General features: G+C 73.5%; 97 protein-coding genes, 4 tRNA genes and 2 pseudogenes (2 of these 103 running past the window's edge). 37 read left to right on the plus strand and 66 right to left on the minus strand.

Annotated elements, in window-relative coordinates:
* Positions 1-909, minus strand: partial view of a tRNA dihydrouridine synthase DusB gene (gene dusB, locus CCO02nite_RS06905; RefSeq protein ID WP_146842405.1) — the 5' portion only. Its footprint begins 276 nt before the window's first position; only the first 909 of its 1,185 coding nucleotides appear in the window; it begins with the start codon at positions 907-909; its stop codon lies off the left edge, out of view.
* 51 nt (positions 910-960) lie between these two features.
* Positions 961-2,346, minus strand: coding sequence for a glycine--tRNA ligase (locus CCO02nite_RS06910; protein WP_146842406.1), 1,386 nt, complete (start codon positions 2,344-2,346; stop codon positions 961-963).
* A gap of 132 nt (positions 2,347-2,478) precedes the next feature.
* Between CCO02nite_RS06910 and CCO02nite_RS06915 the strand changes: the two genes are divergently transcribed.
* From CCO02nite_RS06915 to CCO02nite_RS06935, 5 genes are read left to right on the plus strand one after another with little or no spacing between them, the layout of a single operon-like run.
* Complete coding sequence (locus CCO02nite_RS06915) at positions 2,479-3,438, plus strand: metal ABC transporter substrate-binding protein (protein WP_146842407.1); 960 nt, start codon at positions 2,479-2,481, stop codon at positions 3,436-3,438.
* The gene (locus CCO02nite_RS06920) at positions 3,435-4,259 is read left to right on the plus strand and encodes a metal ABC transporter ATP-binding protein (RefSeq protein ID WP_146842408.1); all 825 of its coding nucleotides are present in this window, start codon (positions 3,435-3,437) and stop codon (positions 4,257-4,259) included. The genes CCO02nite_RS06915 and CCO02nite_RS06920 overlap by 4 nt, the downstream gene beginning before the upstream one ends.
* A gap of 20 nt (positions 4,260-4,279) precedes the next feature.
* Complete coding sequence (locus tag CCO02nite_RS06925; protein ID WP_146842540.1) at positions 4,280-5,176, plus strand: metal ABC transporter permease; 897 nt, start codon at positions 4,280-4,282, stop codon at positions 5,174-5,176.
* A 30-nt stretch (positions 5,177-5,206) separates the two neighbouring features.
* Positions 5,207-5,842: a DedA family protein gene (locus tag CCO02nite_RS06930; protein WP_146842409.1), complete on the plus strand. Its 636-nt coding sequence runs from the start codon at positions 5,207-5,209 to the stop codon at positions 5,840-5,842.
* A 36-nt stretch (positions 5,843-5,878) separates the two neighbouring features.
* Positions 5,879-6,883 carry a metal ABC transporter substrate-binding protein gene (locus CCO02nite_RS06935; RefSeq protein ID WP_146842410.1) on the plus strand — a complete coding sequence of 335 codons (1,005 nt, stop codon included), beginning with the start codon at positions 5,879-5,881 and terminating at the stop codon, positions 6,881-6,883.
* A gap of 15 nt (positions 6,884-6,898) precedes the next feature.
* Here CCO02nite_RS06935 and CCO02nite_RS06940 read toward each other — a convergent pair whose 3' ends face one another.
* From CCO02nite_RS06940 to CCO02nite_RS07025, 18 genes are all read right to left on the minus strand, one after another.
* Positions 6,899-7,243 carry a VOC family protein gene (locus tag CCO02nite_RS06940; RefSeq protein WP_146842411.1) on the minus strand — a complete coding sequence of 115 codons (345 nt, stop codon included), beginning with the start codon at positions 7,241-7,243 and terminating at the stop codon, positions 6,899-6,901.
* 40 nt (positions 7,244-7,283) lie between these two features.
* On the minus strand, positions 7,284-8,087 hold the full coding sequence (locus CCO02nite_RS06945; RefSeq protein ID WP_146842412.1) for an isoprenyl transferase: 804 nt from the start codon (positions 8,085-8,087) through the stop codon (positions 7,284-7,286).
* A 7-nt stretch (positions 8,088-8,094) separates the two neighbouring features.
* The gene (locus tag CCO02nite_RS06950) at positions 8,095-8,523 is read right to left on the minus strand and encodes an NUDIX hydrolase (protein WP_146842413.1); all 429 of its coding nucleotides are present in this window, start codon (positions 8,521-8,523) and stop codon (positions 8,095-8,097) included.
* 13 nt (positions 8,524-8,536) lie between these two features.
* The gene (recO, locus tag CCO02nite_RS06955) at positions 8,537-9,268 is read right to left on the minus strand and encodes a DNA repair protein RecO (protein WP_146842414.1); all 732 of its coding nucleotides are present in this window, start codon (positions 9,266-9,268) and stop codon (positions 8,537-8,539) included.
* Positions 9,269-9,532: 264 nt separating this feature from the next.
* Positions 9,533-11,305: a 2-isopropylmalate synthase gene (leuA, locus tag CCO02nite_RS06960; RefSeq protein WP_146842415.1), complete on the minus strand. Its 1,773-nt coding sequence runs from the start codon at positions 11,303-11,305 to the stop codon at positions 9,533-9,535.
* A 175-nt stretch (positions 11,306-11,480) separates the two neighbouring features.
* A complete protein-coding gene (locus CCO02nite_RS06965; protein ID WP_146842416.1) occupies positions 11,481-12,665 on the minus strand; it encodes an RDD family protein in 1,185 nt (394 codons plus the stop codon).
* Positions 12,666-12,888: 223 nt separating this feature from the next.
* Complete coding sequence (locus CCO02nite_RS06970; RefSeq protein ID WP_146842417.1) at positions 12,889-15,183, minus strand: transglutaminase TgpA family protein; 2,295 nt, start codon at positions 15,181-15,183, stop codon at positions 12,889-12,891.
* A complete protein-coding gene (locus CCO02nite_RS06975) occupies positions 15,180-16,322 on the minus strand; it encodes a DUF58 domain-containing protein (RefSeq protein ID WP_146842418.1) in 1,143 nt (380 codons plus the stop codon). The genes CCO02nite_RS06970 and CCO02nite_RS06975 overlap by 4 nt, the downstream gene beginning before the upstream one ends.
* 1 nt (position 16,323) lies before the next feature.
* Entirely contained in the window at positions 16,324-17,280 is a 957-nt protein-coding gene (locus CCO02nite_RS06980; protein ID WP_146842419.1) for an AAA family ATPase, read from the minus strand.
* Between the two features lie 77 nt (positions 17,281-17,357).
* Complete coding sequence (locus tag CCO02nite_RS06985; RefSeq protein ID WP_186812605.1) at positions 17,358-23,528, minus strand: Ig-like domain-containing protein; 6,171 nt, start codon at positions 23,526-23,528, stop codon at positions 17,358-17,360.
* A complete protein-coding gene (locus tag CCO02nite_RS06990; RefSeq protein ID WP_146842420.1) occupies positions 23,525-25,069 on the minus strand; it encodes a serine/threonine-protein kinase in 1,545 nt (514 codons plus the stop codon). The genes CCO02nite_RS06985 and CCO02nite_RS06990 overlap by 4 nt, the downstream gene beginning before the upstream one ends.
* Positions 25,070-25,073: 4 nt before the next feature.
* On the minus strand, positions 25,074-26,387 hold the full coding sequence (locus CCO02nite_RS06995) for an FHA domain-containing protein (RefSeq protein WP_146842421.1): 1,314 nt from the start codon (positions 26,385-26,387) through the stop codon (positions 25,074-25,076).
* Positions 26,384-27,268, minus strand: a complete 885-nt coding sequence (locus tag CCO02nite_RS07000; protein WP_146842422.1) for a PP2C family protein-serine/threonine phosphatase — start codon at positions 27,266-27,268, stop codon at positions 26,384-26,386. Before CCO02nite_RS07000 ends, CCO02nite_RS06995 begins: the two co-directional genes overlap by 4 nt.
* Before the next feature lie 152 nt (positions 27,269-27,420).
* On the minus strand, positions 27,421-27,927 hold the full coding sequence (locus CCO02nite_RS07005; RefSeq protein ID WP_146842423.1) for an acyl-CoA thioesterase: 507 nt from the start codon (positions 27,925-27,927) through the stop codon (positions 27,421-27,423).
* Positions 27,928-27,929: 2 nt separating this feature from the next.
* Entirely contained in the window at positions 27,930-29,612 is a 1,683-nt protein-coding gene (gene ettA / locus CCO02nite_RS07010) for an energy-dependent translational throttle protein EttA (RefSeq protein WP_146842424.1), read from the minus strand.
* 108 nt (positions 29,613-29,720) lie between these two features.
* Entirely contained in the window at positions 29,721-30,233 is a 513-nt protein-coding gene (locus CCO02nite_RS07015; protein WP_146842425.1) for a single-stranded DNA-binding protein, read from the minus strand.
* Between the two features lie 142 nt (positions 30,234-30,375).
* Positions 30,376-31,845, minus strand: a complete 1,470-nt coding sequence (locus tag CCO02nite_RS07020; RefSeq protein ID WP_246117404.1) for a GTPase — start codon at positions 31,843-31,845, stop codon at positions 30,376-30,378.
* Positions 31,842-33,560, minus strand: coding sequence for a GTPase (locus tag CCO02nite_RS07025; protein ID WP_186812606.1), 1,719 nt, complete (start codon positions 33,558-33,560; stop codon positions 31,842-31,844). The genes CCO02nite_RS07020 and CCO02nite_RS07025 overlap by 4 nt, the downstream gene beginning before the upstream one ends.
* 158 nt (positions 33,561-33,718) lie before the next feature.
* Between CCO02nite_RS07025 and CCO02nite_RS07030 the strand changes: the two genes are divergently transcribed.
* The 5 genes from CCO02nite_RS07030 (at position 33,719) to CCO02nite_RS07050 (ending at position 35,967) form a co-directional block, all read left to right on the plus strand.
* Positions 33,719-33,791, plus strand: a tRNA-Arg gene (locus CCO02nite_RS07030).
* 96 nt (positions 33,792-33,887) lie between these two features.
* Positions 33,888-34,073: a hypothetical protein gene (locus tag CCO02nite_RS07035; protein ID WP_146842427.1), complete on the plus strand. Its 186-nt coding sequence runs from the start codon at positions 33,888-33,890 to the stop codon at positions 34,071-34,073.
* A gap of 250 nt (positions 34,074-34,323) precedes the next feature.
* Positions 34,324-34,545 (plus strand): hypothetical protein, encoded by a 222-nt coding sequence (locus CCO02nite_RS07040; RefSeq protein ID WP_146842428.1) that lies wholly within the window; start codon positions 34,324-34,326, stop codon positions 34,543-34,545.
* Positions 34,546-34,639: 94 nt separating this feature from the next.
* Positions 34,640-35,224: an oligoribonuclease gene (orn, locus tag CCO02nite_RS07045; RefSeq protein WP_246117416.1), complete on the plus strand. Its 585-nt coding sequence runs from the start codon at positions 34,640-34,642 to the stop codon at positions 35,222-35,224.
* An 11-nt stretch (positions 35,225-35,235) separates the two neighbouring features.
* The gene (locus CCO02nite_RS07050; protein ID WP_146842430.1) at positions 35,236-35,967 is read left to right on the plus strand and encodes a nucleoside/nucleotide kinase family protein; all 732 of its coding nucleotides are present in this window, start codon (positions 35,236-35,238) and stop codon (positions 35,965-35,967) included.
* Here the strand turns inward: CCO02nite_RS07050 and CCO02nite_RS07055 are convergent.
* From CCO02nite_RS07055 to CCO02nite_RS07080, 6 genes and pseudogenes are all read right to left on the minus strand, one after another.
* Positions 35,956-36,031: transfer RNA gene (locus CCO02nite_RS07055), tRNA-His, on the minus strand. The genes CCO02nite_RS07050 and CCO02nite_RS07055 overlap by 12 nt on opposite strands.
* A gap of 930 nt (positions 36,032-36,961) precedes the next feature.
* Positions 36,962-38,059, minus strand: a pseudogene (locus tag CCO02nite_RS16335) (DUF222 domain-containing protein); the annotation flags it as partial.
* A 485-nt stretch (positions 38,060-38,544) separates the two neighbouring features.
* The gene (locus CCO02nite_RS07065; RefSeq protein WP_146842431.1) at positions 38,545-39,477 is read right to left on the minus strand and encodes an ATP-grasp domain-containing protein; all 933 of its coding nucleotides are present in this window, start codon (positions 39,475-39,477) and stop codon (positions 38,545-38,547) included.
* 93 nt (positions 39,478-39,570) lie between these two features.
* Positions 39,571-39,646 (minus strand) — tRNA-Lys (locus tag CCO02nite_RS07070).
* 77 nt (positions 39,647-39,723) lie between these two features.
* The gene (locus tag CCO02nite_RS07075) at positions 39,724-39,957 is read right to left on the minus strand and encodes a hypothetical protein (protein WP_146842432.1); all 234 of its coding nucleotides are present in this window, start codon (positions 39,955-39,957) and stop codon (positions 39,724-39,726) included.
* A gap of 149 nt (positions 39,958-40,106) precedes the next feature.
* Entirely contained in the window at positions 40,107-40,403 is a 297-nt protein-coding gene (locus tag CCO02nite_RS07080; RefSeq protein ID WP_146842543.1) for a GroES family chaperonin, read from the minus strand.
* 104 nt (positions 40,404-40,507) lie between these two features.
* Here CCO02nite_RS07080 and bcp point away from each other — a divergent pair, with 104 nt between their 5' ends.
* The gene (gene bcp / locus CCO02nite_RS07085; protein ID WP_146842433.1) at positions 40,508-40,975 is read left to right on the plus strand and encodes a thioredoxin-dependent thiol peroxidase; all 468 of its coding nucleotides are present in this window, start codon (positions 40,508-40,510) and stop codon (positions 40,973-40,975) included.
* 34 nt (positions 40,976-41,009) lie between these two features.
* Positions 41,010-41,092 (plus strand) — tRNA-Leu (locus CCO02nite_RS07090).
* Between the two features lie 83 nt (positions 41,093-41,175).
* Here CCO02nite_RS07090 and CCO02nite_RS07095 read toward each other — a convergent pair.
* Positions 41,176-41,949: a YwiC-like family protein gene (locus CCO02nite_RS07095; protein ID WP_146842434.1), complete on the minus strand. Its 774-nt coding sequence runs from the start codon at positions 41,947-41,949 to the stop codon at positions 41,176-41,178.
* A 62-nt stretch (positions 41,950-42,011) separates the two neighbouring features.
* Positions 42,012-42,383: a thioredoxin gene (gene trxA / locus CCO02nite_RS07100; protein WP_146842435.1), complete on the minus strand. Its 372-nt coding sequence runs from the start codon at positions 42,381-42,383 to the stop codon at positions 42,012-42,014.
* 85 nt (positions 42,384-42,468) lie between these two features.
* On the opposite strand from trxA, the gene CCO02nite_RS07105 reads away from it, so the two are divergent.
* The gene (locus tag CCO02nite_RS07105) at positions 42,469-43,023 is read left to right on the plus strand and encodes an NUDIX hydrolase family protein (RefSeq protein WP_146842544.1); all 555 of its coding nucleotides are present in this window, start codon (positions 42,469-42,471) and stop codon (positions 43,021-43,023) included.
* A gap of 1 nt (position 43,024) precedes the next feature.
* On the opposite strand, the gene CCO02nite_RS07110 is transcribed toward CCO02nite_RS07105, so the two are convergent.
* From CCO02nite_RS07110 to clpS, 7 genes are all read right to left on the minus strand, one after another.
* On the minus strand, positions 43,025-44,761 hold the full coding sequence (locus CCO02nite_RS07110) for an ABC-F family ATP-binding cassette domain-containing protein (RefSeq protein WP_146842436.1): 1,737 nt from the start codon (positions 44,759-44,761) through the stop codon (positions 43,025-43,027).
* Positions 44,754-45,395 carry an RdgB/HAM1 family non-canonical purine NTP pyrophosphatase gene (gene rdgB, locus CCO02nite_RS07115; RefSeq protein WP_246117405.1) on the minus strand — a complete coding sequence of 214 codons (642 nt, stop codon included), beginning with the start codon at positions 45,393-45,395 and terminating at the stop codon, positions 44,754-44,756. Before rdgB ends, CCO02nite_RS07110 begins: the two co-directional genes overlap by 8 nt.
* The gene (rph, locus tag CCO02nite_RS07120) at positions 45,392-46,243 is read right to left on the minus strand and encodes a ribonuclease PH (RefSeq protein ID WP_146842437.1); all 852 of its coding nucleotides are present in this window, start codon (positions 46,241-46,243) and stop codon (positions 45,392-45,394) included. The genes rdgB and rph overlap by 4 nt, the downstream gene beginning before the upstream one ends.
* 72 nt (positions 46,244-46,315) lie before the next feature.
* Positions 46,316-47,101 (minus strand): MBL fold metallo-hydrolase, encoded by a 786-nt coding sequence (locus CCO02nite_RS07125; protein ID WP_146842438.1) that lies wholly within the window; start codon positions 47,099-47,101, stop codon positions 46,316-46,318.
* Positions 47,098-47,913 carry a glutamate racemase gene (gene murI, locus CCO02nite_RS07130; RefSeq protein ID WP_146842439.1) on the minus strand — a complete coding sequence of 272 codons (816 nt, stop codon included), beginning with the start codon at positions 47,911-47,913 and terminating at the stop codon, positions 47,098-47,100. The genes CCO02nite_RS07125 and murI overlap by 4 nt, the downstream gene beginning before the upstream one ends.
* 10 nt (positions 47,914-47,923) lie before the next feature.
* Positions 47,924-48,592: a DUF2017 family protein gene (locus tag CCO02nite_RS07135; protein WP_146842440.1), complete on the minus strand. Its 669-nt coding sequence runs from the start codon at positions 48,590-48,592 to the stop codon at positions 47,924-47,926.
* 1 nt (position 48,593) lies between these two features.
* Positions 48,594-48,890, minus strand: coding sequence for an ATP-dependent Clp protease adapter ClpS (gene clpS / locus CCO02nite_RS07140; protein WP_146842441.1), 297 nt, complete (start codon positions 48,888-48,890; stop codon positions 48,594-48,596).
* Between the two features lie 59 nt (positions 48,891-48,949).
* Here clpS and CCO02nite_RS07145 point away from each other — a divergent pair, with 59 nt between their 5' ends.
* Positions 48,950-50,305 (plus strand): nicotinate phosphoribosyltransferase, encoded by a 1,356-nt coding sequence (locus CCO02nite_RS07145; protein ID WP_146842442.1) that lies wholly within the window; start codon positions 48,950-48,952, stop codon positions 50,303-50,305.
* Positions 50,306-50,339: 34 nt separating this feature from the next.
* Here the strand turns inward: CCO02nite_RS07145 and CCO02nite_RS15645 are convergent, their stop codons facing one another.
* From CCO02nite_RS15645 to CCO02nite_RS07185, 9 genes are all read right to left on the minus strand, one after another.
* The gene (locus CCO02nite_RS15645; protein ID WP_186812607.1) at positions 50,340-50,492 is read right to left on the minus strand and encodes a hypothetical protein; all 153 of its coding nucleotides are present in this window, start codon (positions 50,490-50,492) and stop codon (positions 50,340-50,342) included.
* Between the two features lie 239 nt (positions 50,493-50,731).
* Positions 50,732-52,546: a DEAD/DEAH box helicase gene (locus tag CCO02nite_RS07150; RefSeq protein WP_146842443.1), complete on the minus strand. Its 1,815-nt coding sequence runs from the start codon at positions 52,544-52,546 to the stop codon at positions 50,732-50,734.
* The gene (locus CCO02nite_RS07155; RefSeq protein WP_146842444.1) at positions 52,543-52,929 is read right to left on the minus strand and encodes a DUF3039 domain-containing protein; all 387 of its coding nucleotides are present in this window, start codon (positions 52,927-52,929) and stop codon (positions 52,543-52,545) included. The genes CCO02nite_RS07150 and CCO02nite_RS07155 overlap by 4 nt, the downstream gene beginning before the upstream one ends.
* Before the next feature lie 46 nt (positions 52,930-52,975).
* A complete protein-coding gene (nagB, locus tag CCO02nite_RS07160; protein WP_146842445.1) occupies positions 52,976-53,758 on the minus strand; it encodes a glucosamine-6-phosphate deaminase in 783 nt (260 codons plus the stop codon).
* Positions 53,758-54,699 carry an ROK family protein gene (locus tag CCO02nite_RS07165; protein ID WP_246117406.1) on the minus strand — a complete coding sequence of 314 codons (942 nt, stop codon included), beginning with the start codon at positions 54,697-54,699 and terminating at the stop codon, positions 53,758-53,760. The genes nagB and CCO02nite_RS07165 overlap by 1 nt, the downstream gene beginning before the upstream one ends.
* A 52-nt stretch (positions 54,700-54,751) precedes the next feature.
* Positions 54,752-55,663 carry a carbohydrate ABC transporter permease gene (locus tag CCO02nite_RS07170; protein ID WP_371862492.1) on the minus strand — a complete coding sequence of 304 codons (912 nt, stop codon included), beginning with the start codon at positions 55,661-55,663 and terminating at the stop codon, positions 54,752-54,754.
* The gene (locus CCO02nite_RS07175; RefSeq protein ID WP_146842446.1) at positions 55,660-56,637 is read right to left on the minus strand and encodes a carbohydrate ABC transporter permease; all 978 of its coding nucleotides are present in this window, start codon (positions 56,635-56,637) and stop codon (positions 55,660-55,662) included. The genes CCO02nite_RS07170 and CCO02nite_RS07175 overlap by 4 nt, the downstream gene beginning before the upstream one ends.
* A gap of 172 nt (positions 56,638-56,809) precedes the next feature.
* Positions 56,810-58,141 (minus strand): extracellular solute-binding protein, encoded by a 1,332-nt coding sequence (locus tag CCO02nite_RS07180; RefSeq protein ID WP_146842447.1) that lies wholly within the window; start codon positions 58,139-58,141, stop codon positions 56,810-56,812.
* Between the two features lie 86 nt (positions 58,142-58,227).
* Positions 58,228-59,406, minus strand: coding sequence for an ROK family transcriptional regulator (locus tag CCO02nite_RS07185; RefSeq protein WP_371862493.1), 1,179 nt, complete (start codon positions 59,404-59,406; stop codon positions 58,228-58,230).
* Between the two features lie 168 nt (positions 59,407-59,574).
* Here CCO02nite_RS07185 and CCO02nite_RS07190 point away from each other — a divergent pair, with 168 nt between their 5' ends.
* Both CCO02nite_RS07190 and pgi read left to right on the plus strand, forming a co-directional pair.
* Entirely contained in the window at positions 59,575-60,804 is a 1,230-nt protein-coding gene (locus CCO02nite_RS07190; protein ID WP_146842448.1) for a GNAT family N-acetyltransferase, read from the plus strand.
* A gap of 110 nt (positions 60,805-60,914) precedes the next feature.
* Positions 60,915-62,597 (plus strand): glucose-6-phosphate isomerase, encoded by a 1,683-nt coding sequence (gene pgi, locus CCO02nite_RS07195; protein WP_146842449.1) that lies wholly within the window; start codon positions 60,915-60,917, stop codon positions 62,595-62,597.
* 63 nt (positions 62,598-62,660) lie between these two features.
* Here the strand turns inward: pgi and CCO02nite_RS07200 are convergent, their stop codons facing one another.
* Together CCO02nite_RS07200 and CCO02nite_RS07205 are read right to left on the minus strand one after the other, a co-directional pair.
* Positions 62,661-65,366 (minus strand): multicopper oxidase domain-containing protein, encoded by a 2,706-nt coding sequence (locus CCO02nite_RS07200; RefSeq protein ID WP_146842450.1) that lies wholly within the window; start codon positions 65,364-65,366, stop codon positions 62,661-62,663.
* A complete protein-coding gene (locus tag CCO02nite_RS07205; RefSeq protein WP_246117407.1) occupies positions 65,363-66,574 on the minus strand; it encodes a DUF8744 domain-containing protein in 1,212 nt (403 codons plus the stop codon). Before CCO02nite_RS07205 ends, CCO02nite_RS07200 begins: the two co-directional genes overlap by 4 nt.
* A gap of 208 nt (positions 66,575-66,782) precedes the next feature.
* Here CCO02nite_RS07205 and CCO02nite_RS07210 point away from each other — a divergent pair, with 208 nt between their 5' ends.
* The 6 genes from CCO02nite_RS07210 to CCO02nite_RS07235 all read left to right on the plus strand — a co-directional run bounded on the left by CCO02nite_RS07210 (position 66,783) and on the right by CCO02nite_RS07235 (position 72,432).
* On the plus strand, positions 66,783-67,517 hold the full coding sequence (locus CCO02nite_RS07210) for a helix-turn-helix transcriptional regulator (protein WP_146842451.1): 735 nt from the start codon (positions 66,783-66,785) through the stop codon (positions 67,515-67,517).
* A gap of 93 nt (positions 67,518-67,610) precedes the next feature.
* Positions 67,611-67,913 (plus strand): DUF2249 domain-containing protein, encoded by a 303-nt coding sequence (locus CCO02nite_RS07215; protein ID WP_146842452.1) that lies wholly within the window; start codon positions 67,611-67,613, stop codon positions 67,911-67,913.
* A 36-nt stretch (positions 67,914-67,949) separates the two neighbouring features.
* On the plus strand, positions 67,950-68,318 hold the full coding sequence (locus tag CCO02nite_RS07220; protein ID WP_146842453.1) for an RNA-binding S4 domain-containing protein: 369 nt from the start codon (positions 67,950-67,952) through the stop codon (positions 68,316-68,318).
* Positions 68,319-68,423: 105 nt separating this feature from the next.
* Positions 68,424-68,651, plus strand: coding sequence for a hypothetical protein (locus CCO02nite_RS07225; protein ID WP_146842454.1), 228 nt, complete (start codon positions 68,424-68,426; stop codon positions 68,649-68,651).
* 140 nt (positions 68,652-68,791) lie between these two features.
* Positions 68,792-71,383, plus strand: a complete 2,592-nt coding sequence (locus CCO02nite_RS07230) for a sodium-translocating pyrophosphatase (RefSeq protein ID WP_146842455.1) — start codon at positions 68,792-68,794, stop codon at positions 71,381-71,383.
* 2 nt (positions 71,384-71,385) lie between these two features.
* Positions 71,386-72,432: a glycosyltransferase family 1 protein gene (locus CCO02nite_RS07235; protein WP_146842456.1), complete on the plus strand. Its 1,047-nt coding sequence runs from the start codon at positions 71,386-71,388 to the stop codon at positions 72,430-72,432.
* A gap of 19 nt (positions 72,433-72,451) precedes the next feature.
* Here CCO02nite_RS07235 and CCO02nite_RS07240 read toward each other — a convergent pair whose 3' ends face one another.
* Both CCO02nite_RS07240 and CCO02nite_RS07245 read right to left on the minus strand, forming a co-directional pair.
* Positions 72,452-72,865, minus strand: a complete 414-nt coding sequence (locus CCO02nite_RS07240) for a type II toxin-antitoxin system VapC family toxin (protein ID WP_246117408.1) — start codon at positions 72,863-72,865, stop codon at positions 72,452-72,454.
* Between the two features lie 16 nt (positions 72,866-72,881).
* Complete coding sequence (locus tag CCO02nite_RS07245; protein WP_146842458.1) at positions 72,882-73,139, minus strand: type II toxin-antitoxin system Phd/YefM family antitoxin; 258 nt, start codon at positions 73,137-73,139, stop codon at positions 72,882-72,884.
* A gap of 112 nt (positions 73,140-73,251) precedes the next feature.
* Between CCO02nite_RS07245 and CCO02nite_RS07250 the strand changes: the two genes are divergently transcribed.
* The 5 genes from CCO02nite_RS07250 (at position 73,252) to CCO02nite_RS07270 (ending at position 76,889) form a co-directional block, all read left to right on the plus strand.
* Positions 73,252-73,731: an S-ribosylhomocysteine lyase gene (locus tag CCO02nite_RS07250; protein ID WP_146842550.1), complete on the plus strand. Its 480-nt coding sequence runs from the start codon at positions 73,252-73,254 to the stop codon at positions 73,729-73,731.
* Positions 73,728-74,483: a 5'-methylthioadenosine/S-adenosylhomocysteine nucleosidase gene (gene mtnN, locus CCO02nite_RS07255; protein WP_146842459.1), complete on the plus strand. Its 756-nt coding sequence runs from the start codon at positions 73,728-73,730 to the stop codon at positions 74,481-74,483. Before CCO02nite_RS07250 ends, mtnN begins: the two co-directional genes overlap by 4 nt.
* Positions 74,484-74,579: 96 nt before the next feature.
* A complete protein-coding gene (locus tag CCO02nite_RS07260; protein WP_146842460.1) occupies positions 74,580-75,056 on the plus strand; it encodes a type VI secretion system tube protein Hcp in 477 nt (158 codons plus the stop codon).
* Positions 75,057-75,158: 102 nt separating this feature from the next.
* Positions 75,159-75,911: a DUF6345 domain-containing protein gene (locus tag CCO02nite_RS07265; protein WP_146842461.1), complete on the plus strand. Its 753-nt coding sequence runs from the start codon at positions 75,159-75,161 to the stop codon at positions 75,909-75,911.
* 54 nt (positions 75,912-75,965) lie between these two features.
* On the plus strand, positions 75,966-76,889 hold the full coding sequence (locus tag CCO02nite_RS07270; RefSeq protein WP_146842462.1) for a hypothetical protein: 924 nt from the start codon (positions 75,966-75,968) through the stop codon (positions 76,887-76,889).
* Between the two features lie 111 nt (positions 76,890-77,000).
* Here the strand turns inward: CCO02nite_RS07270 and CCO02nite_RS07275 are convergent, their stop codons facing one another.
* The 3 genes from CCO02nite_RS07275 to rlmC all read right to left on the minus strand — a co-directional run bounded on the left by CCO02nite_RS07275 (position 77,001) and on the right by rlmC (position 81,228).
* Positions 77,001-79,055, minus strand: coding sequence for a DUF7937 domain-containing protein (locus tag CCO02nite_RS07275; RefSeq protein WP_146842463.1), 2,055 nt, complete (start codon positions 79,053-79,055; stop codon positions 77,001-77,003).
* Positions 79,056-79,188: 133 nt separating this feature from the next.
* Positions 79,189-80,043 (minus strand): LLM class F420-dependent oxidoreductase, encoded by an 855-nt coding sequence (locus tag CCO02nite_RS07280; RefSeq protein WP_307724039.1) that lies wholly within the window; start codon positions 80,041-80,043, stop codon positions 79,189-79,191.
* Positions 80,044-80,106: 63 nt separating this feature from the next.
* Complete coding sequence (gene rlmC, locus CCO02nite_RS07285; protein WP_146842465.1) at positions 80,107-81,228, minus strand: 23S rRNA (uracil(747)-C(5))-methyltransferase RlmC; 1,122 nt, start codon at positions 81,226-81,228, stop codon at positions 80,107-80,109.
* A gap of 61 nt (positions 81,229-81,289) precedes the next feature.
* Here rlmC and recC point away from each other — a divergent pair, with 61 nt between their 5' ends.
* Genes recC through recD form a run of 3 tightly spaced genes read left to right on the plus strand, consistent with a single transcriptional unit; the run spans position 81,290 to position 89,927 of the window.
* Positions 81,290-84,715, plus strand: a complete 3,426-nt coding sequence (recC, locus tag CCO02nite_RS07290) for an exodeoxyribonuclease V subunit gamma (protein WP_246117409.1) — start codon at positions 81,290-81,292, stop codon at positions 84,713-84,715.
* Entirely contained in the window at positions 84,712-88,113 is a 3,402-nt protein-coding gene (locus tag CCO02nite_RS07295; RefSeq protein ID WP_146842466.1) for a UvrD-helicase domain-containing protein, read from the plus strand. The genes recC and CCO02nite_RS07295 overlap by 4 nt, the downstream gene beginning before the upstream one ends.
* Positions 88,110-89,927, plus strand: coding sequence for an exodeoxyribonuclease V subunit alpha (gene recD, locus CCO02nite_RS07300; RefSeq protein ID WP_146842467.1), 1,818 nt, complete (start codon positions 88,110-88,112; stop codon positions 89,925-89,927). The genes CCO02nite_RS07295 and recD overlap by 4 nt, the downstream gene beginning before the upstream one ends.
* Here the strand turns inward: recD and CCO02nite_RS07305 are convergent.
* From CCO02nite_RS07305 to CCO02nite_RS07320, 4 genes are all read right to left on the minus strand, one after another.
* Positions 89,917-90,678, minus strand: coding sequence for an alpha/beta hydrolase (locus CCO02nite_RS07305; protein ID WP_146842468.1), 762 nt, complete (start codon positions 90,676-90,678; stop codon positions 89,917-89,919). The genes recD and CCO02nite_RS07305 overlap by 11 nt on opposite strands.
* A gap of 99 nt (positions 90,679-90,777) precedes the next feature.
* Positions 90,778-92,061, minus strand: coding sequence for a S1C family serine protease (locus CCO02nite_RS07310; protein ID WP_146842469.1), 1,284 nt, complete (start codon positions 92,059-92,061; stop codon positions 90,778-90,780).
* Between the two features lie 134 nt (positions 92,062-92,195).
* Positions 92,196-93,239, minus strand: a complete 1,044-nt coding sequence (locus tag CCO02nite_RS07315) for a glycoside hydrolase family 6 protein (protein WP_186812608.1) — start codon at positions 93,237-93,239, stop codon at positions 92,196-92,198.
* A 56-nt stretch (positions 93,240-93,295) separates the two neighbouring features.
* Complete coding sequence (locus CCO02nite_RS07320) at positions 93,296-93,595, minus strand: DUF1905 domain-containing protein (protein WP_146842471.1); 300 nt, start codon at positions 93,593-93,595, stop codon at positions 93,296-93,298.
* A 115-nt stretch (positions 93,596-93,710) separates the two neighbouring features.
* Here CCO02nite_RS07320 and CCO02nite_RS15860 point away from each other — a divergent pair, with 115 nt between their 5' ends.
* Positions 93,711-94,352, plus strand: a complete 642-nt coding sequence (locus tag CCO02nite_RS15860) for a PASTA domain-containing protein (RefSeq protein ID WP_222593162.1) — start codon at positions 93,711-93,713, stop codon at positions 94,350-94,352.
* A 39-nt stretch (positions 94,353-94,391) separates the two neighbouring features.
* Here CCO02nite_RS15860 and CCO02nite_RS07330 read toward each other — a convergent pair whose 3' ends face one another.
* From CCO02nite_RS07330 to CCO02nite_RS07350, 5 genes are all read right to left on the minus strand, one after another.
* Entirely contained in the window at positions 94,392-95,849 is a 1,458-nt protein-coding gene (locus CCO02nite_RS07330; RefSeq protein ID WP_146842472.1) for a glutamate synthase subunit beta, read from the minus strand.
* A gap of 78 nt (positions 95,850-95,927) precedes the next feature.
* A complete protein-coding gene (locus tag CCO02nite_RS07335; protein WP_146842473.1) occupies positions 95,928-97,880 on the minus strand; it encodes an alpha-amylase family protein in 1,953 nt (650 codons plus the stop codon).
* Positions 97,881-97,914: 34 nt separating this feature from the next.
* Positions 97,915-98,991 carry a bifunctional glycosyltransferase family 2/GtrA family protein gene (locus CCO02nite_RS07340; protein WP_146842474.1) on the minus strand — a complete coding sequence of 359 codons (1,077 nt, stop codon included), beginning with the start codon at positions 98,989-98,991 and terminating at the stop codon, positions 97,915-97,917.
* The gene (locus CCO02nite_RS07345; RefSeq protein WP_146842475.1) at positions 98,988-100,025 is read right to left on the minus strand and encodes a phosphodiester glycosidase family protein; all 1,038 of its coding nucleotides are present in this window, start codon (positions 100,023-100,025) and stop codon (positions 98,988-98,990) included. The genes CCO02nite_RS07340 and CCO02nite_RS07345 overlap by 4 nt, the downstream gene beginning before the upstream one ends.
* Before the next feature lie 96 nt (positions 100,026-100,121).
* Positions 100,122-102,017 carry a DUF4914 family protein gene (locus tag CCO02nite_RS07350; protein ID WP_146842476.1) on the minus strand — a complete coding sequence of 632 codons (1,896 nt, stop codon included), beginning with the start codon at positions 102,015-102,017 and terminating at the stop codon, positions 100,122-100,124.
* 195 nt (positions 102,018-102,212) lie between these two features.
* Between CCO02nite_RS07350 and dinB the strand changes: the two genes are divergently transcribed.
* The 3 genes from dinB (at position 102,213) to CCO02nite_RS07365 (ending at position 104,340) form a co-directional block, all read left to right on the plus strand.
* The gene (gene dinB / locus CCO02nite_RS07355; protein WP_371862495.1) at positions 102,213-103,478 is read left to right on the plus strand and encodes a DNA polymerase IV; all 1,266 of its coding nucleotides are present in this window, start codon (positions 102,213-102,215) and stop codon (positions 103,476-103,478) included.
* 77 nt (positions 103,479-103,555) lie between these two features.
* Positions 103,556-104,113 (plus strand): MarR family winged helix-turn-helix transcriptional regulator, encoded by a 558-nt coding sequence (locus CCO02nite_RS07360; protein ID WP_146842478.1) that lies wholly within the window; start codon positions 103,556-103,558, stop codon positions 104,111-104,113.
* Complete coding sequence (locus CCO02nite_RS07365; RefSeq protein ID WP_146842479.1) at positions 104,113-104,340, plus strand: zinc ribbon domain-containing protein; 228 nt, start codon at positions 104,113-104,115, stop codon at positions 104,338-104,340. The genes CCO02nite_RS07360 and CCO02nite_RS07365 overlap by 1 nt, the downstream gene beginning before the upstream one ends.
* 8 nt (positions 104,341-104,348) lie before the next feature.
* On the opposite strand, the gene CCO02nite_RS07370 is transcribed toward CCO02nite_RS07365, so the two are convergent.
* The 3 genes and pseudogenes from CCO02nite_RS07370 to CCO02nite_RS07380 all read right to left on the minus strand — a co-directional run bounded on the left by CCO02nite_RS07370 (position 104,349) and on the right by CCO02nite_RS07380 (position 107,998).
* Entirely contained in the window at positions 104,349-105,875 is a 1,527-nt protein-coding gene (locus tag CCO02nite_RS07370; RefSeq protein WP_146842480.1) for an MATE family efflux transporter, read from the minus strand.
* A 225-nt stretch (positions 105,876-106,100) separates the two neighbouring features.
* Positions 106,101-106,436, minus strand: coding sequence for an STAS domain-containing protein (locus tag CCO02nite_RS07375; protein WP_246117410.1), 336 nt, complete (start codon positions 106,434-106,436; stop codon positions 106,101-106,103).
* A 69-nt stretch (positions 106,437-106,505) separates the two neighbouring features.
* Positions 106,506-107,998, minus strand: a pseudogene (locus CCO02nite_RS07380) (amino acid permease).
* 112 nt (positions 107,999-108,110) lie between these two features.
* Here CCO02nite_RS07380 and CCO02nite_RS07385 point away from each other — a divergent pair.
* The gene (locus CCO02nite_RS07385) at positions 108,111-111,200 is read left to right on the plus strand and encodes a hypothetical protein (protein ID WP_246117411.1); all 3,090 of its coding nucleotides are present in this window, start codon (positions 108,111-108,113) and stop codon (positions 111,198-111,200) included.
* A gap of 7 nt (positions 111,201-111,207) precedes the next feature.
* On the opposite strand, the gene CCO02nite_RS07390 is transcribed toward CCO02nite_RS07385, so the two are convergent.
* Positions 111,208-111,645: a VOC family protein gene (locus tag CCO02nite_RS07390; RefSeq protein ID WP_146842482.1), complete on the minus strand. Its 438-nt coding sequence runs from the start codon at positions 111,643-111,645 to the stop codon at positions 111,208-111,210.
* A 107-nt stretch (positions 111,646-111,752) separates the two neighbouring features.
* On the opposite strand from CCO02nite_RS07390, the gene CCO02nite_RS07395 reads away from it, so the two are divergent.
* The gene (locus CCO02nite_RS07395) at positions 111,753-112,337 is read left to right on the plus strand and encodes a helix-turn-helix domain-containing protein (protein WP_186812609.1); all 585 of its coding nucleotides are present in this window, start codon (positions 111,753-111,755) and stop codon (positions 112,335-112,337) included.
* 59 nt (positions 112,338-112,396) lie between these two features.
* Positions 112,397-112,924 (plus strand): DUF6036 family nucleotidyltransferase, encoded by a 528-nt coding sequence (locus tag CCO02nite_RS07400; protein ID WP_307724040.1) that lies wholly within the window; start codon positions 112,397-112,399, stop codon positions 112,922-112,924.
* Positions 112,925-112,972: 48 nt separating this feature from the next.
* On the opposite strand, the gene CCO02nite_RS07405 is transcribed toward CCO02nite_RS07400, so the two are convergent.
* Both CCO02nite_RS07405 and CCO02nite_RS07410 read right to left on the minus strand, forming a co-directional pair.
* Positions 112,973-114,388 carry a basic amino acid/polyamine antiporter gene (locus CCO02nite_RS07405; protein WP_246117412.1) on the minus strand — a complete coding sequence of 472 codons (1,416 nt, stop codon included), beginning with the start codon at positions 114,386-114,388 and terminating at the stop codon, positions 112,973-112,975.
* Positions 114,385-115,343: the 3' portion of an alpha/beta hydrolase gene (locus CCO02nite_RS07410; protein WP_146842484.1), read on the minus strand. Its footprint extends 190 nt past the window's final position; 959 of the gene's 1,149 nt are visible here — the last part of the coding sequence; its start codon lies beyond the right edge, outside the window — the gene reads right to left on this strand; the stop codon is at positions 114,385-114,387. The genes CCO02nite_RS07405 and CCO02nite_RS07410 overlap by 4 nt, the downstream gene beginning before the upstream one ends.

Here is a 115,343-nt window from a genome sequence, read left to right on the forward strand (position 1 = left end):
CATCTCGCGCAGCGCCTTGCCCTCGCCCTCGTCGGCCCAGTCGCCGAAGTGCTCGACCATCAGCTCGGCGTGTCGGCGCACGACGTGCGCGACGTGACCGAGACCGGGTCGGATCCGCTCGTCGGAACCCGCGAACGCGGCTGCCAGGTCCGCGAACAGCCAGGGCCGACCCTGGCACCCGCGCCCGACGACGACGCCGTCGCAGCCCGTGTGCGCGACCATCGCGAGCGCGTCCTCGGCGGACCAGATGTCGCCGTTGCCGAGCACCGGGATGTCGGTGACCGCCTGCTTGAGCGTGGCGATCGCGTCCCAGTCGGCCGTGCCCGAGTAGTAGTCCGCCGCGGTGCGCCCGTGCAACGAGACCGCCGCGACGCCCGCGTCCTGGGCGGTCAGGCCCGCCTCGACGTAGGTGAGGTGCTCGTCGTCGATGCCCTTGCGCATCTTGACCGTCACCGGGACGCCGTGCGGGGCCGCCGCCGCCACCGCCGCAGTGACGATCGCGCGGAACAGGTCCCGCTTCCAGGGCAGGACCGCTCCCCCGCCGCGGCGCGTGACCTTGGGCACCGGGCAGCCGAAGTTCAGGTCGACATGGTCGGCGCGGTCCTCCTCGACGAGCAGCCGCACCGCGGCGCCGACGGTCGCGGGGTCCACGCCGTACACCTGGACCGAGCGGGGCACCTCGTCGGGCTCGAACGCGATGATGCGGAACGACTCGGGCGAGCGCTCGACGAGTGCGCGGCTGGTGAGCATCTCCGCGACGTACAGGCCTGCACCGGACTCACGGCAGAGCCGTCGGAACGCCGCGTTGGTCACGCCTGCCATGGGCGCGAGCACGACGGGGGTCTCGACGGTGATCGGTCCGATCTGCAGCGGCGGCAGCACCGGGGTCCGCTCGACGGTGGCAGTCACGCGCTCCAGTCTCCCATCGACCGCTCCTCGGCGCGGCGCCGGCTGACGCCGTCAGGCGCCCAGGAGACGAGGTGCCAGGTAGGACGTGACCTGGTCCAGCGCGACGCGCTCCTGGCTCATGTCGTCGCGGTGGCGGATCGTCACGGCCTGGTCGTCGAGCGTGTCGAAGTCGACGGTGATGCAGAACGGCGTGCCGATCTCGTCCTGACGGCGGTAGCGGCGGCCGATCGCGCCGGCGTCGTCGAAGTCGACGTTCCAGTGCTTGCGCAGCTCGACGGCCAGGTCGCGGGCCTTCGGGCTGAGCTGCTCGTTGCGGCTCAGCGGCAGGACGGCGGCCTTGACCGGGGCCAGGCGCGGGTCGAGCTTGAGCACGACCCGCGTGTCGACGCCGCCCTTGGTGTTGGGCGCCTCGTCCTCGGCGTAGGACTCGACCAGGAACGCCATGAGGCTTCGTGTAAGGCCCGCGGCGGGCTCGATGACGTACGGCACGTACCGCTCGTTCTTGGCCTGGTCGAAGAACGAGAGGTCCTGACCCGAGTGCTCGGTGTGCGTCGAGAGGTCGAAGTCGGTGCGGTTGGCGATGCCCTCGAGCTCGCCCCACTCGCTGCCCTGGAAGCCGAAGCGGTACTCGATGTCGACGGTGCGCTTCGAGTAGTGCGAGAGCTTCTCAGCGGGGTGCTCGTAGTGCCGCAGGTTGTCGCGGCTCAGGCCCAGGTCGACGTACCAGTCGGTGCGGAAGTCGATCCAGTACTGGTGCCACGTCTCGTCGGAGCCGGGCTCGACGAAGAACTCCATCTCCATCTGCTCGAACTCGCGGGTCCGGAAGATGAAGTTGCCCGGCGTGATCTCGTTGCGGAACGACTTGCCGATCTGACCGATGCCGAACGGGGGCTTCATGCGCGCCGCGGTGTAGACGTTCTTGAAGTTGACGAAGATGCCCTGCGCGGTCTCGGGCCGCAGGTAGTGCAGGCCGGACTCGTCCTCGACCGGACCGAGGTACGTCTTGAGCATCATGTTGAAGTCGCGCGGCTCGGTCCACTGGCCCTTGGTGCCGCAGTTCGGGCACGGGACGCCGGCCAGGCCGCCGTCGGGTGCGTGACCCTTGCGCTCCTCGAACTCCTCGAGCATCTGGTCCTCGCGGAAGCGCTTGTGGCAGGACAGGCACTCGGTCAGCGGGTCGGTGAACACGCCGACGTGGCCCGAGGCGACCCAGACCTGCCGGGGCAGGATGACCGACGAGTCCAGGCCGACGATGTCGTCGCGGCTCGTCACCATCGCGCGCCACCACTGGCGCTTGATGTTCTCCTTGAGCTCGACACCCAACGGCCCGTAGTCCCACGCGGACCGCGTACCTCCGTAGATCTCACCGCTCGGGAAGACGAAACCGCGCCGCTTGGCGAGGGAGACGACGGAATCCAGGCGCGAGGGTGCTGCCACGGTGCGATCACTCCAGAGGTGGGGACCCGCGGCTGGGTGCTGCGGGATCGGCCCGCCCAGGCTACCGGCTTGCCGGGTCTCTCCCGGCACCCCTTTTTGACAACGGTTCTCACATTAATGAGAATGATCGTCATGAGCCCCCGTCGGACCGCCGCGGTCGTCGCACTCGTCCTGCCCGCGGCACTCGGCCTCGGCGCATGCTCGTCGGACCCGTCCGACGGCCGCCTGCAGGTGCTCGCCTCGTTCTACCCGCTGCAGCTCGTCGCGCAGGAGGTCGGCGGCGACGTCGTCGACGTCAGCTCGCTGACGCCGCCCGGCGCCGAACCGCACGACATCGAGCTGTCCCCCGCGCAGGTCTCGCGCGTGTCGACCTCCGACCTCGTCGTGTACCTGTCGGGCTTCCAGGCCGCGGTCGACGACGCCGTCGCGCAGACCGATCCCGAGCACGTCGTCGACGCGGCCGACCACGTCGACCTCCTCACGCTCGCGCAGGAGCACGCGCACGACGAGCACGCCGACGAGGACCTCGGCGGCGACGACGCCCACGACGAGCACGACCACGGCGACCTCGACCCGCACTTCTGGCTCGACCCGAGCCGGATGCCGGCGGTGACCGGGGCCGTCGCCGACGCGCTGACGGCGGTCTCGCCCGAGCACGGCGACGAGTTCCGGGCGCGCGCGGACGCGCTCTCGGCGCGCTTCACGGAGCTCGATGCGCGGTACGAGTCGGGGCTGGCGGTGTGCGAGCGCGACGTGATCGTCACCGCGCACGCCGCCTTCGGCTACCTCGCGGACCGGTACGGGCTCGAGCAGGTCGGCATCTCGGGGCTCGACCCCGAGGCCGAGCCGTCCCCGGCCCGGCTCACCGCGGTCGCGAAGGTCGTGCGCGACGAGCAGGTCACGACGATCTTCTTCGAGTCGCTCGTCTCCCCCAAGGTCGCGCAGACCCTGGCCGACGACCTCGGGATCGACGCAGCGGTGCTCGACCCCATCGAGAGCATCAGCGAGAGCGCGCTGGCCGCCGGTGAGGACTACTTCACCGTGGCCGACGCGAACCTCGACGCCCTGCGCGTGGCATTGTCCTGCTCGTGAGCGCTGACCGGACGGACGCGACGGGTCCGACGAACGCCGTGGAGGCGCACGGCGTCGAGGTGACGCTCGGGGGGTCGCGGATCCTGCTCGGCGTCGACGTGGTCGTGCCCGCGGGCGAGGTCGTCGCGCTGCTCGGCACCAACGGTTCCGGCAAGTCGACGCTCGTGCGCGCGCTGCTCGGCGCGGTCCCGCTCAGCGCCGGAACGGTCCACCTGCTCGGCGAGCCGCTCGGGCCCCGCGCTCCGTGGTCACGCATCGGCTACGTGCCGCAGCGGATGCCCGCGTCCTCGGGCGTGTCCGCCACCGCAGTGGAGGTCGTCGCCTCCGGGCTGCTGCACGGGCGCGCGCTGCGCCCGCCGCGGGGTTGGCGGACCCGGGTCCGTGCGGCGCTCGACGCCGTCGGGATGGCCGGGCACGAGCGGCGGCCCGTCCAGGAGATGTCGGGCGGTCAGCAGCAGCGGGTCCTCATCGCGCGCGCACTCGTGCGCGAACCCGAGCTGCTCGTCCTCGACGAACCGACCTCCGGCATCGACGTGCCGACGCAGGCGACCTTCGTCGACACCGTCGCCCGGCTGCACGGCCAGGGCGCGACGGTCGTCGTGATCCTGCACGAGCTCGGTCCGTTCGAGCCGCTCATCCAGCGCGCCGTCGTGCTGCGGCACGGTCGGGTCGTGCACGACGGCCTGCCACCGCGACCGCGGCTCGACCACGCCGGTGCCACGCACCACCACGAGCACGCGCACCACGACCCGGACCCGCCGCCCACCGGACCGGCGCTCGGTCCCACGCTGGGCCCGACGCTCGGGATGGAGGCGCCGTGAGCTGGGATGCGGTCGTCGAGATGCTGTCCTCGCCGCTCATGCAGCGCGCACTGCTCGCCGCGATCCTCGTCGGCGCCACCGCGCCGATCGTCGGGACGTTCCTGGTGCAGCGCCGGATGGCGCTCATGGGCGACGGGATCGGTCACGTGGCCCTGACGGGTGTCGCGCTCGGCTGGCTGATCGGCACGTGGGCCGACCTCGTCCCGCAGGACACGCTCGCGATCCCCGGTGCGGTGGTCGCGGCCGTCGTCGGGTCGATCGTCATCGAGCTGGTCCGTGAGCGTGGCCGCACGAGCGGCGACCTCGCGCTGGCGCTGATGTTCTACGGCGGCATCGCCGGTGGTGTGCTCCTGATCAAGGTTGCCGGCGGGACCAACGCGAGCCTCGTCTCCTACCTGTTCGGCTCGATCTCGACCGTCTCGACCACCGACCTGTGGTGGATGGTCGCGCTCGCCGCGCTCGTGCTCGTCGTCGGCATCGGCCTGCGCGTCGCGCTGTTCACCGTCAGCCACGACGAGGAGTTCGCGCGGGCCAGCGGCCTGCCGACCCGCTGGTTGGCGATCACGCTCGCCACCCTTGCCGCGCTGACCGTGACCGTCGCGATGCGCGTCGTCGGGCTCCTGCTCGTCAGCGCGATCATGATCGTGCCCGTCGCGATCGCCCAGCTCTACGCGCGCTCGTTCGGCCGCACGATGGTGGCCGCGAGCGTGACCGGCGTGAGCGTGAGCGTCGTCGGGCTCGTCCTGACGTACTGGAACGACATCCCGCCCGGCGCGACGATCGTGGTGCTCGCGATCGCCGTCTACGCCGTCGCCGCGGGCCTGCGCCCCGCGCTGCGGCGCCCCGTGCCGGCGCACGACCCCCACCCCGACCTGCCGGACGACGTCGTGCTCGCCCGTGAGGACACGCGCGACTGACATCGCGGATCGCTCGTCTACGATCACGGCGTGGACGACGACCCCATCGGCTTTCTCGGGCTGAGCACGCTGTCGGCCGGTATTGCCGTGGGCGTCCTGTTCGTGATCGGCATGGCGCGGTCCCACGCGACGTACTGGGCCGGCCGGGGCGTGGTCCGTGGCGCCAAGACCGTGCACGAGAGCGACTGGGGCTTCACCTGGTGGCGCGCGATGATCACGCGCCTGGAGGCATGGACGAACACGCACGCCGCCCAGCGCGGACTCGACTGGGTCCGCCGCTGGGGCGCCCTCGCCGTTATGTTCGCGTTCCTCACGATCGGGCTGCAGACCGCCGTCTTCGCCTCCGCGGGCCTCATCAAGATGCGCTACCTGCGGTTCACGCTCGCCACGATCCCCGGCGCGATCGTCTGGTCGGTGGTGTGGGCGACCGTCGGGCTCGGCGCCGTCTGGGGTGCGATCGCGCTGTTCGCCACCTCTCCGTGGGCGCTGCTCGGCGCCGTCGTCGTGCTCGTGGTGCTCGGTGTGTGGATCGCCCGCCGCCGGCTCGAACGCGCGGCGCACCGGCACCTCGAGTCCACCCACCTGCACGAGCACACCGAGCACGGGCGTCATGCCGCCGTGTCCGACGAGCCCGCGACTCCGACGCCGTCACCCACCGACTGCTGATCCGGCCCCTGCCTGCCTGACCCGTGCCATGGTGCGATGGAGCGCTCTACGGCCACAATGGCCGACGTGCGCACACTTCTCGCCGGCATCGTCGCCGCGCTCCTCCCGCTCACGCTCGCCGCGTGCACGTCGTCGCAGGATGCCGCGGACGACGGCCCGCTCGAGGTGGTCGCTGCGATCTACCCCCTGCAGTACGTCGCCGAGCAGGTCGGGGGCGACCGCGTCCACGTCGTCGGGCTCGTCGCTCCCGGGACCCAGCCGCACGACGCGCCGCTGGACGCCGAGCTGACCGCGAAGCTCGACGACGCCGACGTCGTGCTGTTCCTCTCCGGGTTCCAGCCCGCGGTCGACACCGCGGTCACCAGCTCTGACACCAGCTCTGACACCGGCGCTGACGGGCCGGTGCTGGTCGACGCCGCGAGCCACACCGGCGACGTCGCGATCGCCCACGACCACCACGCGATGCTCCCCCCAGCGCCCCCGTCCGCCGAACCGTCCGCCGACCCGTCCCCCAGCCCGAGCACGCCCGGACCGCCCGCCGACCCGCACTTCTGGCTGGACCTGAGTCGCATGCCGTCGTTCGCGCAACACGTCGCCGAGCAGTTCACCGAGCTCGATCCGAGCGGATCGCTCACGTACGAACGCAACGCCCAGAACCTGACGGCGCAGCTCGCCGACCTCGACGTCCGGTACGCGTCGGGGCTGCTGTCCTGCGAGCGACGCGAGGTCGTCTCGTCGCACGACGCGTTCGGCTACCTGGCGACCCGCTACAACCTGCACACCGCCGGCATCCTCGGCACCGACCCGACGACCCCGCCTTCGACGCCGGACGCCGCAGCCGCCCGCGAGCTCGCCGCGGGCGCCACGACCGTCTTCACCGAACCGCTCGTCGACCCCCGCGGCGCGGACGAGCTCGCCGCGGAGGTGGGCGCCACGACAGCCGTGCTCGACCCGATCGAGAACGTGTCCGGCGACGACGACTTCGTCTCCGTCGCCGAGCGCAACCTCACGACCCTGCGCACCGCGCTCGGCTGCTCCTGACCGCGACGCCGCGGCTCACCCGTGGGCGACGCAGAAGTGGTTCCCGTCCGGGTCCGCGAGCACCACCCACACGAAGTCGCCCTCGTCGTGACGCGCCACGAGCATCGCCCCGTCGGCGAGCAGCCGCTCGACCTCCGCGTCCCGGTCGGCCGCGGACAGGTCGAGATGCACGCGGTTCTTGCCGGGGGTCGGGTCGGGGACCTGCTGGAACGCGAGCAGCGGGCCCGCGGGCGGCCGCACGATGACGTACTCGCCGCCGCCCTCGCCCTCCACCGCACCGCCGGTCTGCCGCGCCCACCACTGCGCGAGCGCGGGTGCGTCGAGTGTGTCGAACGTGATCATTCCCACCGAGATCGTCATGCCGGCACGCTACCGACGCCCACCCACACGGCGCCCGGGATCAGCCCGCCGGCCGGTCCACCGCACCCCCGTAACGCCGGTCGCGGCGCGCGTACTCCTCGACCGCGCGCCACAGGTGCCGGCGGTCGACGTCGGGCCAGGGCTCGTCGAGGAACACCAGCTCGGCGTACGCGGCCTGCCAGATCATGAAGTTCGACGTCCGTTGCTCACCCGACGACCGCAGGAACAGGTCGACGTCCGGGAGATCCGGCTCGTCGAGATAGCGCGCGAAGACCTTCTCGGAGATCCGGTCCGGGTTCACGCGGCCGGCCTGCACGTCGCGCGCGAGCGCGGCGGCGGCATCGGCGATCTCGGCCCGCCCGCCGTAGTTCACGCACATCGTGAGCGTGCAGACGGTGTTGTCCTTCGTGAGGCGCTCGGCCTCCTCCAGCTCGGTGATCACCGAACGCCACAGCCGCGGCCGGCGGCCCGCCCAGCGCACCCGCACGCCCCACGAGTCCATCTCGTCGCGACGGCGGCGCAGCACGTCCTTGTTGAAGCCCATGAGGAAGCGCACCTCGTCGGGCGACCGGTTCCAGTTCTCGGTCGAGAACGCGTACGCCGAGACGTACTCGACGCCGACCTCGATCGCACCGGCCACGACGTCGAGCAGCGAGGCCTCGCCCGCCTTGTGCCCCTCGACGCGGCTCAGCCCTCGGGCATTGGCCCACCGGCCGTTGCCGTCCATGACCACGGCGACGTGGCGGGGCACGAACTGCCGCGGGATCGCCGGTGGGCGCTCCCCGGACGGGTGCGGGTAGGGAGGCACGACGATCTTCGGCGCGGTCTTCGGCACGCGGCCCATTGTGCCGTCAGTCGACGAGCAGACCGGCGAACCGTCGCGCCACGTCGACGGCCGGGACGCGGTCGAGCGCGTCGACCTCGTGCGGCGCGAACCAGCCGACGTCGTCCGTCGTGCCGTCGGCCTCGACCGTCAGGCTCCCCGCGACGACGTGCGCACGGTAGATGACCCGCAGCGCCTGCAGGTCCGGCTGGGTCGGGTCGACGCGCACCGCGCTCGGCACGACGATCGAGTCGATGCCCAGCAGGCCGTCGAGCTCGACGTGGTAGCCCGTCTCCTCGAACACCTCGCGCACCACCGCCTGATCGGGGTGCTCGCCCGGTTCGAGCCCGCCGCCGGGCAACGTCCACCCGTGCAGCTCGCCCTCGCCCCAGTGCGGCAGCAGCATGCGCCCCTCGTCGTCCGTGATCACCGCGTACGCGGCCACCCGCAGGTCCATTCGCTCCCCTCGGTCAGACGCGTTCGACGTGCGGCAAGGAGCGCAGGTGGCGCTCCAGGTGGAACTGGCTGAACGCGGCGACGAGCCCGGCGCCCTCCCCGCGATGGCGTTCGGCGCTCGCGTCGGCGACCGCCCAGTCACCCGCGAGCAGCGCCGCGAGCAGTGCGAACGTCTCGGGTGCCGGCGAGGCCGAACCCGGCGGACGGCAGCGTGTGCAGACCGCACCGCCCGACGCGACGCTGAACGCGTGGTGCGGCCCGGGCTCGCCGCAGCGTGCGCAGTCGGCGAAGCTCGGCGCCCAGCCCGCCACCGCGAGCGCGCGCAGCAGGTAGGAGTCGAGCACCAGCCCGGGCGCGTGCTCGCGCGTCGCGAGCGCCCGCACCGCCCCGACGAGCAGCCAGTACTGCTGCAGCGCGGGCTCGTGCTCCGCCTCGACGAGGCGGTCGGCCGTCTCGAGCATCACGGTGCCGACGGTGTAGAGCGAGTAGTCCGCCGCCAACGGCCGGCCGTACGGCCCGAGCGTCTCGGCCTGCGTGACGATGTCGAGGTTGCGGCCCGTCGAGAGCTGCAGGTCGACATGCATGAACGGCTCGAGCCGCGAGCCGAACCGCGACGTGGTCCGCCGCACGCCCTTGCCGACCGCGCGCACCTTGCCGTGCTGGCGGGTCAGGAGCGTGACGATCCGGTCCGCCTCCCCCAGCTTGTGGGTGCGCAGCACGATCGCCTCGTCGCGGTAGAGGCTCACCGGCCCATCCTCCCCCGCGCCACCGACACTCACGTCACCGACACGGACACGGACACCACCGACGCACGAGCTCGCGCCGCCGCCGCGGATCGACAGCCCACCCAGGGGTGTGGTGGACGGCGGAGTGCGGCGGCGGCGCGGGCCGGCACGCGGGCTTCGTCGGGGTCGCCGACGGCAGCCCGCGCACGGGGACCGGGCGCGGTGGTGGGGCGCCCGGCCCCGAGATCGGGGCGCAGGGGATCCGGTCGGGTCAGGTCGGGCGCGTCAGCGCTCGTACCGGTTGACCGCGGAGGTGATCGCCTTGAGCGAGGCCGTCGTGATCGACGGGTCGATGCCGACCCCCCACAGGATCTGGTCACCGATCGCGCACTCGACGTAGGCGGCCGCGGTCGCGTCGCCACCGGCGGACAGGGCGTGCTCCGCGTAGTCGAGCACCGCGACGTGCACGCCGACCTGGTCGAGTGCGGCCACGAACGCCGCGACCGGCCCGTTGCCGGCGCCGTCGAGCGTGCGCACCTCGCCCCGGTCGACCAGGTCGACAGAGAGCGAGTCGGGTCCGTCCTGCGCGCTCGTCGTGCGCGTGCCGCGCAGCGAGAACCGGCCCCACGGGACGAGGTCGCCGAACTCCTGCGCGGGCGTCGCGACCTTGGCCGCCTCGACCGGCAGGTACTCGTCGACGAAGATCCGCCACAGGTCGTCGGCCGTGACCTCGGTGCCGTGCTGATCCGTGTGCTGCTGCACCACCTGCGAGAACTCGATCTGCAGCCGGCGCGGCAGGTCGAGGTCCTTCTCGGACTTCATCAGGTAGCTGATGCCGCCCTTCCCGGACTGCGAGTTCACGCGGATGATCGCCTCGTACGAGCGACCCACGTCCTTGGGGTCGATCGGCAGGTACGGCACGGCCCAGACGATGTCGTCGACGGTCTTGCCGACGCGCTGCGCCGACGCGTCCATCGCGTCCAGACCCTTCTTGATCGCGTCCTGGTGCGAGCCCGAGAAGGCCGTGAAGACGAGGTCCCCGCCGTACGGGTGCCGCTCGCCCACGGGAAGCTGGTTGCACCGCTCGACGGTGCGGCGGATGCGGTCCATGTCGGAGAAGTCGAGCTGCGGGTCGATGCCCTGGCTGAACAGGTTCATGCCCAGGGTCACCAGGCACACGTTGCCGGTGCGCTCGCCGTTGCCGAACAGGCAGCCCTCGATGCGGTCGGCACCCGCCATGTACCCGAGCTCGGCGGCGGCGACCGCCGTGCCCCGGTCGTTGTGCGGGTGCAGCGACAGCACGACCGACTCGCGGTAGCGCAGGTTGCGGCTCATCCACTCGATCGAGTCGGCGTACACGTTCGGCGTCGCCATCTCGACCGTCGCGGGCAGGTTGACGATGACCTTGCGGTCCGGCGTCGGCTGCCACTCCTCGAGCACCGCGTTGCAGATCCGCAGCGCGAACTCCAGCTCCGTGCCTGTGTACGACTCGGGCGAGTACTCGTAGAGGACCTCGGTGTCCGGGATCAGCTCCTCGTACTTCTTGCAGAACCGCGCGCCGGAGACGGCGATGTCGACGATGCCGTCCTCGTCGGACCGGAACACGACCTCGCGCTGCAGCGTGGAGGTCGAGTTGTACAGGTGCACGATCGCCTGCCGGGCACCGGCGATCGCCTCGTACGTCCGCTCGATCAGGTGCTCACGCGCCTGCGTGAGCACCTGGATCACGACGTCGTCGGGGATCCGGTTCTCCTCGATGAGCTTGCGGACGAAGTCGAAGTCCGTCTGGGACGCGGCCGGGAAGCCGACCTCGATCTCCTTGAACCCCATGTCGACCAGCAGCTCGAACATCTCGAGCTTGCGGGCGGGGTTCATGGGCTCGATCAGGGCCTGGTTCCCGTCGCGCAGGTCGACCGCGCACCAGCGCGGGGCCTGCGTGACACGGGCGTCGGGCCAGCGGCGGTCGGGCAGGTCGACGCGGATCTGCTCGTGGAACGGGCGGTACTTGTGGATCGGCATGCCCGACGGCTGCTGCGGGCTCGTGTCCAGGTAGCTCATGGGGGTGGGGTCCTTCGCTGCGGTTCGACTCGGCGAGTGGTCAGCCGGCACACGGCGACACCGCGGCGAGGATCCGGCCTAGAAGGCCTCGCCGCGGCACAGAAGAAGGAGGGTGTTCCTGAGCACGCTCGCACCCTACCCCCAAGGCGGCGCCCGTCCGCAACCCGGTCCGCCGTCAGGCCTGCGTCCCGACCAGCCGCAGCACGCAGTCCCCGAACATCACGACCGAGCCGACCCGCAGCCGCACCGGGTGGTCGACCGGGCAGATGACCTGCGCGCCCCCGGGCAGCGTGACGACGGTCCCGTTGGTCGAGCCGCGGTCGGCCACCCACACACCCGAGGGTTCGACCGCGATCTGCAGGTGCGTCTTGGAGACCGACCGCGTCGGGTCGACGACGCGCACGAGCTGCACACCGGGTGCGGCCGCGGCGGGGTTGCGCCCGACGAGCGCCGTCCGGGTCACGACGATCCGCTGGCCGTCGCTGATCTCCAGGTAGGCGGCCGTCACCGGAGCGCGCGGCGGGGGCGGCGGCACGGGTCCGGGCGGTGCCGCGTGCAGCCCCCGACGGGTCGTCTCGACGTCCTCGGCCTCGTCGGCGGGGTCGTCCGCCGGTTCCGGCGCGGGCGCAGGCGGAGCCGACGAGGGCACGGGCGGAGTCGACGGCAGCGGCGGAGCCGACGAGGGTGCGGGCGGCACGAGCGGGATCGAGCGCGTGTCGAGGTCGGGGCCGGCACGGTGCTGCGCGAGCGGCGCGAGCACGAGAGAGGCGGTCGTCGGCGGCGGCTCGGCGGGCGTCGCGCGGGCGCTGGCCGCCGCCCACACCGGCACGGCGCCGGTCGCGGGTCCGCCGACGGCACCGGGCTCGGCCGGCGCAGCGGCCGGCGCGGGAAGGTCCGACGACACGGGCGGGGCCGGTGCGGCCGGCGCACCGGGCAGGCCGGCGCGAACGTCGAGCACCTCGTCGCGCGCTGCCTTGTCGTGCCAGCCGCGGTTGCGCCCGGCGCCGTCGAACAGCGACGAGAGGAGCACCACGTACTGCCCGACGAAGAAGAAGACGACACCCGCCGCGACGACGAGGCCGCGCAGCAGCACGCGGCCCAGACCGATCGGCCGGCGCGTCTGCACGTCGAGCGTGCGGATGCCGACGAGTCGGCGCCCGACGGTCCAGCCGAGCCGCCCGTGCAGCACCCACTGCACGACCACCACGACGACCGTGAGCAGCGTGCCGGCCGCGAGCAGCGCGGTCGGCACGGATGCCGCATCGCGGTCGGCGCCGACGGGCATGAACGGCAGCACCCACGCCGAGGTGAGCATGACCAGCAACCCGTCGAGGACGCCGCCGAAGAACCGGCGCCACATCGACGCGGGCCGCGTCCCGGCACGCGAGCCCCGCCCTGCCGTGGACGGCGCCGTCGCAAGCGGAGCCGCCGCGACCGGAACCGGTGCGAACGGGGCCGGTGGGAACGGGGGCGGCGACGGCGGGGGAGGCGGTGGCTGGGCGGTCACGAGGACTCCTCGACAGTGCAGGGCAACGGGACGGTGGGCGAGCTGGCGGCGTGCCGTCTCCCGGGTCTGGGTCTGGTCACGGGCGGCGCCCCGCACCCCGACGCGTCCGCCGCAGCGACGCGGTGGACAGCCGGCTCCGGGCGCGCCGGCGCCAGCCGGCGGACCGGCGCATCGCGCTGACCGTCGACTCGACACGCGACCAGTAGGCGTCGACCTGGCCCGGCTCGGGGGCGCCCGGCGCGAACACGGCCCGGTCCGCCTCGCGCGCCAGCACGCCGACCTGCGTGGACACTTCGGCGGAGCGTCTGCCGACCGGTCGGCCTGCCGGGGGCGCGAAGCTGTCGGCCAGGGCACGTGCGGCCTCGGACCGGGTCGCGCGGGGTGGGACCGGACGCCGCAGGTCGTGCGCGACGTCGACGACCTCGGCCCAGCCACCGGCCACCCGCGTCACCGTGTCGCCGCGCCGACGGCGCCGTCGGCGGCGGCGCGCCTTGATCGCCGCGATCACGACGAACGGCAGCGCGAGCAGCAGCAACGGCACGCCGACCAGCAGCGCGACCCATGCGACGCCGGCCCAGTCGATTCCGTCGTCCTGCGCGTCGGGAGCCTGATCCGGCGCGGGCTGCTCGGTGTCGTCGTCGGGCGGCGTCACGGCGCCGGGCGGGGGCGGGGGCGGCTGCACGACCTGCGGCTCGGGCTCGCGCGGCTGCTCCTCCTCGCTCTGGTCGGGGGTCTGCTCGCGCGGCGGCGTCGCGTCGAACGGCACCCAGCCGTAGCCCGTGAAGCCGACCTCGACCCACGCCTCGACATCATCGCCGGTGACGGCCAGCACGCCGTCGGAGTCCGGTTCGCCCTGCGGCACGAAGCCGAGCACCACGCGCGCGGGCCACCCCATCTCGCGCACCATGAGCGCCATCGCGGACGCGTACTGCTCGCCGTTGCCCACCATCACCGAGTCGCCGAGCAGCGAGGCCATCCGGTCGGCGCCGTGACCCGAGAGCGCGTCGCTGTCCTCGCCGCCGTCGGAGTAGAAGCCGTTCTCGGTGAGCCACTGCGAGATCGAGCGGGCGACCTCGACCGGCTGCCCTGCGTTGCGGGCCACGTCGGCGGCGGTCGTCGCGACCACGTCCGGCACGCCGACGGTGGGCGGCAGGGTGACGTCGGACCGGTCGGCCGTGCCGATCTCCTCGTCGGACGGAACCGGGGGGACGACCGCGTCGATGGCGTAGGTGAGTCCGGGGTGCACGCCACCCGTGACGACGGCGGCACCGGTCGCGTCGTTGAGGCGCAGGTCGTCGGCCGTGTCGGTGTCGGTGTCGAAGGCGGTCGCCTGGCCCACGGTCGGCAGCCACACACCCGTCAGCCCGTCGATCGTCACCTGGACGTGGGCAACCTCGCCCTGCTCGTCGGTCGGGATCTGTCCACCGACCCGGCGGAACTCACCCGAAGCCTCGGCCGAGCCGTCGCCCGCCACGTTCCACACGACACCGTCGTAGCGGTCGAGCGTGGCGAGCCGCACGCGCGCGCCGGCGGGCAGGCCGGTCACCGTGAACAGCGTCGTCTCGTCGAGCTCCTTGAGGTAGCTGCGGTACGCGGACAGCGGGCTCGCGTAGTCCCGCGGGTCGAACGGCGGCGTGATCTCGTCGCGCACGACGTAGCGGACCTGGTCCCCCACGACGAGCGGCGCGCCGAAGACCCCACCGGCGAGCGCGGCCGCGACCAGCGTCGCGGACGCGACGACGCGCCGCGCCCGTAGCGTCCCCGTGCGCCACGCCGCCCAGGGCAGCAGCACCACGGCGAGCGCGGTCCCGGTCGCGACCGGCGGGATGCTCGGGTAGCGCTCGCCCAGCAGCACGACCGCGACGAGCACGCCGACCGGCACGAGTGCACCCGTCGCCGCGGCGACGCCACGCAGCCGACCCGAGGCCGACACCGCGGCCACCGACCCGACGAGCGCGAGCAGGTACACCGCGACGAGCGCCTCGCCCGCCTCCCCGACGGGTGGCTGCAGCGTCACGACCTGCGACCACGACGAGATCGCGCCGCGCGCCAGCGCGACGACCGTGCTCCCCGTGGGCACCACCCCGGCGATCGCCGTCGACGGCACCGCGAGCGCACCGCCCGCGAGCACGAAGGCGACGACTGTCCCGGCGACGACCGTGAGCGCCGACCACCCGCGCCAGGCGCCGGCCAGCGCGATGCCCGCCCCGATCAGGAGCCCGCCGACGATCGCCGGTACGGCCGTGCTCCCGCCGTAGACGTCGAGCAGCGGGTACAGCACGAGCGCGAGCGCGGCGACGAGCACGAGTGCGTCGATGCCCAGCCGTGCCCCGTCGCGAGCTCCCGCACCGGCCGCCGTGCGCGCGCTCATGAGACCGCCCGGCGCAGCAGGCGCGGCAGGTCCTCGAGCGTGCCGAGGGTCGCCAGGCTCACGCGGCCTTGCGTGCGCACCGCGACGGGCGCGCCGCTCTCGCACGCCACCACCAGGGTCCGCGTGCCGGCGGGCAGGTGCCGCGTGCCCAGCCGCAGGTCCGCGTCGGACGGCACGCTGCCCGTCACGAGGATCGCGACCGAGCACTGCGGCGCCTCACGCACGACCCGACGGCCGAGCAGCGTGACGCCCGCACCGGACGACGACGTGCTCAGGCCCGAGCAGTCGTCGAGCAGCAGCGCGGGGGTCCGCACGCGCAGCGCGCCGGGACCGGCGAGCACCTCGAGGTCACGCTCGTCGCGCAACGTCTGCACCGCGATCGACGCGAGCGTCGAGACCGCGAGCTCGAACTCGTCGTCACCCGCGTAGTCGCGCGGGTCGGTCGCGAGCGCGAGCACGGTGTGCGTGCGCCGCGTGTCCTCGAACTGCTTGACCATGAGCCGGTCGCGGCGGGCGGACGTGCGCCAGTGGATGTAGCGCCGGTCGTCGCCGGCGACGTAGTCGCGCAACGCGTGGAAGGACATGTCCGAGTCGGACAGGTCGCGCGTGGACTGGCCCTCCAGGTCGCGCAGCAGTCCGGCGCTCGCACCGCCCAGCGCGACGAGGTCCGGGTGGACGTACAGGTCGACGGGTCGGGTCCACAGCACGCTGCGTCGCGCGAGGCCGAGCGGGTCACCCCGCACGGAGCGCACCGGCCCGACGACGACGACCGCGCGCCGCGCCGTCGGGATCGCGAACAGGTCGTCGTGCGAGGCGCCCGGCGCGAGGGCGGGGACCGCGAGCTCGGCGACCGAAGCGCCGACGGGCAGCTCGAGACGCGACGGCAGCGCGCGCCGCCGCGCGGCGTTGGTGATCTCGAGGCGCCCGACCGCGCGCTCGCCGATCCGGACCCGGTTGTCCGCCATGTCGAGCCGGACGCCGTACCGCGCCCGCCCGGCCGTCATGAGCATGCTCACGACGAGCACCGCGAGCAGGCCGGTGCCGAGCGCGGCGAGCTCCGCCCACCCGAGCACCCGGCCCAGCACGAGGCCGAGGAGCGCGGCGAGCGCACTCCCCCACCCCAGCGGCGAGATCCGCACGTCAGGCCGTCCGCAGCACCGGGGGTGCGACCTGGTCCAGCAGCCGAGCCAGCACCTCGCCCGCGGTCACGCCCGCGAACTCGGCCTCGGCGTCGAGCACGAACCGGTGCGCGAGCACCGGCTGAGCGAGCTGCTTGATGTCGTCGGGGAGCACGAACTCGCGTCCCTGCGACGCCGCCCAGACCTTCGCGCAGCGCACGAGGGCCAACCCGCCACGCACGCTCGCCCCGAGCGCCGTCTGCGCGTCGTCCCGCGTGGCCTCGGTGATCCGCGCGACGTAGTCGAGCACGACGGGGTCGATGTGCACGGTCTGGGCGAGGTCGGCCATGGTGCCGACGGCCTCGGTGGTGATCCGGGCCGTGAGCCCGATGGTGCGGTCCTTGGCGCCCGCGAGGATCTCGATCGCCGACGCGCGGTCCGGGTAGCCGAGGCTGGTCTTGATGAGGAACCGGTCGAGCTGCGCCTCCGGGAGCCGGTAGGTGCCGGCCTGCTCGATCGGGTTCTGCGTCGCGATCACCATGAACGGGCGGCCCACGGGGTGCGTGACGCCGTCGACCGTGATGTTGCCCTCCTCCATGACCTCGAGCAGTGCCGCCTGCGTCTTGGGCGACGCGCGGTTGATCTCGTCCGCGAGCACGACCGACGCGAAGACGGGGCCGGGGTGGAACTCGAACCGGCGCGTGCCCTGGTCGTAGATCGTCACGCCGGTGACGTCGCTCGGCAGCAGGTCGGGCGTGAACTGGATGCGGTGGTGCGTGCCCTGCACCGTCGCGGCCAGCGCCTTGGCCAGCGACGTCTTGCCCGTGCCGGGCGCGTCCTCCAGCAGCAGGTGGCCCTCGGCGACCATCGCGGTCAGGGCCAGGCGCACGGTGTGCTCCTTGCCCAGCAGCGCGAGGCCGACGTTGTCCACCAGCGTCGAGAACGTCTCGGCGAACCAGGTGGTCTGCTCGGGGGTCATGTGCTCTCCATGCTCGTGCCGTGTCCGGCAGGTCGGGGTGAGGTGCCGCTCGCGCGGCCGGTCGTCCGGCTGGGCCGTCAGCCGCCCTCGGGTGGCTCCGGCTCGGTCTTCGGGATCGGCAGCTCTGCGGAGACGGGATCGGAGTCTGCGCTGTTGTTGGTCGCCCAGACGGTGATCTTCACGGTGTGGTCGGTGTCCCGGGAGATCCCGAGGTCGGCGAGCGAGCGCGTCACCGTCAGGTCGCTCGTGTTCTGGCACCGCACCTCGGCGCCGTCGACGTACCAGCAGTACCGGTACCGCACCGACGAACCGCCGTCGCTCGCGGGGGCGGACCACGCCGCCGTCAGCGTCGTCGGCGCCGCCAGGTCGTCAGGGGTGAGCGTCAGCGACTGCACGGGCGACGGCGCGGCACCCCACGTGACCCGGGCGCGACCGGAGCCGTCGGCACCCGCGCGCGACGACGCGCCGAGGGTCGCGATCGCGTGCACGGTCACGGTTACGACCGTGCCGTCCCGGCCCGGCGAGATGTCGGTCGGCGAGAGGTCGATGACCGCCGAGGTCGCACGGACGTCGGTCGCACTCACGGTGCGCGAACGTCCCTCGAACGTCACCACGTACTCGTAGCGCAGGTCCGTGCCCCCACCCGAGGCGACCGGGTCCCAGGCGATGGCGAGCTTCGTCGGGCGATCGAAGTCCGTGGGCTCGATCCCCTCGACCCGCGTGACGGTCGGCGTTCCGGGCGGCGTGGTCGCGACGACCGACCGGGGCGCGCTCCAGCCACCGTTGCCGGCGGCGTTGCGCGCGATGACGCGGAAGGTGTGCTGCGAGCCGCCGGCCAGGTCCGCGAAGGAGGCGTTCGTCGCGGACAGGCCGGTGCGGGCGACCACGCCGTCCATCTCGATGTCGTACGTGACCGCGGCGCCGTTGTCGTCCACCGCGCGCCACGTCAGCGCGACGGTGCCGGTCCAGGCCGGCGCGACCGGGTCGTCGAGCACCGGCGTGCCCGGCAGCCCGTACGTCAGCGCCGTCGCGGTCGTCGCGGTCGACTCGCCTGCGTCCGACGAGGCGCGCACCGAGAACGTGTACTCCACGCCGTTGCGCGCACCCTCGAAGGACCACGTGCGCTCGCTCGGGCCGAAGCTCCTCTCGACCTCGTGCCCGTCGCCGCCGTGCGCCACGACACGGTAGCCGCGCACCTCGTGGCCGCCGTCGAATGCCGGAGCGGTCCAGTCCACCGTGATCCGTCCGCCGATCGGGGTCTCCTCGCGCCGCGCGGACACCGACGCGGGCGCGTCGGGTTCGCGCGCCGGGACGGCGTCGCCCGACGAGGTCGACGGCGAGCCGCCCTCGGCGCGGTTGTGTGCGACCACGGTGATCCGGTAGCGGTTCCCGTTCACGAGGTTGGCGAACTGGACGTTCGGCACGGACCTCGTCACGGTCTGCTCGCCGCGCTCGGGCCGGGGGGTGATCGTCACGGTGTACGAGTCGACCGGCGTGCCGCTCGACGTCGCCTCGGGCCACGACCACCGCAGCGTGCCGTCACCGAAGCTGGCGAGGGTGATCGACGCGACGGCGTCGGGTACGGCGTCGGGTGTCGCCTTGCGGGAGGCGGGCGATGCCGGCGACCACCCGACGGCGTTGTGCGCCTCGACGGTGAACTGGTACGCGGTCCCGTTCGTGAGCCCGTCGATCGTGCAGACCGTCGACGCGCACTCCTTCGTCGCGCCGCCTGGCTGCGCCGTGACGCGGTACCGGTCGATCTGGGCGCCCCGGTTGTCCGGCGCGTCCCACTCGAGCTGGACGGCCTTGTCGGTCTCGTCGACGACGCGCGGCACGCCCGGTGCCGCCGGGACGCCGCGCACCGTGAGCCGGATGCGACCCTCGGTCTCGCGTGCCGGGTCGTCGGTGACGTCCCGCACGCGGAAGCGGACCACCATCGAGCCGATGAAGTCGTCGGCCGGACGCACCATGACCTGCGAGGACGTGAACCGCGTCGTGCCCGCGCCGGGCGTCTCGACGGTCGCGCCGACCACGCGCAGCGGCGAGTCCGGGAAGGGGTTGAACGCGTCGTCGAGCACGTCGACGGTGCGTTCGGTGCCCTCCTGCGCATCGTCGATCTGCCGGTCGAGGACGCGAGCGGTCTGGCGGGTGCTCGCGGTCACGTGCAGCTGCACGGTCGCGTCCAGGCTGCCTGCACGGCCGTAACCGATGCGCACCCCGAGCGTCCCGTCGGTGCCCTTCGCCGTGGTCGCGTCGGCCGAGACGTCGAGCACGCCGTCGTCGATCGTCACGGTGAACCCGTCGGGCACGGCCGACGAGATCTGGTAGTCGTAACGGTCGTCGGTCGGCGTCGTGCCCTCCGGCCCGGTGGTGAACACGCGCAGGTCGACGTGCACCGGGTCCTCCCCCGGCGCGACGTCGATCCTCGAGGGTGCGAACGTCGGCGGGTGGTCCTCGACCGCGAAGACCTCGATCGGGAACGTGATGTACGACGTGCGGGCCGTCGTGTCGCTCGCGTCGCGTGCGTCCGTCACCGGCACCGTCACGGACGCCGGCCCCGCGTAGCCCTCGGCGGGCTGGAACACGATCGTCGACGCGTCACCGTTCTTGACCTTCGCGGACCCCTTCGTCGCGCTCACCGCGAGCGGGTCGGCGACGCTCGGCGAGCGCCCCTGCGCGACCTTCACCTGCTCCGAGAGCGAGATCTCGAGCTTCTCGTCGGAGCCGACCCGCAGCGCGGGCGCTCCCGGTCGCCGCGTCGGCGGGAACGCGTCGCGGGCGGGCACCGTGATGAACGCGTAGGAGAACGCGTGCTCGGGGTCGCGCACGTTGCGCAGCAGGTACGGCAGCGTCTGGGTCTGGTCGGCGAGCGTCACGACGACCCGACCCTGCTCGTCGACGCGCGCGACCGTGGCCGGCACGGACGCGGGCAGCTCGACCTGCAGGTCACTCGCCGGGCCGCTCGGGTTCTGCGCGACGTCGAGCACCTTCACGACGACCTCGGTCAGCCCGAACGTCTCCGTCGCGGGCACGACGACGTCCCGCGCGAGCGGGGGCAGCACGGGAGCCTGCTGCGTGACGTGCACGGTCAGCACCGCGGTGTCCCGCCCGCCGCGCGCGTTCGTCGCCGTGTAGACGATCTGCAGCGTCGTCTCCTCGTCGGGTGCGGTCACCTCGATCCGACGGTCCTTCGCCTGCGCCTGCGTGCCGGCGGGCATCTCGAGGGTCGGGTCGAGCGACAGCTCGTCGCCGCTCGAGTCGGTGTCGTTCGCGAGCACGCGGACCTCGATGCGCTCGCCGGGCCGGATCGTCACCTCGTCGTCGCGTGCGACGACCGACGCGACCCCCTGGGGCCGCGGGCTGATGCCGACGCGCACGGTCGCGACGGCGCGCTGACCCACCCAGTCCTCGACCGCGTACGTGAACTCGTCGGTGCCGGTCTCGCCCGGCAGCGCGACGTACTCGATCCAGTCGGGGCCGATCTCGGCGACGTAGCCCTTCGACGGCGCGGAGGCGACGCCCAGCAGCGTGACGCCGTCGCCGTCGTCGTCGATCCCGACGAGCGGCACGGTGATGCGCACCTGCTCGCCCGCGAACACGCGCCCCACGAGGTCCTGCGGGCGCGGCGGCGACTTCGTCTCCGGGTCCGAGTCGTGCACGCGGACCGTCACGGTCGCGGCGGTCTGGTTCCCGGTCGCGTCCTGCACGACGAACGTCGCGCGCACCGTCATCGGCGTCGCGGGCGCCTGGTAGCGCAGCACGTCACCCGAGACGAACATCAGTCCTTCGCCGGGGCCGGGGGACTCCGCGAGCTCGCGCACCAGGCTCAGCGCGTCGCCGTCCGGGTCGTACGCGTGGTCGAGCACCGGGACCGTCACGACACCGCCCGTGCGCACGGTCGCCTCGACGTTCTCGACGATCGGCGGCTGGGTCGAGGTCGCCGGTGGCACCGGCTGCACGACGATCTGCCCGACGGCGGAGCGCGCGCCGTTCGAGACCGTGTAGGACAGCGCCACCGCGCGCTCGAGCGTCTGGTCGCTCGTGATCTGCACGAGGTGGTGGTCGAGCACGGCGACGCTGAGCCCCGGTGCGTCCGAGGAGTCGACGGACTGCAGCACGAGCACGGCGCCTGCCGGGTCGGAATCGTTCGCGAGCGGGTCGATCGTGACCTCGCCGCCGGCCGGCAGGAACGCACGGTCGCGCACCGCGACGGGCGGCTGGACCTCGTCGGGCCACGGCTGCACGTCGATGCGTGCCAGGCCGGTCGCCTGCTGCGCGCCCGCGACCACGAGGAAGGGCACGTAGTACGGACCGGCCCGTGGCGTCGAGAACGTGAACGTCCCCGCCTGCAGGTCGGCGTCGACGGTCGCTCCTGCGACGTCGTCGACCGACACGAGCCGCGCGGGCTGGTCCCCCGTCGTGCGGACCGCCGCGAGCACGTCGAGCGTCACCGCCTGGTCGACGTAGGTCACGGCGTGCACGGGGTCGATCCGCGGCGGCACCGATCCCGACGGGCGCACGTCGACCCACAGCGTGCCCTCGGTCGGTTCGGCGTCCGAACCGTCGCTGACCTGCAACGTCACCGCGGTACGGCCGAGCCGGCCGCCGTCCGCCCGGAACGTCACCGTGCCGTCCTGCCGGAACCGCACCGAACCCGCGGCGGGGTCCGCGATCGCGCCCACGAGCAGCATGTCGTCCCCGTCGGGGTCCTCGAAGTCTGCGAGCGCCTGGTAGGTCGAGCTGCCGCCCAGCTCGACGTCCATCGAGCCGTCGTGCAGGCTGCGCGGGGGTGAGTTCGCGTCGACGTCCCGTGCGACGAGCGTCACCGTGGCGGTCGACGGCGGGTTCACGCCCCGGCCGTCGTCGATCGTGTACGAGAAGTGCGCGGTCCCGCGCGCCCCGGCCGCGACGTCGACCTGCAGCGCGCGCCCGCCCGCGACGGCCTCGACCCGGCCGAAGCTCTCGTCGAGCTGCTCGAACTCCCGCACGACGAGGATGCCGCAGTCCGACGACGAGTCGTTGCCCATCACCGGCAGGATCGTGGTGCGGCCGGGGCGCACGCCGAACTCGTCGTCGGCGGCCACCGGAGGCGACGACTGCGACGAGCACTCGGTGACGAGCTCCTGCGTCGTGTCCGGGCTGTCGGACTCCTCCTCGGACTCCTGCGGTTCCTCCTGCCTGCTGATGTCCTCCCAGTTGGGGACGTGCAGCTCGGCGTCCTCCTGAGGCAGCCACAGGCGGCCGCGCTCCGTGTCGTTGAGCACCACCATCGAGCGGTTCACGCGGAACACGAGCTTGTCCTGCGCGGACATCTCCTTCAGCGCGACCAGCTTCTGGGCCTTCCCCTCGCACAGCTCGAGGTAGGAGCCGACCGCCGACGCCCACGCCCCGTGCGCGCACGAGTCGACCTGCACGGGCGCGGCCGGAGCCCCGGAACCCTGCGTGGCGTGCTCGACGACGTCGCCGCCGTCGATCGGGACCTCCAGCAGGGCGGTGCGGCTCGCGACGAGCACGCGCGACGAGGCCGGCCCGGGCCGCTGCAGCACCAGGTCGTCGCCCGGCAGCTCGACGGTCCCGTGCGTGGTCAGCAGCGTCGAACCGCGCAGCGCGACGGGTTCGTCACCGACCGCGGTGAGCTGCTCGGGCGGCGACCCGGCGGCGCCCTCGAGCTGACCCGCCGACTCGGTGCGCGCCGCACCGGCCGTCGGTTCGGCGCGCGTCACGGTGCCGTCCGCCGCAACGCCGAGCGCGACGCCGTCGTGCGTCACGACCGCCAGACCGCCCTCGCCGAGCTCGACGTCCGCGTCGTCGTCCCCGACGCGCAGCCCGTCGAGGCCCGCGAGCGTCCGCACGTACAGCTCGCCTTCGCCGTCGACCATCGCGACCGTGCCCGCCGCCATGCTCGTGACCGTGTCGGGAGCCGCGACCTGCGTCGTCACCGAGACGGTCCGCGGGTCGACGACCGAGACCTGACCCGACTCGACGAGCAGCACGTCGCCCTCGTCCTGCAGCACGTCGAAGTAGTCGGTGCTGTCCGTGACGATGCCCGCGTTCAGCTCGTCGATCTGCACGTTGTAGCGCCCGAGCTTGTGCAGGCTGGTCGCCGTGAGCCAGACCGCGCCGTCGTTGAGGTCGACCCGCGCGAGCGGGAACCCCTGGGACATCACCGCGAGCACCGCGACGAGCGCCGGAACGGTGACCACCGCGGCCGTCGTCGTCGCGCGGCGGCGCGCGCCCTGCCACCTCATGCGACGCACGCCTGTGCGGGGTGGGCCGACGCACGTCGGTCGACGCGCACCAGCGAGACCTCGATGCAGACCTCACCGGTCGCGTCCACGGCCGGGACGGTCACGGACGGCGTCGCGACAACCGCGAGGTCCGGCTCGCCCGTCGCCGTGAGCACTCCCCACAGGTAGGTGTCGCCGTCCTGCGGGTCGGGGTTGACCCACGTGAACACGACGTCGCCGTCGTCCTCGCGCGTGCCCTCGAGCGAGCGCGGCGCGGGCACGACCGCCTCGACCACCTCGTTCGGGTCCTGCTGGAAGTCGGTCGGGTCGGCGCTCGGTCCTCCCCCGCCGCTCATCGCGACGGCCGCCACCACGCCGATCGCCGCCACGACGACGACGCCCGCGACGACCGCGGCCACGGTCCGTCCCCGCGCGGCACGGTCGGCCGGTGGCTCCGGCTCGCCGATCGGCGGCGGCGTGGGCGGGGCCGGCGGCGGCGCGACGAAGTCGGGGCGCGCATCCTGCGGGCTCAGCACCCGCGGGCCGCTCGTGCGGGTCGGCTCGTCGGCGGCGGGTGACGACTGCCCGGGTTGCGCCGGGATCGCGACGATCGAGCGCAGCCGCGTCGCGTCCTGCGCGCCCGGGCCGTCCGAACCCTGACCGGCCCCGGCCGGACCCGTCGGCGCGGGCTCGTCGGGAAGGTCCAACGTCGTGACCGGCAGCCGCAGGTCTGCCTCGATCTGCTGCAGCGCGCGCCCCAGCGCCGCGGCGGACCCGAACCGCAGGGCCGGCACCTTCGCCATCGCGCGCTCGAGCAGTGCCTGCAGCTCGGGCGGGACGTCCTCGCGTCCCGTCGGCGGCAGCGGAGACCGTTCGATCCGCGCGACGAGCTGCTGCGCGCCGTTCTGGCCGCCGGGGATCTCGAACGGGGTGCGACCGGCGAGCAGCGAGTACAGCGTCGCTCCGAGCGAGTACACGTCGGAACGTTCGTCGCCGCTCGGGTGCTCCGCGAGCAGCTCGGGCGGCGACCACGGGATCGACATGCCGACCGTCGCACCCGCGGCCTGCCCGGTGGTCGCGGCGATGCCGAAGTCGGTCAACGCGGGCCAGCCGAAGTCCGTGGTCAGCACGTTCGCGGGCTTGATGTCGCGGTGCAGGATGCCGGCCCGGTGCGCCGTCTCGACCGCCGACGTCAACCGCACCCCGATCCGCAGCACCTCGGCGACGCTCATCCGCTCGGTCCGGTACCGCTCCGCGAGCCCCGGCCGCGAGCAGTACTCCATCACCAGGTACGGCCGCCCGTCGGCCGCGATCGCCGCCTGGAAGACCGTGACGATCGACGGGTGGTGCGAGAGCTGGGCCATGAGGTTGGCCTCGGTCTGGAACCGCGCGCGCGTCTCGTCGTCGAGGCTCCCCGCGAGCAGCACCTTGACCGCGACCTCCCGGCGCGGGAGATCCTGCCGGTACAGGAAGACGTCGGCGAAGCCACCCAGGCCGAGCGTGCGGACGGGCTCGTACCCCGGCAGTACTGGCGGCGCGGAGGCCTCGCGTCGAGCGGTCACCTGGTCACTGGCCTCGCTGCACCGTGAACGTGACGCCGTCGCCCAGGTCGACGACCTCGCCCGGGAAGATCGCGCTCGGCTCACCGGGGTGCAGGCGGCGCGCGCCCTCACCCTGCCGCGAGACGTGCACGCCGTTCGTCGAGTGCAGGTCCGTGACGAGCACGTGCTCGCCCTCCTGGCGCACCTCGGCGTGCGTGCGCGAGATGTCCTGCTCCGGGCTCGGCACCGCGACCAGGCGCGGGAGCTCACGGTTGGTCACGCGGGCCACCTGCGGCGCCCGGCCCAGCAGCACCGTCCGGTCCAGCGGCACGTCGACTCCCGTGGACAGCGCGAGCATCACCTGCGGTACGACCGGCGTCGGGACGTCGTACGGGCCGGGCGTCGGGCCGTCCTGCGGCCACTGCGCCGCCCAGGCGGGCAGCTGGTCGCGGATCGCCGCGAGGTCGGACGACAGGATCGTCAGGCCGTCGTGGTCGTCGGCCGACACCGCCCCGACCAGGGCCCGGACGTCCGTGATCGTGTCGTCCGTGTCCAGGTCGACGAGTCCGTCGCGCGCCGCGAACGACGCCGGCACCGCAGCCTCACTGGGCAGCACCGGCTCAGCGGGCACCTCGTCGTCGACCGCCACCAGTCCGACCGGCTCGGACTCGACCGGCTCTGGCTCCACCGCAGGCTCGACCGGCTCCGGCTCCACCGCGACGGGCTCGACCGGCTCCGCCTCCACCGCAACGGGCTCGACCGGCAGCGCAACCTCGACCGGCACCACGGGCTCGGCGGCAGGCACGGGCTCGGCGGCCGGCACGGGCTCGACCGGGCGCGGCTCCGCCGGCGCCGCGGCGTCGAGCGGCACCTGCGCGGTCACGATCGTCGTCCGGCGCGGCGCGCCGAGCGTCAAGGCGAGCGCACCGGCGGTCGCGACGCCGTCGCCGAGCGGCAGGGCGGGGACGTCGGCGTCCTCCTCGGGTGCGTCGTCGGCCACGATCCGCACTGCGTACACGTCGTCGATGACCTGCTCGGTCCACGTGCCGACATCGCCCGAGCGCACCTCCCGAGGTCCGGCGCCGGACTCGACGTGCACCGTCACGCTGCCGCGCAGCGCGAGATGCACCCGCGAGCCCTCGACGTGCACGAGAGCGAACGGCGGCAACGCGACGAACCCGTCGTGCGCCAGCACGCCGAGCGACGCGACGACGCCGTCCTCGGCCGACTCCCACAGCGAGCGGGCGGTACCGGCCGCGGCCTGCGGTCCGACGAGCGCGACGAAACCCGGGCGGGCCACCGCGGTCCACGACCCCACGCGGTACTCCGGAACGCTCACGACGGGTCCTCCTTGCTCGATTCGAGGCCGGCCGCCGGGCCGGTCGCAGAGTTGCGGGTCCAGCCCGCGCGAGGCACGGTCGCGCCGTGCAGCATCTCGTCCCACAGGTGCGGCCCGAGCTCGGAACCCGCGCGGGGCACCGTGATGTGCACGTCGTCGAGCGCACCGAGCGAGGTCGCGACGTCGACGACGACCGCGCTCACGTTGTCGCGTGCTCCGGCCTCGATGGTCAGGCGCACGAGGTCGGACGCCGCGTCCTGCGCGTCGGCGACCTCCGCCAGGACGGAGGCGATCGCCGCGTCGCCGATCTCGCGCGTCAGTCCGTCGGTGCACACCAGCAGACGGTCGTACTGACCGGCGGGGATCAGCCAGTAGTCGGGTTCGGGCTGCTCGCCCGTCCCCAGCGCGCGCGTCAGCACGTGGCGCTCCGGGTGGGTCTCGGCGTCGCGCGCCTCGATCCGTCCGGCGTCGATGAGCTCCTGCACGACCGAGTGGTCGACGCTCACCTGCTCGAGCTGGTCGTCGGCCCACCGGTAGACGCGCGAGTCGCCGACGTTGAACACGAGCCAGTACGCGGTGTCGTCGTGCACGGTGACCGCGACCCCCGCAACCGTGGTGCCTCCCTGGCGGCCGTGCGTGAACTCCGCACGGATGCGCGCGGAGGTGCGGGCGAAGCAGGCGTGGATGTCGTCCGCCGTCGCGGCGCTCTGCCCCGCGAGCTGTGCGAACTCCTCGACCGCGATCCGGCTCGCAAGATCGCCCGCGTCGTGGCCGCCCATCCCGTCGGCGACGAGGAAGACCGGCGGGTACGCGAGCAGCGCGTCCTCGTTCACCTCGCGCACGAGGCCGCGATCAGTCGCGGAACCCCACGATGTGCGCACGCGCCCCCCTCTGTTCCGCCTGGCACGGACCGTCCTCGGTCCGATGGAAGCATCGGCCCACATCGTGCCTCACCTGAGCAGGATGTCGGAATCTGCGCCCGAAGTGCGGGCGTTCGCCCGAGTCGTCGTCCCTGCCCGCGCCGGACCCGACCTCAGCCGGAGCGTGTTCCCCGACGACGGATCGCGACCGGTTCCTCGAGGAGCGCCGACCACGCCTCGCGCTCGGCCGCGCCGATGCGGGTGGGACTGCCCGTCGCGGCGTCGACGAGCACGAGCGTGGTGATCGCCCGCGCGTAGACCACGGAGTCGGGGTCCGCCGCGGGCAGGTCGCGGACCTGGTAGCAGACGTCGAGGCTCGCACCGCCGAGGTGCCCGATCCACATCTCGACCACCACGGGCGTGCGCCGGTAGCCGAGCGGGAGCACGTACTGGATCTCCTGGTGCGCGACGAACGTCGACAGCCGCGAACCGGGGCCGGCATCGAGCACGGCCGAGCTCTGTGCGGCGTCGGGCACCACGCCGTCCGTGCCCGCGGGGTGGCGCCAGAACGCCTCGATGCGCGCCTCCTCGAGCAGGCGGAGCATCTCGACGTTGTTGACGTGCGCGTACGCGTCCATGTCCGACCACCGCAGCTGGACGGGCACCTCGATGCGCGCCATCGTCAGTCGCGGCGCAGCTTGCGGTACGTGACGCGGTGCGGACGCGCCGCATCGGCCCCGAGCCGGGAGACCTTGTTCTCCTCGTACGAAGCGAAGTTGCCCTCGAACCAGTACCAGTTCGACGGGTTCTCCTCGGTGCCCTCGTACGCCAGGATGTGCGTCGCGACCCGGTCGAGGAACCACCGGTCGTGCGAGACGACCACGGCGCAGCCGGGGAACTCGAGCAGCGCGTTCTCCAGCGAGCCGAGCGTCTCGACGTCGAGGTCGTTGGTCGGCTCGTCGAGCAGCAGCAGGTTGCCGCCCTGCTTGAGGGTGAGCGCGAGGTTGAGGCGGTTGCGCTCGCCACCGGAGAGCACGCCCGCGGGCTTCTGCTGGTCCGGACCCTTGAACCCGAACGCCGCGACGTAGGCACGCGACGGCATCTCGACGTTCCCGACCTTGAGGAAGTCGAGCCCGTCGGAGACGACCTCGAACAGCGTCTTGGTGGGGTCGATGCCGCCACGGGACTGGTCGACGTAGGAGATCGAGACCGTCTCGCCGACCTTGAGCTCACCGCCGTCGAGCGGCTCGAGCCCGACGATCGTCTTGAAGAGCGTCGTCTTGCCCACGCCGTTCGGGCCGATGACGCCGACGATGCCGTTGCGCGGCAGCGTGAAGCTCAGCCCGTCGATGAGCATGCGCCCGTCGAAGCCCTTCTGCAGGTTGGCCGCCTCGAGGACGATCGAACCCAGGCGCGGACCCGGCGGGATCTGGATCTCCTCGAAGTCCAGCTTCCTGGTCCGGTCGGCCTCGGCCGCCATCTCCTCGTAGCGCGCGAGTCGGGACTTCGACTTGGTCTGACGGCCCTTGGCGTTGGACCGCACCCACTCGAGCTCCTCCTTGAGGCGCTTGGCGAGCTTGGCGTCCTTCTTGCCCTGGATCGCGAGGCGCTCCTGCTTCTTCTCCAGGTAGGTGGAGTAGTTGCCCTCGTACGGGTAGAGCCGCCCGCGGTCGACCTCGCAGATCCACTCCGCGACGTGGTCGAGGAAGTACCGGTCGTGGGTGACCGCGAGGATGGCGCCCGAGTAGTCCTTGAGGTGCTGCTCGAGCCAGAGCACGCTCTCGGCGTCCAGGTGGTTGGTCGGCTCGTCGAGCAGCAGCAGGTCGGGCTTCTCGAGCAGCAGCTTGCACAGCGCGACGCGGCGACGCTCACCGCCGGACAGCACGGTCACGTCGGCGTCCGGCGGCGGGCAGCGCAGCGCGTCCATGGCCTGCTCGAGCTGGGCGTCCAGGTCCCAGGCGTCCGCGGCGTCGATCGCCTCCTGCAGGTGGCCCATCTCCGCGAGCAGCGTGTCGAAGTCCGCATCCGGCTCGGCCATGAGCGCCGAGATCTCGTTGTAGCGGTCGAGCTTGCCCTTGATCTCGGCGACGCCCTCCTCGACGTTGCCCAGCACCGTCTTGGCCTCGTTGAGCGGCGGCTCCTGCTGCAGGATCCCCACCGTGTAGCCGGGGCTCAGCCGCGCCTCACCGTTCGACGGCTGGTCCAGACCGGCCATGATCTTGAGGATCGTCGACTTGCCGGCGCCGTTCGGGCCGACGACGCCGATCTTGGCGCCGGGCAGGAAGTTCAGCGAGACGTCGTCGAGGATGACCTTGTCGCCGTGCGCCTTGCGCGCCTTGTACATGGAGTAGATGAACTCAGCCACTGGCTCGGTTCCGCCTCGGTGCTCGATCGGGTGGGAGTGCCCACCGGCGACGCCCGGCCCGCGCGCACGCGCGACGACCGGGCATCGCCGGGGTTTCGGTCTCCCAGCCTAGACGCTCACGCTCACGCGCTCGCTCTCGAGGTCGTCGAGGACCTCGTCCGACGGCACCAGCTCCTCGTCGGGCGCGTCGACGAACGACGACAGGTCGACCGGCTCGCGCCGCTCCTCGTCGGGCGCCTGCGCGGCCGGACCCTGCAGCGTGCGCTGGAACCGCTCGACCGACCCGAACGAGAGGTCGATACCGACCGCGTGCGCGTCGATGACGAGCGACGTGCGCACCGCGCCACCCTCGTCCTGCCACTCGCGGGTGGCCAGCCTGCCGTGCACGACGACCGGCATGCCCTTGTGCAGGCACTGCGCGACGTTGCCCGCGAGCGCGCGCCACATCTTCACCTGGAACCACTCGGTCCGGCCGTCCTCCCAACGGCCCTCCGCGCGGTTCCACCAGCGCCGCGTGCTACCCAGCCGAAAGGTCGAGTACGCGGCCTTGCCGTCCTTCGCCGGCAGGTGCGTGACCTCTCCGCCGAGCCATCCCGTGATCGTGATGTCGAGCGTCCCCATGTCGGTTCTCCCCGGTGTCGGTGCGCCGCGAACGGGTGCCGCGGCCGTCGACCCACTGTGGCCACGACGACGCGGGCGCCGTTGCCGCGGGCGCACGATCGGTGGACGGCCGCGCGCCCGAAGGGGCTGGGGGCGGGTGGGCTCAGCCCGCCGCAGCCGCGACGAGCTCGCGCACCCTGCGGTGCTCGTCCACGACCTGCGTCACCGGCGCGACCAGGTCGGCCTGCACGACACGCTCGATCGCCGCACGCCCGTTCGTCCGCACCTGCTCCGCCTGCAGTCGGGCCGCGCGTCGACGTACCACGCGCGCTGCGACGACGGCCGCGACCGCGAGCACCGCGCCGACCAGCGCGGCCGCCGCGGACGCCCCGCGCCAGGCGTCGGCACCGCCGAGCACGCGGCCGGTCGCGACGGCCGCAGCCGCGAGCGCACCGATCCCCAGCACCCACGCGAGCACGACGAGTGCCCCCGCGAGCCACGAGCGCCGGGCGGTGATCGTCACCTCGTCGAGCGCACCGCGCACGTGCGCGGCCAGGTCCGCGGCCGGCGCGGCACGCCGCCCGACCTCCTGCGTCCAGCGCGGCGGCAGCCCGACGCACGCCTGCGCGAGCCACGACGAGCGCGCCAGCTCGACGGCATCGCCGTGCACCGGTGCGAGCACGGGCGCCGCCGAGCCGCGCCCCCGCACCGCCGCCGCCACCGCATCGGCCACAGCCACCAGGCCGGCCGCGTCCGCGAGCGTGTCGACCACGGGCGTCGTCGTCAGCACCGTCGGCGACGGCTCGCGCGGGGCGAGGCCGTCGGCCAGCGCGGTCGCGGCGACGGTCAGCTCGGTGCCCGCGCGGCGCGCCGCGAGCGAACGCTGCGCGACCACGGCCGCCAGCGCGTCACGCAGCGCGGGCACGCCTTCGCCGGTGAGCGCCGAGATGGCGCGCACGGGCACGTCCGGCAGTCCGTCGTCGGCCAGCAGCCGCCCCACGTCCGCCAGCAGCGGGCCGAGGTCCTGGTCGCGCACGGTGTCCGACTGGTTGAGCAGCACGAGCATCGACGTGTCGTGCCCGACGAGCCCGCGCAGGTACCCGGAGTGCAGCGCGTCGTCGGCGTACTTCTGCGGGTCCACGACCCAGACCAGCAGGTCGGCCTGCGGCAGCAGCGCGTCGACGACGTCGCGGTGCCGCTGCTCGATCGAGTCGTGGTCGGGCAGGTCGAGCAGGACCAGTCCGCGCAGCGCCGCCTCGTCGTCGCCGTCCAGCACGCTCTCGCGCGCGATCCGCCGGTCGCTGTCCACCCCGAGCCAGTCGAGCAGCGGGTCGACCGGGTGCCCCCACACGCATGCCGCGACCAGCGCCGTCGTCGGACGCCGCACACCGACCTCGGAGAACCCGAGCCCGCTGATCGCGTTGAACAGGCTGGACTTGCCGGAGCCCGTGCCCCCGAGCAGCGCGACGACCGTCGAGTCCACACCCAGCGCGAGCCGCTCACGGACGCGGCCCAGCGCGGTGTGCGCGTCGTCGACGGCGGCGGGGTCGAGCCGGCCGTCCGCGAGTCGCATCGCCTCGTCGAGCCGGTCGGCCCGTGCCAGCAGCTCCGCGGTCTGCTCGCCCGAGCTCACGTCAGCCCCTTGATCACGGCGAGCCGCAGCCGCAGGCGCGACGCCGCGTCGGGTGCGAGGTCGGCGTCGTCGAGCGGCCGCCCGGCCTCGGCGCGCGCCTGTTCCACCCGCGCCGCCGCACGCGCGACGAGGTCCTCGCGCAGCTCGTCGACCACGCGGGTCGCCACACCGGGTCCGACGAGCGCGCCGAGCAGGGCCCCGGCGTCACGCACCCCCGCCGCGCCGACGAGAGCGATCGCCGCCAACGTCTCGTCGCCGAGCACGCGCACCGCCTTCTCGCGCCGCCGGCCTTCGCGCCCGCCCGCACCGGCGGGGTCGGCGAGCGCGGCGCGCAGCGTCCGCAGCCCCTGCCCGGCCCAGGCCCGCGCGGCGGCCTCGTCGGCCCCGTCCCCCGTGGCCGGCTGCCAGGTCTCGAGGAGCAGTGCCGCCCCGGGAGGCGCGTCCGGGGCCGACAGCGCGTCGCGCAGCCCCGTGCGTGCCCGGGCGGCCCCGGCGGCGATCACGGCCTGCGCCCAGCGGACCGCCTCGTGCTGCACGGGCTCGACCGCAGCCTGCCGCTGCTGACGGTGCCGCCCCGATCCGCGCACGCCGCCCGAGCGGCCCGCGAGTCGCGCGAACACGCCGTCGCCCGACGTGAGCTCGGCCCAGCGCACGGCAACCGCACCGGTTCCCCCGTCCGCGGCCCGAGCCGCCGCTGCCGCCGCTCGCGTGTGCTCGCGCGTCGCGTCCTCGAGCAGCACGAGCAGGTCTGCCGCCGCATCGGCCTGCTCCTGCACGGCCTCCGCGAGCCGGTCGACCCAGACCCGCAGCGCGGCGAGCGAGCCACGCAGCGTCCGGCCGATCACGCTGCGCGAGCGGTCGGGCCCCGCGAGCATGAGCAGCCACCGGTTCACCGAGGCCACCGCGGACGCCTCCAGCAGCTCGACCTGCGGGCCGCCGTCCAGCACGACGAACAGCGGCGAGCCCTCCAGACCGTGCTCGCGCAGGCGCGTGAGCAGGTCGCCGCGGATCGTCGGGAGCGAGGCCGTGGGCACGCGGTTGAGCACCATCGCGACCGAGGCGCCACGATCGGCGGCCTCGGACAGCACGTGCCACGGCAGCGCGTCGCCGTAGCGCGCGGCCGTCGTCACGAACAGCCACAGGTCCGCGGCCTCGAGCAGCCGGTGCGCGGTCTCGCGGTTCGCCTCGAGCACCGAGTCCATGTCCGGCGCGTCGAGCAGTGCGATCCCGCGCGGCACCCCGACGTCGGCGACCGTCCGCGACGACGCGACGAGCGGGTGGTCCGCGAGCAGGTCGAGGTCGTCGGGGTGGTGCACGAGCACCGGCTGCCGGGTCGTCGGGCGCAGCACCCCCGCGTCGCTGACCTGGTGACCCAGCAACGAGTTCACGAGCGTCGACTTTCCCGCACCTGTGGGCCCGGCGACGACGACGACCGCCGGCGCCGACAGCTCCGTGAGGCGCGGGAGGAGGTGCTCGGTGAGCTGGTGCAGCAGACGGTCACGTGACTCGATCGCGCCGGCCGCGCTCGGCAGCGCGAGCGGGAAGTCGGTGTCCTCGACGTCCCGGCGCAGGTCACGGATCGCGTCGAGCAGAGATGTCGCGGCGAGCGGGCGGGCCAGCACCTCGCGAGGGTCGTCCGCCGTGTGCCGCCCGGGCGCGACCACGACGTCTCCAGGCGCAGGTTGCGCCGTGGCGTTGCCGGGCGGGGCGCTCACGCGCCCATTGTCCCGGCATGACGTGACCAGGCCAAACGCGCCACGCGGCGAACCGGGGCGAAAACGACAGCCGCCGCCCGGCGCGGTACGCGCCCCGCACGCACGCCGCGGCCCACTACCCTGGGCGCCGCGGGCCCCAGTACCCCTGAGCGCCGCGGGCCCCCGTAGCTCAACGGATAGAGCAGCGGCCTTCTAATCCGCCGGTTGCAGGTTCGAGTCCTGCCGGGGGCGCCCAGCACGACGAAAATGGCGTGACCCGGGTATTCCGGACGTGGTCGGCTGCTCCTGTCGACATCGACAGCCACCACCACCAACCGGGAGTCCCCCATGTCTGCTCTGATCACCGTCGGGCTGGCCCACCTCGAACAGCGCGACCTGGTCGCCGCGGTCGAGCGTGATCGACGGCACCGCCAGCGTCGCCATACCTACGACGAGATCTCCGGCCGTCCGCCGGATCTCTCGCGCACGGCCCTGCCCTGGGCCCTGCGCACCTTCACGAACCGCTCCCGCTGAGTCCTCAGACTCCCGGGACGGCACCCACGGGCGCGGGCTCGACCAGACGGTCGGGTCCGCGCCCGTCGTCGTGCCACGATGTCGCTATGTCCGCCCCCGAGCCGCCGACCCGCACCGTGCGGGCAGCCAGGCGGCCGTGATGGGGCGCCACTCGGGCCCGCCCGAACCGCAGTCCCCACACCCCACGACCCGCCGCGCAACGACCGACCACACGGCGACCGGCCACACGACGACCGACCGTAGGACCGCCGTGCTGGCCTGGCTCGAGCGTGTCGCACTCGGCGTCCTCGCCGCGGCCGTCGTCGTGCCGGCACTGCGCTGGGCCGGGGTCGCCGACTCGACGAGCCTGTGGCTGGGCGCGGCGGTTCTCGTCGGGGTGCCCGTGGCCGCCTGGGCCGCCTCGACCGTCCCGGCCCGGCCCGGCTCCGACGACGAGCCCGACGCAGGAGCGGACCGCGAGCCTCCGGCCTGACGCGTAGGGTGGCCGCGTGACCAGCGCGACGACATCCCCCGAACCCGGAAACGGCCACGAGAGCGCCGACCGCATCGTCTGGATCGACTGCGAGATGACCGGGCTCGACCTCGTCGCCGATGCGCTCGTCGAGGTGGCGGTCGTCGTCACGGACTCCGAGCTGCGCGTCCTGGGCGAGGGCGTCGACGTGCTGGTCAAGCCGCCCGTCGAGGCGCTCGAGCAGATGGGCGACTTCGTCCGGACGATGCACACCACGTCCGGCCTGCTGACCGAGCTCGAGGCTGGGACGACGCTCGAGGACGCCCAGGCGCAGGTGCTCGAGTACGTGCGCCGCTGGGTGCCGGACGCCGGCAAGGCTCCGCTCGCGGGCAACTCCGTGGGCACCGACAAGGCGTTCCTCGATCGCGACATGCCCGAGCTGGTCGGCCACCTGCACTACCGCGTCGTCGACGTGTCCTCGATCAAGGAGCTCGCGCGGCGCTGGTACCCGCGGGTGTACTTCGCGTCGCCGCAGAAGAACGGCGGTCACCGCGCACTGGCCGACATCCTCGAGAGCATCGACGAGCTGCGCTACTACCGCGCGGCGCTGTTCCCCGCCGCGCCGGGACCCGACTCGACCACCGCCAGGCGCATCGCCGCCGAGATCGCCGCCACGAGCGTCCGCAACCCCACGGCCTGACGGCGCCCGCGATGTCGGCGGCCGCGACACCCACGACGGGTGCTCGCCGACGAGCGGTGCTCGCGCGCGTGGCCGAGCGCGTCCCGGACCCGACCCGGCTGGGCCGGCCGGTCCGGGTGGGGGTCGACGGGACCGACGGCGCGGGAAAGACCTGGTTCGCCGACGAGCTCGCGGACGTGCTGCGCACAGGCGGCACCGAGGTCGTGCGTGTCTCGATCGACGGGTTCCACCGCCCCCGGTCGCAGCGGTACGCACGCGGCGCCGACTCCCCGGAGGGCTACTTCCTCGACTCGTACGACCTGGACCGCTTCCGTGCCGACGTCCTCGACCCGTTCGCGCCCGACGGGTCGTGCGAGTACCGCACCGCCGCGCACGACGTGCGCACCGACGAGGCCTTGGACCCGCCTCGCCTGCGAGCCGGGCGTCGGTGCGTGCTGCTCGTCGACGGCATCTTCCTGCACCGCGACGAGCTCGTCGACGCGTGGGACCTCTCCGTCTACCTCGCCGTGCCGACCGCCGTGACGTACGCCCGGATGGCCGTACGCGACGGCTGCCCGGCCGATCCCGCCGACCCCGCGAACCGTCGCTACGTGCAGGGCCAGCGCCTCTACGACGAGCGATGCGCGCCCGCGGCACGCGCGCACCTCGTCGTCGACAACACCGACCTGGCCGCGCCGACACTGCGGCCCGACGACGAACGCCCGGCCCTTGAGGGCCGGGCGTTCGGAGTGTGGGGTGGCTAACGGGACTTGAACCCGCGACCCCCTGGACCACAACCAGGTGCTCTACCGACTGAGCTATAGCCACCATGACGCGCCCATCGAGCGCGACCGTCGAAAAGTGTACCGGCAACCCCGGAGTGCTCCCGACTCGATTCCCCCAGGTCGCCCCAGGGTCGCCCCAGATCGTGCCAGGTCGGCCCACTTCGCGCTCAGAACGGCGGCGGACGTCGTCGTCATGGCGGTTCGCCCACGACGCCGCGGCTCGTGGCGTGGCGCGCGGACGGGTCGGCACCGTCGCCGACGGCAGCCGCTCGACCAGCGCACCGGTGCCGGGCTGCGTCCGCAGCCGCTGGCCGGTCGGCGAGGTCAGCTCGAAGACGCCCGGCTCGGGCTGCTCCAGCACGTAGTCACCGCCCGACTTGAGTCGGTGGTGCCGTCGGCACAGCGGCCCCAGGTTGTGCGCGGCCGTCACTCCACCGTCCTGCCGCTCCTGCGTGTGGTCGAGGTCGACACGTTCAGCGGGCACGACGCAGCCCGGCCACGCGCACACCCTGTCCCGCGCGCGGACGTGGTCGGCGATCGCCGCAGGCGGCCGGTAGCGCGTCCGACCGACGTCGAGCACGGTGCCGTCCAGCGGATCGAGCACGATGCGTCGCCACGGTCCCGCGAGAGCCAGTGCCCGTGCCTGCTCGGCCGAGAGGGCGCCGTAGCCGTCGAGCTCGGCCGCTTGGTCGTCGAGTCCGAGCAGCGTCGAGAGGGCGACCGTCACGTTGACCTGCAGCCGCGGCCGCCGCACCGCGACACCGCCCGCCCGCCCGCGCGCACAAGTCGGGCAGCCCTCGCCCCCCGACGCGTCGCCGGGACCGCCGGCCGGTCCCCGATCGCCGGCCGGCCCACGACCGTCGCCCGGCCCACGACCGTCGCCCGGCTCGGTGCCGACGGGGCGCTCACCAGGGCCCACACCGCCACCGGCGCGGCCGAACGCCTCCCCCGGCGCCGGCTCGGCGCTGTCCGGGCCGCCGCACGCACCTGGGAGCGAGTCGCCGGCGACGATGCCGACCAGCACGTCCGCGCGCAGCTGGGCGAGCGTCCGCGGGTCACCGTCGGAACGGGCCGCCCGCGCCGTGGCGTCGAGCGTGGCCTCCACGAGGGCGGCAGCGTGCGCCGGCAGGACGGCCCACATGCCGGCCATGCCGTCAGGCAGCGAGCGCGGCGGGTCGACCCGACGACGCGCCTGCGCCCGCTCGTGGCGCTCGCGCGCCGAGTCCGGGTCGATCTCGAGCAGGGCCCGGTCGACGGCGCGGCCGATCTCGGTAGGCGTCATCGTGCCGACGTGCGGCAGGACCTTGTCCTGGACCGCGAGCGCCAGACCGGGTGCGCGGTCATGCAGCCGGTCCAGGATCGGACGCGCCTTCGACGGCCCCAGCTCGCCGGCAGCGAGCGCTTCCGCGAGCGGCGACAGCGCCTGCTCCAACGCGCGACCGTCGCGCACGAGGCGCGCGCCGGCCCGGCCCGACCACCCGAGTCGCAGGGCGATCTCGTCGCCGGCCGAGCAGCCGAACCGCCGGTCCCGCGTGCGCTCGAGCGGCGGGTGCATCGACGCACGGCCGGACAGGTGCGCCGCAGCGAGAGCGGCCCCGCGGAACGCCCAGGCGGCGAGCCGCTCCCACGCGGCCACGGCCTCGACGACACCCTCGTCGGTCTGGCTGGGCAGGTCGACGCACTCGAGGAGCGCGGCGAGCTCGGCACCCGAGCGACCCTGCGCCAGCAGCGCCGGCGAGGGCCAGAGCTCCTCGATGCCCTCGGGGAGCAGGTGGGGTCCGAGGTCGCGGACCTCCGCACAACCGAACGCCGGCACCCGGGAGCCCGCCACACCCGCGGCCATCTCGGCCTCGTCCGCCGCCCAGACGGCCTGGCGCGCGGCCCACTCGTCGTCGTCGCAGGTGAACGGCCACGAAGCCTCGCCGCGGCCGGGGACGCCCGGACCGTCGACGTCGCTCTCGTCGACCAGGCCCCGCGCGTACGAGTCGGTGGTGACGTCCTCCCAGATCCACGCGTCGAGTGCGCGTGCACGCGCCGGCGGGTCGTCGAGCACCCCGACTCCGCTGATCATCTCGCCCCCATATAGATATCGAACACTTGTTCGATTCTTGCCGACGTCGGCCACCCGGGCAACCCTGTTCGCGCTCAGCGAACGTCCCACGGCGCGGGCGTCGTCGGAGCGAATGCGCTCGTCACGGGTCCGGATCGGCGTGACGCGAGCGTCACGGGAGCCGCCGCACGGTCACGCCGAGGAGGGCGGCGACCGTGGAGGGCAGGGCGCAGACCCGTCGACTGCACCGGGTCGAGGGGATGGCGCTCGAGGCGATCGGCCGTCGGCCGGGTGTCTCGAGGAACACGGTGCGCCGAGCTTTGGCCGGGGATGTTCCGCCGAGGGACGGGCGTCGGGCGAAGGGGTCGCTGGCCGACGTGGTCGAGCCGCAGGCCCGCGCGCTGCCGGCGGGTCGTCCGAGGATGCCGGTGATGGCGATCACCGAGCGACCGCTCCCCCGGCGACACGGCCGGGAAGTCGACCGCCGGCGGGTGATTGGTCGGCGGTCAGGCCTTGAGGCGCGCGACGATCGCGTCGGCGTACCGCTCGACGGCGCCGGGCGCGTGATCGAAGAACAGCGACGGCTCGGTGAGCTCGAGCTCGAGCAGGACGGGGTTGCCGTTGTCGTCGGGGATGAGGTCCACCCGCGCGTACAGCAGGGGCGCGTCGAGGCCGAGGATCCCCGGGAGCGCGTCGATGACCTGACGCGCGACGGCCTGCTCGGCCTCGCTCGCCTCGCGCGGGCTCATCTGCTCCTCGCGGTACAGCGTGCCCTCCTGGTCCCCCTCGCGGAACGGTCCGCGCAGCAGCGCACCCTTGCGCACCGCGTGGCTGAACGTGCCGTCGACGAACACGAGCGCGGTCTCGCCGACGCTGTCGACGGCGGTGAGGTAGCGCTGGATCATCACGTGCCGGCCCACCGAGAGCAGGTTCTTGGCGTGGATGATCGCCTGCGAGCGCTGCGGCGTCTCGTCGGCGCGGTAGCGGCCGGTGTCGCGCGAGCCGGCGGAGACGGTGGGCTTGACGACGAAGTCGCCGAACGCCGGGAACCTGGTGTGGATCGCGCGGGAGTCGAGGTTGCGCTCGGGGTCCAGCCAGATGGTCGGGACGGTCGGCACACCGGCCCGCTCGAGGTCGCGCAGATAGGTCTTGTCGATGTTCCACCGCACGACGGCGCCGGGGTTCAGCAGCGTGGTGCCGACCTCGACGCGTCGCGTCCAGTCCGCGAACTGCACGGGTCGCGAGGTGTAGTCCCAGGTCGAGCGGATCACGACGTGCTGGTACGCGCCCCAGTCGACGGTCGGGTCGTCCCAGACGACGACGTCGGTCGGCACGCCCCGCGCCACGAGCGCCTCCCGCAGCGGGACGTCGTCGGGATCGAGGTGGGGCAGCTCGGCGCAGGTGGCGAGTGCGAGACGCGCGTTCTGGTCCTGGGTCACGCGTGCAGCGTACCCAGCGGCCCCGACGAGCGGCGGAGGGTCGGCACGACGAAGGCCCGTGACCTGCGTTGTCGCTGGTCACGGGCCTTGTGCTGGTACGCCACCGGGGACTTGAACCCCGAACCCGCTGATTAAGAGTCAGCTGCTCTGCCAATTGAGCTAGTGGCGCGCGGTGCAGAACATTAGCAGCCTGAGGGGCCCCGCAGCCAACTCGCACGCCACCGGGACCGCGGTGCGTGACGAGCGTCACGGGAGCGAACGCGGTACCCCCGTGACGGGCCCGGTCGACGGGAGACCGGCGGCGTCGTCACCGGCGGTCTCCTCCTCGGCGAGGATCTGCGCCGCCGCGGGCGCCCCGGGGCCGAACAGGTCCGCGAGCAGCGTGAGCGGAGCGCGTTCCGCGCGCAGGTCGTGCCGGGCGAGGATGTCCGCGACCTGCCGACGAGCGCGCGCCGACTCGTCGTGCTGCTGCTCGCTCATCGCACCTCCCAGGGCCGGTCCGTCGACCCATGCCACCATCGCACGCCCGCGACGGCAAGACCCGGACGCGGTTGCACACGGATCTCGCACAGGTGCTTCGCGCCCCGGACAGCACGCCGCCAGGGGCGAGCCCAGCGGTGCGACGAGCCTCAGAGGTACAGCCCGGTGCCCTCACCGGCCACGCCGGGGGTCGCGACGGCGTGCACGTCCTTCTCCCGCAGGAGCAGGTAGGTGCGGCCCTCGAGCTCGACCTCGGCGCGCTCGTCGGGGTCGAACAGGACGCGGTCGCCGACCTCGACCTGCCGGACGTGCTGCCCGACGGCCTTCACCTGCGCCCACGCGAGCCGCTTGCCGACGGCCGCGGTGGCCGGGATGACGATGCCCGCCGACGAGCGTCGTTCCCCCGCCTCGCCGTCGATCGCGACGAGCAGGCGGTCGTTGAGCATGCGGATGGGCAGGGCGGTGTCGTCGGCGGCGGGGCTCACGCCCACCGACGCTACCCGCACTGCGTAGGCTGACCGGGCACTGCCACCGAACCGAAGGAGCCCCCGTGCCCCGCCTCGCCGTCGGCGACACCGCCCCGGACTTCACGCTCCCGACCGCGGACGGCGGCAGCCTGACGCTGTCCGACCTGCGCGACCGCCGCACGATCGTGTACTTCTACCCCGCAGCGGGGACTCCGGGGTGCACCAAGGAGGCGTGCGACTTCCGCGACTCGCTGGCGTCGTTGCAGGGTGCGGGCTTCGCGGTCGTCGGCGTCTCCCCCGACCCGGTGGACAAACTCGCGCGGTTCGCGGCAGACGAGCACCTGACGTTCCCGCTCGTCTCCGACGAGTCGCGCACCGTGCTGCAGGAGTGGGGTGCGTGGGGCGAGAAGCAGCTCTACGGCAAGACCGTCACGGGTGTGATCCGCTCGACAGTCGTCGTCGGCACGGACGGGCGCGTCGAGCTCGCGCAGTACAACGTCCGCGCGACGGGTCACGTCGCGAAGCTGCGCCGGGACCTCGGCCTGGCCTGACGCGGCCGACGTGCCAGACTCGTCGGTGCGCAGCGCGCGAGTGGTGAAACGGCAGCCACGCCAGGTTTAGGTCCTGGTGCCCGCAAGGGCGTGCGGGTTCAAGTCCCGCCTCGCGCACGACCCGGGACCCTGGCGACGACCAGGGCCCAGTCGCCGACCCGACAGGGCTCGACGAGCCGCTCCCGCTCGCAGCGCCCCGCTCAGACGAGGGTGAGGACGACGACGGTGACCGCGGCCGTCGCGGCGATCTCGCCCAGGCCGATCGCCTTGGCGCTGGGCCACGGCCGCCGGCGCGGGACCAGGACGGCGCGGGCGAGCAGGCCCGCGGCGAGGACGACGAGCGAGAGCGGTCCGCCCAGGAGCGCGATCGCGACCGCGGCCGCCAGGAGCGCGGAGTGGTACCCGACGGAGACGATCAGCACGGATCGCCGACCGCGCTCGCGGATGAGGGTCTTCACGTACGGGACGGTGCCCAGGAAGTAGGCGCCGAGCACCGCGGCCGCGGGCCAGGCGCCGGCGGGCGTCGTCGGGATGCCGAGCCCCGCCGAGACGACCGTCATGAGCGACGCGGCGACGACGGTCACGGCGTCGTTCAGCCACGAACGGTCCGCTCGTCGTGCGGAGCACCACCAGCTCACCGCGAGCAGCCCGAGGTAGACGGGCGCCCAGCGCAGCAGAGCGGGGTCGGACGCCACGAGCGCGGTCCCGAGGACGACGACCGACACCCCGTACGCGCGCACGGGCGGCAGGTAGCGGGGTCGGCGGGAGGCCTTGAGCCAGAGGCCGGTGGTGTGGAACGCGAGGTACGCGACGAGCCACGTGATCAGCAGGAGGGCGTGCCGCCAGGTGGCCCCGGCGATCACGGCGCCGACGACGACGGGGACGACGAGCATCGCCCACGCACCGTGCTCGCGCGGGACCCACCCGGGACCGCGGCGCCGGGACGCCGTCGACGCAGGGCTGGTGGTCACCACGCCGTGATCCTCACGGCCGCGGCCCCGTCCGATCCGGGACCAAGGTCCTACCCGCCGTCCGGTCAGGCGGGCGCGTCCTGCTGGCCGGCGATCTTGGCACGGACCTCGTCCATGTCGAGCTCCTTGACCGCCTGCACGACCTGCTCGAGCGCCGGCCCGGGCAGGGCGCCGGCCTGGTTGAAGACAAGGATGCCGTCGCGGAACGCCATCAGCGTCGGGATCGAGAAGATCTGCAGCTCGGCGGCGAGCTCCTGCTCGGCCTCGGTGTCGACCTTGGCGTGCACGATGTCCGGGTGGTTCTCGGACGAGGCCTCGAAGACCGGGCCGAACATCCGGCACGGACCGCACCACGCGGCCCAGAAGTCGACCAGGACGATGTCGTTCTCGGCAAGGGTCTGGCCGATGCTCTCGGCCGTCAGGGTGGTGGTCGCCATCACGCTTCCTTCGATCGGGGTGTCCGGCCCGTACAGCGCCGCGCGGCGGTTGGGTATTCCCGACGAGGGCGGGTACAACTGCACGGTGACCGCCTCCGCCGAGTTCCCCACGGACCCCGAGGACCGCGAGGGCTGGCTCAGCCCCGCCGACATCGCGCACGCCCGCACGCACCTGCCGCTCGTGTACGTCGACGCGGTGCCGGTGCGGGTCGACGACTCGGGCGACGTCGTCGCAGTGGGCCTGCTGCTTCGCGTCACGCGCGAGGGCGTCATGTCCCGCGCGCTCGTCTCGGGTCGCGTGATGTACCACGAGCGGATCCGCGACGCGCTGCTGCGGCACGTCGAGAAGGACCTCGGCCCGGTCGCGCTGCCGCAGGTCCCGGCGTCACCGCAGCCGTTCACCGTCGCCGAGTACTTCCCGACGCCGGGCGTCACGCCCTACCACGACCCCCGTCAGCACGCGGTCTCGCTCGCCTACGTCGTGCCGGTGGCCGGCGACTGCCGCCCGCAGCAGGACGCGATCGACCTCGCGTGGCTCACACCCGAGGAGGTGTGCGGCGAGGCCGTGCAGGCGGAGATGAACGGCGGTCAGGGACTGCTGCTGCGCCAGGCGATGGCGTTCGTCGGCCGCCTGCCCTGACCTACGCCAGCTCGAGCACCGGCCAGTCCGCGAGGTCGGCCCGCATCCGACGATCGTGCGTCGCGACGACCACTGCGGCCGACGTGACCCGCAGCGCGGCCGTGAGCTCGTCGACGAGCCCGACCGACAGGTGGTTCGTCGGCTCGTCGAGGACCAGCACGTGCGGGGCGGCGAGCAGCGCGCACGCGAGGTCGAACCGGCGCCGCTGACCGACCGACAGCTCCCGGACCGGCCGCTCGAGGTCCTCCTCGGTGAGCAGGCCGAGCGCGGCGACCGGGACGAGCTGGTCGGGGTCGAGCAGACCCGCCTCGAGCAGGTCGAGCGCATGGCGTGCGTAGGCGTCGAACGCGGTCACGCCGTCCGACGAGCCGGCCGACGGGCCCGCCGTGCGGGGCGCCCGGTCGGCGAGCTCGGTCGGACCCTCCTGGGCGAGCACACCGAGCCGCACGCCCACGGCGAGCGAGCGGGTGCCGCGGTCGAGCGGGACAGCGCCGGTCAGCGCCGCGAGCAGCGTCGACTTGCCCGAGCCGTTGGGCCCGACGACGAGCAGCCGCCCGGCGGGCTCGACCGCGATCCGCTGCCCCGGCAGGTCGAGCCGTGGCCGGCCCGTACCCGCGACGCGCGGCGCCCGGACCTCGAGCAGCGGGCCGCGGTGGGCGGTGCGGTGGTCGGCGGACGGGTCGAGCGGACGGTCGGCATCCGCGCCCGTGGAGGCGCGCCGCGGCAGGCTCGGCAGGTCCGGGAACGTCAGCGCGAGCGGCGGCACCGGCACCGCGACGGCCTCGGCCTCGAGCTTCTGGACCAGCCGGTCCGCCGCCTTGACGTGGATCCGCGCACGCGTGGCCCGACGGTGCTTCTGCGACCCCTTGCCGGGCCGCCACTCGTCGGACAGCCCTTCGTACGACGCGTCGAGCCGCTCGGCCAGCCGGACCGCGCGCTTGCGCTCGGCGCGGTACCGCGCACGCCACCGCCGCAGCATCTGATCCTTGGCGAACCGGTAGTCCGCGTACCTCGTCGCGCCGTACAGCGCCGGTCGGCCGTCCATCGCGGGGTCGAGGTCGAGGATCGCGGTCATCACGTCGTCGAGCAGCGTACGGTCGTGCGTGACGATCACGACCGCGCCGGACCACGCACGCAGCACGCGCGTCAGGTGGTCGATCCCGGCCGCGTCGAGGTGGTTGGTGGGCTCGTCGAGCAGCAGCACGTCCGCGCGTTCGCCGATCCGGCACGCGAGGCGCACGCGGTAGCGCTCGCCCACCGAGAGCGTCGCGAGCGGCCGATCGGGGTCGCGCGGCGCGCCGAACCGGCTCAGCGCCTCGTCGACGCGCCGGTCGACGTCCCACGCCGCGAGGTGCTCGTAGCGCGCGAGCGCCGCGGTCAGCGCGCCGAGGTCGCCCGCCTCGTGGTCGAACCCCTGGATCGTCGCGTCGAGCGCGGCGGCCGCGGCACGTACGCGCGCACCCGTCTGCCCGACGAGCGTGCCGATGCGCTCGCCGGGGCGCACCTCGAGCTCCTGGTCGACGACAGCGAGCGTGCCGGCGCGCCGCACCTGCCCGGAGGACGGCACGAGGTCGCCCGCGAGCACCCGCAGCAGCGTCGTCTTGCCCGCGCCGTTCTCCCCGACGAGCCCGATGCGCTGACCCGCAGCGACCGTCAGGTCCAGCCGGTCGAGGACGGGCCGACCCGGGTAGCCGAACGTGACCGCGTCCGCGACGAGCTGGACGCCCGGCTCAGGCACCGCCCAGCACCCGCGCGACGACCGGCGCGAGCGCGCGGAACGCCTGGCCGCGGTGGCTGATCGCGTTCTTCTCGTCGGGCGTGAGCTCGGCGCACGTGCGCGTCTCGCCGAGCGGCACGAGCGCGGGGTCGTACCCGAACCCGCCGGTCCCGCGCGGCGCATGCGTGAGCGTCCCGACGAGCGCACCCGTCTCGACGTGCTCGAACCCGTCCGGTGTCACGAGCGCGGCCGCGCACACGAACCGCGCACCGCGGTGCTCGTCGGGCACGTCGGCGAGCTGCGCGAGCAGCAGCGCGAGGTTGGCCGCGTCGTCGCCGTGGCGACCCGCCCAGCGGGCCGAGAAGATGCCCGGCGCACCCCCGAGCACGTCGACCGCGAGGCCCGAGTCGTCGGCGACCGCGGGCAGCCCCGTGAACGCCGCGAGGGCACGCGCCTTGAGCAGCGCGTTCGCGGCGAAGGTCACGCCGTCCTCGACGGGTTCGGGGGCGCCGACGTCACGCGCGCCGACGACCGTGGCGGGGTCGAGCCCCGGCAGCACGGGCGCGAGGATCGCGCGCAGCTCGCCGACCTTGTGCGCGTTGTGCGTCGCGAGGACGAGCCGCACACCCGTGGGCACGGTAGGAGGCACGCTCACGCGCCGTCCCCGGCAGCGAGGTCTCCGGCAGCGAGGTCTCCAGCAGCGAGGTCTCCGGCAGCGAGGTCTCCGGCAGCGCGCGTCGCGGACCCGTCGCCCGGCTCGGCCGCGAGCGCGGCCGCCTGGACCGCGGCGAGCCGCGACGTGCCGATCAGCGCGAGGTCGAGCAGCGCGTCGAGCTCGGAGCGCGCGAAGGGCGCGTGCTCGGCCGTGCCCTGCACCTCGACGAACGTGCCGGACCCGGTGACGACGACGTTCATGTCGGTCTCGGCGCGCACGTCCTCGACGTACGGCAGGTCGAGCACGGGTACGCCGTCGACGATGCCGACCGACACGGCCGAGACCGAGTCGGTCAGCACCTTGCGGTCCGATGCGACGAGGCCGCGCTCACGGGCCCAGGCGACCGCGTCGGCGAGCGCGACGTATGCGCCCGTGATGGCGGCCGTGCGGGTGCCGCCGTCGGCCTGCAGCACGTCGCAGTCGAGCACGACGGTGTTCTCACCGAGCGCGGCGACGTCGATGACCGCGCGCAGCGAGCGGCCGATGAGCCGCGAGATCTCGTGCGTGCGGCCGCCGATCTTGCCGCGCACGGACTCGCGGTCCGAGCGCGAGTCGGTCGCGCGCGGCAGCATCGCGTACTCCGCGGTGACCCAGCCCTCGCCGGAGCCCTTGCGCCAGCGCGGCACACCGGCCGTGAACGAGGCGACGCACAGCACCTTGGTGCCGCCGAACTCGACGAGGACGTTGCCCTCACCGGCGGACAGGAACCGGCGGGTGATGGTCACGGGGCGCAGCTCGTCGGACTGACGCCCGTCCGGGCGCACGGAGCTCGCAGCAGAAGCAGACATGGCCCCGAGCCTAACGAGCGCGACCGACACCTCCGTGACCGCGACCGGTCACCCCACCGGTCTCCCCACCAGTCACAGCACGAACGTGGCCCCCGGGGTCGCGAGGTCGATCGGCCCGGCGTACGCACGCGCGGCGCAGGACACGACCTCGGCGGGGTCCTCCCACGCGGTCAGGTGCGTGAGCACGAGCCGTCCGGAGCCGGCCCGGCCCGCCGCGGCCCCGGCCCGCGCGCCCGTGAGGTGGATGCCGCGAAGCTCGTCGTCCAGCACGTCGCGGAAACCGGCCTCGCACAGCAGCAGGTCGCTCGCCGCGAGCTCGTCGAGGCCGGCGCACTCGTCGGTGTCGCCCGTGTAGCCCAGCGAGACGGTGCGTGCGGGCAGCTCGTCGGACGGTCCGGTCACGCGCACACCGAACGCGGGCACGGGGTGCTCGACCGGGACGGGCGTGAGCGTGAGCGGCCCGACGACGACGGGTGCGGCGGGGTCCCACGTGCGGAACCGGAACTGCCCGTCGAGGTCCGTCGCGGGGTCCTTGCCCGCCATCTGCGCGAGCCGCTCGGCGGTCCCCACGGGCCCCCACACGTCCACGGGTGGCAGCGGCCCGTCCGGCCGGTAGCGGCGCAGGACGTTGAGCACGACGAGATCCGCGACGTGGTCGGAGTGCAGGTGCGAGAGCGCGATCGCGTCGAGCGCGGTCGGGTCGCCGAAGCGCTGGAGCGGGCTGAGCGCGCCGTTGCCCAGGTCGAGGAGCACGGACCAGGTGCGGCCGTCCTCGTCGTCGGCCTGCACGAGGTACGACGAGGCCGCGGCGTCGGGCGCCGGGTACGACCCGGCGCACCCGAGCACGACGAGCCTCATCGCAGCGCTCCCGCGGGCTCGACGGCGTCGACCTCCGGGCCCAGGAACCGACGCGCGAGCGTGCGGAAACCCTCGGGGTCGCCCGTGGCGAGGAAGCGGTGCGTCGGCGCGCCGGCCTCGGGTGCGCGCTCGAGCCCGTGCGCGACGAGCGTGCGGTACACGTCCTTGGCGGTCTCCTCCGCGCTCGAGACGAGCGTGACCTCCTCGCCCATGACGTAGGAGATCGCGCCCGTGAGCAGCGGGTAGTGCGTGCAACCGAGGACGAGCGTGTCGACCTGCGACTCGCGCACCGGGTCCAGGTACTCGTGCGCGACCGCGAGCACCTCCGGTCCCGACGTCACACCCGCCTCGACCAGCTCGACGAAACGCGGGCACGCCTGCGTCGTGAGCGAGACGCCGGGGGCCACCGCGAACGCGTCGTCGTACGCGAGCGACTCGACCGTCGCGCGCGTGCCGATCACGCCGATGCGCCCGGTCCGCGTCGCGGCCACCGCGCGCCGCGCGGCGGGCAGGATCACCTCGACGACGGGGATGCCACGGCGCAGCGTGTACCGCTCGCGCGCGTCACGCAGCATGGCCGCCGAGGCGGTGTTGCACGCGATGACCAGCACCTTCACGCCCGCGTCGACGAGGTCGTCCATGACCTCGAGCGCGAACGCACGCACGGCCGCGAGGGGCTTGGGGCCGTACGGCGTGTTGAGCGTGTCACCGATGTAGAGGGTCGACTCCTGCGGCAGCTGGTCGAGGATGGAGCGTGCCACCGTCAGCCCCCCGACGCCGGAGTCGAAGATCCCGATGGGGGCGTCGTTCACGCCGTCGAGCCTAACCGGCGCCGGCCCGGCCCCGTGACGTGCGTCGCCTCGCGTCGGCGAGCATCGCCGTGACGAGCGTCTCCTGCAGGACCGAGAGCACGTCGTACATCGCGACGAACGCGCGGCGCACGGCCCGTCGCGCGATCTCGGCCTCGTCGAGCCCGGGCGGGTCGGGGGCCGCGGCCTCGGCGTAGCGGCGGTCGGTGTCCTGCTCGGTGCGGATCTCGAGGCGCTCCGCGAGCACCAGGCGCAGGTCGGTCAGCGCGGCCGCGACCGCGTCCGCCTGCGCGGGCGTGACGACGACCTCGTTGCCGCGCCGGCCCTGGGGCGAGTGCAGCGCGCGCCGCCAGGTCCGCAGGCCGTCGACCTTGCGCAGGCGCACGTCCTCGCCCGCGAGCCGGCGGAACTCGGCCGCCTCCGCGGGGTCGCGCGAACCGTCCGGCAGCAGCCGGCGCACGGCGGGGTCCGAGTGGTCGGCGGCGTCGGGCGAGCGCCCGGCGTCCTCGTCGGAACCCTCCGCCGCCCACGCGGGCGGCCAGTCCCGCGCGGCCGGTTCGTCGTCGAGGTCCGGGGCGCCGAGCAGCGTCGCGACGCCCTCGGTCAGGTCCGCGAGGACCGCGCGCTCGGTCTCGTCGAGACGCGCGACGTAGTGCCCGTCCCGGGCGACGAACGGCCGCACGTCACTGCCCCGAACGCTGGAAGGTGGCCCACAGGCCGAACCCGTGCATCGCCTGCACGTCGACCTCCATCGCCTCGAGCGTCCCGCGCGAGACGACCGCCCTGCCCTGCGTGTGCACCTGCTGCATGAGCCGTTCCGCCTCCTGCCGCGGGTGCCCGAAGTAGGTCTCGAACACGTAGGAGACGTAGCTCATGAGGTTGACCGGGTCGTTCCAGACGATCGTCACCCACGGGTCGTCGGTGCGCGTGTCCGCCGAGGTCTCGACGACCTCGTCGACGTCAGGCGAAGCGGCGGTCACGCGCCCACTCTAGGCACGCCGACGGGCGGTCGGCACCGCCCCGGTCCTAGCGTGGGGTCATGTCGCCGACCTCGCTGCTCACCGACCGCTACGAGCTCACGATGCTGCAGGCGGCGTTGCGCGACGGCACCGCGAGCCGCCGCTGCGTCTTCGAGGTGTTCACGCGCCGTCTCCCGCCCGGCCGCCGCTACGGCGTGGTCGCGGGGACGGGCCGGTTCCTCGAGTCGCTCGCGGACTTCAGGTTCGGGACCGCCGAGCTGGACTGGCTGGCCGACGAGCGCATCGTCGACGACCCGACGCTCGCCTACCTCGCCGACTACCGGTTCACGGGCGACGTCGTCGGGTACGCGGAGGGCGAGGTGTTCTTCCCGTCGTCGCCCGTGCTGGTGGTGTCCGGGACGTTCGCCGAGGCCGTCCTCCTCGAGACCCTCGCGCTCTCGGTGCTCAACCACGACTCAGCGGTCGCGTCCGCGGCCTCGCGCATGACGAGCGCCGCCGTCGACCGGCCGTGCCTGGAGATGGGCTCGCGACGCGCGCACGAGGAGGCGGCGGTGGCTGCCGCACGTGCGGCAGTGGTCGCGGGGTTCGCGGGGACCTCGAACCTCGAGGCCGGGCGGCGCTACGGGCTCGCGACGATCGGGACGGCCGCGCACGCGTTCACGCTCCTGCACGACGACGAGGCGGCCGCGTTCGCCTCCCAGGTCGCCTCGCTCGGCGCCGCGACGACGCTGCTCGTCGACACGTACGACGTGCGGGCCGGCGTCGAGCGCGCGCTCGCGGCGGCCGGGACCTCGCTCGGAGCGGTGCGGCTCGACTCGGGCGACCTCGCCGGGCTGGCGGGCGAGGTGCGCCACCAGCTCGACGCCGCGGGTGCGCACGACACGAAGATCGTCGTGACCTCCGACCTCGACGAGCACGCGATCGCCGCCCTCGCGGTCGCGCCGGTCGACGTCTACGGGGTCGGGACCTCCGTCGTCACGGGTTCGGGCGCGCCCACGTGCGGGATGGTCTACAAGCTCGTCGCACGCGAGGAGGTCGACGGCCGGATGCGGCCCGTCGCGAAGGCGTCGACCGCGAAGACGTCGGTCGGTGGTCGCAAGGCCGCGGCACGCCGGCTCGGCGCGGACGGTCGCGCGGTGGCCGAGGTGCTGGTCCAGGGGCCCGACGAGCTCGTGCGGGCGTGGACCGCCCCTGCCGGCGGGGACGAGGGCGTCGAGGGAGCCGACCGTCTGCGTGCGCTGCATGTGCCGCTGATCTCGGCCGGCGTGGTGGACCCGAGCCGGATCGGTCCCGACGCCGTGGTGGCCGCAGCACGTCGGCACCGCGCCTCGCGGGACGAGCTGCCGCGCGGGGCGCGGCGGCTGTCGGCCGACGAGGCCGCGGTGCCGACGGTGGAGCTGAGGCTGCAGGGCTGAACCCCGCGCGTGCGACCGGCCGCAGCCGGTCGGGTCAGGCTCTGCGTCCTCGGCCCACCAGGCCGAGGACGAGGCTGACGACGAGCACGATCACGCCGATCCAGATCAGGAACGAGCCGATGTTGGTCGCGACGCCCAGGACGAGCAGCACGACGCCGACCAGGATGAGGATGAGCCAGGCGGGCATGGGTTGACCCTTTCGTACGGTCACCAGAAGGGCGTTCCCCGGGGGTACCCGGCACCCTTGACATACGACGAGCCTCGCAGCGGAGCGCGCCCCCCGCACGCGGGGTGCAGAACTTGCGCGTTCGCCCGTCGCTGCTACGTGGGCATTTGTCCAGCGCGCTGACCTGCGACGACGCCAGACGTGCTCGTGTCCGCGTTCTGAGACAACCCTTGCCGTCCCTTCGACGGCAGGAGTATGAATCAGCGCTTGCCGACGAACCACCCGCGGACCATCGCGACCCGCGCGGTGAGCTGGTCCGGGTCGGCCAGCGCGACCTCCGGACCGCCGCACCGGCGCCGGAGCTCGGAGTGCACCGAACCGTGCGGCTGTCCGCTGCGTCGCGCCCAGGCGCTGACGAGCTGGGCGAGCTCCTTGCGCAGCTCGGCCTGCTTGCGGTGGTCCATCTCCTCGACGGGCACGGCCGCCGCGGCGCTCCTGCGCCGGCCGCTGACCTGGTCCGCCTGGCGCTGGCGCAGCAACGCGGAGACCTGGTCCGGCTCGAGCAGTCCAGGTAGCCCGAGGAAGTCGAGCTCCTCGTCCGACCCGACGTCCGCGCCGGTGCCGAACTCGCCCCCGTCGAACAGCACCCGGTCGAACGAGGCCTGCGCCTCGAGCGCCTCGAACGTGCCCTGCAGACCGTCCGGGCCTACGGCGTCGGGCCCGTTGCGCTCCGCGTTCGCCGCGGCGAGCAGGCCGGCCTCGGGGTCGTACCCCTCGCCGTCCTCCTCCGCCGTCCTGGGGCGGTCGAGTGCGTGGTCGCGTTCGAGCTCGAGCGTGCCCGCCAGTGCCAGCAGCTGCGGCACCGACGGCAGGAACACCGACGCCGTCTCACCGCGCCGCCGCGCGCGCACGAACCGCCCGACCGCCTGCGCGAAGAACAGCGGCGTCGCGGTGCTCGTCGCGTACACGCCCACCGCGAGCCGCGGGACGTCGACCCCCTCCGAGACCATCCGCACCGCGACGAGCCAGCGCGAGTCGCCCGCGGCGAACTCGTCGATCCGGTCGCTCGCCCCGTCGTCGTCGGACAGCACGACCGTGGGCGAGGCGCCCGTGAGGCGCGCGAGGTGCCCGGCGTACGCGCGCGCGTCCGTCTGGTCGGTCGCGATGATCATCGCGCCGGCGTCCGGCACCGTCCGGCGTACCTCGGTGAGCCTGCGGTCCGCGGCGGCCAGCACGCTCGGGATCCACTCGCCGCCCGGGTCGAGCGCGGTGCGCCAGGCCTGCGCGGTCAGGTCCTTGGTGAGCGGCTCGCCGAGCCGCGCGCTCACCTCGTCGCCCGCACGCGTGCGCCAGCGCATGCTGCCGCTGTAGGACAGGAAGAGCACCGGGCGCACGACGTGGTCGCGCAGCGCGTCGCCGTAGCCGTACGTGAAGTCGGCGACCGACCGGCGGATGCCCTCGCCGTCCGGCGCGTACGTGACGAACGGGATCGAGGCCGTGTCCGAGCGGAACGGCGTTCCCGTGAGCGAGAGCCGTCGCGTCGCACCCTCGAACGCCTCGCGCACCGCATCGCCCCAGGACAGCGCGTCGCCGCCGTGGTGCACCTCGTCGAGGATGACGAGCGTCGGCGCGGCGGACGTGCGCGCGGCGTGCAGCGCGGGCTTGCTCGCGACCTGCGCATACGTCACCGCGACGCCGTCGAAGCCGTGGCCGTGCCGGCCCTGCGCGTTGGTGAACGCCGGGTCGAGCCGGATGCCGACACGTGCCGCCGCATCCGCCCACTGGCGCTTGAGGTGCTCGGTGGGTGCGACGACCGTCACGCGACGCACGATGCGCGCCTCGAGCAGCTCGGTCGCGATACGCAGCGCGAACGTCGTCTTGCCGGCCCCGGGCGTCGCGACCGCGAGGAAGTCCCGCGGCGCGGCCGCGCGGTACTGCACGAGCGCGTCGGCCTGCCAGGCACGCAGCTTGTCGGCCGTTCCCCACGGCGCACGCGACGGGAACGCCGGCGGCAGGTGCGATGCCGCCGACGACGACGCGTGGCTGGTGGGGAGCGGCTGCGGGTCCGCGCTCAACGGGCGGACGAGCCGCGACCGAAGCCCCAGCGCCGGCCTGAGCCGCCGCCCCCGCCTGCTCCCCCGGAGCCCTCGTCGCCGTCCTGCGGCGGGCGCAGGCCCTCGTAGATCTGCTTGCACGCGGGGCACACCGGGAACTTGTTCGGGTCACGGCCCGGCACCCAGACCTTGCCGCACAACGCGATGACGGGCTTGCCGGTCACGGCAGACTCGGTGATCTTCTCCTTGCGCACGTAGTGCGCGAAGCGCTCGTGGTCCCCGGGCTCGGTCTGTTCGGTGGTCTCGATGCGCTCGAGGACGCTCGTGCCCGTGCCGGCCCCGCTCCCCTGGTCCGGACCGAACGGGTCGTCGGGTCCGGACGGCTGGGACAGGGGCTCACTCATGGCCGCGAGTCTACGTCGGGGCTCCGACACGACGACGAGCCGTCCGCTACAGGCCCTGCCACGCGGGCTTGGCCGCGTACGTCTCGCGGAAGTAGTCCGCGAGCTGCAGACGGGAGGCCGCGGCGTCGTCGACGAGCACCGTGACGTGCGGGTGGTGCTGCAGCACCGTGCCCGGCCACATGGCCGAGACGGGCCCCTCGACGAGCTGGTGGACGGCCTCCGCCTTGCCCCGGCCCTGCGCCAGCAGCACGAGGTGGCGCGCCGACATGATCGTCGCGAGGCCCTGCGTGAGGCAGTGCGTGGGCACCTGGTCGACATCGCCGCCGAAGAAGCGCGCGTTGTCCTCGCGGGTCTGGCGCGTCAGCGTCTTGATGCGCGTGCGCGACGCGAGCGACGAGCCCGGCTCGTTGAACGCGACGTGCCCGTCCGTGCCGATGCCGAGCAGCTGCAGGTCGACACCGCCCGCGTCCGCGATCGCCCGCTCGTAGGCGGCGCAGGCCGCGACGAGGTCGTCGGCCAGGCCGTCCGGGCCGTGCACCGCACCGGGCGCGAAGTCCACGCGTGACGCGATCTCGGTCTCGATGACGTTGCGGTAGCGCTCGGGGTGCTGGGCCGGCAGCCCGACGTACTCGTCGAGCATGAACGCGCTGGCCTGCGCGAACGAGAGGCCGTCGCTCTCGTGGCGGCGGGCGAGCTCGTCGTAGACCGCGAGCGGGCTCGACCCGGTCGCGAGGCCGAGGACCGCCTGCGGACGGACCCGCAGCAGCTTCTCGATCGCGTCGGCGGCGATGCGCGCGAGCTCGGGGCCCGGCGCGATGACGACCTCCATCAGGAATCCTTCCGTCCTGCGAGGGCGGCGCCGACCGCACCGACCGGCACCCCCAGCGGTGCGAGCCGCACCCGGCTCGCGAGGTCTGCCGCCGCGAGGAACGGTGAGCTCGCCGCCTGCCGGTCGAGCTCACCGACGAGCGCGTCGAGCAGCGGCGCGCCCAGCGAGCTCACGCCCCCGCCGATGACGATACGGTCCACGTCGCACGTCAGCACCAGGATCCGCACGGCCGCGGCGACGGCCGCGACGAACTCGTCGCGGATCCGGATCGCGACCGCGTCGCCGCCGGCCGCGGCCTCGAACACCTCGGCGGGGGCGGGCCGGCCGGTGCGCGAGGGCCACTGGGCGTCGAGCGCCGAGCCGGACGCGTACCGCTCGAGGCAACCGACCTGACCGCACTTGCAGGGCAGCCCGTCGGGCAGGTAGCGCAGATGACCGATCTCGCCCGCCGCGAGGTGCGGACCGCGGCGCAGCCGCCCCTCGAGCAGCAGCCCGGCCGCGAGGCCCGTGCCGAGCGCGACGAACGCGAGGTCGTCCGCGGGGCCCTCGCCGGCGGTCTCGATGAGGTGGGCGGCGCCGAGCACCGCGACGTTGAGGTCGTTCTCGACCCGCACACGCACGCCGCCGAGCTGCTCGCTGATCATCGCCGCCAGCGGCACGCTGACCTCGATCCCGAGGTTCACGGCGTTCTCCACCGTGCCGTGCTCGGGGTCGACGACCCCGGGCACGCCGACGCCGACACCCGCGAGGTCCTCGGGCCGCAGCCCGATCCGTGCCGCGAGCACGCGCACCGCCGCGACGACGCCGGCCGCGACCGCCGCGGCGCCGGGCTGGGTCGCCGTGCGGTGCTCCGCCACGACGCTCCCGGCCCCGTCCAGCAGGATCGCCAGCGACTTGGTGCCGCCGATGTCGACGCCCACCGACCACTGGGTGCTGTTCACGTCCGTCCTCTCGTCCCGAATCTCGATGCCGGCCAGCTCGCGGTGCCGGGCGTCAGCCCTTGACGGCACCCGACACGAGGCCGGAGGTCATCCGGTTCTGGACGAAGAGGAAGAACACGATCACCGGGATCGCGATGAGCGTAGACGCGGCCATCACCTGACCCCAGTCGACACCGCGCTGCGCGGATGCGGACAGGAAGTTGCTCAGCCACAGGGGCAAGGTCGCCCGGTCACCGGACGGCAGGGCGATCAGCGCGACGGTGTACTCGTTCCAGGCCTGCAGGAACGCGTACACACCCGAGGCGACGAGACCCGGCGCGAGCAGCGGGAACGTGATCCGCAGGAAGGCCTGGAACCGGGACAGCCCGTCGACCATGGCGGCCTCCTCCAGGTCCGCCGGGACGCCGGCGACGAAGCCGCGCAGCATCCAGATGGTGAAGGGCACGATCGCCGCGGTGTACAGCACGGAGATGCCGATCACGGAGTTCAGCAGGTTGGCGTTCGACAGCATCTTGTACTGCGCGATGAACAGGCCCTCCGCGGGCAGCATCTGGACGAACAGCACGGCCAGGATGAACGTCGTGCGGCCCTTGAACCGCCAGCGGCTGATCGCGAGCGCCGCGAGGAACGCGAACGCCAGGACTGCGACGACCGTCGTGATCGTGATGACGACGCTCATCTTGAGCGAGTTCGAGAAGCCGTCACCCGACATCGCGGCGCGGAAGTTCGCGAGCGTCGCGTGGACGGGGAGGAACTCCGGGGTCGTCGTGCGCAGCCATGCGTTCGGCGTGAACGCGGACAGCACCATCCAGTAGACCGGGAAGATCCAGGCGAGCGAGATGCCGATCGCGAGGAGGCTCAGCAGGATCTTGCCGATCTTGCGGCGCCGGGCGCCGGGGGCGTGCTGAGTGCGGGCGACGTCGCTCGCGTGCAGGTGGATCGACGGGGCGGTCGCGGTGCTCACAGCGCGTCCTCCTTCATGAGGCTGCGGACGTACGGCCAGCTGAGCACGACGGTGAGCGCGAGGACGAAGAGCGCGACTGCCGCCGCCCCGCCGAAGTCACCCTTGCCGATGCCCATCTGGTAGATGAAGTTGCCGAGAAGGTTCGTCTCGGAGACGGGCGCCCCGGACTGCTGCAGCAGGTTGATCTGCGCGAACACTCTCAGGTCCCAGATGATCTGCAGGAGCAGCACGATCGAGATCACCGGCCGGATCATCGGCAGCAGGATCCGCATCGTGATGTTCCAGGGGCCGGCGCCGTCGATGCGGGCGGCCTCGAGGACCTCGTCGGGGACCGACGTCAGGCCCGCGTAGATCGACAGTGCGACGAACGGCACCGACATCCACACGATGATGACCGTCGCGACGAAGAAGAAGCTCCACGGCTTGGCGAGCCATGAGAAGCCCTGGAAGAAGTCGAGGCCGATCGAGGTCAGGAACCAGTTGACGACACCGGTGCGGAAGTCGAACAGCCACTTGAAGACCGTGACGGCCGCGACCATCGGCATCGCCCAGGCGAGCAGGAGCGAGACCTGCAGGATGATCCGGACGACCTTGTTCACCGCGCGCATCAACAGCGCGAAGCCGAGTCCGAGGGCAACCGTGAGGAACGCGTTGACCAGGCAGAACGCGATCGAGCGGACCACGACGGCCCACAGGTCGGGGGCCGTGAAGACCCGGACGAAGTTGTCGAGCCCGACGAAGACGGCCGGCTGACCGAACTGCTGCTCGAGGCCGTACTGGCGCATCGAGTTGAGGATCTGCCAGTAGATCGGGTATCCGAGGCCCAGCAGCAGGATGACCACCGCGGGGATCAGGAGCAGGTACGGGCTGGCCTTGAAGGTGCGGCGCGAGGGCACGGGGACCTGCGCGGCGGGCCCGGCCGCGGGGGCCGGCGACCCGCTCGAGGGCACGCCAAGGGCGACGTTCTGGGACATGGGGGGGTTCTCTCTCCTGCGCTCGGCCGCAGCGGTGCGGCCGGGGCCCGTCCGCGGGGACCGTGCGGTCCCCGCGGACGGAGGGGGTCAGGATCCGGATCAGGACCCTGTCCGGCAGGATCCCCGGGTGCCGGGGGCGCGAGCGCCCCCGGCGTGGGTGACGGGGCGGGCGTCAGCCCGCTGCGCCACCGTTGAGCATCGGCGTGAGCTTGGCGTCGTACTCGGTCGCCAGCGCCGCCACGTCGCCGCCGTCGGCGATCTTCTGGAAGAGCTCCTCGTAGACGAAGGCGCCCTCGATGGCCGCCCAGCCCGGCGCGGCCGGGGTGAGCTTGGAGTTCGCAGCCGTCTCGATCGCGGTCTGCGCGAACTTGTCGTCGCCGAGCGAGCTCACGTAGTTCTTGTTCGCCGGGCCGAGACCGTTCTTGCCCAGCAGCTCCTGGAACTCCTGCGTGAACATGATGCGCAGCAGGTTCTCCGCGAGCTCCGGGTGCTCCGACTTCGCCGAGATGGCGAGGTTCGAGCCACCCGCGAACACCGGCGCGACGCCGCCGTCGACGCCCGGCAGGGCGAAGATGTCGAACTTGGTGTCGTCGGCCATGCCGTCGCGCACCTCGTCGCCGGCGTCGTTCGTCGTCATGTCACCGATCGACCAGCGGGCCCAGCCCGGCGCCATGATGGTCGCGGCGGCCGGCGGCTCGCCGTTGGTGCCGTCGTTCAGGAAGTCCCAGTACGCCACGTCGCGCTGCTCGGAGGGCAGGTTGGACGCCGTCTTGTAGATCTCCTGCCACTGCTCGAGACCCTTGATGGTGTTGGGGTCCGAGAGCGTCGAGGTCCAGGTGGTGCCGTCCACCGTCGCGAGCTCGCCGCCGTTGGCGAAGACCCACGAGATGCCGTTGCGCCAGTCCTGGCCGCCCATCGCGAAGCCCGACTGCGTGTCGGTCCGGAGCTTGGCGACCGACTCGCTGAACTCGGAGAGCGTCTTGGGCGCCTCGAGGCCGGCGGCCGTCCAGATGTCCTTGCGGTAGAACATGTAGCGCGAGCCGAAGTAGTAGGGCACCGCGTAGACCTTGCCGTCGACCGTGCCCGCGTCCACGAAGGACTGCAGCAGGTTCTCGCCGCCGAGCTCCTCGTAGATCGGGGTCAGGTCGCGGAACGCACCGACGGTCGTGAAGGTCGGCGACTGGGTGTTGCCGATCTCGACGACGTCGGGGGTGTTGGCGGCGTCGGGCAGCGCGGTCGTCAGCTTGGTGATGAGGTCGCCCCAGGAGACCTCCTCGATCTTGAGCGTCGAACCGGGGTTCTCGGCCGCGAACGTCGTCGTCAGGTAGTCACCGACGGCGGGGATCGTGTCGGGCGTCAGCCAGAGGGTGATCTCGGCGGCCTCAGGGGCGGCGGAGGTCTCACCGCCGGCCGTGGGCGTCTCCGACGGCGTGTCGTCGCCGCTGCACGCGGTGAGCGTGAGCGCCGCCACCACACCGAGGGCCGCGAAACGTAGGATCTTCACGTTGGGGTTCCTCCTGTGAGCGAGGCGAACGCCGGATGGCGGTCGCCGGGTGGTGCTTCGACCTGCAAGGGGGCGGCTCGGGGTCGTCACGTGACCCCGAGCTGCCCTGACAGGACCAGGACTGCCGCACCGGCCAGTACCCCGTCCTCGTCGAGCGAGCCCATCCGCATCGTCAGCTCGTGCCCGATGACGGGCATGGTCCGCGCGCGGATGGTGGTGAGCGCCGCTTCGAGCAAGGGGCCGTCCAGCAGCTCCGGCGGGCCGGAGAGCAGGACCTCCTCGAGGTCGAGCGTGCTGACGACGGGTGCCAGGCTGATGCCGAGCAACCGTCCGACCGACGCCAGGGCGGCGTCGGAGTCCTGGGGGTCGAGACCGGCGATGCGACGGCGCAGGGCCGGCACGCTCAGCACGGTCTCGAGGCAGCCCCTGCGTCCGCAGGCGCACGGGTAGGGCGTCTCGCCCGCGGTCTCGTCGTCGACGACCGTGACGTGGCCGATCTCGCCGGCCGCGTTGTGGCGGCCCGAGACGAGCGCGCCGTCCACGACGACGCCCGAGCCGACACCCTGGCCGACCGTCACGACGATCGCGCCCGAACCGGACGCGGTGCCGTACGTGAACTCGCCGAGCGCACGCGTGTTGGCGTCGTTCGCGACGTGCACCGGCACGCCGAGCCGCCGCTCGAACAGGGCGCTCAGCGGCAGGTCGGACCAGCCGAGGTTGGGGGCCGCGACGACGCGGCCGTCGGTGTCGATGACGCCGGGCGACGCGATGCCGACGCCGAGCACGGGATGCTGCGCGTCCGCGAGGAGCTGGCGGCACAGCGTCTCGAGCAGGTCGACCGCCGCGTCCCCCGTCACACCGTCGAGCGGCGCCTCGCGCCGCGAGACCACCTCCCCGACGAGCGAGACGACGGCACCCTGCATCCGCGTGTCGTCGGCGAGGTCGACGGCGACCACCTGGAACGACTCGGTGCGCATCGCGACGAACGTCGCCGGCTTGCCGACCTTGCCCTCGGCACGGATGCCGAGCTCCTCGACGAGGCCCTCGGCCATGAGGTCTGCCACGAGGCCCGAGACGGTCACCCGGGTCAGCGACGTGGAGCGCGCGATGTCGGCACGGGACGAGGCACCCTCGTGGAACAGGTGCGCCAGGACGAGCGAGCGGTTGTGCGCCCGAGCGTGCTCGGGCAGCGCCTTCGCCGTGGGCCGCAGGGCCCGGCGGGGTGCTCCGGCACGCATCGCGGCGGGGCTCGTCGTCGTGGTCACGTTTGTTAGTAGAACTTCCTTATTAATCAAAGTCAACCCCGATCTGTGACCGTGACCACATCGTGACCATCCGTTCACCCGGACGAATCGCGGCACCCGCGCATCCGCGCACCCGCACCGTCGGAAACGTCGTGCGAGCGCGACGCCGTACCTGTCACGATGCACGCCGTGAGCAGCGCCGACACGTCCACGCCCCCTGCCGACACACCCACCGCCCCCGCCGAGCCCGTCGGCGGGGCCCCCACCTGGGACCTCCTCGAGATCCCGACGGGGCCGGGCACGCCGTTCGACGACCCGCAGGTCGCCTGGGGCCAGGCGGGCCTCTCGGCGGTGCAGTGGGAGGTCGAGCAGGACTCGCGCGGGTACGTCGACCACTGGGCTCCGCTGCCCGTATGGGTCGGGATCCTGCGCGACGACTCCTACGAGCGGCGGGTGCTGCGGGTCGCCGTGCGCTCCGGCACCGGTCCCACCCCCACGGCGGACGACGTGATCGGCGCCGCCGTGACCTTCCTGCCCCGGCACGACAACACCCGCACGGCGTCGGTGTATGCACTCGTCCGACCGGCGGCGCGCGGTCACGGCCTGGGCGCCGCGCTGCTCGCGGACGGCGAGGCGATCGCCGCCCGCGAGGGCAGGACCACCGTCATCGCCCAGTCGGCCGCCGAGCCGGAGCCGCCCACGGGGCCTGGTGCCGTCGTGCCCTCGACCGGCAGCGGCCGGGTGGGCGCGACGACGCCCGCCGCGCGCCTGGCCCGGCGGCGCGGGTACACGCTCGAGCAGGTCGCCCGCTCGTCGTGCCTGCGCCTGCCCGTTCCCGACGAGACGTTCGCACGCCTCGACGCGCAGGTCACGGCCGCGCGTGACGCCGACGCGTACACAGTGCACACGTGGTGGCACACGGTCCCCGAGGAGTGGCACGAGCAGCTCGCGGTCCTGTTCGGCCGGATGTCCACCGACGCCCCCACGGGTGGGCTCGACGTCGACGAGGCGGCCTGGGACGCCGCGCGCGTACAGGCCCACCTCGCGGCGCACGACGATCAGCGCCAGATCCTGCTGTTCTCCGTCGCGGAGCACCGGTCGACCGGCACGCTCGCGGCGTTCACCATCCTGCAGCTGCCCGACTTCGAGAACATCCCGTTCGCGTTCCAGCAGGACACGCTCGTCCTGCGCGAGCACCGGGGCCGGCGGCTGGGCCTGCGGATCAAGCTCGCCAACCTGCGCGAGGCCGTCCGGCGCCGCCCGTACCTCGAGCGCGTGCACACCGTGAACGCCGACGAGAACGCGCCGATGCTCGCGATCAACGTCGCGATGGGCTTCGCGCCCGACGGCTCGATGGGGATCTGGCAGCGCCACCTGCCGCCCGGTGGTCCTGTGCAGCCGCCCGGCGGGTCGCACTAGGTTGGACCTCGGCCGCGCGCAGCGGCCCCGCCCGGCGCCGTCGTCGGGAACCACCGCGGAACCATCGCGGAACCATCGCTGAACGACCGCCGCCCCGGAGGGAACCACACGTGTCCACGCACCCGATCGACGCCACCACGACGAGCGCCTGGGAGGCGCTGTCCGAGCACGAGGCGGCGCTCACCCCCGACCTGCGCGGCTGGTTCGCCACCGATCCGGGCCGGGCCGAGCGCCTCACGCTGCAGCTCGCCGACCTGCACGTCGACCTGTCGAAGAACCTCGTGACCGACGAGACGCTCGCGCTGCTGGTGCAGCTCGCCGAGCAGACCGGCGTCGCCGATCGGCTCGCGGCCATGCTGCGCGGTGACCACATCAACGTGACCGAGGACCGCGCGGTCCTGCACACCGCGCTGCGGCGGCCGGCGGGGGCCTCCCCCGCGCTCGTCGTCGACGGGCAGGACGTGGACGGTGACGTCCAGGCGGAGCTCGCGAAGATGTCGGCGTTCGCGGACAAGGTGCGCTCGGGCGAGTGGACCGGCGTGACGGGCGAGCGCGTGCGCACGGTCGTGAACATCGGCATCGGCGGTTCCGACCTCGGCCCCGTGATGGTCTACGAGGCCCTCAAGCCGTACGTGCAGGACGGCCTGGAGGTGCGGTTCGTCTCCAACATCGACCCCGCCGACCTCGCCGAGAAGGTCAAGGACCTCGACCCGACGACGACGCTGTTCATCGTCGCGTCCAAGACCTTCGGGACGCTCGAGACGCTGACCAACGCCCGTCTGGCGCGCACGTGGCTGTGGGAGCGGCTCGTGGCCGCGGGCGCGATCGCGGACGACGACGACGCGCGCACCGCCGCCGTCGCGAAGCACTTCGTCGCGGTCTCGACCGCGCTGGACAAGGTCGCGGCGTTCGGCATCGACCCGACCAACGCGTTCGGGTTCTGGGACTGGGTCGGCGGCCGGTACTCGGTGGACTCGACGATCGGCACGTCCATCGCGATCGCGATCGGGCCGGACGGCTTCCGCGACTTCCTCGCGGGCTTCCACGCGGTCGACGAGCACGTCGCGACCACGCCGTTCGAGCGCAACGTGCCCGTCCTGATGGGCCTGCTCAACGTCTGGTACGTCAACTTCCTCGGCGCCCACACGCACGCCGTGCTGCCCTACGCGCAGTACCTGCACCGGTTCCCGGCGTACCTGCAGCAGCTCACGATGGAGTCGAACGGCAAGTCCGTGCGCTGGGACGGCACGCCGGTCACCACGCAGACGGGCGAGGTGTTCTGGGGCGAGCCCGGCACCAACGGGCAGCACGCGTTCTACCAGCTCATCCACCAGGGCACGCGCCTGATCCCGGCGGACTTCATCGCGGTCGCCAACCCCGCGCACCCGCTGCAGGACGGCGGCGTCGACGTGCACGGCCTGTTCCTGGCCAACTTCTTCGCGCAGACCAAGGCGCTCGCGTTCGGCAAGACGGCCGACGAGGTGCGCGCCGAGGGCACGGCCGAGGACATCGTCCCGGCCCGCGTCTTCACCGGGAACCGGCCGACGACGTCGATCCTCGCCGCCGCGCTCACGCCGTCCGTCGTCGGGCAGCTCATCGCGCTCTACGAGCACATCACGTTCGTCCAGGGCGCGGTGTGGGGCATCGACTCCTACGACCAGTGGGGGGTCGAGCTGGGCAAGAAGCTCGCGCTCGAGATCGCGCCCGCGGTCCAGGGCGACGCCGCCGCGCTCGCGGCGCAGGACCCCTCGACGCGGTCCCTCATCGCGACGTACCTGGAGCTGCGCTCCTGACAGCGCCCGGCCGATGACGCCGGCGGGTGCGGGCGCACGACCGCCCTCACCCGCCGGCGTCGGTCACGGTGCGACCAGCACCCGGCCCACTCCTCCCTTCTCGGCGTCGGACATCACGTGCGTCACGAACGAGTAGGTGCCCGCGGCCGGGAAGGTCAGCTCGACGAACCCGCCCTCGGCCGGTTGCAGGGCCAGCACCTGCGAACCGCCCGAACCGGTCGAGCCGCCGTCCCGCAGCGTGTAGTCGCCCTCGCGGAAGACGGTGTCGAACTGGCCGCCGACGACGTGGAACGCGCTCGGCCGGTTGGGACCGGCGTCGAGCACCCAGAACCGGACCCGCTCACCGGCGACCGCGGTCAACGGCCGGTCGCGGTACTGGTTCGCGTACCCGTTGAACACCACGAGGTCGGGGACCTCGCCGGCGACCTTTGCGGCGTCGACCTCGCCGCCCTGCGCCCCGAGGTACAGCTCGTGCTGGACGACCACGAACTGCCGATCGACCTCGGGCAGGCCGTCCGGTTCGATCACGACCGCACCGAGCATGCCGTTGGCGATGTGCACCGACATCGGCATCGTGGAGCAGTGGTACATCCAGATGCCCGAGCGCGTGGCGGTGAACCGGTAGGTCAGCGTCTCGCCCGGCGCGATGGTGCGCATGACGTCGTCGGGGGCGAGCGCGCCGGCGTGGAAGTCGATCGAGTGGCCGATCGAGCCGTCGTTGACCAGCGTCACGACGAACGTGTCCCCGACCCGGCCGTGCAGCACGGGCCCGGGCGCCTGCCCGCCGAACGTCCACAGCCGCTGCGTGACGCCGGGCGCGACCTCGCGCACCACCTCCTGCACCGTCAGCGTGATGCGGTGCGTCACGGGGCCGTCGTCCGCAGGCAGCGGGTCGAGCGCCGCGTCGCGTGCGACGAACGAGGCATCGGGCTCGGCCATGAGGTCCAGATCCTGCGCGGCCGAGGGCGTGCTCGCGTCCGTCGTCGGGTCCATGTGGTGCGCGTGCTCGTCTGCGGCCGTCGGGTCGGCGCTCGGGTCGGCGCTGGTAGCCGCGGCTGCCTCGACGGCGTCACCCGTCGCGACGATCTGGAGCGTCATGCCCATCAGCCGGTGACCCGCGACCGAGCACCAGGCGTCGAGGTCGGCGCCGACGACGCCGACGTCCACCTCCGCGACCTCGTCCGGCGCGAGACGCCCGGAGGTCGCGCCGGTCTCGACGACGAGGTCGTGCACGTCGGTGTCGGCGTTGGTCACCCGGATCACGAGCCGGTCGCCCGCGGGCACCTCGATGCGCGCGGGCGAGAACCGCATGTCCTGCGCCTGCACGTCGACGGTCGTCGTGCGACCCGTCGCCACGACCCCGTCGCTCGCGTCGGCCGTCGCGAGCCCGGCCGCGGCCGGGTCGGCGACCACTCCGAGCACGACGGCGAGCGCGAGCGCCCCGACGCCGACCGCGAGCGCGCCCGACGTCGCGGGTCGCCGGGTCGAGCTGGCGTCCGCGGGCACGGGCGTGCGACGAGCCCGGCCGGCGATCAGCACCGCGCGCACGGCGAGCACGAGGAACGCCGCCAACGCGCCGAGCACGACGAGCGAGACGACGACCCGCACCGTGCTCGGCACGGGCGCGCAGAACAGCAGCAACCCGCCGTTGACGAGCACGAGCCGCACGACGGCCCCGCGGTCGAGCTCGGCCGCCGTGCGTCGCGAGACCGCCGGTCCGCCGCCGAGCACGACCGGCAGCAGGTGGCACAACGAGGCGACCAGCACCTGTGCCGCGAAGCCGACCGCGAACGGCGCGACGAGCCCGCGCACCCGGTCCGCGGCGACGTCCCAGCCCGGTGCGGCGGCGACCACGGCACCGAACGCGAGCACCGAGCCGACGAACCACGTGAGCGACGCCGCGAGCGCGGCCGGCGCGTACACCGGCGGGACGTGGACCGGTGCGGTCCGCGGCACGAAGTCGCGTGCGGCGTTCGCGGCCACGACGGGGGCGGCCGCCCGGCGCTGACGCCACATCGAGGCGCCGACGAGGGCCGCACCCCCGGCGATCACGACGCAGCCGACGGGCACGAGAGCGCGCAGGCCCGTCGCGACGGCGACGACGATCACACCGAGCCCGGCCAGCACCACGAGCAACGACCGGCGCCCCGCTGCCTCGTCGGACGGCTCGATGCGCGCGTGCTGCACCGTGGGCCACAGCACCTGCAGCGTGCCGAGCACGGTCGTCGCGACCCAGCCGACGAGCGTGATCACGACGTGCGCGACGTACAGGCGCCCGTGCAGCTCGTCGCCCATCGTGCCGCGCGCGAGGACCACGCCGCAGGCCACGCCCACGGGAAGCAGCGCACCCGCGACCACGTACCACCGCGCGAGCGGTGCGAACCGGGTCGGGAAGCCGCCGCGCAGCTGACGTCCGATGACGACGGCCTGCGTGCCGGCGACCGCGGCGACGAGGACCGCACCGGCCACGACGAGCCCGAGGTTCGGCACCGTGAGACCTGCGACGACGAGCAGCGCACCGGCCGTATGCGCGCCGATCCGCACCGTGAGCCCGCGCGGGCCACCCGGCGCCGGCCGGCGCAGCAGCGTGTCGGCGAAGTGCTGGCTCCACAGCAGGATGGCGGTGCTCACGGCGCCCAGCAGCAGCACGTGCACCATGAGCCACTGAGCCGCAGGGATCCAGCGATGGGCGATGGTCAACGCCACGGCGCCCGCGAGCCAGGCCAGTACGAGCGAGTTGGCCCGCAGGTGCCACGTCGCGCGCGTCATGCCGGGACCTGCGCGCTCGCCACGTCGGGCACGGCGGCCGTGCGGGCCCGCGCAGGCGGGCGGGCCGGTGCGGGCGGGCGGGCCGGTGCAGGCGTGCGGGCCGGTGCGCCCCGCAGCGCGCTCGACGCCGCGACGACGACGAACGCCAGCACGGCGACGATGTTGCCGACTCCGCCGGCTCGCACGGCCCAGGCCTGATCGTGGGCGTCACCCACCAGCAGCCGCAGCACGAGCGTCGCGTGGAGCAGCGCGAGTGGGACGTACATGACCGGCCGGTACGGCAGGGGGCGGCGCAGCACCGCCGGCAGGATCACGGGCGCGTGCGCCATGACCATCGACATGACGAAGCCGAGGAAGACGGCGTGCAGCACCGCGTCGTACCGCACGCCGCCGGTCGCCGGCCCTCCGACCAGCCAGATCGCTCCCGCGACGGCGAGCCAGGCGAACGACGCGAGCATGGCGACGGCCATGAACCGCGGCAGCCCGCGGCCCCGAACGGTCCGCCGGGCGACGTCGAACCGCACGAGCACGGCGACGAGCCCGACGAGCGCCGCGCCGACGAGGGCGGTGCCCGGCGCGGGCCACAGCAGCGCCGCCGCTGCGCCGCCGACGAGCCCGAGCGACGCCGCGACCAGGCCGCGTTCGGCCACGGGCGGAACAGGCGTGATCCGCATGAGCTCGAGCCGCTCACCGGCGATCGTCAGGACGAGGAACGCGACGAGCCAGGGTGCCAGCGCGGGGACGGGGACGCCCGCCGCCCACAGTGCTGCCGCCCCGAGCGCCGCGAGCGCACCGAGGCCCTGCACCGCGATCGCGGCGTCGGCCCGTCGCCGCCAGGCCGCGACGTACAGCGCGACGAGCACGCCCGCCCCGACGATCTGGCACACCTGGCCCGCGGCGAGCGGCGCCGACGAGACGAGCAGCAGCGCGCCGAGCCCGAGCAGCCCGGGCGCGGCCCAGGCCCACGGCCTCGCGCGCTCCCCCGCACCCGCGGGCGCCAGCGCGACGGCGCGCTCGAGCGCGACGAGCGTCCCGACGAAACCGAGCACCATCAACGGCCCGTGCACGACGGGGAGCCGCTCGGTGCTCACCGGCGCGGGCAGACCCAGCAGCAGCAACGCCGAGTCGAGCCCGGCGAGCATCGCCAGACCCGCCGGGAGCAGGAGGGCGATGCGCAGCGGCGGCGTGCGCCTGGACGGCTTTTCCACGGAATCACCGTATAAATCGGCGCGCTGCGCACGTGGGACGGAGGTCCCTGGCCAGCGATGGTCTGCGGGCGGCGACCTCCACGTCCATCGTCGGCAGGCCGGCGGACCAGCAGTAGGCCGGACCCTGCGGGAGCTCACCACCGACACGCGCCGCACGATCGGGACGTCGGCCCTGTGCGCTCGTTGTGCGACGTCGGATACTGCAGGGATGAGTCCCCCACGACGCAGCCACGCCGAGCGCACGCTCGCGTCCGCGAGCCGCGTCGACCTGCTCCATCTGCTGCAGCGGGGTGGCAGCCACACGGTCAACGAGCTCTCGGCTGCGACCGGGCTGCACGAGAACACGACACGCGAGCACCTGGCCCGGCTCGTCGCCGACGGGTACGCGGTGCGCGCCCCCGAGCGCCGGGCGGTGCGCGGCCGGCCACGGATGCTCTACCGGGCGTCGACCGCGGACGACGCGCGCGTCGACCCCGTTGCCGTCGGTCGGCTCGAGGAGTCGATCGCGCAGGTCGCCCTGACCCGCGTCCTGCTGGACGGTTTCGGCCGGGACCTCGGCTCCACCAGCGACGCGGCGCGCGAGGCCGGCCACGCCCTGACAGGTCCGGGCGGTCAGCTCGAGCCCCACATCGAGCAGACGGTGCCCGTCGACGCGAGCGCGACCGACCGCGAGGCACGCCAGCTCGACGCGCTCGAGGCGCACCTCGACCGCCTCGGCTTCGACCCGGAGCGTCGCGACGGCGCGCTGCGCATCGACCTGTGGCGCTGCCCGTTCCTCGAGCTCGCGCGCGAGCGCCCGGAGGTGGTGTGCAGCGTGCACCTCGGGCTTGTGTCGGGCGTGCTCGAGACCGCGGGCGGGCCGATCGCCGCGCACGCGCTGCGCCCGTTCGTCGGACGTGAGCACTGCGTGCTGGAGCTGCGCCGCGACACCGCGGACGCCTGACTGGGCCTTTCGGCCTTTTTTCACGGTCCTCGCCGTGGCATATGGTACGACGAGCGGTGATCCTGTGAGGAACACCCCGAGCCAGGAGGTCTCATGACCGCGCAGCACATCGACATCACGAACGCGCCGGCGCCGGCCGCGCACACCTGCGGTTGCGGCGGCCACGACGAGCCCGAGCCCGTGCTCGACGTGCGACCGATCCCGCACGCCATCCGGCACGCGACGGTCTTCGGCGCGTTCGACGCGATCGCCCCGGGCGGTTCCCTCGTCATCATCGCGCCGCACCTGCCGCGTCCGCTGCTCGCGCAGCTCGCCGAGCGCGCGCCGATCGAGACAGAGGTCCTCGTCGACGGCCCCGACGCCTGGACCGTGCGCATCACGCGAACCGCCGGCTGACCCGCCACCCCAGCCGGGGTGTGCCACCCTGGGCGCGTGGACGGGGTGCGGGCACGGGTCGACGCGTGGTGCTGGGCGATCCGGCTGTTCCCGACGAGGACCGCGGCGGGCGCCGCCTGCCGCGCCGGGCACGTGCGGGTCAACGGCGAACGGGCCAAACCCGCGACGATCGTCGTGCCGGGTGACGAGGTGCACGTGCGGGGCGGTGCGCGCGAGCGGATCGTGATCGTGCAGCGCACCATCGTCAAGCGGGTCTCCGCGGAGGCCGCCGCGACCTGCTACCTCGACCGGTCCCCCGTCGTCCCGCCCAAGGAGCAGGTCGCGCTCGCCGGCTCGCGCGAGCGCGGCGCGGGCCGTCCGACCAAACGCGACCGCCGCATGATCGAGCGCCTGCGCGGGCACTGAGGTCGCGCAGGCGAGTCGGTTGGCAGACCGGCGAGAGCCAGCCAGACTGGTCCCGGCCGCGGGAACGCGCGCCGGCCGGACCCCGACCCACACCAGGAGCAGGACATGAGCGAACCCGTGCAGCACCGCGACGAGGACCTGTCCGCCTCCGCCTCACGTGCCGTGATGGTGTTCTTCGCGTTCGTGCTCTTCGCACTCGGGCTCGGCGCGTTCGCCATCTCGTTCGACGTCGTCGAGGCCGCCCGGCCGTGGGTCTTCTTCGGCGGCATCGTGGCGATCTCGCTCGCGTTCGCGATCCCGACGACGATCGTCCCGGCCCTCGAGGACCGCTGACGCCGCGGCGGTCGACGTGAGAGGACCCGGGCGGATCGCAGGGGTGACCTTCGTCTCACGAATGCCCTGACGGGGGCTCCTACGGTCGGCGGTGAGAGCAGTTTCACCGTTGCACCGCCCGGACCTTCCTTGGGGATCTCGTGGACACCGTCGACCACACGTCACACCGCCGTCACCGCCGGGCTCGCGCCCTCGCGTTGCTCGTCCCGCTCCTCGCCGTGCTGGCGGGTTGCAGCGAGTCGACCGGCGCGACCGAGAACTCCGGGCACGGCGGCGAGGCCAGCCTGGTGCTGCCCGACCTGAGCTCGGTCACCGTGCTCGGCGGCATGTCCGGCACGGTGCTGCTGGCGCTCGGGCTGGTCATCTGCGCCGCGGGCCTCGCGTTCGGCGTCGCGACGTACCTGCAGATGCGCAAGCTCGAGGTGCACTCCTCGATGCGCGAGATCTCCGAGCTCATCTACTCGACCTGCAAGGCGTACCTCACGCAGCAGGGCAAGTTCCTGATGGTGCTGTGGGCGTTCATCGCCGCGGTGATCGTCGTCTACTACAAGGTGCTCGTGGAGTTCGCGTGGGGCAAGGTCGCGATCGTCATCGCGTTCTCGCTCATCGGCATGGCCGGCTCGTACTCGGTCGCGTGGTTCGGCATCCGCGTGAACACGCTGGCCAACAGCCGCGTGGCGTTCGCGAGCCTGCGCGGCAAGCCCCTGCCGCTGCACCGCATCCCGTTGAAGTCGGGCATGAGCATCGGCATGGTGCTCATCAGCCTCGAGCTCACGATGATGCTGCTCATCCTGCTCGTGCTCCCCCGCGACATCGCGGGCGCGTGCTTCATCGGCTTCGCGATCGGCGAGTCCCTCGGGGCGAGCGCGCTGCGCATCGCGGGCGGCATCTTCACCAAGATCGCGGACATCGGCTCCGACCTGATGAAGATCGCGTTCAAGATCAAGGAGGACGACGCCCGCAACCCCGGCGTGATCGCCGACTGCACGGGCGACAACGCGGGCGACTCGGTGGGCCCGTCGGCCGACGGCTTCGAGACCTACGGCGTCACGGGCGTCGCGCTGGTGACCTTCGTGCTCCTCGCCGTGCCCGATCCGGCCGTGCAGGCCTCGCTGCTGGTCTGGATCTTCGTCGTGCGCGCGGTCATGATCGTCGCCTCGGCGGCGTCGTACCTGCTCAACGACGCGTACACCACCTACCGCTACCGCAACGCGGACCGGATGAACTTCGAGACCCCGCTCTCGAGCCTGGTCTGGCTGACGTCCGCCGCGTGCATCGTCGCGACGTTCATCACCACCTGGTTCGTGCTGTCCGAGTCCGGCGCGAGCGGGCACTGGTGGCAGCTCGCGATCATCGTCTCGTGCGGCACCGTCGCCGGCGCGCTCATCCCCGAGCTCGTCAAGGTGTTCACCTCGACGTCCTCCAAGCACGTACGCGAGGTCGTCAAGGGCTCGCGTGCGGGTGGTCCGTCGCTCAACATCCTGTCCGGCCTGGTCGCGGGCAACTTCTCGGCGTACTGGCTGGGCATGACGATCGTCGGCCTCATGGGCGGCGCGTTCCTCATGAGCGAGCAGGGCCTGGACGAGCTCATGGCCGCGCCCGCGGTCTTCGCGTTCGGTCTTGTCGCGTTCGGCTTCCTCGGTATGGGCCCGGTGACGATCGCGGTCGACTCCTACGGACCCGTGACCGACAACGCCCAGAGCGTCTACGAGCTCTCCCAGATCGAGGACATCGACGGGATCGACGAGGAGCTGCTCGAGGAGTACGGCTTCGAGCCCACCTGGGACAAGGCCAAGCTCATGCTCGAGGAGAACGACGGCGCCGGCAACACGTTCAAGGCGACCGCCAAGCCCGTCCTCATCGGCACGGCCGTCGTCGGCGCCACCACGATGATCTTCTCGATCATCATGGGCCTGACCGCCGGTCTGACCGAGGGCATCGAGAACCTCTCGCTCATGCACCCGCCGTTCCTGCTCGGCCTGATCACCGGCGGTGCCGTGATCTTCTGGTTCACGGGTGCGTCGATCCAGGCGGTCACGACCGGCGCCTACCGGGCGGTCGAGTTCATCCGGGACACGATCCGGCTCGACGGCGTCACGAAGGCCTCCGAGGCGGACTCGCGTCGCGTCGTCGAGATCTGCACGCAGTACGCGCAGCAGGGCATGCTCACGATGTTCCTGGGCGTGTTCTTCGCGACCCTCGCGTTCGCCTTCGTCGAGCCGTACTTCTTCATCGGCTACCTCGTCTCGATCGCGACGTTCGGCCTCTACCAGGCGATCTTCATGGCCAACGCGGGCGGGGCGTGGGACAACGCGAAGAAGATCGTCGAGACCGATCTGCACGCCAAGGGCACCGCACTGCACGACGCGACGATCGTGGGCGACACCGTCGGCGACCCGTACAAGGACACGTCGTCGGTCGCGCTCAACCCGGTCATCAAGTTCACGACGTTGTTCGGGCTGCTCGCGGTCGACCTCGCGGTCTCGCTCACCGACGACGGTCGCGGCACGCTCGTGCACCTGCTGGCGGCGGCGTTCTTCCTCACCTCGACCGTGTTCGTCTGGCGCTCGTTCTACCGGATGCGGATCACGACTCCGCTGGAGGACCCGGGCGACGCCCCGCTCGTCCCCCAGCCCGCGACGGCCCCGGACGACGTCGTCGCCGACGCATCGACCTCGACCGCCACCACCCCGAACTCGTCCGACGAGGTCGCGTCGGCCGGCAGGAGCTGATGATGAAGATCGCCGTGCGGTGCAGCCAGGCCTTCGTCGACGGGCAGGGACACGTCGCGGGGCACGACGCCGGCGCGACCCTGGTGCGGCGCCTGCTGCGGGTGTTCCCCGGCTCGGTCCTCGTCGGACCCGAACCGCTGCGGGCCGACGGCTTCGAGGTGCTCCCGCTCGAGCTCGTCGACGTCACGGACACCGTCGTGGTGAACATGGACGTGATCGACTCGTGCGACGTGTGGCGGACGCTCGCCGTGGGTCAGCGCGAGCCGCGGATCATGAACTTCGTGTGGTGGAACACGTCGCAGTTCCGGCACACGGTCGAACGCGCGTCGCTCGCGATGTCCTGTGCGCTGTTCCCCACGTTCTCCAACTCGGAGCGCACGGCGACCGAGGTCCGCGAGATCGTCGGCGCGCACGTGTCCCAGGTGCTCGCCGAGAAGGCCCGCGCCGGCTGGGTCAACCTCGGCATCCGGCTCGAGCACGTCCGGCCGCGCATGGAGCCCGCCGTCCCGGTGGTCCTGTACCCCGCGATCTACGTCTCCGAGCGCAAGCAGCCCAAGCTCTTCCTCGACGTCGTCGACCGCGTCGCCCGGCGCACGCCGCTCAAGGTCGAGGCGCGTCTGCACGAGACGCACCTGGTCTCCGAGCCCGCGATGAAGCTCTCGCAGCGCGAGTGGGCGTGGGTCGGTCCGCTGACCGCGAGCCGGGACGACTACTGGGAGGCGCTCGCGCACACCACGGCGTTCCTCGCGACGTCGACCGAGGAGTCCTACGGGCTCGAGTACGTCGAGGCGATGGTGGCCGGCGCGATCGGCATCTTCCCCGACCTGCCGTGGGCGCACGCGCTGCTCCCGGCGCACTACCCGTACTTCTTCCGCACGGCCGCCCAGGCCGAGGAGCTGCTGCACCGCGCGCTCACGCAGACCGCCGACTGCCGCGCCGAGCTCGACGTCGCCGCGGGCGGCAGCTTCGCCGGCTGGCTGCGCGACCGCCACGACGACGACGCGTTCGACCGGACGATCACCGCGCAGGTCGCGGCCTGGTTCGGCTGACGGGACCGGGCCCGGACGCTCAGTCGGGCGTCGTCGGGTACGGGACCGCCACCACCGTGACGAGCCCGTCGAGCCCGACGAAGTCGCCCGGGTTGGTGGTGTAGAGCGGCAACGACTCGACCGCGGCGCTGGCCGCGATCATCAGGTCGGTCGCGCGCCGTCGGGGTGTGCGACCGGAGGCCAGCACCGCGGCGCTCATCCGGCCGAACACGCGGGCCGCCTGTGCCCCGAACGGCACCGGGTCGAACTCGTGCTCGACCTGCTGGAGCAACGCGGTCCGGGCCGCGCGCTCGGCGCGGGCTGCGGCGTCGTCGCCCGACACCATGTGCACGCCCGCGGAGAGCTCCGCCAGCGTGACGGCGCTGATGGTCAGCTCGTCCGGCAGGTGCTCGGCCGTGATCCGTCGACGCAGGATGAGGATGTTGGTGTCCACGAGCCCGCGTCGGGCCTCAGCGGGCATAGGGGTCGTCGAGGTCGAACGCCTCGCCCTGCTCGGCACGGAACCTCACGAGGTCGACATGTGGCGCCGTCCGTGAGGCGGCCGCGAAGTCGTGCCGTGCGACGAACCGCCTCACGTGCCGCGGCGCCAGCTCGGCGATCTCCCGCCCGTCACGCGTGACGGTGAACGTCTCGCCATGCTCCACGGCGTCCATGATCTCCCGCGACCGGGTCCGCAGGTCGCGCTGGTTGATCTGCCGGGTTGCCATACGGTCGAAGGTAGCACCGAGTGCTACGCGGTAGCACGTGCGCGTCGCGCGCGAGCTGTGCGCTGGGCGAGAATGTCGGCAGCCCACCCGAGGAGCAGCCGTGACCGAACGCATGAACGTCGAGTCCTTCAACCTGGACCACCGGAGTGTCGCCGCGCCGTACGTGCGCCTCGCGGACACCAAGACGCTGCCGGCTGGTGACGTCGTCGAGAAGTACGACGTGCGGTTCACGCAGCCGAACGTCGCGCACCTCGGGATGCCGACGGTGCACTCCCTCGAGCACCTGTTCGCGGAGCACTCGCGCAACCACAGCGACCGCGTGATCGACTTCTCCCCCATGGGCTGCCAGACGGGCTTCTACCTGACGCTGGCCGGCACGTGGGCGTACGACGACGTGCTCGACCTCGTCGAGGCCACGCTGCGCGACGTGCTCACGGCCGACGAGGTGCCGGCGGCGAACGAGATCCAGTGCGGCTGGGGCGCGAACCACACGCTCACGGGCGCGCAGGACGCCGCACGGGAGTTCCTGGCGCAGCGCGCGACGTGGTCGCAGGTGACGGCCGACCAGGTCGCGAGCGGCGCCGGCGCATGAGTGGGCGGTACGCCGCACCCGACGAGCCGCTCGACGCGATCGTCGTCGTCGCGATGCCGGCCGAGGAGGCGCCCTTCCTCGCACGCGCCGTCGAGACGAAGGAGGTCGCGCTCCGGGGCGGGGCCGGCGCGCACCTGCTGCGCCTGCCGGCCGCCCGGGTGCTACTCGTGCGCGCGGGGATCGGCCTGGTCAACGCCGCGTCGGCGGCGTCGGTCGCACTCGCGCGCTTCCCCCCCGCGGCGCTGATCAGCGCGGGCAGTGCGGGCGGCCTGGGTGTCGGGGTGCGGGTCGGCGACGTGGTCGTCGGCACCGACCACGTGCTGGCCGGCGCGGACGCGACCGCGTTCGGCTACGAGCGCGGTCAGGTCCCCGGCATGCCCGTGCGCTACCGGGCCGACGAGACGTTGCGGCAGGCCGCCATGGCCGCGGCGGCCGGGCTCGCCTGGCCCGCGCAGCCGCCGGTGCGCGCGGTGACCGGCGCGGTGGCCTCGGCTGACGTGTTCGTCGACGACGCCCTCGTCGACGCGCTGCGTGCGACGTTCCCGGACGCGTCGGCCGCGGACATGGAGTCCGCGGCGCTCGCGCAGGTCGCGCACCTGTTCGGGGTGCCGTTCGCGTCGGTCCGCGCGATCAGCGACCTCTGCAGCCCGGTCGAGGCCGGCGAGTTCGCGACGCACGTCGACGACGCCGCCGACCGGTCCGCGGCGGTCGTCGACGCGATGCTGACCGCCATCCGGGCCACGTCCGCCTGACGCGCGCACCGGGTTCTCCCCCTGTCCTCGCGGGGCGTGCGGTGCCATGCTGCACGAGGCGTCCCGCACACGCGGGGCCAGGCGCGAGGAGTCACGATGGGCCTGTACGTGCGGCTCGAGAGCATCAAGGGCGCCGGGACCTCGCGCGGTCACGAGGGCTGGGTCGACGCGTCGAGCGTGTCGTGGTCGCTCGCGTCGAGCACGACGACGATGCCCACGCCCGGCGGCGGGGCCGGCAAGGTCACGGCCCAGGCCGTCCAGCTCTCGGCACCCGTCGGCCCGCACTCGCCGCTCGTGCTCCTCGCGTGCGTCAGGGGCACGCACCTGAAGTCGGTGACGATCGAGCACACGGTGGCTTCCCCGCGTGAGGAGCACGTCGACCAGCGCTGGGAGCTGAGCGCGGTGACCGTCGTCGACTACGCGACCGGCGCGACGCCCGAGAGCATCGGCCAGGACTCGTTCGGCCTGCTGTTCGGCAAGCTCGTCTACACGACGATCGCGCAGAAGCGCGACGGGAGCGCCGCCGCGCCGATCTCGGTCACGTGGGAGCCGACCTCGGGTCGCACCGCCTGACGCCGCCTCACCCGACGAACCAGGGGAAACCCGGTATCGAGGGCTGCGAGCGGATCCTCCTTCTCGTCGTGCACGACGGACGTGCGCGACAGGAGGCACATCATGGGCGCGACCTTCGGGGTCGAGGCCATCCGCCACTTCGGGAACGCCAGGGCCAACGGCGTCTCGAGCGCGGCCGACCTCACCTACACCTTCAACCGCAGCAACGGCTTCGACTCCGAGCTGCGCTCCGCGGGACACACCCGCGCGTTCTACTGGTCCGAGCAGAACGTCTGGGAGAACGACCTCCAGGACACCAGCGGCGGCGGTGACGACCGCACGTGGGCCGACAACGTCGACCTGTTCTGGATCGAGACGCACGGCAACCACGAGGCCGACGGCCAGGCGCGGTTGCTGTACGACATCCCGCGCGACCAGTGGCGGACGTGGTCCGGCCAGTGGCAGCTCGGCGAGGACTGGAACGCCGAGTGGATCATGGCCTACTCCTGCGACACCGCGCCGCTCGGCACCCTCACCGGGCTGTGGAACATCTTCGCCAGGCTCCACCTGTACTGCGGCGCCTGGGACAACATGTGGGACGGCATCACGACCGACGAGTGCGGCTCGGACGTGGCCGACGACCTGACCGACGGCGACCGGGTCAGCGACGCCTGGATCGACGGCGTGTCCGACTGGTGGGTGGACAACCACCCCGTCGTCGTGGGCCCCGCGACGAGCACGACGTGGAACGGCGGCAGCGTGATCTGGCCGCTCAGCCCGCACAACATCGACCACCTGTGGGGCGAGGGCTCCGTCTCCGCCGACCTCGCACCCGCCCAGCAGGGCTGCCTGCTGTGGCGATGGGCCGAGGGCTGACGGGCCGTCGACGAGCACGGTTCCGCACACACGACGACGACAAGGAGCACGACCATGACCTCCATCGAGGAGATCACCGAACGGCTGGTCCGGTTGGCGGGCGACGTCCCGCGCGCCGGTGAGGTGCTGGAGCTGACGAGCCTGCCCGCCGAGCAGGCCGTCAAGCGCAACCAGAAGCTCATCAAGACGTACGCCAAGGTCACGGGCATCCGCCTGGACGTCGCGAAGGCGACGCGCCTGGGCGAGCGCACGACCTACCAGGGCGAGGACGGCGGCCGCGCGGTCACGTTCCACGCCTCCGGCGCGCTCGTGGTGCGGTCCGGCATCGCACCGCTCGAGGACCTGTTCGACGGCTCGCCGCCCGACGACGCGCTCGTCAAAGCGGTCCTGACCGCGGCCGAGCCCCTGCGGTTCGCGAGCCTCGTCGACCCGTCGCAGGACGCCCTGGACTTCGAGCGGCTCTGGAAGCTCAAGGCCGCGGGCGGCGACCGCAAGGGCCGACGCAGCGAACCCGTGACCACGCGCGCGATCGGTGCGTTCCGGCACACCGTGCGGGGCCTGCCGGTGCTGGGCCGGGCCTCGGCCCACGTCGAGGTCACCGGCAGCGGCCAGGTCTCCGGCCTGTCCCTGTCGCTGCGCCGGTTCGCTGGCGACGGTTCCGGCGACGTGCTCGCCAAGACGCGCATCCGCGGGACCGAGGAGGCCGCCACGGATGCGGTGACCCGCCTGGTCAAGGCGCTCGGCGGCAAGCTCGGCGACGTCGAGGTCGACCCGCAGATGTTCGCCTTCGGGTACCTCAGCCTGGGTCGTCGGCGCGCGCAGTCGCTGCTCGCGCCGATGTTCGTCGCCGCACTCGCGGTGGACGGCGGACGCGAGCAGGAGAGGTCCGCGCACGTCATCGCCGTACCCGGCACGCCGGACAAGTTCCTGCGCCTGCCGAGCGGCGTGCGGCCGGTCGCGACCGTACGCGCCGCGTGACCCCACGACGAGGGACGGGCCGGGGCTCCGGTCCGTCCCTCGTCGTCGATCGTGGTCAGCCGCCCGGCGTCAGGACCTTGAGGTCGACGCAGTCCCGGACCGGGCGGGCTGCTAGTCGTGCCGGCGGGCGAGCGCCGCTGCGATCTCGGGGTCGTCGAGCTGACGGAGCCACTCGACGAGGTCCGGGTACGTCGACGGGTTCTCGGCGAGGTGGACACGGAGCTCGGGGGCCTGCGCGGCGATCGTCGCCAGGTCGGCGAGCTCGGTACGCGGGTCCGCCGCCTGCTCGGCCGTCCAGCCGTGGGACGGCGTCGCCGGCGTCGGCTCGGTCACGGGTGCGTTCGATGCGACAGGGTGCTCGACGGCCTCGACGGTCTCGACGCTCGTGGCGTGCTCGTCGGAGGTCGCGGCGTCGTCGGGCGTACCGCTCTCGTCGCGGGTGCTGCTGTCGTCGGGAGTGCTGCTCTCGTCTGGCGTCGCGGCCTCGTCGGGAGTGCTGCTCTCGTCGGGCGTCGCGGTCTCGTCGGGCGTACCGGTCTCGTCGGGCGCGGTCGAGGCTGCGGACTCGTCGAGCGAGGGGTGCTCGTCGGATGCGGGCGCGGCGCCACCGACGGCGTCCTCGTCGACCGCGAGGCTCTCGTCCGTGAGAGCCCCGGGATCGGTCGCAGTCGTCCCCACGAACGATGCCGGCGCCGAGGCCACGGGCACTGCGGCCACTGGCACTGCGGGCGCGGGCGCTGCGGGCGCGGCGGCCGGCTGCGGGCGCGGACCGCTGGCAGCGCGGCGTGCGAGCACGTCGAGCTGACGGATCTCGCGCGGGACGAGCAGCACGACGAGCACGAGCAGGGGCAGGCCGATCGAGATGAGCAGCTCGGGCAGCGACACCGACATGCGCTCCAGGTAGCCGTTCGGCAGGCCCCAGCGGCTGATACCCGCCGAGACGAGGCCCAGCACCGCCACGACGACGGTCACGACGAGCGCGAACGGCCGCCCGGCGACGGGTGCGATCCTCACCTGCGCCTGCGCGACCAGCGCGCCGACGGCGACGAACGCCAGCAGCACGAACTGGACGATCAGACCCATGTCGACCCCGGAACCGCCCTGGTCCACGGGCGCGACAGCGTTCGCCACGAGGCTGAGCAGCACCGACAACGCGCCGGCACCCGCGACGACCGCGATCGACACCCACGCGGCGGACGCGGTGCGGAACCACTGCGCGACCCGCGGCCGCACGGGCGTGAGGATCCCGGCGGTGGCGGCGCCGACCGCGAGCGCCCCCGCGGCCGGGAGCAGCACGACCGCCCCGTTGCCCAGCATCGTCGACAGCGAGGTGTGGACCAGGCCGGACGCGCGCCCGACGATCGCGTCGTGGGCGACGAGGTAGAGCACCGCGGTCGCGCCGACGGCGACGAGCACCCAACGCCAGGGCTGCGAGCGGCGCACGGTGGCCACGACCGGGACGATCGCGACGGCGCCGAGGAGCACCAGGCCCAGGAGCCAGTTCAGCACGCTCCACCACGAGCTCGGGAAGTCCCACAGGTCCCCGAGCCGGCGCACGAGGAAGACGAGGCCGACGAGCTGGAGCACGGCGGCGAGCGCGCCCAGGCTGATCAGCGCGATCCGCACGGCCCGGCCCAGCAGGGCGGCCGTCGCGGCGTCGGCCAGCTCGACCGCACGGGGGGCGACCGCGAGCGCGACACCCGCCAGCCCGATGCCGATGGCCGGTCCCAGCCCGCCACGCACGTCGCTCGGCGCGGTCAGCGTCGCGGTCGCGTCGAGCACCAGGTACACGGCCACGACCAGCACGTACGGCAGGTTGAGCAGCGCTCGCAGCACGATCGACCGCCGGTCGGACATGGCGGGGAACACCCCTGCGCGCACCAGGTAGAACGCGGCCAGGGACAGGATCGAGATCACCGTGACGACGACGACGTCGATCCGGTCGGTCGTCGCCTCGCCGAACCGCCAGCCCTGCGAGAAGGACAGGCACAGCAGCAGGAACGCGACGCCGTCGGTGATGAAGTCGCGGGCCGGGACGCCCGCGAACGGGTTGCCGCCGCCGGGCGCGTTCAGGCCGTACCAGCCGGCGTCGGTCGGTTCGCTGGCGGCAGACCCGTTGCCGGCCGGCGTCGCGCCGGTCGTCGAGCCCTGGTTCGGCGTGCTCATCGTCGTGACCCCTTCGTCGGCGCCCGGTCTCCGCCGGGACGCATCCGTGCGCGAGCGTAGTCCGGTCCGCCCACCAGGGCAGGGACCGACCGGCCGTCGAACCTCGCCGTCGGCTCGCTGCCGACGGCGGTCCTCAGCCGAGGTCGGCCACAGGGGCCACGGCCGGGTGCACCGCGTCACGCACCCAGGCCGCCAGGCTCGTCGTCGGCGGACGCAGGATCACGGTCTCGACCCCGAGCGCCCGGTACGTCGCCATCTCGTCGACGAACCCCGCGACGTCGCCCGTGAGCAGCTGCGCGCCGCCGTGCAGGACCGTGATCCGGACGGTCGCGAGGTCGCGACCGGCGTCGTCGCAGTGTCCGCGCAGCACGTCGATCTTGTGCGCGACCTCGTCGGGTGTGCTCGCGAACAGGTTGCACGCGTCCGCGTACTGCGCGACGAGCCGCAGCGTCTTGCGCTCGCCCGACCCGCCGACCATGATCTGCGGCCGCACGAGCGGCTGCGGCCGGCACAGCGTCTCCGCGAGCCGGTAGTGGCGTCCCTCGTACGGCCCGTCGTTCGTCGGGTCCCACATCTGACCGCAGATCTGCAGGGTCTCCTCGAGCCGCTCGAACCGCTCCGCGAGCGGCGGGTACGGCACGCCCAGCGCCAGGTGCTCGCGCTCGTACCAGGCCGCGCCGAGCCCGGCCACGGCGCGGCCCCCGGAGAGCACGTCGAGGGTCGCGACGATCTTCGCGAGCAGCCCCGGGTACCGGTACGTCACGCCCGTGACCAGCACGCCGAGCTCGACGTTCTCCGTGACGCCGGCGAGGTAGCCGAGCGTCGTGTACGCCTCGAGCATCGGGTCGTCGGCGGGCAGGCCCGCCGGTTCCATCTGGAGATAGTGATCCATGACGGAGACCCAGGCGACGCCGGCCTCCTCGGCCGCCGCCGCGGTGTCGGCCAGCTCCGCGCGCAGCTGCGCCGCGGGGACGGAGTCGAACCGCATGAGATGCACCCCGAGTCGCACGACCGCGCCCCTCTCGTCGTCGGGCTGGCGCCCTACGCGACGCTAGACCCGCTCGAGGAGCACGGCCACCTCGTAGTGCGTCGTCTGGGGGAACATGTCGAACACGCGCGCCTCGCGCACCGCGAGCGCGGGCATCGCGGCGAGGTCGGCGGCGAGCGAGACCGCGTTGCAGCTCGAGTACACGACGTGCGGCACGTCCGACGAGTCCAGCCACGCGGCCAGGTCCGCGCCGATCCCCCGGCGCGGTGGGTTCACCACGACGAGGTCGGGAGCCTCCGCGGGTGCGCTGGCCAGCGCCCACGTCGTCGCGTCGGCCGCGACGAACCGCGCGTCGGGGTGCCCGGTCGCGGCGGCGGTCGCGCGCGCCGAGGCCACCGCCTCCTCGCTCGTCTCGACCCCGACGACGTGCGCGGCACCCGCGTGCAGCGCGAACCCGCCGACCCCGCAGTACAGGTCCCAGAGCGTGCGCGCGCCGGTCGCGGCGACCCAGTCCCGCGCCTGCCCGTACAGCTCCGCCGTCACGGCGGTGTTCGTCTGGAAGAACGACCGCGGCCGCAGGTGCAGCGGCACGCCGGCCACGTCCATCGTCAGCGACTGCTGCTCGGTCAGCGCGATCTCGAGCGCACCCTCGAGCACCGCCTTGTGCTCCGGGAGGATGTTCGCGGCGACGACCCGCACCTGCGGCAGCTCGACGAGCAGGCTCGGCAGGTGCTTGCGGATGCGCGCGACCGGCTCCTGCGAGCGCAGCACGAACCGCACCATCAGCGCGCCGTCGGGCGCCTGCGTGACCAGCACGTGCTTGAGCTCGCCGCGCCGCGTCGGCACGTCGTAGGGCTCGATCGCGGCGCGCGTGACGAAGTCCGCGAGCGCCGGGAACGCCGCGCGCAGGTCGGCCGGGTAGAGCCCACAGCTGCGCAGGTCCACGCCGTGGCCGTCCGCGTCGAGGATGCCGAGCGTCGGCGCGTCGAGGCTGCCCCCGACGACCATCTTCGCCTTCGTGCGAAAGCCCTCCGGTGTGCTCGCGACGGTCGGCAGCCAGTGCGGGTCGTGCGCGGCGAGCAGGTCGCGGCAGTGCCGCTCCTTGGCGGCGAGCTGCTCGTCGTAGGGCTGCCCCATCCAGCCGCAGGAGCGGCACACCCCCGCGTCGAAGTACGAGCACCGCACATCCACAGGGTACGGGGGCGATCGGCCCCGGCTGTCGGTGCGGCTGGCTAGGGTGCGGTGCGTGGACGACGACGGGGCGCGCGAGCTGCGGGGGCGGCTGCACGTGCACGTCGCCGAGCGAGCCGATGCGCTGGTGGCGGCGCTCGGGGATGTGCTCGTCGTGCCGCCGGCGGACCCGTTCGAGCCGGACGTCGTGGCCGTACCGACACGCGGCGTCGAGCGCTGGGTCAGCCAACGCCTCGCGCACCGGTTGGGCGCCGCGGAGGGGGACGACGGCGTGTGCGCGAACGTCCGCTTCGACTCGCCCGCGCGGATCGTCGCGGGTGTGCTCGCCGCGGTCGCCGGGCACACGGACCAGGACGACCCGTGGGGGCCCGAGCAGCTCGCGTGGCACATGCTCGACGCTCTCGACGAGCTCGGCGACGAGCCCTGGCTCGGCGCGGTCGCCCACCACCTCGGCCACCCCGGCACCGCGCCGGAGCACCGCCTCGAGCTGCGGCGCGGACGGCGCATGCAGCTCGCGCAACGGGTCGCCACGTTGTTCGCGGCGTACGACGCGCGGCGGCCCACACTCGCGCGCTCGTGGACGCACGGCGGGGACGACGACGGCGCGGGCTCCCCGCTGCCCGCCGACCTGCGCTGGCAGCCGCGTCTGTGGCGCGAGCTCGAGGCCCGGCTCGGGCCGCCCCCGGCGCTGCGGATCGACGACGCGACGACCCGGCTCGAGCAGGAGCCGGCGCTGGTCGACCTCCCCGCGCGACTGAGCGTGTTCGGGCCCACCGCGCTGCCCGACGCGCATCTGCGGGTCCTGGCCGCGCTCGCCGAGCGGCGCGAGGTGCATCTGTGGCTCCCCCAGCCGTCGCTCGCCGTCTGGCGCGCGGTCGCCCCGCTCGCCACCCCTGCACGCCGTCGTGAGGTGCCTTCACCCGCCCGGAACGCGCTGCTGCGCTCGACCGCGAACGACGCGGTCGAGCTCGCCGCGCGCGTGGCCGCGTCGAACCCCTGCGTCCACGAGGTGGCGACGCCTGCCCCGGCGACGAGCGTGCTGGGCGCGCTGCAGGCGCGCCTGCGCGCGGACGTCGGCGACGACGACACCGTCCCGCGCCACGTCCCCGCGCCCGACGACCGGTCGGTCCAGGTGCATGCGTGCCACGGTCGGACGCGCCAGGTGGAGGTGCTGCGGGACGTGGTCGTCGGGCTGCTCGCGCACGACCCGACTCTCGAGCCGCGGGACGTCGTGGTGATGTGCCCGGACGTCGACGCGTTCGCGCCGCTGGTGCATGCGGTGTTCGGGCCCACGCCGGAGGTCGCGGGCCAGGCCGTCACGCCCGAGCACCCCGGCCGGACGCTGCGCGTACGGATCGCCGACCGCGCCCCGGCCCGTGCCAACCCAGTGCTCGCGGTCCTGGCCACCGTGCTCGAGCTCGCGAGCTCGCGCGTCACCGCGTCCGCGGTCGTCGACCTCGCGGGCACCGAACCGGTGCGGCGGCGGTTCTCGCTCGACGACGAGGCCCTGGACCGGTTCCGTGCGTGGACCCTCGAGGCCGGCGTGCACTGGGGCGAGGACGAGCACCGCCGGGCGCGCTACCAGCTCGGCACCGTGCCGCAGGGCACCTGGTCAGCGGGTCTCGACCGCCTGCTGCTGGGGGTCGCGATGGCCGAGGAGGACCAGCGCTACGTCGGGGCGGTGCTGCCGGTCGACGACGTCGGCTCGTCCGACGTCGCGCTCGTCGGGCGCGTGGTCGAGCTGCTCGACCGACTCACGGCCGTCCTGGCGGCGCTCGCGGGCGAGCACGACGCGGGCTACTGGTTCGACACGCTCGAACGTGCGCTGGTGCTGCTCACGGACGTGGCCCCGGCCGACAGGTGGCAGGAGGGCGAGGCGGGCCGGGTGCTCGCCGACGCGCGTGCCGCCGCGGCCGGGCACGGTGCCGTGCTGCGGCTGCCCGACGTCGTCGCGCTCCTGCTCCCCCGGCTCGAGGGCCGCGCGACGCGGACCGGGTTCCGGACGGGCGCGCTCACCGTGTGCTCGCTCGCGCCGATGAGGGCGGTCCCGCACCGGGTCGTGGCGCTGCTCGGGATGGACGACGGCGCCTTTCCACGCGCAGGGCGGCGCGACGGCGACGACGTGCTGGCCCGCGACCCGCTCGTCGGCGAACGGGACCGGCGCCAGGAGGACCGCCAGCTGTTCCTGGACGCGGTGACGTCCGCGACCGAGCACCTCGTCGTGCTGCACTCGGGCGCCGACGAGCGGACGGGTGCCCACCGGCCGCCATGCGTCCCGGTGGGCGAGCTGCTCGACGCGCTCGACGACGCCGCCGAGCTGCCCGGCGGCGCGCGCGGCGCGCTCGTCGTCGAGCACCCGTTGCAGCCGGCCGACCCGCGGACGTTCGAGCCGGGCGCGCTCGGCCGGCCCGGACCGTTCGGCTTCGACGCGCTCGACCTCGCGGCGGCGCGGGCGGCGGGCGGCCCGCGCACACCCGCGGGACCCCTGGTGACGACCCCGCTGCCGCCGGCACCGACGGTCGAGGGCACCGACGTCGACGAGCTGGTCCGCGCGCTCCAGCACGCCCCACGCGCCTTCTTCGTCCAGCGGCTCGGCGCGCGCCTGCCGAGCGACTCGCCGCAGCTCGACGACCGGATGCCGCTCGAGCTCGACCCGCTGGCACGCTGGCAGGTCGGCGACCGGCTCGTACGGGCCTCGCTCGGCGGCGTCGACCTGGCCGCCGCCGCGGACGCCCAGCGCCGGCGGGGGCACCTGCCGCCGCGTGAGCTGGGCAGCGCGGAGATGGCGCGCATCCTCGACGGCGTCGTCCCGGTGCTCGAGTCGGCCCGCGCGTTCGTCACGGGCGCCGAGCGGACGCTCGACGCGCGCGTCCGGATCGCCGGCCGGGACCTGACCGGAACCGTCGACGGCGTGCACGACGGCCGGCTCGTGTCGACCACCTACTCGACGCTCGCCCCCAAGCACCTGCTGCGCTCGTGGCTGCGGCTGCTGCTGCTGGCCGCGTCGGAGCCCGGGGACGCGCCGCGCGTGCGGTCGGCGATCACGATCGGGCGCCAGAAGGGCGGCGCGAGCGTCTCCGTGCTGCGCGCACCCGACCCGGAGCACGCGCGGACGGTCCTCGCGGAGCTGCTCGCCGTGCACGGCGAGGCGATGCGCGAACCGATCCCGCTGCTGACCCGGACCAGCCACGCGTATGCGAGCCGACGCTGGCAGGGCGGATCGACGCGCGAGGCGCTCGCCGACGCACGCAAGGAGCTCGGCACGCTCGACGCGGCCGAGAACGGCCGCGGCGGCTACGAGCGCGCCGACGCCTATCACACGCTCGCGTGGGGCGACGGCTTCGAGCTCGACGACCTGCTCGGCACGCCGACGCCGGCCGATGTGGCGGCGCGGCCGGACGAGCCCACGCGGTTCGGGGCGCTGGCCTCCCGCGTCTGGCGTGAGCTGCTGCTGCACGAGCGTTTCGAGGAGGCACCGTGAGCGGCGAGCCGCGCGACCTCGAGGTGTTCGACGTCCGGGCCCCGCTGCCCGGGGTCGAGACCGTGGTCCTCGAGGCGAGCGCCGGCACCGGCAAGACGTGGACGATCGCCTCGTTGGCGGTGCGCTACGTCGCGGAGCAGGACGTCCGTCTGCCCGAGCTCATGCTCGTGACCTTCGGCCGGATGGCGACCGGCGAGCTGCGGGACCGGGTCCGGGCCAGGCTGCTCGAGGTCGAGCGCGCGCTGCGGACCCCCGCGGCGCGCTCGTCGTCGGACGAGGTCGTGGCGCTACTCGCCGACGCGGCGCCCGGCGAGGTCGCGCTGCGCCGCGCGCGCCTGGCCCGCGCGCTCGCCGAGTTCGACGCTGCGACGATCACGACGACGCACGGCTTCTGCCAGCAGATGCTCGCGATGCTCGGCACCACGGCGGACGTCGACCACGGCGCGACGCTCCTGCCCGACGTGGCCGACCTCGAGGCGGAGGTCGTCGACGACCTGTACCTGCGCAAGTACGCCGCCGACCCTGCGCCGCTCGTGACCGTGCCTGACGCGCGCGAGCTGGCCCACGCCGCGATGTCCGACCAGGAGGCGGTCCTCGAGCCGCACGCGGCCGAACCGGGGACGGCGGAGTTCCACCGGTTCCGCCTCGCCCAGGTCGCGCAGCAGGAGATGGTGCGCCGCAAGCGCGCCTCGGGCGTCGTCGACTACGACGACCTGCTCACGCTCGTGCGCGACGCGCTGCTCGACCCGGTCACCGGGGCCGCGGCGGTCGAGCGGGTGCGCTCGGCGTTCCGGGTCGTGATGGTCGACGAGTTCCAGGACACCGACCCGGTGCAGTGGCAGATCCTGCGCACCGCGTTCCACGGCCGGCGCACGCTCGTGCTGATCGGCGACCCGAAGCAGGCGATCTACGCCTTCCGCGGCGCCGACGTGGCGACCTACCTGCGCGCTGCGCGCGAGGGCCGGCGGCAGACGCTCGCGCACAACCACCGCGCGGACCCTCCGGTGCTGGCGGGGCTGCGACCGATCCTCGAGGGTGCGGCGCTCGGCCACCGCGACATCGTCGTGCGGCCGGTGCAGGCCCGCCGCGTCGGCCGGCGGCTCTCGGGCGGCCCGCCGGTGGTGCTGCGCCAGCTCACGCGCGCGGCGTTCGGCACGACGAAGGTGCCGCTGATCGGTCAGATCCGCACGCTGCTGTACGCCGACGTCGCGACGCAGGTCGTCGAGACGCTGCGCACGTGCCGGGTGGACGTCGACTCAGGCGCCGCTCCCACGAGCCGGCCGGTCGCACCGGGCGACATCGCGGTGCTGGTCCGCGTGAACCGCGACGCGCGCGAGGTGCAGAAGGCGCTGACGGCCGCGGGCGTGCCGGCGGTGATCTCGGGGCTCACGAGCGTGTTCGGCACGCGGGCCGCACAGCACTGGCTGACCCTGCTCTCGGCGCTCGCGCGCCCCGACGACGCGCGACGGGCGGCCGGCGCGGCGCTGACCCCGTTCCTCGGCTGGACGCCCGACGAGCTCGGGCTCGCGGACGACGCCGCGCGGGACCGACTGACCGAACGCGTCCGCGCATGGGCGAGCACGCTCGCCGGCCACGGCGTCGCGGCGGTGCTCGAGGCTGCGGCGGCCACCGGGATGCGCGAGCGCGTCATGCGCACCGACGACGGCGAACGCGAGCTCACCGACCTGCGGCACGTCGGCGAGTCGCTGCACGCCGCGGCGGTGCGCGACGGGCTCGGCGCGAGCGCGCTGCTCGAGTGGCTGCGCGCACGCATCGACGAGTCGGCCCGCGACTACACCGAGGAACGCAGCCGCCGGCTGCAGACCGACGCCGCGGCCGTGCAGGTCATCACCGTGCACGCGAGCAAAGGCCTGCAGTTCCCGGTCACGATGGTGCCGTTCGCGTGGGACGCGTGGGTGCAGCCCAGCCCTCAGGTGCTGCACCTGCACCGCGACGACGTGCGCACGCTCCACGTCGGAGGGCCCGGCAGCCCGGGTTACGGCGAGGACCTGGTCGCCCACCAGCAGGACGAGGCGGGCGAGCAGCTGCGGCTCGCGTACGTCGCGCTGACGCGCGCGCACAGTCAGGTGGTCGTGTGGTGGGCGCCGAGCCGCAACTCCGAGCGCAGCCCGCTCTCGCGGCTGCTGCTCGCGCAGCGGGACGCCGACGGGACACCCGCCACCGAGGTGCCGGTCCCGGCCGACGAAGCCGTCACGGCGGCGTTCGCGGCCCTCGCCGCGCGGACCGACGGGGCGCTGGTGCACGAGGTCGTCGCCACCGCCCGGCCCGCGGCGCGGTGGTCGCCACCCGCGGCCCCCGTCCCGGCGCTGTCGCTCGCGCGGTGGGACCGCGGGCTCGACACCTCGTGGCGCCGCACGTCGTACACGGGTCTGACGTCGGGCGCGTACGACGCGCGGCACGTCGCGCCCGCGGCCGAGCCCGAGGCGTTCGGGGTGCAGGACGAGCCCGAGTCGGCGTCGCCGGCAGCGGCGCCGACGGCGGGGCCGGGCACGCCGGCGACGCCCGACGAGGTGGCCGAGCTGCGGACGCTGCTCTCGCCGATGGCCGACCTGCCCGCGGGGACGGCGTTCGGCACCCTGGTGCACCACGTGCTCGAGCACGTGGACACGCGAGCGAGCGACCTCGCGGCGGAGGTCGCGCTGCGCTGCGGCGAGGCGGATCGCGCCCGCGTGCTGCCCGTCGGTCCGCAGGAGCTCGCGGACGCGCTGCTCCCGTCGCTGCACACCCCGCTCGGCCGGCTCGCGGGCGGCCGCTCGCTTGCGGACGTCGCGCCGTCCGACCGGCTCGCGGAGCTGGAGTTCGAGCTCCCGCTCGCGGGCGGGGACGTCGGCGCACGCGCCGCCGCCCGCCTGCGCGACGTCGCCACCCTGCTGCGCGAGCACCTGCCCGACGACGACGCGTTCGCGTCCTACGCGGACCGGCTCGAGGACCCGGCGCTGTCCGCCGGCGTGCTGCGCGGATACCTCACGGGCAGCATCGACGCCGTGCTGCGCGTGCCCTCGACGACCCGGCCCGACGAGCACGCGTTCCTCGTCGTGGACTACAAGACGAACCGGCTCGGGTCGTTCGACGAGCCGCTGAGCACGTGGCACTACCGGCCCGCGGCGATGGTGGAGGCGATGTCCGAGCACCACTACCCGCTGCAGCTGCTGCTGTACTCGGTCGCGCTGCACCGGTTCCTGCGCTGGCGCATGCCGACGTACGACCCCGGTGCGCACCTGGGCGGTGGGCTCTACCTCTTCGTCCGGGGGATGCTCGGCCCGGACACCCCGGTCGTCGACGGTCCCGGCGGGCCGACGCCCACGGGCGTGCTGGCGTGGCGCCCGCCGACCGCGCTCGTGCTCGGCCTCTCCGACCTCTTGGCGGGTACCTCATGACCGCACCGCTGCCGCTCGTCGAGGATCCCCGCGCCGACGTGCCCTGGCGTGTGCCGGGCCTGCTCGGGCCGTTCGCCGCCGCGGGCGTGCTGACGTCGGCGGACGTGCACGTCGCCCGGCGGGTCACGGGACTGTGCGGCGAGCAGGACGAGAGCGTGCAGCTCGCCGCGGCGCTCGCCGTCCGGGCGCTGCGCGCCGGTTCGGTGTGCGTCGTGCTCGCGGAGGCCGCCACGCTCGTCGTCGAACCCGCGCAGGACGACGACGCGGACCCGAGCTCCCCCGCACCGACACCCGTGCACCTGCCGTGGCCGGAGGCTGCGGCGTGGGTCGCGGCCGTGCGCGCCAGCCCGGCCGTCGCGGACGGCGCCGACGGACCCGCGGACCGGCCGCTGCGGTGGTGCGACGGCCGGCTCTACCTCGACCGGTACTGGCGCGACGAGGTCGAGGTGCGCACGCAGGTCGCGCAGCGGCTCGTCCCGGTCCCGGTGGATCCCGACCGACTCGACGCGGCCGTGGATCGGCTGTTCCCGCGCGCCGAAGACGACCGCCAGCAGGCCGCGGTCCGCGCGGCCGCGACCTCCCGCCTGACCGTGCTGACGGGCGGGCCGGGCACCGGCAAGACGACGACGGTCGCGCGGCTCGTCGCCGCGCTGCAGGACGTCGCGGGGCCAGGGCTGCGGGTCGCGCTCGCGGCGCCGACCGGCAAGGCCGCCGCGCGCCTGCAGGAGTCGGTCAACGCAGAGCTACGGGCGCTCGCGCACGACGAGGACCGCGAACGTGCCGGCGAGTTGCACGCCGGCACGGTGCACCGCCTGCTCGGCTGGGCCGGCAGCACGACGCGCTTCGCCCACGGACCCGGCCGTCGCCTCCCGCACGACGTCGTCGTGGTCGACGAGTGCTCGATGATGTCGCTGTCGCTGATGGCGCGGCTGATGTCCGCCGTGCGGCCCGACGCCCGCCTGGTCCTGGTCGGCGACGCCCACCAGCTCGCGAGCGTCGAGGCGGGCGCCGTGCTCGGCGACCTGGTCGCCGGGCTCGATCAGGGCGTCGTCGAGCTCACGCGCGAGCACCGGTTCGGGGCGGACCTGGCCGCTCTCGCGCGCGCGATCCGCACCGGCGACGACGACCTCACGATCGCGCTGCTGCGCGCGGGCGGACGGCACGTGCAGTGGGTGCCGACGACGGGGCCGGTGCCGACCGCGACGGACGTCGCGAGCCTCGAGGCGGACGTCCGCTCGACGGGTCGGGCGCTCGTCGAGGCTGCGCGCGCGGGTGATGCGGCACGGGCGCTCTCGGCGCTCGACGAGCACCGGCTGCTGCTGGCCCACCGCCGCGGACCCGCGGGCGTCGCGCACTGGGCCGCCGTCACGCAGGACTGGGTCGCCCAGGAGTCGGGCGGGCGGTCGTCTGCGCCGTTCCCGGTGGGTCGACCGCTCATCGTCACCCGCAACGACCGGGCCACCGGGCTCTACAACGGCGACACCGGCGTCGTTGTCGCGACGCCGGACGGCGTGACCTGCGCGTTCGGCGCTCCGGACGCCGTCGTGACCGTGCCGACGCACCGGCTCCCGGCGACCCAGAGCGTGTACGCGATGACGGTGCACCGCGGCCAGGGCAGCCAGTTCACGCGCGTCACGGCGCTCCTGCCGCCCGCCGGCTCGCCGCTGCTGACGCGTGAGCTCCTGTACACGGCCGTGACGCGTGCTCGCGAGCTGATCCGCGTCGTCGGGAGCGAGGCCGCGGTGCGGGCAGCGGTCCGACGCCCCGTCCAGCGCGCGAGCGGCCTGGCCCGGCCGGGCGGTCTCAGCGGCTAATCGGCAGCCAGTCCAGGACCGCACGGACCTGCTCGTCCCAGTAGCCCCACTCGTGCGCGCCCGGGCCGTCGACGTCGCGGTGCACCGGGATGCCGCGCTCGTCGGCGCACGCGAGGAACCGCAGGTTCTGGTCGTGCAGGAAGTCCTCGGTACCGCACGCGACGAACAGCGCAGGCAGCGTCGCGGGATCGGCGCGGTCGAGCAGGTCGAGCAGGTCGTCGTCGGGCCCGGGCGGCAGACCGCCCCACACGTGCGGCACGGTCTGGGTGCGCAGGCCCTCGTCGGGCGCGATGTCGAGCGCTCCCGAGAGCGAGGCCGCCGCGGCGAACCGGTGCGGTTCGCGCAGCGCCCACTTGAGCGCGCCGTACCCGCCCATCGACAGCCCCGCGACGAACGTGTCCTCGCGCCGCGTCGAGACCCGGAAGAACGACGCGACGACCTCGGGGAGCTCCTGCGACAGGAACGTCCAGTACGCGGCGCCGTGCCGCTCGTCGGCGTAGAACGAGCGGCCCACGCGCGGCATGACGACCGCCAGACCCCTCTCGTCGGCGTAGCGCTCGACCGACGTGCGCCGCGTCCAGATCGTCTCGTCGTCGGACAGGCCGTGCAGCAGGTACAGCACGGGTGGCGGGTCGTCGGAGGCGACCCCCGCCAGCCCGATCTGCGCACGGGTGGCCTGCGGCAGCAGCACGGTGATCGACGTGCTCTCCTCGAGCACCTCGGAGAAGAAGTGGCAGGTCACCAGCGCCATCGGTCGGCCTCCTCGTCGTCGCCCGGGTGTCCTCGTGCGTCGACGCCCAGCCTGGCAGAGATCTCCGGCCGGGCGCGGGGACCGTGCGGCTCGCACGGTTCAGTCGGCCGGGCCCGCGACGAGCGTCACGGTCGCGGACGCCGTCGCACCGGTGCTCGCCGAGAGCCAAGTGAGCGCGACCTCGTCGCCGGGCTGGAAGCCGTCGAGTGCCGCGCTCAGCTCGTCGGACGACGAGACCGCGACCCCCCCGACCGACGTGATCACGTCGCCGGCGGCCAGCCCGGCCGTGACGGCGGGTGTGCCGTCGATGACGCCGGCGATCGTCGCGCCGCTCGTGGTGCCGGCCGACGCCCCGGAGCCGGTCGTCGTGCTCGCGAGCTGGACGCCGAGGAACGCCGGGTAGCCGAGCGTGATGCCGGTGCCACCCTCGCCGGACTCGATGAGCTCGGCGATCGCGAGCGCGTCCTGGATGTCGATCGCGTACGCGACGGTCACCCACGACCCGCTGGAGGCGGCCGTCGTGATGCCGACGACCTCACCCTCCGCGTCGACGACGGGCCCTCCGGAGTCGCCGGAGACGACGTCGGCCTGCAGCTCGACGAGCCCGTCGAGCGTCTCGGTGCCGGCGCCCTCGGTCGTCGCGGTCATCGTCTGGTCCAGCGCGGTCACGACACCGACGGCCGCGACCAGGTCGCCGGTCCCCTCGGCGTTGCCGATCGCGGTGATCGCGTCGCCGACGGCCACGCCGTCGTCGTCGATCGTCACCGTGGCGAGCCCGCTCGCACCCTCGAGTTGCAGGACCGCGACGTCCGCGTCCGGCGCCGTCCCGACGACCGTCGCGGTGTACGTCGCGCCGGTCGACTCGACCGTGACCTCGATCGACGTCGCGCCCTCGATCACGTGGTTGTTCGTCAGCACGAGACCGTCCGACGTCAGTGCCATCCCCGTGCCCGCGGACGTGGCCTGCTCGTAGCCGAGCGTGCTGACGATCGTCACCACGCCCACCTCCTGCTCCGCGTCGGCCGCGACGGCGGACGTCACCCCGCCCGCGGTCGACCCCGACGACGAGCCGTCGGTGCCACCGCCGACGGCATCGCCCGCCGGGCCGCCGGACCAGCCACCCGCTGCCCCACCGCTCTGAGCGCCACCGTCCTTCGAACCGCCGGGGAACCCGTACGCGGCGCCCTGCGCCGTCCCGTTCGCCGTGCTGATCGCGGTCGAGGCGGACGCGCTGGTGTCCTCGGTCGCGGAGCGGACGACCGCTGCCACGCCGAGCGCCACGGCGAGCGCGACGGCCGGGGCGATGCCGAGCACCACGAGCCGCAGGGTGCGCGGCGACGAGCGGTGCGTCTCGACCGGCTGGTGGGTGGTCTGCTCCGTCATGGTCCAGTCCTCCTTCGCGCCGCCCGCGGTGGGGGCGCCTGGAGAACAGAGAACCTCCGCGAACCGGACGCGGGCTGCGCGTGGCCTCGGAGCTCGCTGTGAGCTGCGCGCCGACCCGTCAGCGCGCGGAGTCGTCAGCGCGCGCGCAGACGCACCAGGTCGAGCGCGTACTGCTGCCACCACTGGCCCGCCGCGGGCCCACCGTTGCAGGCGCCGTCGGACTCACCCGGGCGCTTCACCCACAGGAGCCCGTCCAGCGGGTAACCGGCCGTGGACAGCGCGGGCCGCCGGCCCAGGCCCTGTCCGGGCGGGTTGCACCACTGGCCGTTCGCCGTGGCCTGACCGTTGCGCGACGTGTCGACGACGAAGTGGCGGTGCGCCGAGCCGACGCCGAGCCTCGACAGCGCGGTGCCGACGTCGCGTCCGTAGGCCTGCTCGTCGGACGTGGCGTTGAAGTTGGAGACGTTGGTGAAGAAGCCGCGCGCCTTGCCGACGCCCGCAGCCTTGAGGCGGGCGGCCGTGTCCGTCGCGCTGCGCCAGTTCGAGTGCCCCGCGTCGAGGTAGACCCACGCGCCCGTCGCGGCGAGCGCCGCGGTGGCGTCCTTGAGGAGGCGGTTGCGCGTGGCGTCGGCGCAGTCGGACATGAGGGCGTCCGGCTCGAGCAGCACGATCGCGCGGCTGCTCCCGCTGACCGCACCGTCGGTCAGCCCCTTCGCGATCTGCGCGATCCAGCCGGGGTAGGTCTCGGGTGTCAGGCCGCCCCCTGAGTACCCGCCGCAGTCCCGGTTCGGGATCGCGTAGACGACGATCGCCGGCGTGCGCTTCGCGGTCCGTGCGGCCTTGACGTACTGCGCGACCGACGCACGCGTCTGCTCGAGCGTGCCCCAGTCGCCGACCCACCGTGCCTGCGGCGCCGACGAGATGATCTTGAGCTTCGCGGCGAGTGCGGTGTTGCCCGCGGCCTTCGCGGCCCGGACCGCCTCGAGCGCCTGGCTCTCGGTGTCGACGTACAGCGGCTGCGTCAGCCGCGGGTCGACCTCGGACCCGCTCGGCGCCACCCCGAGCGCCGCGACAGGAGCAGCGGGCAGCGCGCCGACGAGCGCGCCCGCGAGCGCCAGGGCGATCGTCCGGCGTCGCAGGAGGCGCGCGCGACCGTGGGCTGCGGAGGCTGACGTCACGCGCCGATGGTAGGCGCCCGTGGCGCCGCTCGGCACCGATCGCGGGCTCGTCGTGCTCACACGTCCACCAGCCGGAGCAGCACGTGCGCGTGGTCCCCCGCGCCGACGGACTCGGCGCGCCGCACGGCCGCCTTGACGGGCAACGCGTACGTCGTCGCGCCCGGGAAGATCGAGGTCCGCCACGTCGTGCGGCCGATCGTCACCTCGACGCGCACAGAGCCGAACCCGCGGGTCACCCCGGCGGCGACGTCAGCGATCTCGTCGGCCACGTCGGTGGGCACGTCCACGAAGGTCCACGAGTCGTGCTTGCGCGCGTCCCACAGGTGCAGATCGGCGTCGAACTCGTACTCGACCATGCGGACATCGTCGCGCACGCCACCCACACGGCGACCGAGCCGCGCGCATGGTCAAGAAGTTCGGCCCACCGGTCGATGTCATGGGCACAACCTGCTGCCCTACCAGGAGTTCGCCATGCACAAGCACCCCATGCGCGTCGCCCTCACCGCGCTGCTTGCGGTCGCGTTCCTCGGCGCGTGCGGCTCCGAGGGCGAGGACGTTCCACCGCCCACCACGCCGGATGTCGTCGGCCAGCGCCTGGATGTCGCACTGAGCGACCTGACGCGCGCGGGTGTCCCCGAGGACGAGGTCGAGGTCGTCGGCGGAGGCGCCTTCGGTGTGGTCGACGAGTCCAACTGGGAGGTCTGCGAACAGGACCCGGCGCCGGGACAGCCTGCCGTGGCCGTGCGGGTCGTCGTCGACCGAACGTGTGAGATCGAGTCCGCCGAGCCCGAGCCGTCGGAGCCGACCGAGGAGCCCGAGCCGTCGGAACCGATCGAGGAGCCCGAGCCGTCGGAGCCGGCTGCAACTCCTGCGCTACCGGAGACCTTCACCATGCCGGACGTCGTCGGCGCGAACCTCCAGGACGCCCAGGACCTGCTGCAGAGCCTCGGTTCCTACGCGATGGACCAGCAGGACGCGTCGGGGCTGGGCCGGGTGCAGGTGCTCGATCGCAACTGGAAGGTGTGCAGCCAGGACCCGGCGGCGGGGACGGAGGCGTCCGTAGACATCCTCGTGACGCTCGCGGCCGTCAAGCTCGACGAGCTCTGCCCCTGACGACCATGGAGCCGGCCGCCCGGCGCAGTCCTTCGTCGCTCAGGCGCGCAGGGCCATCGTGCTCGCGCGCACGGGGGCGTGCAGGTCAGTCGCCCCGGTCAGCGCACGGTCGATCGCGGCGGCCGCCGCGCGGCCCTCGGCGATGGCCCACACGATGAGCGACTGACCGCGTCCGCAGTCGCCCGCGGCGTAGACACCCGGGACGGGGGTCGCGAAGTCGTCGTCGCGCACCAGGACGCCGCGGCCGTCGATCTCGACACCGAGCTGCTCGACGATCGCCCCTCGCTCGGGACCGGCGAAGCCGAGCGCGAGCACGACGAGCTGAGCGGGCAGCGTGCGCTCGGTGCCGGCGACGGGCGAGAACCCGGTGGCCGTGCGCTCGACGTCGACGAGCCGCAGGCCCGTGACCACCCCGTCGTCGCCCTCGATCGCGAGCGTGCTGACGGCGAACACGCGCTCGCCGCCCTCCTCGTGCGCGCTGTTGACGCGGAAGACCTGCGGGTAGGTGGGCCACGGCTGGCCGGCCGGCCGCTCGTGCGGCGGTTCGGCGAGGATCTCGAGCTGTGTGATGGACCGGGCGCCCTGGCGCACGGCCGTCCCGACGCAGTCGGCGCCGGTGTCACCGCCGCCGATCACGACGACGTCGCGGTCGGTCGCGAGCGGCTGGCCCACGGGCGCCTGGCCGAGCGCGGCCAGGTTCGCGGGCACGAGGTACTCCATCGCGGTGCGCACCCCGGCCAGGTCGCGGCCGGGCACGGGCAGGTCGCGCGGGATCGTCGAGCCGACCGTGAGCAGCACGGCGTCGTGGCGACTGCGCAGCTCGTCGCCCGTGATGTCACCACCGACGTCGACGCCGCAGCGGAACACGGTGCCCTCGGCACGCATGACGTCGAGGCGGCGCTCGAGGATCGCGGCGGGCAGCTTGTACTCGGGGATGCCGTAGCGCAGCAGGCCGCCCGGGGCGTCGGCGCGCTCGTACACGCACACGGTGTGCCCGGCGCGCGTGAGCTGCTGGGCTGCCGCGAGGCCCGCGGGCCCGGACCCGACGACCGCGACCGAGTGGCCCGTCATCCGGTGCGGCGGCGCCGGCTGCACGAGGCCGCGCTCGAACGCCTCCTCGACGATGCTCAGCTCGATGTTGCGGATCGTCACGGGCGGCTGGTTGATGCCGAGCACGCATGCCGACTCGCACGGCGCCGGGCAGATCCGGCCCGTGATCTCCGGGAAGTTGTTCGTCATGTGCAGGCGGTCCGCGGCGTCCTGCCACTGCCCGCGCCAGACGAGGTCGTTCCACTCCGGCATGACGTTCCCGAGCGGACACGCGTGGTGGCAGAACGGCACGCCGCAGTCCATGCAGCGGCCCGCCTGCCGCGCGACCATCGCGCCGGCCTGGCTCGGCCCGTGCACCTCGGCCCAGTCCAGGATCCGGACGGAAACTGCTCGGTCGGCGGGCAGCTCACGGTCACGTGTGCGCAGGAAGCCCCGGGGATCGGCCATGCCCGAACCGTATATGCGCGCGACATCCGAGCCGGACACCCAAGGTCCCACGCGACGCCGGAGCCGCGTAGCCGCCGCTCAGCCGGGCGAACCAGGCGCGGACCCGACGAGCCAGCGCACCGACAGCGGCGCGAGCCACACCTGGTCGTCGTCGCCCGGACGGATCCGTTCGTCGGTGAGCGCGTCGACCGCGTCGTCGAGCCCCACGGCGCGCCAGCGCCAGCCGGGGAAGCGCCGCCACGACGAGGTCACGTTGTGCACCGCGACCAGCGGACCCGTCGGGTGCTCGTGCAGCACGACGAGCACACCCGGGTCGTCGGGCTCGAGCACCTGCGCCGGCACGGACGCGTCGAGCTGCGGCAGCGCCGCGCGCACACGGGCCAGGTGCACGAGGTCGCCGAACAGCCGCCCCTCGACGCTCGTCGGGTCGTGCCGGCGGGCGGCGGCGGCGCGGTCGAGCCGTGGGCGGTGCGCCCAGCGGTTGTCGGCCTCGTGCCCCGGCTCGTCGGCCCACGCCTCGTCGTCCCCCTGCCCCAGCTCGTCGCCGGACCACAGCACGGGCACCCCACCCCAGCCGAGCACGACCGCGTGCGCGAGCCGCAGCCGCGCGAGGGCCTCGTCGATCCACACCTGGTCGCCCGCGGCGCGCGCGGCGGGCAGCCCGACGAGCGTCGCGGCGGTGCCGCTGATGCGCCGGTCACCGGTCTCGGGGTTGAGCTGGAACACGAGGCCCCGCGCCGGTGAGCCCGGGAACGCGCCGCTGTACCAGTCGGACAGGAACGTGCGGTGCAGGTACGGGTCGAGCCCGACGGCGGCCGCGTCGGCGTCGTCGATCGCCCAGCCGATGTCGTCGTGACACCGCACGTACGTGATCCACGCGGTCCCGGCCGGCGCGGCGGGCAGTCGGCGCAGCGCGTGCGCGGCGAGGCGCACGTCCTGCGCGGCAAGCATCGACCACACCTGCACCATGAGGCTGTTGTGGTACGCGAGGTCGCTGACCCGGCCGGCGTGCGCGCCGACGCCGAGGTACTGCACGAGGTCGTCGGGCCCGACGATCGCCTCCGCCTTGAACGCGAGCGCGGGGCACGCGATGCGGGCGAGCGCGCGCAGCGCCTGCGTGATCGCGTGCACCTCCGGCTCGTTGCGGCACCACGTGCCCAGTCGCTTCCACAGGAACGCGATCGCGTCGAGCCGCACCACCTCGACGCCGAGGTTCGCCAGGAAGAGCACCACGTCCGCCATCTCGACCAGGACGTCCGGGTTGGCCCAGTTCAGGTCCCACTGCCAGGAGTTGAACGTCGTCCACACCCAGCCCGCCAGCTCGTCGTCCCAGGTGAAGCTGCCGGGCGCGAACTGCGGGAACACGTCGACGAGCGTGCGCTCGTACGCATCCGGTCCGGTGCGGTCGTCGAAGACGTGGAAGTACGCGCGATGGCGCGCCGATCCCTCGCGCGCGAGCCGCGCCCACTCGTGCTCTCGCGCGACGTGGTTAAGCACGAGATCCACGACGAGGCTGATCCCGCCGGCGCGCAGCGTCCCCGCGAGCGCGCGCAGGTCCTCGACGGTGCCCAGGTCCGCGCGCACCGTGCGGTAGTCCGCGACCGCGTACCCGCCGTCGTTGTCGCCCTCGCGCGGCGCCAGGAGCGGCATGAGGTGCAGGTACGTCACACCGAGCTCGCGCAGGTAGTCGACCTCGTCGGCCACGCCCCGCAGGTCGCGCGCGAACCGGTCCGCGTACGCGGCGTAGCCGAGCATCGCGGGCGACTGGAACCACGCCGGGTCGAGCATCCGGCGCAGGTCCAGGTCGTGCAGATCGTCGTCGCGCTGCGCGTAGGCGTCCGCCGCGAGCCCGACGAGCCGCAGGCACGTCTCGTCGGCGGCGTCGGCGTACGCCCCGCGCACGCCCGCCGCCAGGTCGCCCCACCAGCGGTCGAGACGCGCGAGGAACATCTGCCGACGATGTTCCGGGAGGGCGGCGAGCCGGTCGACCGCGAGCCTACGAGCGGCCAGCGGAGCCCGTCGTCGGGTCATGCCCTCGAGTCTGGCACCGCCTGCGTGAGGTCGCTCAGCGGGCCGGTCGGGTCGCCTGCTCCGCCACGGCCGCCTCGTTGCGCTGCGCGCGACGGCGCCGGACGAAGACGAGCGAGCGCTGCACCTCGAAGCCGACGACGAACAGCGTCAGGTCGGTGAGCACCTTGGCCGCCAGCAGCGGCACACCCAGGTGCGTCAGCGCCCACAGCGCGCCGTAACCCGCGACCAGCAGCACCGCCGCGAGTGACCAGTACCGCACGGCCTCGCGGCCCACGGGGTCGCGTGTCGGGCGGCGGAACACCCACAGCCGGTTCGTCGCGAAGTTCACGGCCGAGCTCACGGCGCGAGCGCCGAGTACCGAGAGCACCAACGAGCCCGTCAGCGACATCAGCACCAGCAGCGCGAGCGCGTCGACGACGAAGGCGAGCAGCGACGACGCGGCGAACCGGGCCAGCGGCCCGTACACGCGCACCGAGTCGACGAGCGGGCGGAAGTGGGAGGACGCGTTGGCGTCGAGGTAGACCGTCGCGATCGGGACCTCGCGGATCGTCATCCCCTCGGCGACCGCGCGCAGCAGCACGACGAGCTCGTACTCGAACCGCTCGCCGCGCACCGTCGCGAGCCACGGGAGCAGGCGCGCCGGGTAGGCCCGCAGCCCCGTCTGCGTGTCCTGCACCGCCTCGCCCGTGCCGAGCCGGAACGCCGTGCGCGTCGCGCTGTTGCCGAACCGGGAGCGCAGCGGGACGTCGCCCGTGAACTGGCGCGCGCCGAGCACCACGTCGACGTCAGCTGCCGCCACCCGGTCCGCCACGACGAGGATGTCCGAGACGGTGTGCTGGCCGTCGCAGTCGGCGCACACGACCGCCTCGTCGGGCCGGTGCTGCGCGACGTGGGCGAACCCGGTCTTGAGCGCCCGACCCTTGCCGCGGTTCACGTCGTGGTGCACGACCGTCGCGCCCGCGGCGCCGACCGCGTCGAACACCGTCGCGTACGCGGGTCCGCTGCCGTCGTCGACCACCAGGACACCGAGGTCAGGGCGGGCGCGGCGCAGGCGCGTGATCAGCAGGAGGAGCCGCTCGTCGGGCTCGTAGGCGGGGATCAGGACGATCACGGCGCTGCGCCGTCCGTCCGCGTCGCAGTGCCAAGACCCGCGACGTACAGGATGTCGGACGTCCCGCGCTCCTTGCCCTTGCCGAGCGGGTCGTTGACCAGGTCGCCGCCGAACACCATGGTCGACGAGCCGCCGCCGTCCAGGTTGTAGGCGGTCTGCGCGCCGAGGTCCTGCATGATCTCGGCCAGCCCGGTCATGGTCACGCCGGCGCTGTAGCCCTTGCTGCGACCGTCGACGACGACGAAGACCAGGTGGTTGTCGTCGATCACTCCGACCGCCGTGCGCGGCTGCTCACCCTGGATCGAGTGGTTGCCGAAGTTCGTGTCGACCTCGACGTCGTCGATGCCGGCCACGACCTGCCCGTCCTCGAGCAGCGCCGGGCCGAAGCTCAGCGTGTTCCACACGCCGGCCGCGACGAGCTCGTCGGCCGTCGTCGCGGTCTCGTCGTACACCTCGACGTGACCATCGCGGTAGAACGCCAGACCCTGGCGCGCGCCCTCGTCGCGGAACACGACGCCGTTGCGGATGACGATGCCCGTGTCGCGGAAGCCGTAGTAGTCGCCGTTGATCGCGAGGACCGCGTCGTTGTCGGCCGCGATCTGCGACGTCGTCTCGGTGATGTTCGTGCCGTACTCGTTGTGCGCGAACGCCGACTGCAGCACCGTCGCGTCCGAGAGCACCACGTCCGCGACGTAGTACGTCACCTGGTCGTCACCGCTGCCGACGACGACCGTGCTCACGCCGATGCTCGCGTCGTCGGACGTGTACGTCGTGTCCGTCAGCTCGCCGGCGGCGGAGGCGTCGTCGCCGGTCGTGCTGCCGGTCGTGTCGTCGGCGGCGTCGGCGGCGGCCTGCTGCGCGACGTACGCGTCGACGTCGTCGATCTCGACGTGGTCGACGACGAACCGGTCGAGCGCCCACGCCGCACCTCCCCCGGCAGCCAGCACGACCGCGAGCCCGCTCGCGAGCAACGCTCGCCGCAGCCGCCGGCGTCGCGGCGGGCGCCCGACCTCGATCTCGATGTCCGTGTCCATGCGGCATGTCTAGGCAGGCCGCCTGGCACGCCGGTGGGGAGCGCCTGGACATCCGCTGTGCCCGCGACCGGTCGAGGCGCGGGCACGGCGTCGGGGCTAGACGTGCATGGGGGTGAGGGCCTCGTAGTCGGCGACGGAGCCGTCCTTGAGGACCAGCTCGATGATCGCGCGGCCCAGCGGGTCGAGCTCGTCGGTGAGGTACTGCTCGAGCTCGGCCCGGAAGAACGCCTTGAGGATCTCCTGGCCCTTGTCGTAGGCCTCGACGCCGACGAACGTCTGCATCTCGGGGGCCAGCCACGTCGGGCGGATGTGCTGCCCGTCGAGCTTCATCTCCTTGAGCGTGTAGCCGAACAGCGCGCAGCGCGCCGGCGTGAGCTGCTCGCGCCGCACGCGACCGCCACCGCGCCGGGCGACGTACTCGCGCGTGATCCACTCCGCCGAGAAGCCGACCTGGTACGCGCCGATGTGCTGGTTCGGCGTGAGCACGTAACGCGTGTTGTACGCCTCGAGGAGCTGGCGCAGCAGGAGGTTGGCGGCGGCGACCTTCGTGCCGGTGGAGAACGGCCAGTACGAGCCGACGCCCTCGGACACGAGCCCGCCGTGCTTGATGACCTTCGCCTCGGACTTCGACTCGCCGATCGACGGGTTCTTGTCACCACGCGGGGCGATCAGCCGCCAGATCCACGCGAGCGAGGGCGGCACGAAGTGCGTGATGCCCATGATCCCGTAGGTCGGGTTGTCCTTGGTGCACGCGGGCATCCGGACACCGAACGTGCGCACGTCCACGGGTTCCGGGGTGCTCAGCACGTTGCGGACCATCGAGCGGTCGATGACGACGCGCGGGTTGGAGTTCGGCTTCCCGTTGGAGTCGGGCGTGTGCTCCCACGGCAGGGCCGTCGCGTCGGGCATCCCCTGGATGTTGTAGAAGACGAGCGGCCTCGTCGGGTGGATGCACGCACGCTCGAACATGACGTCCTCGCCGTACGAGCGCAGGTTGTCGACGCGCACGAACCAGCCGGCCTCGGCGTCGGCGATGACGAGCCGGCCGGAGTCGTCCTGCAGCGACGCATGGCACAGCGTCATGTCGTCGGTCACCGGGGCGAGCGAGCTCGCCTCGTTGAGCGTGATGACGTACGGCTCCTGCGTCACGGTGTTCGTGCCGAGCAGGATGCGGCCGTCCTCCTGGCGCCGCAGCTCCTGGCACATCTCCGACTTGCCGCCCCCGGAAGCGCCCTCGTGCATGACGACGGTCTCGTTGTCGTACGGCGTCGTGACGCGCACCGACGACGCGTGCGCGGTGATCCAGCCCTCGTGCTCGCCGATGTCGAGCAGCACCGAGAACACGCCCTTCTTGGCGGACGGACCCGGGTACAGGTTGTACGCGAAGACCTCGTGCAGGTCGGCCGTGCGGTCGTGCACGACGACCTGGCGGCCGCCGAACGTCGAGTGCCGGAACGGCGGCGCGACGTAGAGGATCGAGCGCGGCGTGAACTCGCCCAGCTCGTCGAACGTGACCCAGCCCTGCAGGTCGACGAGCGTGAGCGCGAAGAACGCGGCGTTGGCGGGCATGATCGCGAGCGACGGGTAGCCGAACTGCGGGCCTCCGGCCTTGAACGGCACGACCACGAGGTCCTGCTGCCCGAGCCACTCGAGCGTCGCGGCCTTCGTCGGCGCGAACTCCTCGTCGAACACGTCGCGGTATCGCGGCTTGTCGGTGGGCAGGTCGTCGGCGATACGCATGCAGTCCGGGTCGCGCCGGCGCATGTAGTCCTCGAGGAAGTTGACCGCGATGCCGTTGCGGCACCGCGTCACGGTCGCCTCGACGATCGTGCGACCGTCGACGTCGTAGGAGACCTTGTGCTCGGGCCCGCCGTACGGGCCGAGGCTCAGCCGGTAGAGGTCCTCACGCGAGGCCGGGACGATGACGTTGCGGGACGCGTCGACCGCCGCACGTACGGCTGCCGGCAGGTGAACCGTCGGGATGGCGCCCACGGTCACTCCTTCCTCGAAGGGTCTTGTCGCGAGTCGTACTTCACGAAGACATGGCTGACACCTGACTCGGAGATTACGACTCCTGAGCGCGGCGCACCCGGGACCTGAGTCGGTTGTCGACCCGTGGGACGATTCCGGACGGTCGTCGGGACGTGACGGTTGACGCGGGGCACGCACATATTCGAACATGTGTTCGTGTCCCTGGTCCAGTCCGGCAAGGAGTCCGACGAGCAGTCCGACGAGCGTCGGGCGGCGGCGATCCTGCATGCCGACCTCGACGCGTTCTACGCGTCGGTCGAGCAGCGCGACGACCCTGCGCTGCGTGGCAGGCCCGTCGCCGTCGGAGGCGGTGTCGTGCTCGCGTGCTCGTACGAGGCCAAGCGCCGCGGGGTGAGGACCGCGATGGGCGGCCGGCAGGCGCGGGCGCTGTGCCCCGACCTGCTGGTGGTGCGGCCGCGGTTCGACGCCTACCTCGAGGCCAGCCGGCGGGTGTTCGAGATCTTCCGCGACACGACGCCGCAGGTGCAGGGCGTCTCGATCGACGAGGCGTTCCTCGACGTCGCGGGCCTGCGGCACATCGACGTGCCGCCGCCGCAGGTCGCGGCGCGGCTGCGGCGGCGGGTCCGCGAGACGGTCGGGCTGCCGATCACGGTCGGCGTCGCGCGCACGCCGTTCCTGGCCAAGGTCGCGAGCCGCGTGGCCAAGCCGGACGGCCTGCTCGTCGTCGACCCGGCCGGCGAGGACGCCTTCCTGCACCCGCTGCCGGTCGAGCTGCTCTGGGGTGTGGGCGAGGTGACCGCGACCAAGCTGCGCGACCGCGGCCTGGCGACCGCGGGCGACGTCGCGGCACTGCCCGAGGGCGTCCTGCGCGGCATGCTCGGCCCCGCCGCGGGCCGGCACCTGTACGCGGTCGTGCACGGTCGCACACCGGTCCGGATCGTGACCGACGGTCGGCGCGGCTCGGTCGGTGCCCAACGCGCGATCGGCCGTGGGCCGCACGCCGCGGACTTCGTTCGCGCCGCGCTGCTCGGGCTCGTGGACCGCGTGAGCCGGCGGCTGCGCGAGGGCGAGCGGCTCGCGAGCACCGTGGTGCTGCGGCTGCGGTTCGACGACTACTCGCGCGCGACGCGGTCGCGCTCGCTGCCGGTGCCCACGGACTCCGGCGCGCTGCTCGCCGCAGTCGCGTGCGCCCTGCTCGACGCGGCGGCGCCGCTGATCCTCACGCGCGGTGTGACGCTCGTGGGGGTCGCGGTCACCGGGCTCGAGCCGCACCGGTTCGTGCAGCAGTCCTTCGCGTTCGACGAGCCGCGGCGCGACGTCGACGGCGGTGGGCCCGACGGGGGTCTGGACACCGCACGCGACGAGATCGCCGCCCGGTTCGGCTCACGCACCCTGACCAGGGCGAGCCTGCTGCGCACCGGCGACGGCTTCGAGGCGCCCCAGCTCCCGGACGCGCGATGACCGGGACGCCGTCACCGCCTCGCAGCCCCCGACGCATCGGGATTGACGATGGATCGCGCGCGCAGGACGGTGGCGGCATGAGCTCCCGCGAGACCTCGTCGGACGCGTTCGCGGTCCGGTTCGAGCAGCTGTTCCAGCAGGCCTACCTGCGGTTCCACCGCCGGGACGCGCCGCGCTCGGGCCTGGCCGGTGCGTCGCGCGCCGTGCTGCAGCACCTCGCCATGACCGGACCGCTGACCGTCGGCGAGGCGGCGCTGCACCTGCGCCGTGCGCAGTCGGTGGTGAGCGAGATCGTCAGTCACCTCGAGTCGGACGGTCTGCTCGCACGCGAGCACGACCCTGCCGATCGTCGCCGCACGCTGGTCTGGCTCACACCCGCGGGCTTCGCCGCCCTCGACGACGACCGGCGCGTGCTGTCCCCCGCGCTGGTGAGCGCGGCGGCACGGCACGTCGACGACGAACGGCTCGACCGCCTGCTCGACGACCTCGGCGCACTCCTGGCCGCCGACGACCACGCCCGGCCCCCGCACGAGACCCACCCTCTGCACGAGACCCACCCGATGCACGAGACCCACCCGATGCACGAGACCCCACCGACGCACAAGATCCCACCGATGCACGAGGAGCACCACTGATGGACGTCACCTGCGAGAGCTGCGGCATGCCGATCGAGAGCGGCCGCTACTGCACCCACTGCACCGACGAGAACGGCCACCTGCAGGAGTTCGAGGTGCGGTTCGAGCGGATGGTCGCGTGGCAGGAGCGCCGCAGTCCCGGCACCCCGCGCACCGAGCTCGAGGCACAGACGCGCGCGTACATGGCCACCATGCCCGCCTGGCGCGACCATCCCGCGCTGGCCTGAACCTCCGGTCAGCGCGTGCCGGCGCCGACCTCGAGCGGGCCGCGCTGGTGCGGCACGGCGACGTCGAGCACGGCAGGGTCGAGCACGGCAGGGTCGAGCACGATCGCGTCGAGCACGATCGCGTCCTCGATCGGGCCGTCGACGACGACCGGGACCGTGGTCGGTTCGTCGGCCGGAGCGGCCTGCCCGGAAGCGTCAGCGGCCGGCGTGCGGCTCAGCGCGCGGTGCGCGTGCACCGTCGCCGGGACGAGGATGACCACCGCACCGATCCACGCCAGCGGGTTGCCCCACACGACGCCGGCGTAGCCGAACGCCGCACCCAGCACGATCGCCGCACCGACCCGCGCGACGAGCTCGACGGCGCCCGTAATGGTCGGCACCAAGGTGTGGCCGAGGCCCTGCAACCCACCGCGCAGCACGAACAGCACGCCCAGCACCGCGTACGCGACGCCGTTGACGGTGAGGAACTGGGCGGCCATGTCGACCACCGCCTGCTCGTCGGGTCCGACGAACAGGCGCACGATCGACGCACCGCCGGTCACCAGCACGGCGCCGATCGCGACGGCGCCGGTGACGGACATGATCAGCGCCTGGGAGACACCGCGGCGGATCCGGTCGGGACGGCCCGCGCCGAGGTTCTGCGCGACGAACGTCGAGGTCGCCAACCCGAGCGACGCGAGCAGCGCGACGGCGAGCCCGTCCACGCGCGCGGCGGTGGTGTACGCGGCGACGGCGTCGGGGCCGAGCTCGTTGAGGCGCAGCTGCACCGCGAGCGTGCCGATCGCGATGATCGAGGCCTGGAAGCCCATCGGCAGACCGATGCGCAGGTGCCGGCCGAGGTCACCGCGCGCGGCCCGCAGGTCGGCGCGGCCGATCCGTAGCACCGGGACACGTCGGCGGACGTACTCGAGGCAGAGCATGACCGAGACGGCCTGCGAGACGACGGTCGCGGCCGCCGCGCCGCCGACGCCGAACCCGACGACGCGCACGAGCAGGACGACGAGCGCGGCGTTGAGCCCGCAGCAGATCGCGAGGAACACGAGCGGGGTGCGCGAGTCGCCGGTCGCCCGGATCACGGCCGACAGGTAGTTGAACGAGACGGTCGCCGCCGCGCCGGCGAAGCTCACCATCGCGAAGGTCGTGGCCTGCGGGACGAGCTCGGCGGGAGTCTGCAGCAGCCGCAGCGCGGGGCCGGTCAGCGCGAGCGCCAGGACGGTCAGGACGGCGCTCGATCCGGCGGACAGGATCGTCCCCGCGGCGACGGACCGCCGGACGGCCGCGTGGTCACGCGCACCGAAGGCCTGCGCGGTCGGGATCGCGAAGCCCGTGGTCATGCCCCAGGCGAACCCGAGCAGCAGGAACAGCAGACTGCCGGTCGAGCCGACCGCGGCGAGCGCGTCCACGCCGAGCGTGCGACCGACGACGAACGCGTCGGTGACCTGGTAGAGCTGCTGGACGATGTTGCCGACGAGCAGCGGGATCGCGAAGACCAGCACGACACGCCAGGGGCGGCCGGTGGTGAGGGCGTGCGACATGGGGGGTGGAGCTCCGGGTACGACGAGACGAGGGTGCCGGCCGAGGACGCGTCGCCGGTCGCTGTCCAGGCGGGGTCGAAACGATTCGGCCGACGGGGAAGATCGTAACGATTCGAAGGGCCACGGTCAGCGCTTTTTCGTCGGATCGAACGACGTCACCTGTCTGGTGGATCACGTTCCGCGATCCTGGGAAGCGTGCCTTGCCGGGACTTGGTCCCGGCTTGGTCAGCGCACCGCCGCGACCGCGCCGCCGTCGGCGTCCCGGAGCAGGTGCGACGCACCGAGCACCTCGAGCACGTCCCGCACCACGTGGTGCGGGTCACGCAGCGTGATGTCCATGAGCGCCTCGCTCGCGGCGTGCTGCACCTGCAGCACGAACGCGATGCCGGTCGAGTCGACGAAGGTCGCCTCGGTCGCGTCGATGAGCACCGGCCCGTCGCCGCCGAGCACCGTCGCCATGGACAGGCTCGCCTGCGCACGCAGCGCCGAGTCGATCTCGCCCTCCAGGTGCACGATCGTCCCGCCAGGTCCCGCCTCGACGTGGATCCTGCTCGTCTCCACCGTGTCTCCTCGTTCGTGACGCATCGGACCGTGGGCCCGATGCGACGCTACGCCCCGCGCGCGTGGCCGTTACCGGCCCTCGCTCACCTGTGGAACGTCGGGGTCACCGTCCGGGTTCCGCTCGAGGCGCGAGTGGTGACGCGAGTACGCGAAGTACACGACGAAGCCGATCGCGAGCCAGACGAGGAACCGCAGCCACGTCTCCACCTCGAGGTTGAGCATGAGGTAGAGGCAGATCGCGGCGGCCGCGAGCGGCAGCACCGGGACCCACGGCACGCGGAAGGACCGCGGCAGGTCGGGCCGGGTGCGACGCAGCACGATGACGCCGACGCTGACCAGCACGAACGCGCTCAGCGTTCCGATGTTCACCATCGACTCGAGCACCCCGACGGGCGTGAACCCCGCGACGACGAGCGTGACCAGCGTGACGACGATCGTGATGACCCACGGAGTGCGGAACCGCGGGTGGACCTTGGCGAGCCCGGCGGGCAGCAGGTGGTCGCGCGACATCGCGAACACGACACGGCTCGCGCCGATCATCAGCGTCAGCACGACGGTCGTCAGGCCCGCGACCGCCCCCGCCGAGATGAGCGTGGCCATCCACTTCTCGCCGTGCGCCTCGAACGCGCTCGCGAGCGCGGCCTTCGGGTCGAGCTCGTCGTAGGGCACCATGCCCGTCACGACGATCGCGACGGCGCAGTACAGGACGGTGCAGATCAGGAGCGAGCCGATGATGCCGATCGGCAGGTCACGCTGCGGGTTGCGGGTCTCCTCGGCCGTGGTCGCGACCACGTCGAAGCCGATGTACGCGAAGAACACGAGCGCGGCGCCCGCGAAGATCCCGCCGACACCGAACGCGGTCGGCTCGAGCCCCAGGAGCGCCTGCAGCAGCGGCTGGGTCAGCCCGGTGACCGCCTCGGTCGCCTGCGCGGGCGGGACGAACGGGTGGTAGTTCTCCGCCGAGATGAACCCGATGCCCGCGACGACCACGAACAGCACGATGAACAGCTTGATCCCGACGAGCACGAGGTTGACCCGCAGCGACTCCTTGATGCCGATCGTGACGAGGACGCCGAGCGCGAGCACCAGGAGCACGGCGGGCAGGTCGACGACCCCGCCGTACGCGATCGACGGCGGGATGGTCACGCCGATGTTCTCGAGGAACACCCCGAGGTACGCGCTCCACCCTGGGCCACGACGCTCGCGCCGAGGAACATCTCGAGGATCAGGTCCCACCCGATGATCCACGCGAAGATCTCGCCCAGGCTCGCGTAGCTGAACGTGTACGCCGAGCCGGAGACGGGCACGGTGGACGCGAACTCGGCGTAGCACATCGCCGCGAGCGCGCAGCAGAACGCGGCGATCACGAAGCTCACGACGATCGACGGCCCCGCGACGTCGTGCGCGGCGCGACCCGTGAGCGTGAAGATGCCGGCGCCGATCACGACACCGACGCCGAACACGACGAGGTCGAGCGCGCTCAGCGTCCGCTTGAGCTGGTACTCCGGTGCGTCGGCGTCCGCGAGCGACTGCTCGACGGACTTCGTGCGCAGCAACCCCACCGTGGACCCCCGTGTGTGCGAGACGTAGGGGGCCATGTTCGCGGATACCGGGGCCGTGCGCGCGTGAACCGGGCCGCGACCCGCCGTCGGTGCGGTTCCGTACGATGCGCTCGTGCCCACGCCTCGCGCCCGGCCGTCGATGGTGACGGCCGTCTGCCTGCTCCTGCTCGGTGCGCTCGTCGCCGCGGGCGTCGGGCAGGCGCTCGGCCTGCGGTACAGCCCGTCGCAGACTCCACCCACCGCCGCGACCGGTGCGAGCGTCGCCCCGGTCGACGCGCCCCGGATCGCACAGATCGTCGTTCCCGACGACGAACGCGTCACGCTGGCCGCCGCGGCCCTCTCCGATGCGCTCGAGGCCCGCGGTCAGGTCGCGCCGACCATCTCCGAGTACCCCGAGGACGACCCCCTCGCCGACCGGGCGTTCCTGGATCTCGACGGCCTGCTCGTCCGCACCGACGTGCCGCTCGACGGCTCCGCCGAGGCGTACCGCGTCGAGACCCGGTCGGTCGGCTGGTGGCTGGCGGGCAACGGCGCCGGCGCCGCGGCGGGCGGGCTGTACGCGCTCGCGGACCGGATCGCGTCCGGCGCCGCGCTCGTCCCGGCGGGGACCGACGGCGTGGTGCAGGAGCCCCGGCTCGGCCTGCGCCTCACGGATGCGGGCTCGGTGGGCCGCGAGGCGGACCCGGCGGCGTTCGCCGCGGGCGACGACTACTCGCTCAACACGGACGTGGTGGCAGGCGCAGTGCTGCCGCAGGCGCCGTGGGTCGACCAGGACGTGGTCGACGAGATCGACGCGCAGTTCCGCCAGCTCGTGCAGCACGCGCTGCGGCAGGGCTACAACGGCGTCGTCGTGCCCGGCTTCCTCGAGTACGTGACGTTCCGGGACGTGGGCGACGGCCACGAGGTCTACCCCCAGGGCGACGACCACGTCGCGCGCGCCGAGGCGATGGTCGACGCGTTCGGGCCGGTGTTCCGGTACGCGCACGACATGGGCATGCACGTCTACCTCCTCACCGACATGCTCGCGGTCTCGCCGCCGCTGCAGGACTACCTCGAGCGGACGGTCGGCGGCCTCGCGGTCGAGGACCCGCGGCTGTGGTCCGTGTACCAGGCGGGCCTGGACGAGCTGTTCGACGAGCTGCCGTTCCTCGACGGACTCATGGTCCGCATCGGCGAGGGCGGCGGCGTCTACCAGGCCGGGTGGGACTTCTCGTCGGAGCTGGCGGTCACCACCGAGGCGTCCGTGCGCGCGATGCTCGACGCGTTCCTCGCGACCGCCGGCGCACGCGACAAGGACGTGATCTTCCGGAGCTGGACGGTCGGCGTCGGCGCGGTGGGCGACCTGCACACCAACCCCGACTCGTACGAGGCGGTGCTCGGCGACCTCGACGACCCCCACCTCGTCGTGTCGACGAAGTACACGTCGGGCGACTTCTACAGCCACCTGCCGCTCAACCCCACGCTGCTCACCGGCTCGCAGCGCCGCATCGTCGAGTTCCAGGCGCGGCGCGAGTTCGAGGGCTTCGGGTCGCTGCCCAACGACCTCGTCGCGGAGCAGGCGCAGGCCCTGACGACGTTCCTCGCCGCGAACCCGCACGTCGAGGGCGTGTGGAACTGGACGCAGGACGGCGGGCCGCTGCGCGCGGGGCCCATGACGCTGTACCTGCGCACGGGCTTCTGGCAGCTCTACGACCTCAACACGTACGGCGTGGGCCGCCTCGCGTGGGACCCGGCCGCGTCGCCCGCGCAGGTCAGCGCCGACTGGGTGCGGCAGGTCCTGTCCGACGATCCGGCCACGGCCGCCGCCGTCACCGCCGCGCTCGGGCGCTCGCGCGAGGCGATCACGCGCGGCCTGTACATCGGCACGTACGCGGAGCAGTCCGTGCAGGCGCTCGGGCTCGAGCCGCCGCCGATGATGTGGATCTTCGAGTGGGACATCGTCACGGGCGACTCCGCGGCGCTGGACAGCATCTACGCGGTCAGCCGCGACGAGCTCGACGAGGCGGTCGCGGACGGGGACCGCGCGATCGGGGTCGCGGCCGCGATGCACGACGAGGTCGCCGCGACCGACCCGGCGACCTGGCACTCCCCCGAGCTGTACGCGTCGTTCGTCGCCGCGCTGGACTACGAGACCGACCTGCTGCGCACGCTCGGCGCGTACCGCACGACGGTGCTGCGGCACGTCGAGTGGCTCGACACCGGAAGCCGCACCGCATACGACGAGTGGCGCGCGGCCGAGCGGGACTACCGCGAGGCGCGCGCCGCACACGTGGCCCGCTACCAGGGTGACCTGGACACGCCGGCGTACAACTTCACCGCGGCCGACCTCGGCGGCGAGCGCGCGGACCGCGACCCCGCGATGGCGTGGGCGGCCCGCGGCCTGCTCGTCGTGCTGCTCGTGGGGCTCGCGCTCGGCTCGACGCGTGTGCAGCGCCGACTCCGGCTGACGAGCGCGCCCGGCGCCGGCGCGCTCCACGCGCTGCTCGTCGCCGCGACGCGGCCGTGGCGCCTCGCGCAGGTGTCCCCGCGCGGGCGCGCCGACCGCGTCGTCGTCTGGGCGCTGCCCGCCGCCGTGCTGGTGCTCAGCCGCTGCATCTACACCTGGTTCGCGGCGCCCGCGCACCTGGCCGTCACGCTCGGCGCGTGGCTGCTGTTCGCGCTGGTCCTGCGCGCGGTGATCGGCCGGCGCGACCCGTTCCACCTGTGGGCCGCGCTCGGCGGCGTCGCGCTGCTGCGCACCGTCCTGCTGCTCGGCGCGCTCGCGCTGCGCGGACCGGGCCGCTACTGGTTCGGGTTCTGGACCGACCCGAGCGCCCGCGCCGCGTACGTCACGGTCGCGTTCGCGGCGTTCTGCTGGCTGTTCGTCGTCGCGACGATCGCGCTGCGCCGCTGCTACGGGCGAGGTTCGCGGCGCGCGCTGGGCGGCACGCTCGTCGGCCTCGGTGTGACGCTCGCGCTGCTCGGTGGGTGGATCGCCGCGATCGGGCTCGAGGAAGCGCTCACCGTGTGGAACGACCAGATGGCGCTGCTGCCGTGGGGCCTGAGCCGCATCCTCGGCATCACGGTCTACCTGGGCATCCCGCCCGAGCTGCCGGCTGCCGCTGCGGTCCTGGGGCTCGTGCTCGGGCTCGTCGGCGGCCTGCTCTGCCTGCCGCGCCCCCGACCGCGCGTCACGTCGAAAGCTCGCCCCGCAGCCGCGTGAGGAACCGTCAGGCCCGGTCCAGCTCCTGCGCCAGCATGACGAGGATGCCGCTCGGGCCGCGGAGATACGTCAGCTTGTAGACGTCCTGGTAGGTAGCAACGCCGCGCAGGGGATGGCAGCCGTGCGTCGCGGCGATCGCGAGAGCCTCGTCGATGTCGTCGACGGAGAACGCGACGCGATGCATGCCGATCTCGTTGGGTGCGGTCGGCTCCGTCTCGATCGCCTCCGGGTGGAGGTACTCGAACAGCTCGAGGTGGCCGTGCCCGTCCGGGGTCTGCAGCATCGCGATGCGCGCGTGGTTGCCGTCGAGGCCGACGGCGGTGTCGGTCCACTCGCCGCTGACCGTGTCACGGCCCACGACTGTCAGCCCGAGGTCGGTGAAGAACGCGATCGCCGCCTCGAGGTCCCGAACCGCGATCCCGACGTTCTCGAGCTTGATGGCCATCCGCGCAGGCTACCCACCTGGGCTCGACGAGGTTGGCGACGCCTGGGCGCCCCTCACCAATGCAGATAATCGTTGCTTTTCGAGCGATACTGCGTCATCATCGGCTAATGGGCCTCACGATCACCGACGAGCGGCAGCTAGGCGGCGCCGTCCGCCACGAACGGCTCGCACGCGGACTGGATCAGCGCGACCTGGCTGAGCTGGCCGGCGTCAGTACCAGTTCGCTGCGCCGGCTGGAGGCGGGTCAGGGCAGCACTGTGCGCACGGTCCTGGCCGTTGCGGGGGCCCTGGACCTGTGCGTCGCTCTGACCGGAGTCGAGCGCGAGCCCGCGCACCATCGTCGAAGGGCGCCGAGCCGGACGCGCGGACGCCCCGCGCTCCAGCGGCGCGAGGAGCGTGTCTCCCTCGAGCTCCACCGTGCGGTGGCACGGCGGGTGCGCGCAGACGGCCCCGAGGTCCGTGAGATGGCGAAGGCAAACCTGGAGAAGGTCTCACGTACGGTGCGAGGCCCGCAGGCTAGCGCGTGGGTGCGCGAGTGGAGCGAGGCCCTGGAGGGGCCGACCGGCGCACTCATCGACTTGCTCGTGCGCGAGGACGAGCACGGCGTCGACATGCGCCAGGTCTCCCCGTTCGCCGGTGTTCTCAGTGCCGAGGACCGCGTGGCGGCGATCCGGCGGGCGCGCGAGTGGTGACCCGCGCGGATCTTGTGCACGCGATCCGCGCCTCGACCGCTGTCGTCGAGCAGCCGTCGGTGATCATCATCGGGTCGCAGGCTGCACTCGCCTCGTGGGACGAAGACGAGTTGCCGGCCGCGGCCACGATGTCCACCGAGATCGACATCTGCCCCATGCACGACGACGACGCCGAGACCCTCGCGGACAAGCTCGACGGCGCGATAGGCGAGCTGTCCAGGTTCCACCAGACGCACGGCTTCTACATCCAAGGCGTCGGACGCGAGACGGCGCTTCTCGCGCCGGGCTGGACCGATCGCCTCGTGGCGGTGAAGGTTGCCGGCGCGGACAGCAGCACCGGGTGGTGCCTGGAGATCCACGACCTCTGTGCCGCGAAGCTCCTCGCCAATCGTGCCAAGGACCACGCCTACGTCGCTGCGATGATCCAGGAGTCGTTCGTCGACCCGAACGTCGTCTGGGACAGAGTCGCCGGCACGGATACCGACGCCCGCAGGATCGAGGCCGCCCAGCGCTGGCTCCTCGGGCCGTGCCGAGTGTGGTCGGCGACCGGCCGCACAGCGCGACCGCCTACGTACGAGCCCGCGTGACGCCCCGCGTTCATGCTGGCAGCGCCCGACGGCCGACCTGATGGCCCGTCAGATGACGACGTCGCCTGCGACGATCGCCGCCGCCGCGGCGACCCCGACGGCCACGACCACGACGAGCGCGATCCGCTCCCGGCGCCCGATCCCGTCCTGGTGTCGTCGCACGTACACGTGCGCGACGCTGGCGGGCGCGTAGACGACGAACGTCGCGAGCAGGTACTGCCAGCCGCCGGCCCAGGCCAGGAACGTCGCGTACGCGACGGTCGCGACACTGACGACGACCCACCGCGCGCCCGCGGCCCGCGCCGCACGGTCGTGCCACGCCACCCGCACCGAGAACAGGGCGGACAGCAGGTACGGCACCAGGATCAGCGACGAGCACAGCGCGACGGCCAGCGAGAACGCGTCGGGCGCGCCGAGCACCAGGAGCAGGAACGCCTGGACCAGCACGTTGGTCACGGTGATCGCCACGACGGGTGCGCCGCGGGAGTTCTGCCGCGCGAGCGCGGCGGGCATGTCGCCGCTGCGCGCCCCGGTGACGAGCACCTCGCAGCTCATCAGCGTCCACGCCAGGTACGCGCCGAGCACGGAGATGAGGATGCCGACGCCGATCAACGTGGCCCCCCACGATCCGACGATGTGCTCGAGGACCCCCGAGACCGACGGGTCGGGCAGAGCCGCGATCTGCGCCTGCGGCAGGATCCCGTAGCTGACCATCGTCACGGACGCGAACAGCGCGAGCACCGCCAGGAACCCGCTCACGGTTGCCCAGCCCACGTCGTGGCGCCGCCGCGCGTACCGCGAGTACACGCTCGCGCCCTCGATGCCGATGAAGACGAACACCGTGATGACCATCGCGGAGCGCACCTGCTCGAGCATCGAGCCCGACTCGCCGCGCAGGTTGTCGACGAACACGCCCGGGTCGAACGCGGTCGCGGCGATCACGACGAACACGACGAGCGGCACAAGCTTGGCGACGGTGACGATCCGGTTCACCGCGGCGGCGGACTGCACGCCGCGCGTGAGCAGCCAGTGGTACACCCAGATCCCGACAGAGCCGAGCGCGATCGCCGCGGGCGTCGAACCACCCTCGAACGCGGGGATCCACCCGCCGATCGTCGACATGATGAGCACCCAGTACGCGACGTTGCCGACCACGGCGGTGAGCCAGTAGCCCGTCGCGGACAGGAACCCCGCGTACCGGCCGAATCCCTCGCGCGCGTAGGAGTAGACGCCGGCGTCGAGGTCCGGGCGGCGATCGGCCAGGCGCAGGAACGTCAGCGCGACCATGAGCATCCCGGCGCCCGCGACGAGCCACGCGACGGCCGCACCGAGCGCGCCCGTGCCGCGCGCGAACTGCGCGGGCAGAGAGAACACGCCCGCGCCGACCATCGACCCGACGACGAGTGCGGCGAGCGTCCAGCGGCTCATCGTCCCGGTCCGCGCCGGCTCCGTCCCGACGGTCACGACGCCTCTCCGGCCGCCATCTGCCGCTCCCAGAACGCCATCGCCTGGGGCAGCAGCGCGATCGAGGCGCGCCACGTGTGGCCCTCACCGGGCAGCACGACGAGCTCGACGGGCTCGCCGCGGGCCCGCAGGCGCTCGTCGAGGTGGTGCGCGGTCTCGACCACCTCGTCGTCGCGCTCGTTCTCGCCGTACGCGAGGAACACCGCGGTCGGGCTCGTCAGGTCGATCGTGTCGACGTAGACCGACGGGCTGTGCGCGTCGATCTGGTCCTGCCCCTCGAGCTGGCCGTCCGCACCCGCACCCGGCGTGCCGTACGGCATCAGCGCCAGGATCGTGCCCGTGTCCGACGAGTGCCGCAGCCCCTGGTCCAGCGCGCAGAACGCCCCTGACGACATGCCGCCGATCGCCTGGTAGGTGCGGTCGGTCGCGATCGGGTAGTGGCCCTCGACCCACGGCCGCACGTCCTCCTGCAGGTAGGTCTCGACCTGCGCCCCGCCGAGCGTCGAGTCGAGGCACGCCGCCTCGGACGCTCCCGGCGTGTTCACGTCGGGCGAGACGACGATCACGGGTCGCAGCTGCCCGGTGGTGATGAGGTCGTCGAGCACGTCCCCTGCGCCCGCGGAGAACCAGTCGACCGACCGGCCCGGCGAGCCGTGCATGAGGATCACCATCGGGTACAGCGTCTCGCCCGACGTGTCGAAGCCCGGCGGCGTGTAGATCCAGGTGTCGGTGGTCGGCAGGTTCCGCTCGGCCGGGACGGGGATCCGCGCGACACCGAAGTGCCCCGAACCCTCGACGGGCGGGTCGCCGATCTGCGCGACCTGCGGCGAGTCGGGCGTCGGGCGGGTCTGCGGCGTCCACGGCGGCTGCGCGTCGCGGTGCACCCCGAGGTGCGCGAGCAGGCCCTCCCACGTCGCGATGTACCCGACGTACGCGTTCGCCCCCACGGCCAAGG

This window comes from Cellulomonas composti (assembly GCF_007990245.1).
Classification (GTDB): Bacteria; Actinomycetota; Actinomycetes; order Actinomycetales; family Cellulomonadaceae; genus Cellulomonas; species Cellulomonas composti.

Bases quoted from the DNA above. Each gene is read 5' to 3' on its own strand.
- CCO02nite_RS07035 (WP_146842427.1), top strand. From the start codon at position 33,888: ATGTCTGCTCTGATCACCGTCGGGCTGGCCCACCTCGAACAGCGCGAC.
- leuA (WP_146842415.1), bottom strand. From the start codon at position 11,305: ATGAGCTACCTGGACACGAGCCCGCAGCAGCCGTCGGGCATGCCGATC.
- CCO02nite_RS07330 (WP_146842472.1), bottom strand. From the start codon at position 95,849: ATGGCCGATCCCCGGGGCTTCCTGCGCACACGTGACCGTGAGCTGCCC.
- CCO02nite_RS07270 (WP_146842462.1), top strand. From the start codon at position 75,966: ATGACCTCCATCGAGGAGATCACCGAACGGCTGGTCCGGTTGGCGGGC.
- nagB (WP_146842445.1), bottom strand. From the start codon at position 53,758: ATGGAGGTCGTCATCGCGCCGGGCCCCGAGCTCGCGCGCATCGCCGCC.
- CCO02nite_RS07175 (WP_146842446.1), bottom strand. From the start codon at position 56,637: ATGTCCCAGAACGTCGCCCTTGGCGTGCCCTCGAGCGGGTCGCCGGCC.
- CCO02nite_RS07345 (WP_146842475.1), bottom strand. From the start codon at position 100,025: ATGGACACGGACATCGAGATCGAGGTCGGGCGCCCGCCGCGACGCCGG.
- CCO02nite_RS07200 (WP_146842450.1), bottom strand. From the start codon at position 65,366: ATGACGCGCGCGACGTGGCACCTGCGGGCCAACTCGCTCGTACTGGCC.
- CCO02nite_RS07320 (WP_146842471.1), bottom strand. From the start codon at position 93,595: ATGGTCGAGTACGAGTTCGACGCCGATCTGCACCTGTGGGACGCGCGC.
- CCO02nite_RS07390 (WP_146842482.1), bottom strand. From the start codon at position 111,645: ATGGCCATCAAGCTCGAGAACGTCGGGATCGCGGTTCGGGACCTCGAG.
- CCO02nite_RS06980 (WP_146842419.1), bottom strand. From the start codon at position 17,280: ATGACCCCCGAGCAGACCACCTGGTTCGCCGAGACGTTCTCGACGCTG.
- orn (WP_246117416.1), top strand. From the start codon at position 34,640: ATGACCGGGCTCGACCTCGTCGCCGATGCGCTCGTCGAGGTGGCGGTC.
- CCO02nite_RS07280 (WP_307724039.1), bottom strand. From the start codon at position 80,043: ATGCGGTTCGACTCCGTCCCCGCGGCGCAGCTGCGCGCGGAGCTGGCC.
- CCO02nite_RS07335 (WP_146842473.1), bottom strand. From the start codon at position 97,880: ATGACCCGACGACGGGCTCCGCTGGCCGCTCGTAGGCTCGCGGTCGAC.
- CCO02nite_RS06915 (WP_146842407.1), top strand. From the start codon at position 2,479: ATGAGCCCCCGTCGGACCGCCGCGGTCGTCGCACTCGTCCTGCCCGCG.
- CCO02nite_RS06950 (WP_146842413.1), bottom strand. From the start codon at position 8,523: ATGGACCTGCGGGTGGCCGCGTACGCGGTGATCACGGACGACGAGGGG.
- trxA (WP_146842435.1), bottom strand. From the start codon at position 42,383: ATGGCGACCACCACCCTGACGGCCGAGAGCATCGGCCAGACCCTTGCC.
- CCO02nite_RS07275 (WP_146842463.1), bottom strand. From the start codon at position 79,055: ATGAGCACGCCGAACCAGGGCTCGACGACCGGCGCGACGCCGGCCGGC.
- CCO02nite_RS07250 (WP_146842550.1), top strand. From the start codon at position 73,252: ATGAACGTCGAGTCCTTCAACCTGGACCACCGGAGTGTCGCCGCGCCG.
- CCO02nite_RS07370 (WP_146842480.1), bottom strand. From the start codon at position 105,875: ATGTCGCACGCCCTCACCACCGGCCGCCCCTGGCGTGTCGTGCTGGTC.
- CCO02nite_RS07360 (WP_146842478.1), top strand. From the start codon at position 103,556: ATGAGCTCCCGCGAGACCTCGTCGGACGCGTTCGCGGTCCGGTTCGAG.
- CCO02nite_RS07005 (WP_146842423.1), bottom strand. From the start codon at position 27,927: ATGGCGCGCATCGAGGTGCCCGTCCAGCTGCGGTGGTCGGACATGGAC.
- CCO02nite_RS07155 (WP_146842444.1), bottom strand. From the start codon at position 52,929: ATGAGTGAGCCCCTGTCCCAGCCGTCCGGACCCGACGACCCGTTCGGT.
- CCO02nite_RS15860 (WP_222593162.1), top strand. From the start codon at position 93,711: ATGCACAAGCACCCCATGCGCGTCGCCCTCACCGCGCTGCTTGCGGTC.
- CCO02nite_RS07395 (WP_186812609.1), top strand. From the start codon at position 111,753: ATGGGCCTCACGATCACCGACGAGCGGCAGCTAGGCGGCGCCGTCCGC.
- CCO02nite_RS07305 (WP_146842468.1), bottom strand. From the start codon at position 90,678: ATGGCGCTGGTGACCTGCCACTTCTTCTCCGAGGTGCTCGAGGAGAGC.
- CCO02nite_RS07075 (WP_146842432.1), bottom strand. From the start codon at position 39,957: ATGAGCGAGCAGCAGCACGACGAGTCGGCGCGCGCTCGTCGGCAGGTC.
- rph (WP_146842437.1), bottom strand. From the start codon at position 46,243: ATGTCTGCTTCTGCTGCGAGCTCCGTGCGCCCGGACGGGCGTCAGTCC.
- CCO02nite_RS06970 (WP_146842417.1), bottom strand. From the start codon at position 15,183: ATGAGCGCGCGCACGGCGGCCGGTGCGGGAGCTCGCGACGGGGCACGG.
- CCO02nite_RS07260 (WP_146842460.1), top strand. From the start codon at position 74,580: ATGGGCCTGTACGTGCGGCTCGAGAGCATCAAGGGCGCCGGGACCTCG.
- CCO02nite_RS06925 (WP_146842540.1), top strand. From the start codon at position 4,280: ATGCTGTCCTCGCCGCTCATGCAGCGCGCACTGCTCGCCGCGATCCTC.
- CCO02nite_RS07265 (WP_146842461.1), top strand. From the start codon at position 75,159: ATGGGCGCGACCTTCGGGGTCGAGGCCATCCGCCACTTCGGGAACGCC.
- CCO02nite_RS07145 (WP_146842442.1), top strand. From the start codon at position 48,950: ATGTCGCCGACCTCGCTGCTCACCGACCGCTACGAGCTCACGATGCTG.
- CCO02nite_RS06945 (WP_146842412.1), bottom strand. From the start codon at position 8,087: ATGGGCCGCGTGCCGAAGACCGCGCCGAAGATCGTCGTGCCTCCCTAC.
- CCO02nite_RS15645 (WP_186812607.1), bottom strand. From the start codon at position 50,492: ATGCCCGCCTGGCTCATCCTCATCCTGGTCGGCGTCGTGCTGCTCGTC.
- CCO02nite_RS06940 (WP_146842411.1), bottom strand. From the start codon at position 7,243: ATGACGATCTCGGTGGGAATGATCACGTTCGACACACTCGACGCACCC.
- CCO02nite_RS07235 (WP_146842456.1), top strand. From the start codon at position 71,386: ATGAAGATCGCCGTGCGGTGCAGCCAGGCCTTCGTCGACGGGCAGGGA.
- CCO02nite_RS07080 (WP_146842543.1), bottom strand. From the start codon at position 40,403: ATGCTCAACGACCGCCTGCTCGTCGCGATCGACGGCGAGGCGGGGGAA.
- recD (WP_146842467.1), top strand. From the start codon at position 88,110: ATGACCGCACCGCTGCCGCTCGTCGAGGATCCCCGCGCCGACGTGCCC.
- CCO02nite_RS06985 (WP_186812605.1), bottom strand. From the start codon at position 23,528: ATGAGGTGGCAGGGCGCGCGCCGCCGCGCGACGACGACGGCCGCGGTG.
- CCO02nite_RS07050 (WP_146842430.1), top strand. From the start codon at position 35,236: ATGTCGGCGGCCGCGACACCCACGACGGGTGCTCGCCGACGAGCGGTG.
- CCO02nite_RS07310 (WP_146842469.1), bottom strand. From the start codon at position 92,061: ATGACGGAGCAGACCACCCACCAGCCGGTCGAGACGCACCGCTCGTCG.
- CCO02nite_RS07365 (WP_146842479.1), top strand. From the start codon at position 104,113: ATGGACGTCACCTGCGAGAGCTGCGGCATGCCGATCGAGAGCGGCCGC.
- CCO02nite_RS07015 (WP_146842425.1), bottom strand. From the start codon at position 30,233: ATGGGGACGCTCGACATCACGATCACGGGATGGCTCGGCGGAGAGGTC.
- CCO02nite_RS06965 (WP_146842416.1), bottom strand. From the start codon at position 12,665: ATGTGGCGCCGGTTCTTCGGCGGCGTCCTCGACGGGTTGCTGGTCATG.
- CCO02nite_RS07215 (WP_146842452.1), top strand. From the start codon at position 67,611: ATGACCGCGCAGCACATCGACATCACGAACGCGCCGGCGCCGGCCGCG.
- mtnN (WP_146842459.1), top strand. From the start codon at position 73,728: ATGAGTGGGCGGTACGCCGCACCCGACGAGCCGCTCGACGCGATCGTC.
- CCO02nite_RS07210 (WP_146842451.1), top strand. From the start codon at position 66,783: ATGAGTCCCCCACGACGCAGCCACGCCGAGCGCACGCTCGCGTCCGCG.
- CCO02nite_RS07225 (WP_146842454.1), top strand. From the start codon at position 68,424: ATGAGCGAACCCGTGCAGCACCGCGACGAGGACCTGTCCGCCTCCGCC.
- CCO02nite_RS07245 (WP_146842458.1), bottom strand. From the start codon at position 73,139: ATGGCAACCCGGCAGATCAACCAGCGCGACCTGCGGACCCGGTCGCGG.
- CCO02nite_RS07125 (WP_146842438.1), bottom strand. From the start codon at position 47,101: ATGAGGCTCGTCGTGCTCGGGTGCGCCGGGTCGTACCCGGCGCCCGAC.
- CCO02nite_RS06935 (WP_146842410.1), top strand. From the start codon at position 5,879: ATGGAGCGCTCTACGGCCACAATGGCCGACGTGCGCACACTTCTCGCC.